This window comes from Paractinoplanes rhizophilus, from assembly GCF_042664765.1.
GTDB classification, from domain to species: domain Bacteria; phylum Actinomycetota; class Actinomycetes; order Mycobacteriales; family Micromonosporaceae; genus Actinoplanes; species Actinoplanes rhizophilus.
On sequence record NZ_JBHTBJ010000011.1, the window covers coordinates 57,672 to 169,619 of the forward strand.

Below are 111,948 nucleotides of genomic sequence, written 5' to 3' on the forward strand. Positions count from 1 at the left end.
GCTCCACCGCAACGCCACCGCATTCGCCGACCTGCCCGCCCTCGGCATGCTCGGGGGCGAGCGCGTCCGCACCTGGCGCGAGTTGCGCGACGAGATCGCGGCCCTTGCCCGCGGCCTCGCCGACCTCGGGCTCCGCGCCGGGGACCGCATGCTGATCATGATGCCCGGCCGCACCCGCTGATCGCCCAGGCGGTGGCGATCGGCGACCGGCGCCCGTACGTGACGGCCTTGATCGTCCTCGATGAGGAGACGGCGCCGTTGTGGGCCAAGGCCCGGGACATCGCGGACACGTCGATCGCTTCGCTTTCGGCTCATCCGCTGGTGCTCGAGGAGATCGGCGCCGCGGTCGCCGCGGCGAACGAGAAACTCGCGCGGCCCGAGCAGGTCAAGTCGTTCCGGGTGCTGCCCACGGTCTGGACGCCGGTGAGCGGCGAGCTGACCCCGACCCTGAAGCTGCGACGACGGGTCGTGGCCGAGAAGTACGCGGACGCCATCGACGGGCTGTACCAGACGGCGGAATAACAAAGTCCGCGCCAGGGCCGTGCCGGATCATCGGCGCGCCGGCTCGGGGGAGCGCTCGCCCTTGCCGAAACGGACCTGGGCGACCGGCCGGAACCGGTCGTCCAGCGTGATGAGCAAACTGATCAGCAGCGAGAAGAACAGCGCCGCCCCGAGGTTGAGGTCGCCGCCGACCTTGTTGATCAGCCAGCTCGCGCCGACCACCAGCCCGGCGTTGACCACGGCTCGCGCGCCGAACGCCGACGCCGCCGACTCCACGCTGCCGGCCCGCCGCGCCACGGCGAGGCTGATCGCGACGTTGACCACCACGAACGCGCCGATGCCGACGAACAGCTCGAGCATGCTCGACCGTACCCCGGGCAGCACCTCGCCGTAGATCGCGCAGATCAGCCCGATGAGCGCGACCTTCTCCAGCGTCGCCGGCGACCAGACGCGCCAGTGCGACGAGACCCACTGGTCCCGCTCGGCCGCCGTGTCGATCTCCTCCGGCAGCGGGTCGGCGGCGACGTGCCGCCGCCAGGCGGGAGCGGGCAGCCGCGGCCACAGCCAGCGCCACACCCACAGCGCCACCGCGATGATGACCACCGCGAGGATCGGGATGAGCCACGGATAGTCGCGCAAGGTGTCGGTCACATCCAGCTGTGCGACGTGGATCCACCATTCCTGCGGCAACTTCACGAAGATCCAGATACACGCGGCGGTGATCACCCACCGTCGCAAACTCACGGTCGCCGGGTTCCAGCGCAGGCGCACGATCTCGTACGCGATGAAGAAGTACTCGAAAGTATTGGGGAAGATCAGCAGCAGCAGTCGCGAGTCGAGCAGCTCGAAGAGCACCACCCCGGCCAGCCGGTAGAAGAACAGGAACCGCGCCACCTGATACGCCGGGTGACTCGTCCAATTCCGCAACACCGACAGGTACGCGACGGACAGGTAGAACATGTCCATCGCCTTGTCGTAACCCTGGTAGCCGGGCGGGTCGTAGCCGAACCACTGGAACACCGTCTGGTCGATGCCGTCGAGGATCAGCGCCGCGACGATCGCCGGGAGCGGCCAGCGGGGGATCAGCAGCGGCACGACGAAACGTGCCCCGACCACGGTCAGGAAGACCAGCGTCGCCTCAGCGCTCATATCTCCGGCCCTCCGACCTGGATTTCCGGATAGTCGCAGGTCAGACCGGCCGGGCACAAGGCTTCGAACGCGCTTTCATCTGCTGCGGATGAGTGCCAGAATGCAGGCCTGAGCATTCCTCAGTGGAGTGAGGAGATCGTCGATGGCCGACGAGGTGGACACCGGGGTGCCGCAGACCGCCCGGATCTGGAATTACTGGCTGGGCGGCACGGACAACTTCCCGGTCGACCGGGAGGTCGGCGACCAGATCCGGCTGGCCTTCCCGCAGATCGTCGACAATGCCCGCGCGTCTCGCGCCTTCCTGGTGCGCGCGGTGTCGTGGGTGACCGAGGCCGGCCTCCGGCAGTTCCTCGATGTGGGCACCGGCCTGCCGACCGCCGACAACACGCACGAGGTCGCCCAGCGCATCGCGCCGTCGTCACGCATCGTCTACGTCGACAACGACCCGCTCGTGCTCGTGCACGCCCGGCAGTTGCTGACCAGCGATCCGGCCGGGGTGACGCAGTACATCGACGCCGACGGCCGCGACTCGGCCGCCGTCCTGGCGCGAGCGGCCGAGACGCTCGACTTCACCCAGCCGGTCGCGCTGATCATGTCGGGCATCCTCGGCCACGTCACCGACGACGACGTGGCCCGGCGCATGGTCCGCGAGTACGTGGCCGCGCTGGCGCCGGGCAGCTACTTCATCGCGCTGGACGGCTCGCACAGCCTCGAGCACGGCGAGGCCGAGAAGATCTGGAACGAGCAGGCGAATCCGCCCTATCTTCTGCGCAGTCACGCCGAGTTCAGCGGCTTCTTCGAGGGCCTCGAGATGGTCGAGCCGGGTGTGACGTCGGCGCCGCTGTGGCGACCCGCCGCGGACGGCGCCGAACCGCTCGACGTGGTGTGCGGGGTGGCCCGGAAACCGTGACCGCCGGCGCTTGTGGACGGTCTCCGAGCGGCTGACCGGCGTCGGCTATCTCTGCAGGCGAGACCCGGCGTCGAGCTTGGCGCGGACCTCGCGCTCGTCGGGGTGGTTCAGCTCCGTCAGGATCCGTACGGCCTCGGCCCACGCCTCCCGCGAGGCCGCCGGATCGCCCGACGCCTCGCCCGTGTCGCCGAGGTGCACCAGGATCTGCGCCTCGGCGAACCGATCGCCCAATTCGCGGACCAGATCGATCGCCTGCCGGTAGCTCTCCGCCGCCTCCTCGTGCCGCCCGAGGTGGTGGTGGGCGTAGCCGATGCTGTCCAGCACGTCCGCCTCGCCGCGCCGGTCGCCGACCTGCCGGTGCAGGGCGATCGCCGCCCGGCAGTACGCGATCGCCTCCTCGTAGTTGCCGAGCATGTCGTGGTGCCAGCCGAACTGGCTCAGCGCGATCGCCTGCCCGCGCGCGCTGCCCGCCTCCCGGTAGAACGCGAGCGCCCGCCCGTCGTACTCGAGCGCCGCCGTCCACTCCTTCTGCGAGCCGAGCAGGTACCCGAGCGTGTTCTGGATGAACCCCTGCCCGGCCGCGTGACCGGTCCGCTCGTACAGCTGGGCCGCTCTTTGCAATTGCGCCCGGGCCTCGTCGTGCCGGCCGAAGGCGATGAGCGTGCGCCCGACGCTGCGGTAGGCGAAGGCCCGGGCGGTGAGGTTGCCGAGCCGCTCGGCCGCCTCCGCCGCGACCGACCAGAGCGGGATCTGCTCGTGCCACAGCCCGCGCCGGAACAGGAACGTGTCCAAGCCCCAGGCCAGCTGCCACGCGTACGCGTCAAAGCCGTTGCCGGCCGCGTAGCGGGCCGCCGCCAGCAGCACCCGGTGCTCGGCGGCGAGCCACTCCATCGCCGCCCGGTGGTCGGCGAGCGGGGCCGGCTTCCCGTCGCCGAGCGAGATCTCCATCGGGTCGCGGGCCGGGTAGAGCAGGCGGTCGGCCGCGTGCGCGGTGTGCGCGTAGTGGTCGAGCAGCCGCCGGATGGCCGGGCCCCGCTGCTCGCTCAGGCCGGCCGCGTAGGCCCGCAGCAGGTCGTGCAGGACGTAACGGCCCGGCAGGTGCTCGGTGAGCAGGTTGGCGTTGACCAGCTCGGCCAGCTCGCGGCGGGCCTGCTGCCCGGCGAGCGCGGCCGCCGCGGCGATCCCGATGTCGGGGCCGGGGTGCGCGCCGAGCAGGCGGAACAACCGGGCAGCGGGCTCGCTCAGCGCCGCATACGAGCAGTCGAACACCGCCCGCACCTGCAGCGCCGGGTCGCCGGTGTCGAGCGCGTCCACTCCGGACTCGCGCAGCTCGGCCGCGAACCGGCGCAGCGGGAAGCCGCTCAGCTGGGCCCGGGCGGCGGTGATCGCGAGGGCGAGCGGCAGCCGCGCGCAGGCCTCGACGATCTCGTCGACCGCCTCCGGCTCGGCCGCCGTCCGATCGGCGCCGAGCCGCCGCGCGAGCAGGTCGCGAGCCTCCTCGTCGCTGAGCACGTCGAGCGCGACCGGGCGGGCGCCCTCGGCCGCGAGCAGCCCGGTGAGCCGGTTGCGTGAGGTCACCACGGCCACGGCGCCGGCGGTCGCGGGCAGCAGCGGGCGTACGTGCTCGGCGTCGCGGGCGTTGTCGAGCAGCACCAGGATCCGCTTGCCGGCCAGCAGGCTGCGGTACAGCGCCGCCTGCGCGTCCAATCCGGACGGCACCTTGTCGCGGGCCACGCCGAGCGCGCCGAGGAAGCCGCGGACCGCGTCGGCGGGGTCCATCACCCGGCCGGCCGGGTCGAAGCCGCGCAGGTTCACGTACAGCTGGCCATCGGGGAAGCGCCCGGCCACGGTGTGTGCCCAGTGGACGGCGAGCGCGCTCTTGCCCACCCCGGCCATCCCGGACACCACCGCGATGCCGACCGCGCCCGCCGGGCCGGGCCCATCGCCCGGAGCGCCGGGCGCCGCGGGCAGCACCGCCTCGAGCTGGGCGAGCTGGTCGGCCCGGCCGGTGAAGCCGAAGACGTCGGCCGGCAGCTGGGCCGGGCCGGCGACCGGATCCGGCCCGCGGAGGATCGACCGGTGCGCCTCCTGCAGCTCGGGGCTCGGGTCGGCGCCGAGATCCTCGACCAGCCGCCGCCGTACGGTCTCGTAGTGGGCGAGCGCCTCGGCCGGCCGCCCGGCCGCGGCCAGCGATCTCATCAGCACCGCCGCGAGCGACTCGGTCAGCGGATGCTCGGCCGCCAGATCGGCCAGCGTCGTGACGGCTGCCGCCGGGTCGCCGGCCCGCAGCTCGGCCTCGCCCCACGCCACCGCGGCGGCCAGGTGCTCCTGACCCCACGCCTGCCGGCACTGCGCCACCCACGGCCCGCGCAGCCCGGCCAAGGGCTCGCCGCGCCACAGCCGGACGGCCTCCCGCAGCAGCCGCAGCCGCGACGCGTCCCCGGCCCGCGGGTCGCGGGCCTGGGCCGTCAGGTGCCGCAGCCGGTGCAGGTCGACGCTGAGCGGGTCGGTGCCGAGCGTGTAGCACCCGGCCGCGAACGTCAGCGGCACCTCGCCGAGCGCCTGCCGGATGCGGGTCACGTGCGCCTGCAGCGAGGCCCGGGCGCCGCGCGGCGGGGCGTCGCCCCAGACCCGGTCGATCATCGCCTCGACCGGCACCGCCCGCCCGGCGTCGGCCGCGAGCACGGCCAGCACGGCCCGCTGCCGCGGCTGCCCGGCGTCGACCGGCCGGCCGCCCGCGCGCACCTCGATCGGACCCAGCAGCCGGAACTCGATCACATCGCCCCCCACAGCGTCGGCCACAAGAATCCCACAAGCGATTCGGCGGGCGGCATCCGCGACGGTGTATGCCCACGGGGGTGGAATGCGGCTGCCGAGCCCCAGATCGGCAGCCGCGCTCCAGCCGCCCGCTCTGTATGATCCCTGACCGCGGCACATCCCCCGGCCGCGCGACTGCCCCCGGCGAAGGGATCACCGAGTGAATCGGCACCTCGGTCTCGGCGTACGCGTCATGGCTGTTGTTCTGCTGGTGGCCGGCGCCGTCGGCGGCGTCCACCTCGGCAAGGGCCGGCACGTCGAGCCGCTGCGCACGAGCGCCTCGGTCGATCTCATGCAGGCCCAGGCCGACGAGACGCTGCTGCTCAAGGCCCGGCAGAACCAGCACGTCGCGGCCCGGGCGTGGCAGCGCGAGGCCGAGACCGAAGCGGCCGGCAAGGCCGCCGCCGAGGCGAAGAGCGCGGCCGGCAAAGCGCACTCGCTCGCCAAGCGGGTGGTGCAGAAGAAGGCCGAGGACAAGGCGAAGAAGGACAACGCCACGGTGCCGTACAACGGGCCGATCCCCACGTCCTGCAAGGAGTTCACCGGCAACCGGGCCACCGGCTGCGCGCTGATGCTCGACGCCGGCTTCGGGATCGACCAGTTCCCCTGCCTGAACAACCTGTTCAACAAGGAGAGCGGCTGGAACCACCGGGCCGCCAACCCCAACGGCGCGTACGGGATCCCGCAGGCCTTCCCGGGCAGCAAGATGGCCTCGGTCGCGTCCGACTGGAAGACCAACCCGGCCACCCAGATCAAGTGGGGCCTGGGCTACGTGAAGGGCAAGTACAAGACCCCTTGTGGCGCCTGGTCACACTGGCAGTCGGCGCATTCCTACTGAGCCTTGGGCCCTACTGAGTCTTCGGCAGGGGCGGGTGCTTGTCGTGACGCGGCTCCTGGCGGGTCTTGGCGTCATTGAGCCGCCGCCGCAGGTCGTCGCGGACGTCCATGATCGCGGCGTGCAGATCCTCCTCGCCGGACGTCGTCACGATCTTGTCGCGACCGCGGATCCAGCATTCGAGGGTGACCTTCTGCCCGCGCGCCTCGCGGTCCTTCACCGAGATCTCCAGTTCGGTCGCGTCGGCGTGAAATGACGCGAGCCGGGCGTCGAGGGTCGCGCACTGCTCGGCGATCCAGTTGCGGTCGCCCTGGCTGAAGCCGGCGCCCACCCGCAGGCACTCCGCCACGGTGGCCGGGTTGCTGACGGCTGTCATCGGGACCTCCTCGTTTTCGGGACAACCCGGACTTCCCCCAAGATCGCGCTTCACAAACCCGTAACGACAATGTTGAATGTATGGGAGCGCTCCCATCCGCCGTCCTCAAGGGGCTCCCATGCGCCGTGTCCTGCTCGCCCTCGTCCTCGTCGCGTCCGGGCTCGTCGTCCTCGCCAGCCGCCCGGCGCAGGCCGCCGGCGCCTACAACTACGGCGAGGCGCTGCAGAAGTCGATGTTCTTCTACCAGGCCCAGATCGCCGGCAAGAAGCCCTCGTGGAGCCAGGTCTCGTGGCGCGGCGACGCGGCCATGAACGACGGCTCCGACGTCGGGCTCGACCTCACCGGCGGCTGGTTCGACGCCGGCGACCACGTGAAGTTCGGCTTCCCGATGGCGTTCACGACCACCATGCTGGCCTGGGGCGCGGTCGAGTACCGCGACGCCTACGCGAGCTCCGGGCAGCTCACCACGTTCCTGAACAACCTGCGGGTCCCCAACGACTACTTCATCAAGGCGCACCCCTCGGCGAACGTGCTCTACGGGCAGATCGGCAAGGGCGACGACGACCACAAGTGGTGGGGACCGGCCGAGGTGCTGCCGATGGCGCGGCCCGCGTACAAGATCGACGCCTCCTGCGGAGGCTCGGACCTGGCGGGGGAGACGGCCGCGGCGATGGCCGCGAGCTCGATGGTCTTCCGGCCCACCGATGCCGCGTACGCCGACAAGCTGCTCACCCACGCGAAGCAGCTCTACACGTTCGCGGACACGGTGCGGAAGGCGTACAGCGACTGCATCACCGATGCCCAGAGCTTCTACAAGTCGTGGAGCGGATACCAGGACGAGCTGGTCTGGGGCGCGATCTGGCTGTACCGGGCGACCGGGGATTCCGCCTACCTGACCAAGGCGGAGAGCGAATACGACAAGCTGGGCACCGAGCCGCAGACCACCACGCACTCCTACAAGTGGACGCTCGCTTGGGACAACAAGCAGTTCGGGGCGTACGTGCTGCTGGCCAACCTGACCGGCAAGCAGAAGTACATCGACGACGCGAACCGCTGGCTGGACTGGTGGACCGTCGGCGTCAACGGGGACAAGGTGCGTTACTCCCCGGGCGGCGAGGCGGTGCTCGACAGCTGGGGTTCATTGCGCTACGCGGCCAACACGGCGTTCGCGGCGCTGGTCTACAGCGACCAGACCGCCGACACCACCCGCAAGGCCCGCTACCACGACTTCGCCGTCCGGCAGATCAACTACGCCCTCGGCGACAACCCGCGCAAGTCGAGCTACCTCATCGGCTTCGGCGCCAATTCCCCCAAGAACCCCCATCACCGTACGGCGCACGGCTCGTGGTGGGACAACATGACCGTTCCCACCGAGACGCGTCATGTGCTGTACGGCGCCCTGGTGGGCGGCCCGTCCTCGCCCGACGACGCCTACCAGGACGTACGCACCGACTATGTGATGAACGAGGTCGCCACCGACTACAACGCTGGATTCACCTCGGCGGTGGCCCGGCTCTACAAAGAGTACGGCGGCGCCCCGCTGGCCGGCTTCCCGCAGGCCGAGACCCCCGACATGGACGAGATCACCGTCGAGACCACGGTCATGCAGAACGAGACCCGCGCCACCGGCCTCAAGGTGATGATCTACAACAAGTCGGCGTACCCGGCGCGGGCCCTGACGACGTCGTCGTACCGGTACTTCTTCCGCCGCGAGGGCACGGCCGCGCCGGTCGTCACGCCCGGCTACACCCAGGGCTGCCCGTCCCCGTCCACCGCCAAGCAGTGGTCCGGCGACATCTGGTACGTCGAGGTGAACTGCGCCGGCTACACGATCTCCCCGTCCGGCCAGTCCCAGCACCGGATGGAGGTCCAGTTCAAGATCGGGGTACCCGAGGGTGGCACCTGGGACCCGTCCAACGACCCGTCCTACCTCCCCGGAACGGCGGTCAACAAGAACGTGCCGCTGTACGAGGCCGGCAAGCTGATCTGGGGCCAGGAGCCCGGCACGACGCCGACCACCCCGCCGACGACTCCGCCCACCACCCCGCCGACGACCCCGCCGACCACGCCCCCCACGACTCCGCCGACCACCCCGCCCACCACGCCCCCGACAACTCCGCCGACCACGCCGCCGACGGGCTTCGGCTGCCGGGTCACCTACAGCGTCAACGACTGGGGGAGCGGTTTCACCGGCACGGTCACGCTCACCAACACCGGCGGCACGGCCTGGAACTCGTGGACGCTCGGCTTCACCTTCCCCGGCAACCAGAAGATCAGCCAGGGCTGGTCGGCGACCTGGTCCCAGTCCGGGGCGGTCGTGACCGCGGCCAGCCTGTCCTACAACGGCCCGGTCCCGCCCGGCGGCAACACCAGCATTGGCTTCAACGGCACCTACACCGGCAGCAACCCGGCCCCGACGGCGTTCACCGTGAACGGCACTACCTGCACCAGGGGGTAAGGAAAGCGGCGGGGCGGGCCCGGGCGGCCCGCCCCGCCCTTGTCACTCGCAGGTCCAGAGGAACGCCCCGGACGGGAAGTCCAGGTCCGGCGCTCGGGCACGGGTGCCTCTGGACCGGATCAAGCAAGGATCTGAAGGACGGATCGCTGCGCCGGCCCGGTGCGCCCGGCACACCCGCGACCCAGGAATTCCTCCGCTCCTCACTGCCACCGATGCGCCTCGGCCACTACCTGTTACGCCGCAACGCCGTGTCAGCCGATCTCACCTGGACCCGCGTGGACCAAGCCGACCCGGTGGCGCCGGGCCGGCGTCGGCGCTTCGAGATCAGCGATTCTCCTCGGCCGCTCGGCGGGCGAGGTCTCGTGGGCTGCGGTTGGGAGCGCCAGGGCCGCCCTCGGCCAGTTCCCGGAGGCTGGTGCCGATGAAGTGATTCCAACTGCGGCTGCACATGTCCTTGCAGTCGAGTTCGTCGTTGAGGCCGCGGTGCTCGAAGGTCAGCTCGCACGAGTCGTGGTCGAGCGGGGTAATCGTGAAGGTCGGCTGCGTTCCCACCCAATCTTGCATGAACGTGCACTCGACGACCGTCCAGCGGATCGTGGTCGGAGGCATCGCCTCATCGACGCGAATCAACAGCGGGGGCTCGCCGGACACCATCGGGAACCGCAGCTCCCCATTGGTCAGCCCGGAACCGGTCGCCGGGCTCCACCAGGCGGTGAGCGCCTCGGGGCTGGTGGTCATGCCGAACACCACATCGGCGGGGGCGTTCACTCGGACGGTGGTGCGGTAGTCGGTACTCGTGTTGGTCATTGCGGACTCCTCGTACGGCAACTATGGCAACCATTTGGTTGCTACACACTATGGCAACCGGTGGGTTGCGTCAAGGGTTGCCGCCGCCCGCATGGGTCATGACGACCGCGCCTCCACCGCAGTGCATCGGCAGACCGGCCGCAGCCACCGCCACCTGAAGTGACCGATGATGAGTGTGGGCCGCTGCCTCTCACTCCGTCCGCTGACTGTCGGTGACCTCGTGCCGACGGCGATGATTGCCGGTATGTATTGACGGCGTGACACCCCGGGTCGTGCGTCGAACCTTGCTGGGAGCCCTCGCTCGCTTGCATGGTCTTGGCGTCGCGGCCCGCTCGTGATTGCCTCCTCGAGGGCGTCGACGCCGTTGACATCAAGGTCCGCGGTCGCGTCTGGCGCGGGTGGCCTCGCTGGTGGGCTACGGTTCGGCGACTGTGCTGAGTTGGTTGATGCGGCTGGTGATGAAGGCCTGCTCGGCAGTGGACATGGGCAGCGCCAGCGCCGTTCGGTAGGCATGGACGGCGTCGGCGGAGCGGTCAAGCCGGCGTAACAGGTCGGCGCGGGCGATGTGTAGTTGCGGCCAGCCGTCCAGTTGGGAGTTGGCCCGCAGCGCGTCAAGGATGACCAGGCCCGCGGCGGCGCCGTCGCTCATCGCGACCGCGATCGCGCGGTTGGCCTCTACGACGGGGCTGGGCTCCTGGCGTAGTAGTTCTCCGTAGAGCAGGGCGATCTGCTGCCAGTCGGTGTCGTCAGGGTGTGCCGCGGTGGCATGACAGGCGGCGATCGCGGCGTGCAGTTGGTAGGCCCCCGGTTGACCGCCGCGCAGTGCTTGTTCGAGGAGTTGTTCTCCCTCGTTGATCATCGGCTGGTTCCACCTGCTGCGGTCCTGGTCCTCCAGCAGGATCAGGTTCCCGGCCGCATCGGTACGCGTGGCCCGGCGGGCATCGATCAGAAGTAGGAGGGCAAGCAGGCCGGCGACCTCCGGTTGCGTGGGGAGCAGGCGGCGCAGGCCACGTGCGAGATCGACGGCCAGATCACACAGGTGCCCGCGGGTCAGCGTCGATCCGCTACTGGCCTTGTGCCCTTCGGTGAAGACGAGGTAGATCACCCGAAGCACGCCAGACAGGCGTTCGACCAGCATGTCGGGCCTGGGCACGTGCAACCGAATGCCCGACTCGCGGATCTTACGGCGGGCGCGCGTCAGCCGCTTGGCCATGGTGGCTTCGGGCACCAGGAACAAGGCCGCGACCTCGGCCGTGGTCAGCCCGCACAGCGCCCGCAGGGTCAGCGCCACCTGAGTCGGCAGGTCGAGCGCGGGGTGGCAGCACATGAAGATGAGGCCGAGTTCGTCGTGCTCGGGCAGCGGGCCGGCGTCCGGTTCCGTGGAATGGTGCCAGGCACGTACCGCCTCCGACTCCTTGTCGCGGCGGCGGCTGTCGCGGCGGTGCCGGTCCAGCGCCTTGTGCCGCGCGACGCGGATCAGCCAGGCACGGGGGTTGGCCGGCACCCCCTGCACTGGCCACTGGGACAACGCGGCCATGGTGGCCTCCTGCACGGCGTCCTCCGCGGTGGCGAGGTCACCCGTGAGGCGGGTGAGGCTCGCCACCGCCGGCCACCAGTGGGCGCGGAGGTGCTGCTCGGTCAGGACGGCGCCGGCGTGGGGATCACCGGTCGTACCTCGACCCAGCCCTTGGCTGCCGCCGGAATCGTCGCTGCCCATTTCAACGCCTCGTCAAGATCCGCACATTCCACGAGCGTGTAGCCGCCGACCTGTTCCTTGATCTCCGCGGCGGGCCCGTCCGTCACGATAGTCCGTCCATCGCGAACGCGGACGGTCGTCGACGACGCGACCGGCTGCAGCGGAGCGCAGTCGAGCAGGACACCAGCGCTGGCCATGGCCGCGTTGGCGGCGGCGTAGGCGGCGAACGTTTCGTCGTACTCGACGCTGTTCTGCTCCAGTGGCGGTCCGGCCGGTGTGTGTAGCAGCATCAGGTATTTCATGATCTATCTCCGTTCGCAGGAGCCCGCGATTATCACTGGCTTCTGCATGTAGTCGACCGAGCCGCCGCCAGAAGGACAGCAGCCAAGAAACACTTTTCGTGTCCGAACACCAGCACGCAGACGATCAGCCAGGTCCACCCGTCGGTCTGCTCAGGGCCACCCTGCGAGGAGCGGGCCCTACAGCACGAAATCCTTGCCGAGCGGACCGGGCAACCCCCGGTACGCGGCCGCCGCGGCGAGCGACTCGCTCAGCAGCAGTCCCGGCCCGGCGACCGCAGGTCCCGGCACCGGATCGCCGGGACGGGACCGATCGTCGTCCGTCATGCCGCGCACGATTCCATGGACCTGCCCGGCGGCTGCGTCGAGCTCGACGAGTCGCCTCGGCAGGCGGCTACTCGAGAGGTCAAGGAGGAACTCGGACGTGATCGGGATCCTGGCCGCTTGTTGCCCATCGATTGATTCCGCCTCGACCCGGGCGCAATGAAGGTTCCGTCCCGCCCGACGGGTCGCGGCTGAGCAGCGTGTAGCCGTGGTCGGTGAGCTAATGCCGGCCGTGGCCGGTGCCGGCGGCATCCGAACCCAGGCCGCCCAGTCCTCGAAGGAGAGAAACGGGTCATCGGGTGTGGCGCTGCGGTGTGCTTCCAGCCGGATCCCGTACGCCCGGACCAGTTGCGCGTCGGACAGCGACGCGATCCCGTCGGCGATGTCGGTCAACCGCCCTCCCACCGGTCGGCGAGCAGTCCGAGGACGACTTCGTCGGCGAACTTCCCGTGCGCCCAGGCCGCGCCACGCAGCGTGCCTTCGAGTGCGAATCCACAACGTTTCGCGGCCTGGATCATCGCGACGTTGTCGGACAACGTCTCGAGTTGCAGCCGGTGTAGCCCGCGCACCGTGAATCCGTAGTGGCAGAGGACCCGGACGACGTCGGTGCCGAGGCCACGGCCGCGGAAGGCCGGCCGCAGCGACATCCCCAGATGCGCCGCCCGGTTGTGCAGATCGATGCCCCAGAGCAGGGCCTCGCCGGCCAGTTCCTCGTCGCCGAGCTCCACCACCGAGAAGCACGCGGCGTCGGCCGTCGGCTGGCCGACCGCGTACGGTGAGGCGGGCGAGCCCGCGGCGATCGGCCACCACGGGCGGGAGTCCGCCCGGCTGCGCGTCACGACGTCGTCGTAGAGCTCGGCGTGCAGCACGGGCACGTCGGCCTGTTGCCGGGCCCGCAGCCCGATCTTTCGACCGCGCAACATGCCCGGGTCAGACCTTCACGTCGTTCAGGAATCCGAGAATGCGCCGCCACGCATCGGCCGACGCGTCGGCCTGTTCGTGCAGTTCCTGCTCGAAGAAGCCGTGCGGAGCGCCCGGGTAGGTGACGATCTCGTGGGACACGCCCGCGTCGGTGAGGGCGGCGTCGAACGCCTCGACCGCGCTGCGCGGGATGCCGGGGTCGGCGCCGCCGAACAGGCCGAGGATCGGCGCCTGCAAATCGTGGGCGCGCTGGGTCGGCCCGGGGGCGCCGTTGATCGCGTCGGGCGCGCCGTACAACCCGATGGCCCCGGCCAGCCCGAAGCGTTGCGCCGACGTGAGGAACGCGAACCGGCCGCCGATGCAGAAGCCGAGCGACACCACGGAGCGTGCGTGCACGCCGTCCTCGGCCCGCAGGTGCGCGATCCCGGCGTCGAAATCGGCGTACAGGGTGTCGGGCCGGAGCTGGGTAAGGTGGGGCATGAGGTTGGGCAGGGCGGCGAAGTCGGCCGCGCGTTCCTGGTAGTCGGGGCCGGCGGTACGCGCGTAGTAGTCGACGGCCAGGGCCGTGTGCCCTTGCCCGGCCAGGTGGACCGTGAGCCGTTCATAGAATCTGGACAGCCCGCCGTTGTCCGGCAGCACCAGCACGCCGACGCCGCTCGGTTCGGCCGGCGCGGCGAGAAACGTCGCGATCCGGGTGTCGTCGGCCGAGGTCAGCAGCAACGGGCTGGTGGTCACCGCGGTGCGGGCGGGGCCGTAGATCGGTGGGCGGGCGTCGGCGTCGTAGCACACGTGTGGTTCCTCTCCACATGCTCGGCCGCGCCGTGGTGCGCGGTCCGCAGGTCGGCACGAATGCTACGCATGAAGGCCAAGCATTGTATCAATGTTGCCAATGCAATGCCAGTACCTAACGGTTGCTGCTGCATCGGTTGTTCCGGCAATAGCTGCGATCGTCCGGCACTCTCGTCCATCGCCGCGGCACGCTCGTTCACCACCCGAGCGGGGCCGGTGAGGGACCCTGGGGTCGCCCGGATCGGCCAGGGGACAGGGAGCGGACGTGCGAGCGGAGCGGTCATGACGGCGGCGGCCGTAGCGCGGACCGGCGATCGCCCCGCGGTCGCCCGGCCTCTTCCGGCGTTCGCCGTGACCCCGGTCGGCGGTGTCGCGACGGCGCTGGTGGCTCTCCTGCTCGCGACGGCCGGCCGCTACGGCTATCACCGCGACGAGTTGTACTTTCGGCTGCTCGCCCGTCATCTCGCCATCGGCTACGTCGACCAGCCACCGTGGGTGGCCCTGGTCGCCCGGGGCAGCATCGCCGTGTTCGGTGACACGGTCTTCGCGTTGCGCGTCGTGCCCGCTCTGACGGCCGCCGCCACGGCGGTCGTACTGGCGCTCATCGCCCGTGAGATGGGCGGCCGGGCGGCCGCGCAGACGCTCGCCGCCCTGGGTGCTCTGGGATTGTTCCCGCTGGTCGCCGGGCACACGCTGCTGACCGTCGGCCCCGACCTGCTGGTGTGGACGCTCGTGACGCTGGCTCTGTTGCGGGCGCTGCTCCGGCGACAACGGTCGGCCTGGCTCGCCGCGGGGTGCGTCGCCGGGCTCGGCACCTACAACAAACACCTCGTGGTGTTGCTGCTCGCCGGCGTTGCCGGAGGCATGCTGCTGGCCGGTCCGCGCGCGGTGCTCCGGTCGCCCTGGCCGTGGGCGGCGGCCGGGCTCGCGACGCTGATCGCCGCGCCGAACCTCGCCTACCAGCTCGTTCACGGCTTCCCGCAAGTGGCCATGGCCCGCGCCCTCGCCGCGCACAAGGGACCACAGGCCCGCGAACTGTTCCTGCCGCTGCAACCGGTGCTGCTCGGGCTGCCGCTGGCCGGCGTGTGGCCGGCCGGGTGGTGGTCGCTGCTGCGTCGGACGGAACTGCGGCGGGCCCGGGCGATCGCGGTGGCCTATCCGCTGATGTGCGTTCTTCTGCTGATTACGGCCGGGCAGTTCTACTACACGCTCGGCCTTGTCCTGAGCTTGCACGCGGTCGGCAGTGTGACCGTGCTCCGATGGGCCGGACAACACGGCCGGCGGCACGCCCTGATCTGGGCCGCGGCCGTGCTGAACACCGCGATCGCAGCCGTGGTGGCCCTGCCCCTGCTACCGGTACGCACACTCGCCGAAACCCCGATCCCCGCGATCAACCAGGTCGTCCGGGACCAACTCGGCTGGCCCACCTACGTCGCGCAGATCGCGGCGGTCTACCGGCAGATGCCCGATCAAGGCGCGGCCGTGCTCATCGTCGGCAACTACGGCGAAGCGGGTGCCGTCGACCGCTACGGCGCCCGATACGAACTGCCGCGCGTCTACAGCGGACAGAACCAGCTCTACTACCTCGGCCGGCCACCGGAATCGGCGACGAGCGCGGTGGTGGTCACCCAGGGCGACTCGGCCGGACCGCTGCTGCGCGACGTCTTCCGGCGATGTACGATCGTAGCTCGGCTCGACAACGGCCTCCACGTAGCCAACGAGGAGCAGGACACACCGATCCGCGTGTGCACCGGCCCACGCGGTTCGTGGGCGACACTATGGCCGAGATTCCGTGCGCTCGACTGACCCGCACGGCTCACGCACTGACGGAATGGATGATCGACGGCTTACTACCGACCGAACAGATGTTTTCTGAATGGCATTGAACTGATAAAGTATCGCACTGACCTGGATACGATTCCCTATGTGGATGTCGTGATTCGCACCGACCTGCTGCCCGCCGACCAGCGACTGTCATACCTTCGCCAACGGTGCCTGTCGCTGCCCGAGCCGGTCGAGATCACCAGCACCGAAGTGGCGGTCCCCGGCTCACTCACCCGGTTTCGCGAGGCCGGTCCGGCCAGCATCGGGTCGCTGCACACCCACGGTCCGGCCGACTGGACGATCCGGCGTGGTCCCGCGCTCATCCGCCGAGGCGATCCCGAGTCGTTCCGGCTGCTGCTCAACGTCGACGGGGTCACCGGCATGGACCAGCACGGGCGCCAGACCCAGCTGGGCCCGGTCCAGATGGCGCTGTACGACACCTCGACACCGCTGACCGGCTGGCGGCGCACCCCCTCGGCGCCGGGCACGCTCCTCATGATGATGTTTCCGTACGCGTCCCTCGGCCACCCTCCACGCCGGGTTCGCGCGCTCATCGGCACCCCGGTGGACGGCCGGCGCGGCTACGGCGCGCTCGTCGCGCAGACGCTCGTCCGGCTCGAACGCGACGCCGACCAGTTCAGCGCCGAGCAACTCGCCGCCGGCTCCCGCGCTGTGCTCGAGCTGCTACGTGCTCTGCTGGGCAGCCTGCAGGACGGTGGAGAGCCGCCGCGCGGAGACCGAGCCGCCCTGATGACGCAGATCGAGGCGTACGTCAACCGGCGGCTGGGCGACCGGCTGACCCCGGCGGGCATAGCCGCCGCGCACCACATCTCGGTGCGGACGCTGCACCGGCTCTTCGCCGAGCGGGGCCGGGCCGTCGGCCAGTGGATCCACGAACTACGACTCGACCGGTGTCGGCGGGAACTCGCCGCTGCCGACGGACCGCCACGCACGATCCAGATGCTGGCCCAGCGCTGGGGCTTCGCCGACGGGCCACACCTCAGCCGCTCCTTCCGCGCCGCGTACGGCCTCAGCCCGCACGAGTACCGCGAGCTGATGCGGCAGACCGGCACTTCCGTTCACGTCGGCGACACGGAGGTTCATCACTGAGCCGACCCTCCGCGGGCACGCTTGAGCCGGTCAATCGAGCAGTGTGGAGGATCTGTGGAACTCACCCCGTTCACCGCGACACTCTGGCTGATCTTCCTGTTCTTCGCGGTGATCGCCATCGCCACCCGCGTTCGCGGTCGTGTGCGGCTCGGGTTCACCTGGCGTCGGCCGGCACCGTGGGGCGATGCGGGCCGCGGCGTCCTGATCGGCCTGGCCGCGATGGCCGCGGTCTTCTGCGTTGAACTCGCCGCCGGGCTCATCGACGTCGACCGGGTCGCGCCCTCCGGTTCACGGTTGCTCGCCGCTCTCGGCATGTTCGTCCCGTGGGCGATCTTCGAGGAGCTGGCGTTCCGGGTCCTCATCCTGGTGGGTGCGCTCGTGCTGTTCAAGCGCCCGTGGGCCGCGCTCGCCGTCTCGGCGTTGCTGTTCGGCCTCGCACACGTGCCCAACGACGACGCCACCGCGCTGTCCGTGCTCAGCACCGTCGTCGGCGGCTGCATGTACGGGCTGGCGTTCCTCCGTACCGGGCGCCTCTGGCTGCCGCTGCTCCTGCACCTGACCTGGAACTTTGCCCAAGGCCCGATCTTCGGCTTCCCGGTCAGCGGCGACACCGACCACAGCACGGCATTCATCCTCCAGCACGCCTCCGCCGGTCCGGCTGCGGTGACCGGGGGAGCGTACGGCCCGGAGGGCGGCCTGCTCGGCATCAGCGCCCGGCTGCTGGTCATCGGCCTGGTCCTGCTCGCCACCCACCAGACGTACCGGAGCCCGCTTCTGCTCGGCCAGCAGCCGCGGGACACACCCCGCGACCACTCGCATCCGCCCGCCACCGCCGGCGGCCCGAGCCGCGCGACGGATCCGGCGCGCCCGTGAACGAGCGGCACAACTTCGCCCACGAATGGAAACTCGCCGGCGGCAACACCGGTGTTCTGCTGCTGCTGCTGGGCTGGTCGTCCGATGCCATGCCGCGCCGTTACGGCCGCAGCGCGGCCGCCGAACGCGCTCGGCAGATCCAGACCCAACTGGGTATCGGCGAGAAGGTCTGAAAAGCCGGCCGCGCTGGGGATCCGGGCGCCCGCCTTGATCCCCGGCGACGCTGCCGGCATCCATTCCTCCGCCTTCGCGAACGGCCGGCTCCCTTCCAGCCCGAATCCGAAGAGGACGCGATGACACAACAATCACGGCCGGACCTTGGACGGTGAGCGGCCGCAAAAGGTTGTACCGGATCAGCGACGGGCGGGACGGCGTGCTCAGGAGTCTTCACGTCGCTGAGGGATCGGGATCCAGCAATCCGTGCGCGATCACAAGCTGGGGAACTCGGTGCCGGTACACGCCAGACGGGCACCGGTCTCTCGCAGCGCGTCGACGACGCTCCCGGCGCCGATGCGAGTCAGTTTGCCGGATCGGCATGCCTCCGCGAGAAGCCACACGGTTCCGTGAACGTCCGCGCCATGCCGGCGGGCTCCCCTTGGTGGCATCGCGATCATCGGTTACCGCAACGCCGTGGATGAGCTCGGCGGCGGCGCAGACGCTGGCTTCGCCCAGCTCGCTCTGCGACATGCCGAGCGATGTGCCGGCGAGCTGAACCCGCTCGCCCGGAGCCGTCCGGTCCTGCTGTGCCATTTTGCGGTAATCGCACAGGTTGCACGAGGCTGCGATGTCGATCTCGATGTTCCGGCGGTTCGGTGTCGCGGGGGTGGTGGAGCGACGCGCCGCAGTCGCCAGAGGAAAGGCGGGCGGGCCGGAGCGGCCCGCTCGCCTTTCCTGCCACCTCAGCTGCCGAAGGCCTGGAACTCGGCCGCGCGCACGTTGAGCGCCTGCGGGCTCGCCGTGCGGCAGTCGGTGTCGGCCCGCGGGTCGTTGTCCCGCTCACCGGCGTAGTCGGGGGCGCCGGTGCACTGGTTGGTCAGCACCTCGAAGCGCAGGTGCGTCGCGACCGTCGGGCGGATGTCGAACGACCGCACGATCAGTTCCGGCGCCCGGGGGCGCGGCGCTCTCGACGGGAACGCGTTCGCCTTGCTGGTGTAGACGGTCTTGAAGTCGGCCGGGGCGGAGCACGTCACCGTGGCCGACGCGGTGCATGCCGAGACCCGGAACTGCCGCAGGGCGGAGAACCTGCTCTGCGCCGCGCCGTCGGGGTCGGTGGCGATCTGCGGCCGCAGCATGGCGCTCACCTGCACCCGCCGGACCTTGTGCGCCCCGCCGGCCAGGTCGACCGTGACCTGCTTGCCGGCCACCGGGCTGGCCAGCGACGCCCAGTTGGTCGCCTCGTCGTCGTCCACCAGCCGGGCCAGGTTGATGCCGTCGCCGGTGGCCACCGCGCCGGCGTTGCCGGACGCCAAGTTGTGCGGCATTCGCACGGTGAGGCGGGCCGGTCCGGGGTGGTGGAACGAGGTCGGCTTGACCCGCGCCTCGCCGTGGCCGGGCGCCTGCGTGATGAACGTGTACGTCCCCGGCACCAGGCTGACCGTGTCGGGCAGTGGCGTTGCCGGGTCGGTGTCGGCGACCGGCACGGCCCGTGCCTGGTAGTCGCCGACGAACAGCTTCGCGTTCGGCACCGGCCGCCCGTGCTCGTCGACCGGCTTGAACGCGACCCTCGCCTCCGCCGCGTACGGCGAGGCGAAGCTGGGCGTCGGGTTGACGTCCGTGGCGCCGGCGCTGGCCGCGCCCTCGCCCAGGCCGCGCTTGGCGAACGCGTTCCACAGCAGCGCCTGGTTGGCCCCGCCGAACCGGACCAGGTCGGCGCCGAGCATCGCGTCGCGCGCGTCCACCATGCTGTTGGCGCTGGTGGCCATCAGCAGGAACGAGTCGAACACCAGCTGCACCCAGCGCCGGTTGCCCGGGCAGTGGGTCACCGGTGTGCGCCCGGCCGCGCACGACTTCTGCAGCCCCGGCGTGCCCGCGCCGTACTTCTTGATCATGGCAGCGCGGATGTCGAAGTTGGTCGCCGTCCACACCTCGCCCGAGGCGTGCACCTGCAGGCCGACGAGGTCGTAGTCGATGCTGCTGTAGTTGAGCGGGCTCCGGCTCATGTTGTAGTTGCGGATCCCGGCGATCGGGTCGGACGTGACGTACTGGCCGGCCGTGTACGCCCGGATGCCGGGCGGCGCGTAGCCGTTCTCGTTCAGGTACTCCATCGCCAGCTGGTCGGACCAGCTCTCGCTCATCCCCTGCGGGGTGCTGACGCCGGCGTCCGGCCCGGCGACCATGCGGTTGCTGATGGCGTGCGAGTACTCGTGGCCGATCACCGACATGTCGTAGTCGCCGTCCACGCAGGGTGCGTAGAACGCGCCGGCGATCGACTGCCACAGGTACATGTTGGTGATCGGGGCCTCGCCGTCCGGCGGGGTGATCTGGTTGGCGTTGTCGCGGGCCTCGAAGTTCGGCGGCCCGCCGCTGACCCCACCGGCCTGGGCGTTGCCCTGCTCGAGATCGTTGCCGAGCCCGCCGCGGCCGAAGTTGTCGTCCTGCATGTTCCAGGTCTTCTCGGTGAAGCCCAGCTGGTAGGCCCAGTCATGCATGCGGTTGTGCTGGGCGAACAGGTTGGCCCGGGCGGCGTCGATGTCGTTGCGCTGCGGGCTGTCGAAGACGGCCGGCGAGCACTGCTGCCGATACCACTGGTTGGTCCACCGGTAGTCGTAGTCACGGCTCGGCTTCGCCGTCGCCGTCTCGGTGCCCACGGTGAACGGATCGTTCGAGGTCCAATTGTGTACGGCGACCGCGTTGTTCCCCAGGGTCGTGTGCGTCGGCGCGCCGTCGAGGACATCCCACGCGTACGGCGAGGAAGCCCGCCCGATCACGTAGTCGCACCCGCGCTGCGGCGCGAAGCACCAGGTCTGCCGGGTGTCCCGGGACGAGTAGTCCACCGGCGGCGACAGGGGGAACGCCTCCCATTCGGCATTGTCGTGATCGGCGTCGACGATGTCCTCGCGCAGCAGCACCCCGCCGTCACGGGCGTCGACATAGGTCGTGTACGCGACCGGCTCGGCGCCGCCGAGGTTCGCGCCCAGCGTCACCTGGTACGCCGCGCGGGCGCCGCGGTCCGCGGTGGGCACGGCGACGATGCGGTTCGCCATGACCGTCGGGCTCGCGATTCCGGCGTCGGCCGCCGCGATGCGCTGCGCGTCGGCCGCGGTGAGCGTGGCCGGCTGGGGTGCGGCCGCGTCCCGGGCCAGCGACGAGCTGACGTACCAGACCTGCCCGTCCCGCACGCCGACGGCGAGCAGGCCGTCGTGCCCGGCGACCAGGTCGCCGAAGCGCTGCCGGAAGATCACGGCGGCGCCGGCGCCGAGCGGCGCCGTCGTCAGCAGGTCGAGCGACTCCGCGCCGAGCTCGGTCAGCCCGAGCATCTCGCGGTTGGCGTCCACGTACGCGCGGGCCGCCACGATCGGGTCGGGCGACAGCCCGGCCGCCAGCGGCTTGGCCGCCGGCGTGAGCGCGGCGGGGGTGCCGAACGTGTTCCAGCGGGCCTTGGCGCCCGCCGAAGCCGCGAGCGCGCGCTGCCGCTCGGTCGGCGCGATCCGCCCGCGGCGGTTGTCCTTGGTCTTGTCCAGGTGGTCGTCACCAGGCGTGCGGGCAGCCTCGGCCCGGGCCGGCCCGCCGGGCGCGGCCTGGCCGCCGGTCGGCAGCCCGGCGACGACAAGGGCGGTGGCGAGAAGCATGGTGGCGGCTGCCGGTAACGCACGGGATGGTGTGCGCACGGTCCCTCCTAGGTCGAACGGTTATTACCGGTCGCCTCGATCCGACCGCACCCCGATGTGCCACGGCATGGGCCGAACATCCAATTTAGAGACTTGTCGATCTATCGATCGTCATCGGCAGGGCGGGTCATACTTCAGGTCGTTCCCGACATACGCCGCCCATTGCGCCGGCGTGATCGCGTCGCCGCCGAGCCGGCACAGCGTGCCGGCGACCAGCTCCGGGTCGATCGCCCACAGCTCGACGCTCTCGCCCTTCTTCACGGCGAGGAACCGGCCGTCCCGACTGAACGCCAGGACGTCGAGCCCGGACCGGCCCGGAACGACCAGCGACATCCGTACCCGCGGGGTCCCCACGCCGATGTCCCACAGATCGATCTCCTCGGCGTCGAGATCGCCCGGCAGCGCCAGCCGGCGGCCGTCGCTGCTGATCGCGAGGACCCGGTTGCCGCTACCGCCCTGGCCGAGGAAGACGCCGGGCTCGCCGGCCAGTCCGTCCCGGTCGACGCCGAAGACCCGGATCTGCTGGGACTTGTCGGCGACGATCAGGCGCTTGCCGTCCGGGGTGAACACGCCGTTGGTCAGCCCGGCGTCGGGCGGGAACCGGAACCCGCGCAGGGCGCGCGGCCGCGCCGGGTCGGTGAGGTCGCGCAGGATGACCTCGTCGCGGGTGAAGACGGCGATCACCGGGTCGCGCGGCGCGAAGGCGAGGTCCCAGGTCAGCGCCGGGAAGGAGGAGACCAGGCGGGGCCGGGCCGGGTCGGCCACGTCGAAGATCCGCACCGCGGGCGGGGCGCCGGGGCGCGGTTCGGCCTCGTGGTCGGCGACCGCGAGCAGCCGGCCGTCGGCCGAGAAGGACAGCGCCGCGGCGCCCTGATCGAGCCCGGTGGTGATCTCGGCGAGCGGTGGCCCGCCCGGCGCGCCGGTCGACAGCAGCACGACGTGCGGGCGCCGCTTCACGATCTTCGTCGCGGCGGCCACCGCGCCGTCCGGGCGGAACGCGAACCCGGCCCCGGCCTCCTGGCCGTACCAGCCGTCGAGGACGCCCGTGGTGGCGACCGTGCCGGCCGGCCGGGGGTGCCGCGGATCGGCGATGTCGAGCAACCGGGTGCCGTCCCGGCCGCTGGTCTCGGCCATCAGCGGCGGCCCGGCCGGGTTGAACGCCACCCGGACCGAGAACCCGTTCGGCCCGCCGAACGTCGTCGCGACCGGCCCGGCGCGGCCCGGATCGGTGACGTCCCAGACGAACACCCCGGCGGTGCTCGCGACGGCGACCGCCTGGAGGCCGTCGACCTGCGGGCGGGCCAGCAGCGCCCCGGTCTGCAGGCTGCCGCCGGTCGTGGTCGGCATCCGGGCCGCGGGCACCAGCATCGACTGGCCGGACGTCGCCTTGTCGTGGCTCGCCCCGCGCACCCAGGTCTGCACCGAGCCGAGGTCGCAGGAGGTCAGCACGGCGTTGCGGAGCAGCAGGATCGCGTGGATGTGGTCGCACCCGGAGGTGGCCGGCTGCTGGTACGCCGGGCGTGGGCGGCGGGGATCGGAGATGTCGTAGAGGGACGGCACCTCGCGAGTCGGCTTCCCGTCGAACGCCTTCTCCGGGAGCACCAGGGCCAGTCGCCGGCCGGTCGGGTCGAACGCCACCCGGCGCTGGATCATCCGCACCGGGGCGTCCAGCGGGTCGGTCGAGCCGGTGAGCCGGGCCCGGGCGGCCGGCCGCGCGGGGTCGGTGAGGTCCCAGAGCCGGACCGTCCCGTCGGCGCCGCTGCTGGCCAGCAGGCGCCCGGCCGGCGCGAAGGTGACCGAGTCGACCCGGCCGCGGTGGCCGGACGCCGGCGGCAGTTCCCGGGGCGACGCCGGATCCGTGGTGTCCCACAGGTGGATCCGCCCGCCCGTGCCGGCCGCGGCGAGCAGCCGCCCGTCGGGCGCGAACGCCAGCGTGGTGATGCTCTTGGCGCCGGTCGGCAGCGAGCGGCCCGGCCGCGGGCGGCGGGGGTCGCTGATGTCCCAGAGCCGCACCTCGGGCCGGTCCTGCTCGATGGCCTGAGCGCCGACCAGGGCCGGTTCGCCGCCGCCGGGCGGGCCGACCGCGGCGGCCAGCGTCCGGCCGTCCGGCGAGACGGCGACCGGGCCGGTCGACAGCGAGCCGATCCGGGACAGCGGCGTGCTGGTGGCCACGTCCCAGAGCACCAGCTCGGGCCCGGTGGCGAGGGCGAGCACCGGCCCGGCCCCGCCGGAGGCCACGTCGAAGACCTTCAGATTGCCGGCGAGCTGGCCGGGGATGCCGGCGCTGTTCAGCACCGCCTGCCCGCCCTCGGCCGGGTCGAGCCGGTAGGCCACGGCGGCCAGTTGTTTGGACAGGCCCGGCTGGTCTCGCCGCAGCCGCGCGGCCTCGCCGGTCAGCGCCCGGGCCACCGCCCGGTTGCGGGCCGCTTCGGCGGTGTTGCGGGCGGCCTCGGCGGTGGCGCGCTCGGCGGCGGTCTGGCGCTGTGACCAGAGCGCGACTCCGGCGCCGGCGCCGGTCAGCACGAGCAGCACCACCAGGACGGCGACCACCGCACGGCGGAGCCGGGTCGCGCGTTGCTCGAGGGCCTCCGACGCGGCCAGGAACTCGGCCGAGGCGGGCGGGACGTCGTGGGTCCGGGCGCCCTCGAGGGCGTCGGCGAGGCGGCGTCCGCGGTAGGCCTGGCCGGGATCGCGGCCGGCGTCCCGCCAGGACCGGGCGTCGGCGGCCAGGCGCTGGCTGGTGCGCAGCCAGTCGCGGTCCTCCGCGAGCCACTCGACCAGGCGTGGCCACACGCGCAGCAGGGCCTCGTGGCTGAGCCGTACGGTGTCGCGGTCCTGGGTGATGAGGCGGGCGCTGGTGAAGGCTTCCAGGGCCCGGCGGTCGTCCTCGCCGGTCACCAGCTCGTCGCGCGCTGCCGGGCGTACGGTGTCGGGGGTGTTGTCGCCGACCTGGACCAGACGCGGAAGCATGCGCCGCAGCGCCGCGCGCGACCCCGCGCCCAGCTCTTCATAGACCCGCTCGGCGCTGGTCGCGACGGCCCGCTCGACCCCGCCGGCCGCGCGGTAGCCGCCGATCGTGAGCCGGTTGCCCTCGCGGTGCTGCCAGGTCGCCAGCAGCGTGTGCGAGAGCAGCGGCAGGCGGTCGCCGGCGCCGAGCTCGTCGAGGATGAAATCGGCCAGGCCGTCGGCCAGCCGCAGGTCCGCGACCTGGGCCGGGCCCTCGATGGCCGCGCGCAACTCGTCCGACGTCATCGCGGTGACCAGGAACTGGTGCTCGAGCGCGTCCTTCAGCTCGGCACGCTCGGCGGCCTGGGCGTAGAAGTCGGCGCGCAGCGCGAGCACGACCAGGTGACGCCGGGCCAGATCCAGGACCTCGGCCAGGAAGCGCGCCCGCTCCACATCGGACGGGCAGAGGGTGAACAGCTGTTCCAGCTGGTCGACCACGAGCACCGAGCGGGTCTCGGCGAGGCGGGCCCGGCGCAGGGCGTCGGCGGGCCGTTCGCCCGGAGTGATCGTCGCGACCGGCCAGCGGCTGGAACCGTCCAGGTCGCCGCGGGCGAGCGCGGTCACCAGGCCGGCCTGCAGCAGCGAGGACTTGCCGGAGCCGGAGGCGCCGACCACCAGCAGCGGCCGGTGCGCGTCGGCCGCCTCGCCGGCCCGGGCCACCAGGCGTTTGGCCAGCTCGTCGCGCCCGAAGTAGAACTTCGCGTCGTCGACGCCGAACGCCGCGAGGCCGGGGTAGGGGCTGGCGCCCTCGGCGGGCGGCTCGGGGGTGTGCGGCGGGGGTGCGGCGCGATTGACGGCGAGCACGAGCGAGCCGGCGGTGTCGCCGAGCTGCCGGCGGGGGAGCGGTGCGCCGGCGGCCCGCAGCCGGCTCCGGAGCCGGTCGTGCACGACGTCGAGGGTCAGCAGGTGCGGCGCCCGGTCGTCGCCCTCGCGCAGCAGCGTGACGAACGCGCCGGTGAACGTGGTGAGCTCGGCGCCGGTCGGGGCATCGGCGAGGTTCTCGGCCGAGGCCAGCACGTAGGCGCCGTGCACCGGCGGCGGGGTGAGAGCGGCGGCGGCCGTGCCGGGCAGCTGGGCCCGGCCGGAGAAGCAGCAGTCGAGGATCAGCACCACGGTGGACGCCGGCGAGTCGGCGACGGCCTGGCGGATCGCGGCGAAGGCGAGCGCCTGATGGCCGCTCAGGCCGGCGGTGAGGGTGTCGGTGCCGGCGGCGGCCAGGTGCAGCTCGCCGGCGGGGTCGAGCAGGCCGTGGCCGACGAAGTAGATCAGCAGCACCGACTCGGCCTCGGCGGCGGCCTGGGCGACGGCTTGCGCCATGTCGATCGCTTGCGGTGGGTCGATGATGACGCGTACGGCGCCGGGCGCGACCCCGCAGACCTCGGTCAGGGCGGCGGCGACCGCGTGCGCGCCGCGCGCCGCGGCGGGCACCGGCGGCAGGGTCGGCCCGGTGTGCGTCGCGGTGCCGATGACCAGGGCGCGGACCCCCGGGCCGGACAGGTCGGTCACGGCGGCTCGATCTCGCGGGCGATCCGCTCCATCTCGGCGCGCAGGGCGGCCATGTCGAAGCCCTTCACCCGGGTCGCGGTGATCTCGAAGGAGCTGCCGTCCGGGCGCTCGACCTTGACCGTGACGTCGGCGCGCTGCTGCCGCAGCCACGTGACCAGGACGGTGACCAGCGCCGCCGCCGCGCCGCCGGGACCGACCGCGACGACCAGCGCCTCCAGCATCGGGCCGAGTGTGCCGTCGGCGGGCGGGCTCTCGCGGGTCGTGACGCGCCCGCGCAGGGCCGGCTCGTCGACGAGCCAGGAACGCAATCCCCGCAACGTGTCCGCGTCGCCCACCGTGATCGAAACGTCCACGCATCGATCCTAGTGGCATCGATCCCGGTGCCATCGATCCCCGTGCCATCGATCCCGGTGGCACCGAAACCGGGCGAGGCAGAACGGCGGCCCGGGACTGGGTTTCCCGGGCCGCCGGCACGCCGCCGACCGCGAGGAGTGAGACGTCGGCGTGTCTGGCCGCCCGGGTCTGGGGCCCGGGCGGCCGGGAGAGCTAGGGAGTCCAGGGGGCCATGGACACCCAGCTCACGTCGTCGGGCCACAGGCTTGCGGCGTTGTAGGTGGAGCCGCCGTGGGCCGCGATGTACAGGATGTTGTTGTAATGACGCAGGTAGCGCAGCGAGTAGTTGTACGACATGTACGAGTTGCCCTGCCCGGTCACGCCGGCCTGCGGGCAGAACGTCGCGTCGTTCGCGAACAGCTCGCTGCCGTCGTTGGCGTTCAGCTGGAGCTGGTAGTTGTAGTGGCGCAGGTAGTTGCCCGGGGTGTTGCGCGACTCGAACGAGACGCAGGCGCTGTTGGCCAGCCCGGAGCGGACGTACCAGGTGGCGTTGGCCTTGTCGGTCGCCGAGCTCGACGACGAGACCACCCCGGTGGTGACGGTCGAGCCGGAGTGGGTGATGTACCGGGTGGTGCAGCACGCCGTGGTGGCGCGCAGCGAGATCGCCGAGCCGACGGCCGGGCCGGGGCGGGCGACGGTCGCGTACCCGGCGGCGGTGATGTTGGCCTGCACCGCGTTCTCGGTGGCGTCGGACGGGTAGCCCGAGGTCATCACGCCCTCGTAGAACGTGCCGGCGGCGCTGACGCTGTTGTCGCCGCCGATGCCCAGGATGATCGCGCCCTCCTTCTTCATCGGGTTGTATCCGGAGACGTTGGGCCGCACGCCGTTGTAGTACGTGGACAGGCCGCCGGACTGCGCGTTGCCGGCCCGGATCGCCCAGTGGTTGGGCTCGCCCTTCACGATCGCGGTGAGGAACCGGTGGCTCACCGACGGGTTGCCGGCGTTGTAGGTGCGGTTGACCCCGGAGAACAGGCCGTTCTCCAGGTCGGCCATCACCCACGGGCCGTTGCCGGAGCCGTACCCCCAGCCCTTGCTGTTGCCGAAGTAGATGGCCTCCATGTGGCCGTTGCCGGTGTCCAGGCTGTTGGTCTCGGCGTTGCCGTAGTCGAAGCAGCACCCCCCGTTGTAGTGCGTGCCGTCGAAGATGGAGTACATGCCCTCGGGCTGGTCGCCGGTGGCGATCCCGTTGGTGGAGTTGTCGCGGTAGCCGGTGCCCGGCGAGACGAAGACGCCGTACGCCCGGTGCCCGCCGACCGTGACCGGCGCCGCGATCGCGTTCGCGAGGTTGTCGTAGCCGCCGGCGGCCGGGCCCTGGAACCCGCCGGGCGGCGCCTGGGTGAGGTGGTTGCCCCGCCCGGACTGGTCGTAGATGACCGTGATGACGCAGGAGGTGCCGGCGCAGAAGGAGTCCTGCGCGGCGGCGTTCGCGACCCCGCCGGCGGTCAGCGGCGCGACGTTCAGGGTGGCGTTGTCGGAGGTCCGGCGCACCTGGTAGAGCGAGCCGGCGTAGGAGCCGTAGAGGGCGCGGGTGGTGCTGTGCGCGGCGACGCACGGGGTGCCGCCGGAGGCGTAGATGTCGCAGGGCTGGGTGCCGGCGGCCTGCGCCGGGCCGGCGCCGGTGAGAAGCGCCGCCGTCAGGACGCCGGCGGCGGCGACCGGGAGCAGGGCTTTTCGGGTACGGATACGTGCCATCGCGGACCTCTTCCGTGGCGTGGGGATGCGGCTCTGCCGGACCGGCGTCGCGGTGGGGAAGTGCGACGGCGACGGTCCGTCGAGGCAGGGGGGAGCCTGACGCGAGCGGTTTGTGAACGTTAACATAGTCGTCACATCCACGATGGGCAATGGCTGACGGTCCTAGTTGAAGGGTGGTCGATTCACCCCGTAGAGGGCGTGGATCTCGGACGAGCGGATCTCGATCCGCCAGATGGTGCCGGCGGCCACGGCGAGGACCGCGGCGGCGCCCGCCAGTCCCCAGAAGAGGCGGTGGGCGGGGTCGATCGTGGCCAGGGCGGCGCACGCACCCACCGTGAAGCCACCGGCGGTTACGCAGAGTCCCAACTCGTGCTGCATCTCGAGGAATCGCTTGTGGGCCTTGCGCACCTTGCCGAAATGCGAGGGCGGCGCCCATTTCGTGGTGATCCACAAACCGATCGCCACGAAGAACCAGAGGGCCGCGAGCCAGGCGTTCCACGCCGCCGGGTTGCCGAGAAAGAAGGCCGGCGGTATCTCCAGGCCGGCGATGGCGAACGGCAGGAAACAATCGACGAACGAGGGCGCCCAGCGGAGCAGGACGCTCATGGTGAGGTAGTAGTAGAAAACGACGACGAAAACGAGCATCAGCGTGATGCTCTGCACCATGACGAGCATCGACGGCTTCGGGAACGTGTTCTGGGCCAGCAGCGCCAGCGCGACGCCCTGGATGATGCTGATGATCGTGATGAATCCGTTCGGCGAGACCTCCAGCGAACGGTGCACCAGAACATTGTGGGTAAGGGATTGAATGGCCTCGCCCCGGCCGACGTCCAAGTCTTCTTCATATCGGACTTCGCGCGGGTGCGTACTTGTCGGCGAGTCGCCCTCATGGTAGGCGCGCGGATTCGCCCGATGCCTCGGCCGGGGAGAGATGAACTCGCGTGATTCGATCGCCACGCACCCATGATGGACCCGCGGTCAATACCATTATGTCGATCTAGCGCGAACCTTTAGTAATCCTTGAGCGATCCGCGTTTGCGCAGCTCGGAGGCCCTTTTTATGGTTCCGGACGGGTGACCTGACTAGTCATCCCGATGGCTGCGAATAACCGCAGCTCACCGGGGAAATGGCGGCGGCGCGTATGCCGGCGGTGACGGATGGTCGCCGAAAACGGACGGTAATCGCGTCGCGGTGGGCGCGCAAAGGGACGAAAGCGTCTAACTATCGCAAGCGATACGGTCGCCGTCGCGGTCCAGCTTGTAGATGTCGCTGCCCACGACCTTGACCGGGCCGCTGACGTAGGCAGGGCCATCCCCGCTGCCGCCGGCGCAGTCGACGTCGGAGGCGATGGGCACACACGGTGTGTAGTTGGGATCGCAGCCGCTCGACGCCGTCTTGGTGCCGACCGCGATCACCTTGGTCACCGGCTTCCGGGTGACCGTGTCGCCGATCAGCTTGCGCCCGGTCTCCTTGCCGCCGGTGAGGGTGACCTCGTAGGTCAGCGTGCGCACCCCGGCGACGCCCTTGGTCCGCACCTTGGTCTTGCCCTTGGCCAGCGTGCTGTCCTCGACCTTCTTCGTCGAGTAGGCGATCGACTTCGTGACCTTGACGGTCTTCTTGGTGACTTCGGGCGCGGTCTCGTCCGGAGAGCTGGCCGCGGGGTCGCTCGGCCCGGTGGCGGCCGGGTCGGCGGCGACGGACTCCGCGGCGGGGCCGCCGGCCAGTTGATCGGCGGCGACGTCGGCGTCGTCCCCGGCCACTGTCTCGGTGGTCGCGGGCGCCTCGACGGTGGACGCCGGCTTCGGATCGCCGGCCAGTGCGGCGAGCGCCGTGGCGCCGCCGCAGCACGGGAGCACCAGGGCGGCCGCGATCAGGCCGACCCGCTGGATCGTCGACAGGCGGGCCCAGAAGCCGGGCCGCTGCGGAGGCGGTGCCCACAATGGAGTTTGGCTCGTCACCGCGCCAGTGTGGGCGCCGCCGGTGCGCGGCAGAACCGCCGTTCGGCCGACCACCCCTCCCACGAAAGATGCGAAACGTGCACGCTTCTTACGCTCGGTCGGCGGGGCAGGGCCTGCCACGCGAGGACGCCGTTCCGGACGCGACGGGCTGATAGCGTCCGGATCATGACGTCCGCCGCGCCGCCCGCCGTCGTGTTTCCGGGCGGCGGCGAAACGTCGCCCGGCGTGCCGCGCCCGCCCGTCGCCGATCTGCCCGGTCAGCGCCGGTGATCGCGCGGCTGCTCACCGAGGTGTTCGCGCCCGCGGTGCTGGCCGCGGCGATGCCGGTGGTGATCGGGGCACACGCCGGCAGCGTCGGGTGGGGGCTGCTGGCGGCCCTGTTCTGCGCGGTCATCCCGTACGCGATGATCCTGCGTGGCGTGCGCCGCGGCCGGCTGAGCGACCGGCACATCGGGGAGCGCTCGCAGCGGACCGGGCCGTTGCTGTCCGGCCTCGGGTCGGTGCTCGCCGGGCTCGCCCTGCTGGTGGCCGGCGGGGCGCCGCGGGAGCTGATCGCGCTGGTCGTGGCGTCGTTCGCCGGCGGCGCCGTCGCGACCGGGATCAACCACTTTTAGCTTGGTTTTTGACCGGTGCGGCGTGGCCGGGGATTGGTTGGCGGCCCGTCTCCGAGGCGGCGCGGGCTGGGCGCGCCGCGTCAGGCGTAGGCGGCGCGAGCCAGCGTGACCAGCTCGCCCAGGCGGCTCGGTGGGTCGTCGCGCCACCAGGCGAGGCGCACCTCGATCGGCGGGGCGTCCCGGACCGCGCGATACGCGACGCCCGGCCGCGGATTCTGGTTGGCCGTCGCCTCCGAGGTGACGCCGACCGCCTGACCGGCCGCGATCAGCGTCAGCCACTCGTCGACCCCGTGCGACTCGCGCGTCGACGCCGGCGTGGCGCCCGGCGGCCACAACTGCGGCGTGGTGGTGCCGGTACGGCTGTCCAGCGCCACCGTGTAGCGGGCGAGGTCGGCCATCCGCACCGAGCGGCGGCGCGCCAGGGCGTTGTCGGTCGCCACGGCCGCAAGCCGGGCCTCGGTGCCGATCAGCGTGGTGGCGAAGCGGGCGTCGTCGATCGGGCGCCGGATCACCGCGACGTCGGCCAGCCCCTCGCCGAGGCCGGCCGTGGCCGTGGCGGACTGCACGAACACGAGCGGCACGTCCGGGTGCGCCGCGGCCCAGGCCCGCTGCAGGCGCCGGGTGTGCTTGCCCAGCGCGGCCCACGCGTACCCGATGCGAAGCTCCGCCGGCCGGGTGACCGTCCGCTCGAGGTGGGCGACCTCCGCCAGCACGCGGCGCGCGGCCGGCAGAACCCGGGCGCCGGTCGCGGTCGGCGAGACGTGCCGGGTGGTGCGTTCGAGCAGCCGTACGCCCAAAGCCGTTTCCAGAGCCGCGACGGCGCGCGAGACGGCCGCCTGCGAAAGCCCGAGCGACGCCGCGGCGTCGGTGAACGTGCCGGCGTCGGCCACCGCGACCAGCGCCTCGAGCTGGCGCAGCTGCACATTCATGCGGGCAGCGTATAGGTGACCCGCGCCGCGCATTTCCCCTCCGGCGCTCGCCGGGCCGACGCTGGGCCGATGAGCGCCCGGACCGCCGCCGGCATCGCCACCATGCTCGGCAGCGCCGCCAGCAACCAGGTCGGCGCGGCCGTGGGCGCCCACGCCTTCCCGCTCATCGGCCCGGCCGGCGTGGTCGCCGTGCGCCAGGTGGTCGCCGCCGCCGTGCTGCTCCCGCTCGCCCGCCCCGGCGTACGCCGTTTCACCTGGCCACAGTGGTGGCCGACGCTGCTGCTGGCGGTCGTCCTCGCGACCATGAACCTCAGCCTCTACACCGCCGTCGACCGCGTCGGGCTGGGCCTGGCCGTCACCCTGGAGTTCCTGGGCCCGCTCGCCGTCGCCCTCGCCGGCTCGCGCACCCGTGCCGATCTGCTCGGCGCCGCCATCGCCTGCGCGGGCGTGTACGTGCTGGTCCGGCCCGGCCCGTCGAGCGACTACCTCGGCGTCGGCCTGGGCCTGCTGGCCGCGAGCTGCTGGGCCGGGTACATCGTGCTCAACCGCGTGGCCGGCGCCCGCCTCCCCGGCCTGCAGGCGCCCGCGGTCGCGACGTCGATCTCCGCGCTGCTCTACCTGCCGGTCCTGCTCACCATGCATCGCGGCGGCCTCGGGTACGCCCTGACCGCCGGCCTGCTGAGCTCCGCCGTCCCGTACGCCGCCGACCTGATCGTCCTGCGTTTCGTCCCGCCCCGCCTCTTCGGCGTCTGCATGAGCCTCCACCCGGTGTTCGCCGCGCTCGCCGGCGTCGCTTTCCTCGGACAAATCCTCCATGCGCGCCATTGGGCCGGAATCGCGCTGGTGGTGACGGCCAATGCGCTGGCGGTCCGCTCCTCGACAACGCAATTGCGCAGTGCGCAAGATAATTGTCCGGGCAGTGACAGGGAAACAGTCGACGGGGTGACTTCGATTCGCCGGAAACGGGGCTAGGCTCGCCGGGTCAAGCGCCCGATATCGAGGTCGTTCCCATGTCGCCCGAAGCGGTGGTCGTCCAGCTGGACCTGGTGGAGCACGCACCCGGCGTGTACTACCTGACGTGCCAATCGCCGTTCGGCGAGACCAATTTCCGGCTCGAGCTGCCCGAGCCGGAGTCGCGGCGGCTGCAGGCGGTCGAGACCAATGTGCTGCGGTCCGGCGCGCAATTGATCACGCGCGGGGCGGCGGGCCGGCTCGAGGCGCCGATCCGGCAACTCGGCACGGATCTTTGCGACGCGGTTCTGCACGACGAATCGCGGGAGCTGTTCGAGATCAGCCTGCGGCACGCGGAAAGCACGCGTACGCCATTTCAGCTGATGTTGCGGATTCGCGGGACCACGCTCGCGCAGCTGCCGTGGGAATTCCTCTACGACCGCCGCCGCGGCGACTACCTGGCGCTGAATCTGCCGGTGGTGCGCTACCTCGACGTGATGCAGCCGGTCGCGCCGGTGACGGTGAAGCTGCCGCTGCGCATCCTCGGCGTGATCAGCCACCCGGACGACCGCGACGAGCTGCAGGTGGCGACCGAGAAGGAGGCGCTGTCCGCGGCGCTGGCCCCGCTGGGCGACGACCAGGTGCAGCTGAGCTGGCTGGAGGGCTCCGGCTGGGAGCACCTGTGGCGGGCGGCCCGCCGGGCGTCCTGGCACATCCTGCATTTCATCGGGCACGGCGGCTTCGACGAGGCGCGCGGCGAGGGGTTTCTGGAGTTCGTCGACGACGACGGCGCGGCCCGCCAGGTGTACGCGACCGACCTCGGCCGGCTGCTGCACGACAACGACTCGCTGCGGCTCGCGGTGCTCAACGCCTGCGAGTCGGGCCGGGCGTCCGGGGTGGACACGTTCGCGAGCCCGGCGGCGAGCTTCATCCGGCGCGGGTTCCCGGCCGCCGTCGCGATGCAGTACGAGATCAGCGACCCGGCGGCCCTCATCTTCGCCCAGGCCCTCTACGGCGCGATCGCGTCGGGGGTGTCGCTGGACCGGGCGGTGACCGACGCGCGCACCACCGTGCACATGACCCAGCCGGGCAGCCTCGAATGGGGCACCCCGGTGCTGTACCTGCGGTCCCGCAACGCCGACGTGTTCGAGGTGAAGGACGCGTCGCGGGCGTCGGCCGCCGACAGCCAGACCGACAACCTGCGCCGCGCGAACGACCTCGTGCGCACGCTGAAGGCCCCGCCGCCGCAGGTCAGGGCCAAAGCTTCGGTGCCGCCCCAGCAGAAGCCGCCGGAAAGGCCGCCCCAGCAGAAGCCGCCGGAAAGGCCGCCCCCGGCGCAGCCGCGCGCCCACAACTTGACCGAGACCCACCGCTTCGCGCACCCGGGCCCGGTGCACGCCGTCGCCGCCGACCCCGCCCACCGCCGCCTCTTCGCCGCCGGCGAGCTCGGCGAGATCCTCTGCTGGGATCTCGACACCGCCCAGGTCTGCCGCTGCTGCCGCCTGCCCGATCGCGCGGCCGCCGTACGCTCGATCGCCGTCACCCGCGACGGCCGCTTCGTCGCCGCCGTCCACGACGACCGCGTGGTCCGGGTCTGGGACGCCGAGACCGAGACCGCCACCCTGAGCTTCCGCACCCCCGGCAACCAGGCCGGCCGCTGTGTCCGCTTCGCCCCCGACGAGTCGCTGCTGGTGGTGGGCTGCGCGGGCGCCCTGGCGCTGATCGCCGACCGCTACGGCCGCGAGCGCCTGCGCCTGCTGCACCGCCCCGAGGTCGACGACGGCGGCCGCCCGCGCCGGCCCGGCGACGTCCGCGCCGCGACCTTCAGCCCGGACGGCCGCTGGATCGCCACCGGCGCCGACGACGGCCTGCTTCGCCTGTTCGGCGCGAACGGCCAGATCGCCTTCCGGTTCCCGCACCCGCACGCGGTCCTGGACGTCGCGTTCCGCCCGGACGGCCGGATCCTGGCGACCGGGGCGGCCGACGGCGTGGCCCGGCTGTGGAACGCCCACGGCGAGGTGCAGGCCCGCCTCAACCACGGTTCCGCGGTCGCCTCGGTCGCGTACACCGCCGACGGCCGCCTCGTCACCGGGGGCGCCGACGGCATCGCGCGCCTGTGGCACGAGGAGCGCGCGCACGCCTGGACCGAGCCGGCCGGCGCGATCGCGGCGGTGGCCGGCCGCGCGGAGAAGTCCCTGATCACGGCGCACGCCGACCACACCGTACGCGTCTGGGAGCTCACATGACCGACGACGTCGAGCTTTTCGTGCACCCGGGGCTGGGCCCGGACCAGGTGGCGGACATCCGCGCCGAGCTGCGGGACTGGGGATGGGAGCCCGCGGTGCGCCGGATGCCGCCCCGCCGCGGCGCCGCCGACTTCACCTGGATGCTCCTGCTGACCGTGCCGGCCGAGATCTTCGTGAAGACGATGCTCGAGCAGGCCGGGCGGCAGGCCTTCGAGTCACTGCGGGGGTTCGTGCGACGGCGGCTCGGCCGCACCGAGGAGAAGCAGGTCGTCGTCATCGAGGAGGCCGGGTCCGGAGCGCAGTTCGCGCTCTCCGCCGACCTGCCGCTCGACGCGTACCGGCAGATGGTCGAGGCGCTCTCCGCGGGCGACCTCGAGGACGGGCTCAGAACCTTCGACCGGGGGCGGGGTCGCTGGGTGGGCGAGACATGAGGAGGCAGAGATGACCGACCGCGACGACGCCGCCTGGAACCGGCCCGACGCGCCACCCCCGAACTGGCAGCAACCGCCGCCGCAACCGCCCGGCCCCGCGCAGGGCTCGTGGAATCCCGGCGGCTATCCGCCGCCGCAGCATTATCAGCAGCCGGGCGCCTGGCAGCCCGGCCCGTCGCCGGTGGTGCCCGCGCGGACCACCAACACGATGGCCATCCTGGCGCTGGTCTTCGCGTTCGTCTTCCCGCCGGCCGGCCTGGTGCTGGGTTTCCTGGCCCGCCAGCAGATCCAGCAGCGCGGCGAGGGCGGCGAGGGCCTGGCCATGGCCGGCCTGATCATCGGCGCGATCGGCACGGTCGGCTACGTCATCCTCTGCGCCGCCTCCGCGTCGACCGGGTACTGAACGGGCGCCTCACAGCCGGCCGGCGATGGCGGCCTTGTTCAGCAGTTCGGCCCACTCCGCGGCCGGCTCCGATCCCCACGTGATCCCGCCGCCCGCGCCGTAGACGGCGGTCGAGGTGCGGCGGTCGATGACCGCGGTGCGGATCGCGACGTTGAATCGCGCCCGCACCGGCTCGGACGGCGGCGCGACGAGCCCGACCGCCCCGCAGTAGACCCCGCGCGGGCCGCCCTCCAGGTCGCGGATGATTTCCATGCTGCGCCGCTTGGGCGCGCCGGTGACGGAGCCGCACGGAAACAGCGCCCGGAAAATGTCGACGAGCCCGCACTCCGGACGCAGCCGCGCCACCACCTCCGACGTCATCTGCCACACCGTCGGATAGCGTTCCAGCGCGAACAACTCGGTCACCTCGACGCTGCCGGTGGCGGCAACTTTCGCCAGGTCGTTGCGCAATAGGTCGACAATCATCAAATTCTCGGCCCGCTCCTTCGGGCTGTCCCGGAGCCGCCGGCCGACCTCGTCGTCGTTGCCCGGCCGGCGCGCCGCGGTGCCCTTCATCGGGCGCGTCCGCACCCGGTCGCCGGCCCATTCGAAGAACAGCTCGGGGCTGGCGCTGGCAACCACAAAAGGACCCATTTCCGCGTACGCGTTGAGCGCGCCACCCTGCGCTGCCGCGAGGTTCGCGTAAAGCTCCAGCGGATCGCCCCCGAAGGCCGCCCGCAGCCGCCCGGTGAGATTGCACTGGTAGGTCTCGCCGGCCTCGATGTGCTTGCGCACCGCCTCGACCGCCCGCCGATGCTCCCCCTCGCTCCAGTCGAGCGCCCACCGCGTCCGCCGCGGCCCGGACGGCGCGATCACCGGCACCGGGCGGGGCGCGTCGCAGAGGCCGAACCATGCGAGTGGCGGTTCACTTGCGCCGCGCGGGAAGGCCGGCAGTCGCGGATCCAGGCCGGGCGCCGCCTCGTAGGAGACATAGCCGTAGGCCCACTCGCCGGCCGCCTCCACCTCGGCCAGCACCCCGGCCACCTCGTCCGGCCGCTCGGCGACCAGGACACGATGCGGCGGCGGGCAGGCCACCGCCGTCCCGGACACCAGATTGTCGAATCGCGCGCTCATGTCCCCCCGGCTTCCCCCGACAGAGGCTACGCCGGGCGCACGCTCGCACCTCAGCGGAAACCGGTGAGGCTGAACACGACGAAACCGAGGGCGGCCAGCGGAACGGTGAGCAGCAGTGCGCGACGCGACACCACCAGGCCCAGCGCGATGAGAATCGCGGCCAACAGCAGCGGCTCGGCGACGCCGTAGGACGGGTCGCCGGCGCGGCGCAGCTCGATCGCGGCCTCGGCGAACAGCACCGCCCCGGGAAGCGCGATCGCGACGCGTTGCCGGCGGCCGGGAACGCGGGCCAGGTGGCCGCCCGCGCCGAAGATCGCGCCGGCGAGCACACCCATGGCCATCCAGATCAGCGCGTAGGACGCGTACGCGTTGGAAAGCTCGTCGTTCTGGATGAGCGCCGCGGCCAGGTAGTAGGCGGGCACGGCGACGACCAGCATCACCACCCCGCCGAGGACGCTCGCCGGCAGGCTCCACCGCGAGCGCCGAGTCAGCAGGAAAGCCGCCACCGCCCACACCGCCGTGGAATTGCCGAGGCCGCCGAGCGGGTACGGCACGTATTTGATCCAGACGAAGTCGAGGAACCCCAGCAGGAGGCCCGCGAGCGGAGCAACGGCGATCATCACGACCGGAGGATAGGCAGGCCGGAACCGGCCCCGCCTCGATCCGGGGACAGATGGCGGGTCGGCCGAAAGTGTCAGACGCCGCGGCGCAGGCGCAGGGGCAGCAGCGCCGGCACGCGGCGCATGTGATCCGCGTACGCCGGGCGGCGCTGGACCGATCGGCGATCCATCAGCGGCACGCTGACGAAGACGAACAGCAGCACCATCACCACCGGGCCGAGGACCGTCCACCACCAGCCGGGCGCCGCGGCCAGGGCGAACAGCCACAGGCCCCACCAGAAGGCGATCTCGCCCAGGTAGTTGGGATGCCGCGAGTACCGCCACAGGCCCCGGTCGAGGACGCGGCCGCGGTTGGCCGGATCGCGGGCGAACGAGCGCACCTGCCGGTCGGCGACCGCCTCGGCCACCACGGCCAGGACGACCACCACCGTGGCGAGGACGTCGAGCCGGCCCAGCGGCCGGTCGAGCACGGTCACCGCGGGCCAGGCGGACAGCAGGCCGGCGAAGACGACCAGCGTGGGCATCAGCTGGATGCCGACGAGGCTCACCACCCAGAACGGCAGCCAGGGCGGCCGCTGCTCGCGCAGCTGCACGTAGCGCCAGTCCTCGTGGGTCAGGCCGCGCCACGACGACGCCCAGTTGGCCGTCAGCCGCACCGCCCAGGCCAGCACGAGTACCAGGACCGTGAGCTGACGCTCGCTGACGGCGGCGAGCTCGCCCCCGTCGCGCCACCACACCCAGGCCAGGACGATCACCGGCGGGGCGACGCTCCAGTACGGGTCGTAGAGGCTCGCGTTGCGCACCAGCACACTGACCGCGAACACCACGACGGTGGCGGCCACGTCGGCGACGAGCGTGCCCACCAGCGGATGCGCGCTGGTCATCGTGGCCGCGACCGCCCACGCCACCGCCCCGGCCACGGCATAGGCGCCCAGCACGACCGCGAACCCGGCCCGCCGATCATTCCCCGACATGCGACGAGGGTAGGCGGTCGAGGGCCGGTGTCGAAGCCGGGGCCGGAGCGAGGCGCGGCCAGACGGCTGCTGGGCCACGCCGCATGCTGGGTTTGCGCGGCGCGTCCGGGCCCAGGCCGCCTACGGCTGGAGCAGGGCGGCGACGCCGGCCTTGTCGAAGGCGGCCCGGACGTCCTCGGGCGTCTCGGTGAAGTGTGACCAGCTGTCGATGTGGGCCGGGACCACCCGGGAGACGCCGAGGATGCGGGCTGCTTCGACCATGTCGGTGGCGGAGAGGGTGAGGTTCGCGTCGCCGACCAGCGGGGTGCGGGCCCGGCCGCCGAAGAGGACTGTCACCTCGATCGACGGGAAGCGGGCGGCGATCTCGGCGACCACGCGCAGCGAGGCGTTGTCGCCGCTCACGTAGAGCGTGGGCTCGCCGTCGGCCTCGAGGACGAAACCGGTGACTGGGCCGACCAGGTGCTCGCTGCCGTCGGGGCCGTGCTGGGCGGGGACGGCAGTGACGCGTACGCCATGGTCGAGCTCGACGGTCTCCCAGGGTGACAGTCCCCGGACCGGCCGGCCCAGCCGCTCAGCGGCGGTCGGAGTGCTCAGCACGAGCGGCGCGGCGGCGGCGAGCTCCCGGCCGCGGCGGTCCAGGTTGTCGGGGTGCTGGTCGTGCGAGAGCAGCACGACGTCGACCGGGCCCGGCTCGCCGGTGGGCGGCGCGGTCTTGGTGAGCTTGCGGTCGCCGATCGGGTAGTCGCCGGGCTCGTCGAACGTCGGGTCGGTGAGGAAGGTCAGGCCGCCGAAGGAGAACTCCACGGTCGGCCCGCCGAACAAGCGGAAGGTCATGCGCCCATCCTGCTACGCCGCCGGGCCGGACCGCCCCTCGTTATGCGGGCACTGCCGGGTTATGCGGGCACCGGCGGCAGACCCGCGAGCGCGGCCTGGACCGCGTCGCCGGAGAGCTCGTGGTCGACCATGTCGCCGGCCAGGAACTTGCCGTAGGCGGGGAGGTCGAGGTGGCCGTGCCCGCAGAGCGCGGTCAGGATGACCTTCTCCTCGCCGGTCTCCTTGCAGCGCAGGGCCTCCTCGACGCAGGCCGCGAGCGCGTGGGTCGGCTCGGGCGCCGGGATGATGCCCTCGCTGCGGGCGAACCGCACGCCCGCCTCGAAGCACTCGCGCTGCGTCTTGGCGACCGCCTCGATCAGGCCGAGCTCGTAGACGTGCGAGATCAGCGGGGACATCCCGTGATACCGCAGGCCGCCGGCGTGGATGGGGTCGGGGATGAACTCGTGACCCAGCGTGTGCATCTTCATCAGCGGCGTCATCCCGGCGGTGTCGCCGAAGTCGTACGCGTAAACGCCTTTGGTCAGCGAGGGGCAGGACGCGGGCTCCACCGCGCGGATCGTGGGCGACATGCGGCCCGCCAGCTTCTCGCGCAGGAACGGGAAGGCCAGCCCGGCGAAGTTGGATCCGCCGCCGGTGCAGCCGACGATCACGTCCGGCGCGTCGCCCGCCTTGGCCAGCTGGAGCAGCGCCTCCTCGCCGATGATGGTCTGGTGCAGCAGCACGTGGTTGAGCACGCTGCCGAGCGCGTAGTTGGTGTCCGGGTGCTGCGCGGCGACCTCGACCGCCTCGCTGATCGCGATGCCGAGCGAGCCGGGGGAGTCCGGGTCGGCGGCGAGGATCTTGCGGCCGGCCTCGGTGAGCTCCGACGGGGACGGATGGATCGTCGCCCCGAAGGTCTCGATCATGATCTTCCGGTACGGCTTCTGGTCGTACGAGGCGCGGACCTGCCAGATCTCGCAGTCCAGGCCGAATTGGCCGGCGGCGAAGGCCAAGGCCGTGCCCCACTGGCCGGCGCCGGTCTCGGTGGTGAGCCGGCGGACGCCCGCGGCCGCGTTGTAGAACGCCTGCGGCACCGCGGTGTTCGGCTTGTGCGACCCGGCCGGTGACACGCCCTCGTACTTGTAGTAGATCTTCGCCGGGGTGCCGAGCGCCTTCTCCAGCCGCCGGGCGCGGTAAAGCGGCGACGGCCGCCAGAGCCGGTAGACGTCGATCACCTCGTCGGGGATGTCGACGAACCGGTGCGGGGAGACCTCCTGCTCGATCAGCGCCATCGGGAACAGCGGCGCGAGGTCGTCCGGGCCGACCGGCTGCAGCGTGCCCGGATGCAGCACGGGCGGTGGCGGCGCCGGCAGGTCCGGCACGATGTTGTACCACCGGCGCGGCATCTCCGACTCGGACAGCAGAATCTTGGTGGCGTCGTCGCTCATCCCCCGATCATCGACCATTTTCCGGCGCTGGGGGAGCATCCGATCGGCGCCGCGCGCCGGGTCAGCCGACCGGCGACCCGGCGGCCAGCCGGTCCAGCCCGTCGAGGAGCAGGTCGAGGGTGAACTCGAACTCGACCTGGCTGTCGCACCAGCCCAGCGCCGGGTCGCCGGCCGCGTGGACCTCGGCGGCCAGCATGGTCGTCAGGTGCGGCACCGCCGCGGCCATCGCGGCCAGATCTTCCTCGGCCGCGCCGACGTCGGTGGTGCCGGGGGTGAACAGCTCCTGCACGAACCCGAGCGCCATGGTGCCGAACGCGTGGATCGCGCGGTGGGCCAGCCGGGGAGTGAAGCCCGCCGCCAGCAGCGTGCCGACGATCTCGTCGTAGTACGCGTAGAGGCCGGGCGGGACGCTCGGGCGCGTGCCGAGCAGCGCCGGCGCCCACGGATGGCGCAGCATCACCTCGCGGGCCCGCAGGAAGCGGCGCCGCAGCCGCTCGCGCCAGTCGCCCCGCTCGTCGCCGACCGCCGCCCGGATCTCCTCGATCACCCACTCGGCCAGGCCGTCGAGCAGGCCGCCCTTGCCGGGCAGGTGGTAGTAGAGCGACATCGCCTCGACGCCCAGGTCGGCGGCGAGGCGGCGCATCGTCAGCGCCGTCAGGCCCTCGGCGTCGGCCAGGCCGACGGCGGCGGCGAGGGCTCGGTCGCGACTCAGCGGCTCCCTTGACACGTCCCGTACCTTACAACGTATGGCTACCTTACATAGTAAGAACACGGCCCGCGTGACCGGACTGGCCTACCTCGCCCTCGCCGTCGCCGGCGGCGCCGGCTTCCTCACCATCCGGCCGATCCTGTTCGAGCCGGGTGACCCGGCCGCGACCCTGGCCCACCTCACCGACCACCTCGCGCTCGCCCGCACCGGCGTCGTGCTCGAGCTGCTCGTCGTGCTCACCCAGGCGCTCGCGGCGGCCGGCTTCTACCGGCTCTACCGCGAGTCGAACCCGGTCAGCGCGGCCGGGATCGCGGCGTTCGGGCTGGTCAACTCGGTGGCCGTGCTCGGCAGCGCGGCCCTGCTCGGCGCCGCCGTCGAGGTGGCCGGTCAGCCGTTCGGCGACGCGCCCGCCACCGTGCAACTGCTCTATCTCGTCAGCGGCCACCTGTGGACAGTCGGGGGCATCTTCTTCGGGTTGTGGCTGATCCCGATGGGCTCCTGCGTCAGCGGCGTCCTGCGCTGGCTGCTCGTCGTGGGCGGCGTCGGCTACGTCCTCAACACGTTCGCGTCCTACGTGCTGCCGGCCGCCGCCGGCGTCCTCGTCGTGCCGGCCACGATCGGCGAGCTGTGGATGATCGGGTACCTGCTGGTGCGCGCGCCTGCCGTTCGTCCCGGGCCGGTCGCCGGCGGGCGCCTGCGCGCGGCGGGCTGACCCTCCCGTGGGCGGGCCAGGGTCTTCCACGGGCGCGACCCCGGCGCGGTGTGGGCCATCGTAGGAGCCATGAGCGAAGACACGAACAAGGTTGTGGCGGACACCGCGCGGCTGCTGAAGGAGACCTCCGAGCGGCACGGCGCGTTCGAGGCGGTCGCCCCGCCGCACGACTGGTGGGACTGGTACGCCGCGTATTTCGTCGCCCGGCAGGGCGGCGCCTCGGCGGAGGACGCCGTCGCTGCCGGGGACAGGTACATGGCCGAGGTGAAGGGCGTGGTGGTCCCGCCCGGGGCGGCCGGTCGCCGGTGATCAGCCGAAGGTGAACGAGTACGTCTCGGCGCCCGGGTCGAGGAAGGTGATCTCGGCGGTGCGGTCGGCGATGTGGCCGGGCTGGCGGACGAGCTGGTAGAGGCGGCGGTCGCCGATCGTGCCGTAGCCGTCGGCGTCGATGTCGTCGCCGTGCGCCCCGGCCGGCGGCTTGCCGTCGAGCAGGAGCTGGAAGCGGACCGGCTGGGCGGCGCCCATGACCAGGTTGAGGTCGCGGGCGTGGAAGCGGTTGACGATCCGGCCGCCCGCCGCGTCCGAGGTGGTGGCCTGCTCGCCGATGGTCCACCGGCCGTCGAGCGCCCAGTCGTTGAGACCCAGATGATCCGGGACGGTGTATTGCTGCGACCGTTCGGCGGCGATGCCTTCCGGTGACCGGAACTGCTCGCTGCGGGCGTACCCGGTGTAGTTCTCCGGCGAACGCAGGGTGCGGTAGTCGCCCGGCTCCTCGATCGGCCGCGGCTTGACGGTGACCACGTCGCTGCGGGCGTCGCCGAGCAGCCGCTGGATCGCCATCTCGGTGCGGGCGTACTCGTCCTCGCCGAAGTGGTGGTAGCGGATCAGGCCCTCGGTGTCGGCCAGGTAGATGGCCGGCCAGTAGTGGTTGTCGAACGCGCGCCAGATCGCGTAGTCGTTGTCGAGCGCCACCGGGTAGTCGACCCGGTCGCCGCGCGCCTCCCGGCGGACGTTCTCGACGTCCTGCTCGAAGCCGAACTCGGGCGTGTGCACGCCGACGACCAGCAGCCCCTGGTCGGTGTACTTGTCCGCCCACGCGCGCACGTACGGAAGCTGGCGCAGCCAGTTGATGCAGGTGTAGGTCCAGAAGTTGACCAGCACCACCTTCCCGCGGGTGATCTCCGCGGTCAGCGGCGGCGAGTTGAGCCAGCCGGTCGCGCCGTCGAAGCCGGGCATCTCGCCCTCGACGGGCAGCCGCCCCTCCGCCGCGTGCAGCCAATGTGGCGTCATGACCCATTCCCCCTGTCGTCGTGTCCTCTCACGATGACCCCCAGACCTCCGCCGCCGTCTCGACGATCAGGCGCAGCTTGGCGACCTCCTCGTCGTAGGTGAGCACGTTGCCCTCCACCGTCGAGGAGAAGCCGCACTGGCCCGACAGGCACAGCTGCTCGAGCGGGATGTATTTCGCCGCCTCGTCGATGCGGCGCTTGAGCGAGTCCTTCGACTCCAGCTCGCCGCGCTTGGTGGTGACCAGGCCGAGCACGACCATCTTGCCGGGCGGCACGAACCGCAGCGGCGCGAACCCGCCCGAGCGGTCGTCGTCGTACTCGAGGAAGAAGCCGTCGACGGCCAGCTCGGAGAACAGGGCCTCGGCGACGAAGTCGTACCCGCCGGCGGCGGCCCACGACGAGCGGAAGTTGCCCCGGCACATGTGGGTGGTCACGGCCAGCGTCGAGGGCCGGTCGGCGATGGCCGCGTTGATCTGCTTGATGTAGCGCAGGTGCTGGTGCTCGGCGTCGTCGCCGCGCTCGCTGAGCATCCGGCGCTGGTCGGGGTCGTTGAGGTAGGCCAGGCTGGTGTCGTCGAGCTGCAGATAGCGGCAGCCCAGCGCCGCGATGCGGCGGACCTGCTCGGCGTACGCCGCGCTGAGGTCGGCCCAGAACTGCTCCTGGTCGGGGTAGACGGCCGGGTCGATCGCGGCCGGGCCGCCGCGGTAGTGGACCATGCTGGGCGACGGGATGGTCAGCTTCGCGGTGATGCCGGGGTCGACGATGCCGGCCAGGAACGTGAAGTCGTCGCCGAAGATGGTCTCCTCGAGGCGGACGGGCGAGTCGATGGCGAGCGCCGCCGACTCGAACTCGAGGTCGCCCTGGGCGTTGCGGAAGTGGACCTGGATCTTCTCGTCGGTGGGGTGGATGCCGCCGAGGCGATAGATGAAGTCCATGTGCCAGGAGGTGCGGCGGAACTCGCCGTCGGTGGCCGAGCGCAGCCCGACGTCGCGCTGCATGCGGACGACGTCGCGGATCGCGTCGTCCTCGACGGCGCGCAGCTCGTCGGCGTCGAGCTTGCCCTCGGCGCGCTGCTGCCGCGCGTCGAGCAGCCGCTGCGGCCGCAGGAGGCTGCCGACGTGGTCGGCGCGGAAGGGCGGCGTGTCGCGAAGAGTCATGGCTGGTACCCCCGGGAGGCTGGACGGAACCAGATCATACTCCGGCCGATGTCCGGAAAATCCATGACTTCCGATTTGCACCATGTTTCAGATGCATTTCCGGTCGTCGTGCGGAATATTTCGTGCAATTCCCGAAACTCGTGGGGCACATTTCGGCCGGCCGGGGCGAAGATCCGCCACATCTGCCTCGGTCGATCGGCCAACGGGGCGTGTGCCGCTTGCCACCGGGAAGTAGTTTTCGAGCAGGACAAAAAGAAAAGGCGATCCCCGCGGCGGTTTCTCTGGCGAGGTGGAGTCATGATCCGGGTTCTGGTGGTGCGAGACGAGGGGTATTTCGGGGTCCCGGTGCGCGCGCTGATCGAGGCCGAGCCCGACATGCACTACGTCGCCACCCTGCCGCTCGACGGCGGCCTGGTCGAGCGGGCGGTGCAGCTGTGGCCCACCGTGGTCGTCTTCGACACCGAGTACATGGTGAGCCAGTTGCTGCCGTTCGCCGCCGATCTGCACGTGGCGATCCCGTCCTGCGCCATGCTGGTGCTCTCCGACCCGGCCAAGCGCGGCATGCTGCCGCCGCGGCGGCGCGCCGCCGGGCTCAATTTCCTGGTCAAGGGGGCGTCGGAGGCGCTCCTGGCCGATTCCGTACGGCGTCTGGCCGGCGGCGAGCGGGTCGTCTCGCCGATGCTGCAGGCCGCCTCGCTGAACGCCGACCGGGCGCTGAGCACGCGCGAGCTCGAGGTGCTCGGGCTGGCCGCCGAGGGGGATTCGGTCAAGGACATCGCGAGCCGTCTCTATTTGTCCGGCGGCACCGTGCGCAACTATTTGTCGGCGATCATTTCCAAGACCGGCGCGCGCAACCGCCTGGACGCGATCCGCATCGCCCGCAAGGATGGCTGGCTGCACTGATAAGAACGTACCGTGGGCAGGGATGCGAAACGACCAGTACGTCATCCCCGGTCCGCCGGTGCTCGTGCCCCTGGGCGTACTCATCATGGTCGTTTCTTGGGTGGTGTTGCGCCGCCGCGGTGCGCTGACCCCCGCGCGGCTGCTCGTGACCTGGCTCGCCGGGTGGTATGCGGTGGCCGTGCTCGGCGCGACGCTGCTGCCGCTGCACGTGTCCTTCGGCGGCGATCCGCAGCTCTACCGCATCAACCCGATCCCGTTCACCCAGATCCGGCCGCGTGACTCGCTGCTGAACGTGGTGATGACCCTGCCGTTCGCCGCCTTCCTGCACGTCGTCCTCGGCGTTCGCGACCGGATGCGGGTGATCCGGTTCGGCTTCCTGACCAGCCTGGCGATCGAGCTGACCCAGTGCGTGCTGATCCTGACCGTGCACGACAACCGCTGGGCCGAGGCGAACGACCTGATCGCCAACACGCTCGGCGTCTACCTGGGGTTCGTCGCGTTCCGATGGCTGCAGCGCCGGCCACCGCTGCGCCGGGTCGTCCCGGAGCGCGATGTGACTCAGCGCCGCCCGGCCCGCTCGTAGACCCGGGCCACCTCGCCGGCCAGATGGTCGGCGTCGTAGCGCGGGCCGGCCGTCCGGTCGGCGATGCCCTCGATGGTGGCGAGCGTCGCGAGGGCGTCGCGGGCCGGACCGTCGCCGACGAGCAGCAAAGTGGCTCCGGGGACCTCGCCGAGCGCCCGGATGAGGCGGTCGAAGCGTTCGGCGGGCTCGAGGCGGCCGATGCCGCCGACCACCGCGGCGTCCGGCGCGATGCCGAGGCGGGCGCGCGCGGCGGCCCGCAGGCGCGGGTCGAAGCGGAACTCGGCGGCGTCGACCGCCTTGGGGTGCCGCCGGCGCGCAGCGTGGCCGCGACGGCGCCCGGCGGGGAGAGCGTGACCACCTCGCTCTCGTGTGGCAGCCGGCTCACCATCAGTCGCAGCTGGTGCTCCGGTCCGCCGGCCGACAGCGCGCCGATCAGGTGCAGCACTCTCATGCCGACTCCATTTTCCGGTCCTCCGGGAGTCGACGCTGTCAAAGGCTTCACCGCGAATAACAGATGCAAATGTCACGGGAAATGTGAACCGTTCCGCACGTCTGGGAAAAGCCGATCAGGCCCGACGGATCGCCCGAAAGTGCTGGTGGCCGCAGGTCGAGGGGGAAGGCGAACACCGCTCACGTTGCTCGTGACAATTGCTACTGTGCCCCGAACCGCGGACGCGGGACCCTCCGGAAAAGACAATTCCGGAGGGATTCCCATGGAGGTACGCAGGGCCGCGCCGGGCGAATGGCGCGCGGGCGCCCCATGGTCGATGCTTCTGTGGGCCGCCCTTCCCGGCCGGGCGGCGCGGGCCGGCGGCGACGCGCTGGCGTTCGCGATCGGGATGCTGATCGCGACCCTGCTGCGCCACGACGGCCGCGTCGAGTACCTCAACTGCGGCGGCCTCCTCGAGCTCGCCGCGGTCGCCACGGTCGTGCAGACCGTGGCCGGCATCCAGTTCGGCCTCTACACCGGACGCTGGTCGTACGGCTGCTTCGAGGAGATCGCCGCCCTGGCCAAGACCGCCGCGGTCACCACGCCCGTGGTGTTCCTGCTCGACACGCTGCTCGGCCGGCTCGTCCCGCGCTCGGCCATCATCGCGTCCGGCCTGATCGCGCTGGTGCTCGCGGCCGGCATCCGGTACGCCGCACGCCTGCTGCAGGACTCGCGCCTGCGGCCGTCGCCCGAGCAGGGCAGCCGGGTGGTGGTGATGGGGGCCGGCGAGGGGGCGGCCCAGGTGGTCCGCGCGATGCTGCGCACACCGTCCAGCCCGTACGTGCCGGTTGCCCTGCTCGACGACGATCCCCGCAAGCGCGCCCTGCGCGTCATGGGGGTGCCGGTCACCGGCAACCGGCACGCGCTGCCGGAGGTGGTACGCCGGTTCCGGGCCGACGCGGTGCTCATCGCCATCCCGAGCGCGGGCGCCGACCTCGTCCGCGAGCTGAGCACGCTCGCCGGCGAGCTGAACGTGGACCTCAAGGTCGTGCCGCCGGTGGTGGAGCTGTTCGGCCGCACCGTACGCATCGAGGACATCCGCCCGGTCTCGCACGCCGACCTGCTCGGCCGCCGCGAGATCGGCATCGATCTCGCGGCCATCGCCGGGTATCTGGCCGGCCGCCGGGTGCTGGTCACCGGCGCCGGCGGATCGATCGGGTCCGAGCTGTGCCGCCAGGTCGCCCCGTTTCACCCGGACCGCCTGGTGATGCTCGACCGCGACGAGTCCGGCCTGCACGCGGTGCAGCTCTCGCTGGACGGCCGGGGCCTGCTCGACGACCGCAACCTGGTGGTGGCCGACATCCGCGACCAGCAGCGCCTCGACGAGGTGTTCCGGGAGCACCGCCCGCAGGTCGTCTTTCACGCCGCGGCGCTGAAACACCTGCCGCTGCTCGAGATGCACCCGTCCGAGGCGCTCAAGACCAACATCATCGGCACGTATCAGATGCTGCAGACCGCGTTGCGGCACCGCGTCGAGCGGTTCGTGAACATCTCCACCGACAAGGCCGCCGACCCGTGCAGCGTGCTCGGCTACTCCAAGCGCATCACCGAGCGGCTCACCGCGGCGGCCGACGGGTCCGCGGCCGGCACCTACTGCAGCGTCCGCTTCGGCAACGTGCTGGGCAGCCGCGGCTCGGTGCTCACCGCCTTCGAGGCGCAGGTCGCCAAGGGCGGCCCGATCACGGTGACCGACCCCGAGGTGTCCCGCTACTTCATGACCGTCCAGGAGGCCGTGCGGCTGGTCATCCAGGCCGGCGCGGTGGACAGCGCCCGCGAGGTGCTGGTGCTCGACATGGGCAAGCCGGTGCGGATCGCCGACGTCGCGCGCCGCCTGGCCGCCACCGCCGACACCCACATCCAGGTCGTCTACACCGGGCTGCGGCCCGGCGAGAAGCTGCGCGAGGTGCTGCTCGGGCCGGGGGAGGAGGACCGGCGGCCGCACCATCCGCTGCTGTCGCAGGTGCCGGTGCCGCCGCTGGACGGCGCGGTGCTGTCGCTGCTCGACCCGGCCGCGCCCCGCAAGGACCTCATCGCGGTGCTCCGGTGGCTCGCCGAGAGCCCGGCGCTGACGGTGGCACACCACAACGGCAACGGGAGGCACTGATGCGAGTCGTCATCGTGGGCCAGGGCTACGTGGGCCTGCCCCTCGCCGTGCGGGCGGCCCAGGCCGGGCACGACGTGGTCGGCTTCGACGTGGACGAGGAGCGGGTCAAGCGCCTCGCGGCCGGCGAATCCTATGTGGACGACGTCGCCGACGCCGAGCTGCGCGAGATCCTCGACGCCGGAACGTTCCACCCCGCGCACGACCCCCGGGCCTGCGCCGGCTTCGACATGGCCGTCATCTCGGTCCCCACGCCACTGCGCGAGGGGATGCCGGATTTGTCGTATATAGAACAAGCCGCCCGTACCCTGGCCCGCTATCTGCGGCCGGGCGCCACCGTCGCCCTCGAGTCCACCACCTATCCCGGCACCACGACCGATCTGGTGGCCCCGCTGCTGGAGGAGGGCTCGGGGCTCGTCGCGGGCCTCGATTTCCACCTGGGTTACAGCCCGGAGCGCATCGATCCGGGAAACCGGGAATGGACGCTGGTGAGCACGCCCAAGGTGGTATCGGGGATAAATCCGGCTTCACTCGAGAAAATCCGGACATTCTATTCCAGCTTCGTCGGCACCACGGTCCCGGTCCGGGACTGCCAAACCGCCGAACTGGCCAAGCTCCTGGAGAACACGTATCGGCACGTCAACATCGCGCTGATCAACGAACTGGCGGTCTACGCACACGACCTCGGTATCGACGTCTGGGAAGCGATCGACGCCGCCGCCACCAAGCCCTTCGGCTATCAGCGCTTCACCCCCGGGCCGGGCGTGGGCGGCCACTGCCTGCCGATCGACCCGTCCTACCTGTCCTGGCGGGTGCAGCGGGCGCTGGGCCAGAGCTTCCGCTTCGTCGAGCTGGCCAACGACATCAACAACCACATGCCCGACTACGTGGTCCGCCGCCTGGTCGCCGCCCTCAACCGGCGGCGCAAGGCGGTCAACGGGTCGACCGTGCTGCTGCTCGGCCTGGCCTACAAGCGCAACAGCGGCGACGCCCGCGAGTCCCCGGCCCGGCGGATCGCCGCGCTGCTGCTCGACATGGGCGCCGACGTGCGCGCCGCCGACCCGCACGTGATCGAGGACGCGCACATCGACCGCCGCGTCGTCCGGGTGCGGCCGACCGCCGAGCAGCTCGCCGCCGCCGACGCCGTGCTGCTGCTCGCCGACCACGACGCCTTCGACCTCGACCTGGTCGTCCGGCACGCCGGATACGTCCTGGACACCCGCCACCGCCTCACCGGCCCGACCGTGGAGTCGCTATGACCCGGACAACGTGGGATCTCGCCAACCGCCTCGCCGCCGCCGTCGCCCTCGTCCTGCTGGCGCCGGTGCTGCTCGTCATCGCCGCCTGGATCCGCCTCGCCGACGGCCGGGGCGTGCTCTTCGTCCAGGACCGGGCCGGCCGCGACGGCGTGCCGTTCCGCATGCTGAAGTTCCGCACGATGGTGCACGACTCGGTGCGGATGGCCGAGGAGATCGGGCTGGCCGACCCGTTCGGCCTGCTGCGCGACGATCCGCGGATCACCCGGTGCGGCCGGTTCCTGCGCCGCACCAGCCTCGACGAGCTGCCCCAGCTGGTCAACGTGCTGATCGGGCGGATGGCGCTGGTCGGCCCGCGTCCCGACGTGCTGCCGCAGGTGGCGAACTACACGAGCGAGGACCGCCGCCGGCTCGAGGTCAAGCCCGGCATCACCGGCTGGGCCCAGGTCAACGGCCGCGAGGACATCGACTGGGCCGAGCGGTTCGTGCTCGACCGGTGGTATGTCGACCACTGGTCGCCGGCGCTCGATCTGCGCATCCTGTGGCGGACCGCGGTCTCGCTGCGCCGCGCCGAGCCGCCGGTGCACGTCGACGAGCTCAACATCCAACGAGCACAGGCCCATGAGGTACGCCGTGCCGCGTGAGATCGGCTCGGAGTTCCACTGGGATCCGGCCTGCCTGGGCGCGGGCGGCGGCGACTGGCTCCCGCCCCGCCACCAGCTGTTCGCCACCGGCTGCGGCGCGCTCCGCACCCTGCTGCGGCGCCTGCGGCCCGGCCGCCTGCACGTCCCGTCGTACTTCTGCATGGGAGTGGCCGAGGCGCTCGCCCCGGACGCGCCGCTCGCCTTCTACCGCCACCTGCCCGACGACGGCGGCCCGCGGTGGGCGACGCTGCACGCGCGCGACGGCGATGTCGTGCTGGCCCAGAACCTGTTCGGCCGCGACGAGGGGCGGCCCTGGAACGACTGGATGGCCGCGCATCCCCGGGTCACCGTGGTCGAGGACCATTCGCACGATCCGCTCGGCCCGTGGGCGCGAGCCAGCCGCGCCCCGTACGCGATCGCCTCGTTGCGCAAGACGCTGCCGGTGCCGGACGGGGGTCTGTTGTGGTCGCCCGCCGGCCGCCGGCTCCCGCGGCCGGACGGCCGCCCCGGCGACGGCGCCCACCTCAAGCTCGCCGCCATGCTGCTGAAATCGGCCTGGCTGGACGGGCGCCCGGTGCCCAAGGACGACTTCCGCGCGTTGCACCAGCGTGGCGAGCGCACCCTGCTGGGCAGCGCCGCCCCGGCGACCGCCTTCACCGCCGCCGTGCTCCCGCTGCTCGACGCGGATGCCCTGCGGCGCAAGGGAATCGACAACGCCCGCGCGCTGGCGGCCGAAGCGCCGGTCCGGGCCGGGCCGTTCCGCGCGCAGCTCGTCTGCTCGACGCCGGCCGAGCGCGACGCCGTCCGGGCCAGCCTGGCCGCGCACGGCATCTACGCGCCCGTGCATTGGCGCCAGGACCGGGACCGGCTGTGGAGCGGGGACGACGAGGCCGCCGATCTGGCCGGCCGCATGCTCACCGTCCCCGTCGACCACCGCTGCTCAGCCGCCGACGTGCGCCGGATCGCGGCGGTGCTGCGCGCCGCCGGCGGGTCCGGCGAGGCCGGCCCGGCGGCGGGCCCGGCTCCAGCGGCGTAGCGTCAGCGCCCACCGCAGCATCGCCCGCGGCGGCCCGCTCTGCGTCGTCAGGTGCAGCAAATAGCGCCACAGTGGATAGTCGCCGCGCCGGTTCGACAAGGCGTAGGAGAATCGTTTGGCCGGCAGGTCGCCGTATTGCGGCATCCGCTCGAACCACTCGCTGCTCGCCTTCGCCGCCTCCTGCAGCGGCGCCAGCCGCGAGCGACGGGCGTTCTCGTAGCGCTCGAGCGCCACCGGCAGATCGTCGGCCGTCGCCAGCGAAGCGGCGAGCGCCATCGCGTCCTGCATCGCCAGTTTCGTGCCCGAGCCGATCGCGAAGTGGGTGGTGTGCGCGGCGTCGCCCATCAGCACCACGTTCCCGTGGTCCCAGCGCCGGTTGGTGACCCGGCGGAAGGTCAGCCAGCCGGTGCCGCCGGTCTCGGCGCGCTGGTCGATCAGCGGCTCGCCGTCGAGGTGCCGGGCGAAGATCGTGCCGAGCAGGTCGCAACCGTCCCGGCCGGTGAGCTCGCCGAAACCCAGCGCCGCCCACGTCTGCGGCGTGCACTCGGCGATGAACGTGCTCGCCTCGTCGGTGAACGGGTAGGCGTGGAACCAGATCCAGCCGGCCTCGGTCTTCTCGAAGCCGAAGGTGAACGTGCGGAACACGTGCGGCGTGCCCAGCCAGATGTAACGGTTGCGGCCCAGCTCGACCTCGGCGCCGAAGTGCGCGGCCTCGCGCTCCCGGATCCGGCTGCCGGCCCCGTCGCACACCACCACCAGGTCGGCGTCCGGCAGGTGCTCGACGTCGGCGCGGTAGCGCAGGTCGGCGCCGAGCTCGGTGGCGCGCTCGGCCAGGATGTCGAGCAGCCGGTGCCGGCCCAGGCTGAAGCCGTATCCGGCGAGGTGGCTGACCGGCTTGCCGGTGACGCGCACCTCGTACTCGTCCCATTTGCAGGCGGCGTCCCAGATGCGTCGCGCGCTGACCGGGTCGTGCCGGAACAGGTCGTCGAGCAGGTCGTCCCAGAACACCACGCCCCAGCCGTAGGTGACGCCGGCCGGGTTGCGTTCCAGCACGGTGACGTCGTGCCCGGCCCGGGTGGCCAGGATCGCGAAGTAGAGTCCGGCGGGGCCGCCGCCGACGCAGGTGATCCGCATGGTGGCTCCTATCGGTAGGACGGGAAGGTGGCGGCCAGATCCGCCGGGTCCGCTTGCGGTCTCCGGTCGGAGACCAATTTCGCGTACGCCGGCGCGTCGGCGACCACGCGCCAGGTGTGGAACGGGTGCCGGCTCGGCGAGAAGCCGGACTTGTAGGAGAACAGCGAGTCGTTGCTGCCGCCCTTGCCGCCGCCGAGATGGAACACGGTGTCGCCGCGCGCCTTACAGAACCGGCGCACCTCGTCGTAGAGCATCTCGTCGGCGTAGCGGCCCCGGGCCCGGCGGGTGGACGAGACGTAGCCGGTGGCGATGCCGTCGTGCGCGAAGAACGTGTTGCCGCCGACCACCTCGTCGCCCTCGAGCGCCACGGCCAGGTGCATCCGGTCGCCGGCCGCGTCGTGCAGGGCGCTCAGATGCTCGTACGTGAAGAAGTAGTAACCGGAAGCACCCACCCGGCGCATGTTGTCGTGATAGACCGCCACCCACTCGGCCAATCGGTCCCAGTCGTCGAAGACGACCTTCGTGCCGGCCCGGCGCGCCCGGTTGATGTGGTTGCGGTGGTCGGAGCGGGTCTGGCGCCACATCTCGTCGTGGCTCACGGTCAGGTCCATCGAGACCGTCTCGCCGTGCCGCACCAGGCATCCGTGCTCCTCCAGGACGTCGAGCCGAGCTGGGAGGAGGGGGTGCATCCGGACGAAGGCGGTGACGATGCCGTTCGCCCGCAGCGTTGCGGTCATCCGCTCGCAGGCCCGGGCCCAGAAGGCCGGGTCGCCGGTCGAGCTGACCGGCGCCGGATAGCCGTAGGGGGAGAGGGCATCGCGCCGGTCGCTCCCCGGGATGTCCCGCACGATCAGCGGCATCAGGAAGACGTCGTCGCCCTCGGCGTGGTGGAAGGCGGCCGGCGACCCGCCGTAGAGACCGGCGTCGAGAACGACGTACGCCGGCTCGTGATACATGTCGTGGCGGAGCCGGGGCAGAGCGGCGGCCCACTCGGGCGCCTCGGGCGTGAGCAGAGACATCATCCCCCCTTGCGGATCCGGGCGTTGAGCGCCATGTTGGCGGCGAACTGGTCGTTGACCACCCGATGGCCGTCGAGCCGCAGCTGCGCGCCCGCGTCGAAGCGGCCCAGCTTCACGAATCCGTCCGCGAGCCACCCGTTGTCGGTGCCGCTGCCGTCCACGTATCCCTTGTAGACGGTGCCTCCGGGCCAGACCACCTTGGTGAGCAGCGCGGCGAACGCGGCCATCTCCGCCCGCGTCCAGCCGGCCTCCACGACGTACGCGATGACGCCGTTGCCGTGGCTGACGTCCTGCCCGGGCCGTCGCGCCGAGCCCCAGCGATCCGACCAGAAATAGGCGGTCGGCTCGACCGGGTTGCGGCGCAGCTGACCCCGCAACCGCCGGTCGATGGCGCCCGCCACCGACCGGTAACGGGCCGCGCGCGCGGCGTCGGTGGTGACCTGGGCGAGGTTGTGCGCGATCAGCGCCCAGTGCGCCGCGAGGTGGGTCCGGTCGCGGTAGATGGCCTCGTCGGCGCCCCGCGAGTACCACTTCTCGAAGACGTGCGTCTCGGCGAAGTCGAGCAGCCGCTGGTAGCGGTCGCCCTGCGCCCCGCCGTCCCGCATGGCGACCAGCAGCGCGGTGCCGTAGCGCCAGAAGTAGCTCTCGTAGAGCGGCACCTCGTCGCCGCCCTCGCCCGACTTCGCGGAGGCCCAGCCGAGGTAGCCGTCGCGGAAGCTGCTGTGCGCCAACGACTTCGACGGCGTTGCGGCGGTGGCCACGTTCTCCACGAACAGCAGGGCCCGGTCGAGGTAGCGGTGCTCGCCGGTGGCGCGATACATCGCGACGCACGAGTCGACCGAGTAGGACAGGTCATAGTGGTCCCAGCTGTCCGGCGACTTCGACATCGGCAGGCCGGTCGCGTACTGGTAATCCCAGCTCTGCCGGAAGACGTCGGTCCATTGGGCGACCGTCCTCAGGCCGGCCGGTGGCGGGCCGGACGACGGCTCGACGGGCAGCGGCGTCATCATCGCCGGGACGTCGCGGTCGCGCCTGCACGCGGCCATTGCCGCGGCCGCGGCGCCGAGGGCGAGGAAGGCTCGCCGGGTGGTCATCTTGTCACCAACTCCCGATCGGAGACGGGGACCGCCGCCGCGGCGGCGAGCGCGGCGAACAGCCAGGCCAGCCGCGCGTCGTAGTAGTCGCCGGAGAAGAGGCTGCTGAGCGCCACGAAGACGGCGGCCGAAGCGGCCAGGCCGGTGCCCTTGACCCCGCGCACGGCGCCGGCCCACAGCAGGATCGCGGTGGCCAGCAGGCCGATCCCGATCAGTCCGCCCTCGGCGGCGACGCCGAGCAGGTAGTTGTGCGGGTACTCGACGCCCTGGTTGACGCCGATCGTGCCGTAGAAGCCGTCCAGCCCGGCGCCGGCGACGGGATGCTCGGCCGCCAGCTTCCCGGCGGCCCGCCAGATGCTGGTGCGGTCCGACAGATAGTGGTCCTGCACGGTCTGCTCGACGAACCGCTCCTGGAACAGGCTGGTGAAGGCCGGCGGCGCGAACTGCCAGGCGACGCCGGCCGCCATCACCAGGCCGGCGCCGGCCGCCAGCACCGGCGCGGCGCGCAGCCGGTGCCGCAGGCGCAGCAGGGCCGCCGCGCCGACCGCCGCCCCGGCGAGCAGGCCCGCCCGCGACCCGGAGAGGACCGCGGCCAGCAGGAAGAGCGGGACCGCCCCGAGAATCCACCAGCGACGGTGCGCCAGGAACAGCGCGACCGCGGCGATGATGCCGAGGATCTGGATGCGGACGAAGACGTTGGGGCCGCCGCCGAAGGCGGAGTAGCGACCCTGCTCGCCGGGGCCGTTGATGAAGATGGCGGCCAGCGCGAAGACGATCCCGGCCGCGTAGAACAGCCAGAACGTGGTGCGCACGACCCATTCCGGATCGCCGGTCGCGTATAGGTAGAAGGCGACGGTCAGCGCGGCCATCAGCACCAGATCGAGGGTCTGCGGGCCGACCCGGGCGGCCGGGGGCGCCCAGAGGCCCGAGGCGATCTGGTAGAGGAAGAACAGCACGGCGGCGATCAGCCAGCCCTCCCGGCGCGGGATCGCCGGGTCGAGGGCCGGCCGGCGGGCGATGTCGGCCACCAGCACGGCCAGGGCCGCGGCCAGCCCGATCACTCGCAGGTCGACCCAGGCCAGGTCGGGGAAGCCGGCCCGGTCGAGGGTGAACCGGCCGCCGATCGCGACGAGCATCAGCACGAGGGCGGGCGCGAGGAAGACGCGGCGACTCACAGCCGGTCACCCGCGAACCTGGTGATGAGCAGCGCGAGGGCGAGGCCGGCGCCGTACCCGGCCAGCGAGCCCCAGGCGGCCCCGGCGATGCCGTGCGCCGGGATCAGCAGCAGATAGCAGGCGAAGCTCACCGCGAACCCGGCGATCTCGGCCGCCGAGACCAGCGTGCCGTGCCCCTTGGCGACCAGCAGTCCCAGGCTGATCCGGGAGACCGCGTAGAGCCCGGCCGCGAGGACCAGCGGCAGCACGACGGTCCGGGCCGGCGCGTAGTCCGCCCCGAACACCGGCACGATCAACAGGTAGAGCCCGCCGGCCAGCAACGGCGCGACCACGAGCACGTACAGCGCGGCGGCGGCCACGATCGGCCGGGTGCGCAGCGTGCCGTCGCGGTGCGCGGCCCGCCAGCGGCCCAGCCGGGAGTCGGCGTAGGCGCGCAGTGGCCAGGCCAGCAGCTCGGTCATGGTGGCGACGCTGGCGTAGAGGCCGAGCGCGGCGGTGGAGGCGAGCGCGGGCAGCGCCAGCCGGTCCGAGCGCAGCATCGCCATGTTGGCGATGGCGGCCGGGAACAGCGCCGCGCCCTGCCGCCGCACGAGCCCGTTCTGGCCGGGCCCGTTCTGGTTGGGTCTGGCGCCGCCGGGCATCCGCAGCCAATGGAGGGCGTAACCGGCCGTGGGCACCAGGCAGGCGACGATGTAGCAGCCGAGCCACGGCGCGGGGGTGTCCACGCGGGCCCGGAAGAGGACGGCCATCGCGGCGAGCAGCAGGATCGACTCGATGACCCGGGAGGCCAGGAAATCGTGCACCCGCCCGGCCGCGATCGCGACCGAGCGGCCGGCGAGGCCGGCCGCCTCGACCAGCGCGAAGGTGGTCACCAGGGCGATGACGACCGGGCCGGGGGTGAGCCGGCGCGGTGCGAGCATCGCGTACGCCGTCGCGGCGGCCACGCCGAGCAACGTGGGCGCCACGAGCAGCCGGCCGTAGAGCCGCACCGCCGCGGCCGGCGCGACCTCGTGGTAGGCCGCCACGAAGCTGCGCTCGGTGCCCAGCAGCAGCGCCTGCGCACCCAGGTAGACGATCTGCAGCAGCAGCGCGACCTGGCCGCGGTGGGCCGGGGCGAGCGCCCGGACCATCATGATGTTCGCGGCCAGCGCCACCACGCCGACGAGCAGCTGCGACGCGACCAGCTGGACGTAGGGCTCGCGCAGCCGCTCACCCAGCCGCTCACCCAGCCGCTCACCCGGCCGCTCGCCCGGCCGGCGGACCGGGTCGCGCTGCTCAACCGTCCGCGTCATCGTGGCTCACTTGCGGTCCACCGGGCTCGACGTTCAGCACCCGGGCCTGACCGCGCGGCGGGGGTCCGACGCGGGCCCGCCCGCTGACCGGCCCGGGGTCCGCGGTGATCACCATGGTCTCGGCGCCCTCGCCGGCCCCGGTGATCAGTCCGAGCCCGCCGGCGCCGGGAACCGGGGTGCGCTGTTGGTGCCAGCCGGTCCCGGCCGGCAGCTTGCGCGGCAGCGCGTTGAGCACCGCCCCGGCGAGCTCCGCCCCGACCCGCTCGAGCAGTTCCCGCGAGCGCTGGACGTCCGCGACCGGCGTCCGGTTGGCCCGCACCACCAGCAGCGAGGTGTCGGTCACCTTGCTCAGCACCGTGCCGTCGGCCACGCCGAGCAGCGGCGGCGCGTCCACCAGCACCACGTCGAAGGTCTCGGTGAGCGTCCGCACCGCCGCGCCCAGCCGGGGCGAGGCCAGCAGCTCACCCGGGTCGGTCGCCGGCATGCCGCAGGGCACCACGGTGAGCCGTCCGTCGAGCGAGTCGCGCAGCACCTCGCCCACCGACGCCCGCCCGGCCAGCACCTCGGCCAGCCCGGGGCCGGGCCGCAGCGCCAGGTATCGGCCCACGCCCGGGGTGCGCAGGTTGGCGTCGACCAGCACCACCCGGGCCCCGGTCTCGGCCATCGCGATGGCGAGCCCGCAGGCGACCGCGGTGGTGCCCTCCTTGGCCTGGCTGCCGGCCAGCATCAGCGACGAGCCGCGCGGGCCGCTCCCGGCCTCCGGCAGAACGCTGCGCAACCGCCGGAAGCCCTCGGCGAGCGCCTCGCCGGGCAGTCCGGCCGCACCGCCGATGGAGATGACGCCGACCGCGCCGAGCCCGAGCCGGCGCAGGTCGTCCTCGTCGTGCACGGTTTTGGGGGTGGCCTCCCGCACGGCGACCGCGATCGCGCCGATCAGCAGGCCCAGCACCGCCGCGAAGCCGAGGTCGCGCACCAGGTTGCCGGGCTCGCGGGTGGTGACCGGGTCCTGGGCGACGGTGACCGACGGCCTCGGCCCGCCGGACCCGCCGGCCCCGGGCGGGTCCAGTTGCTTGGCCAGGCCGACCAGCGCGGCGGTGGCGGCGGTGACGATCCGCCTGCTGCGGTCGGCATCCGGGTCGGTGGCGATGACCACCAGCAGGTCGGTGCCGTCCTGCACCTGGGCCGAGAGGCTCTCCCGCACCCGGTCGGCGGTCAGCGGCGGGCCGACCTTGCCGACCACGGCCGCGGCCACCCGCGGCCCGGTGAGCAGCGCGATGTACGAATTGAGCCGGCTCGCCTCGGCATCGGGGTCGCCGGCGCCGGTGGTGATGAACAGGACCGTCGACGAGCGGTAGGCCGGCGGCGAGGACAGCGACAGCCCGGCCGCCACGCCCGCCGCGATCAGCACCGGGACCAGCAGCCAGGGCCATCGGCGGCGGCAGGCTTTGACGTACTCACGCAGTTCCACCGCGCACCCCCGACGCGCGGATCAAGACCTCTTCGAACTGGTCGAACAGCAGGTCGCGGGAGAACCGCTCGACGGCCAGCCGGTGCGCGGCCGTGCGGGCCCGGCGCAGCCAGTCGGCGTCGCGCAGGCGGTCGGCGAGCAGCTTGCCGGCCTCGTCGGCGTCGGTCGGGTCGAGCACCAGCCCGGCGCCGCTCTCGCGGAGCAGGTCGGCCTGCCAGCCGCCGTAGTTGACGGCGATCGGCCGGGCGGCGGCGAGCGCGTCGAAGAACTTGTTGGCCGAGTTGTCCCACAGCGCGCGGATCGGCCGCACGAAGCTCGACGACATCGTGGCGGCGCCGAGGATCACCGGCAGGTCGGCCTTGGGCACCTTCGCCCACATGTGCACGGTGGTGCCGAGCAGCCCGTGCGCGGCCGCGAGGGCCTTGGTGGACTCCCATTCCTTGCCGTGCCCCACGATGAGCACCTGGATCCCCGGGTCGAGCTCGCGCATCCGGCGCGCGGCCCGCACCAGATACTCGACCCCGTTCACGGCGCCCAGCGCCCCGGTGTAGACGATCAGCGGCCGGTCGCCCAGCCACGGGTGCTCCGCGCGGAAGCAGCGCACGGCGTCCGGGCGTACCCCTTGAAACAGCTCGATGTCCGCGGCGTTCGGAATCATCGTGATCCTGGTTTGTGGCCGGCGGGCGGTCACGCCCGCCGCCATGCCCGGGGAAAGCGCGATGACCTCGGCGGCGTTGCGGTAGGCGAAGTTCGCCAGTTCGCAGGCCAGCCGGAGCGCCGCCGGGTTGCGCAACGCGCCCATCTCGATCGGGACCTCCGGCCACAGGTCGCGCACCTCGAAGACGAACGGCACGCGCCGCAGCCGCGCGGCGATGACGCCGGGAACCGCGACCGTCAGGGGCGTGCTGGTGGCGAAGACCAGATCGGCGTCGAGCCGCGTGGCTTTCGCCGCGGCGAGCACCATGAACGCACCGAAGGCGCGCAGGCGGCGGGCATAGGACATGGAGTTCGAGTACGGGACGGGGTACCAGTGCACGGTGACGCCGTCGTCGCGGGTGACCCGCCGCGGGCCGCCCGCGATGTCGGTGGTGATGACGTCGACGGTGTGCCCGCGCGCGACCAGCCGCCGCGCCTGCTCGTAGGAGCGGATCCCGCCGGTCATCCCGGGATTGCAGTAGAACTGGTGGATGTAGACGATGCGCATGCTCAGCCCTCTCGCACGGCGGTGACGACGCGTTCCCGGTCGCGCTCGGTGAGCGCCGAGCCGCTCGGCAGGCACAGCCCCCGGCGGAAGAGGTCGGCGCTGACCTCGCCGCCGCGCATCACGCAGTCCTGGAAGACCGGCTGCAGGTGCATCGGCTTCCAAGCGGGCCGGGCCTCGATGTTGTGCCGCGCCAGGCGCGCGAGCAGTTGGTCGCGGTCGGCGCCGAACTTCCGCGCGTCGACCAGCAGGCTGGTCAGCCACCAGTTCGGCGAGCCGTACGGCGCGACCGGCATGAACGTCAGGCCCGGCAGGTCGCCGAGCGCCTCGTGGTAATAGCGGGCGGTCTGGCGCCGGGCGGCGATCATCTCGGCGAGCCGCTGCACCTGGCCGCGGCCCACCGCGGCGAGCAGGTTGGACAGGCGGTAGTTGTAGCCGACCACCCGGTGCTCGTAGTGCGCGACCGGCTCGCGGGCCTGGGTGGCGAGGTGCCGGGCCGTGGTGGCCACCCGGCGGTCGTCGGTGAGCAGCATGCCGCCCCCGCCGGTCGTGATGATCTTGTTGCCGTTGAAGGAGAGCACGCCCGCGAGCCCGAAGGAGCCGGCCGGCTTGCCGCGGTAGGACGCCCCGAGCGCCTCGGCCGCGTCCTCGATGAGCGGCACGCCGTAGCGGTCGCAGGCGTCCAGCAGCGGCTGGTAGTCGGCGCATTGGCCGTACATGTCGACCGCGATCACCGCGCGGGGGAGCCGGCCGGTGCCGGCCCGCGCCCGCAGCTCCTGGGCCACCAGATCCGGGTCGACGTTCCAGCTCTGCGGGGTCGAGTCCAGGAAGACCGGGCGGGCGCCCAGATACATCACCGCGTTCGCGGTGGCGGCGAAGGTGAACGACGGGACCAGCACGGTGTCGCCCCGCCGCACCCCGGCCGCCACGAGCGCGAGGTGCAGGGCCGCGGTGCCGCTGGCCAGGGCCACCGCGTGCCGCACGCCGACCAGCTCGGCCACCTGCGTCTCGAACGCATCGAGGTCGGGGCCGACCGGCGCGACCCAGTTCGAGTCGAACGCCGCCAGCAGCAGCTTGCGCTCGACGTCGCTGACGTCGGGCGGCGACAGGAAGATGCGCGTGTCAGTCATGAACCCGCGTCCTGACGGCCGGCAGCGGCCAGGCCGCGTGCAGGCCCTGCCGGTGGATCCACATCGGCGAGTCGCCGACGCGCATGGCCGGCCGCGACGTCGTGGCGAAGCTGCGATAGCCGGACTCGCGCGCCGCGATCACCTCACGCCGTCCGACATCGACCGCGGGGTTTCCGTACGGAGCGGCGAAGTCCGTTATCTCCACGCCGAGCTCGTCCTCGAGGTGTTTCTTGGACCCGGCGATCTCCCGCCGGACGGTCTCGTCGTCGCAGTCGGCCAGCCGCGGGTGGGTGATCGTGTGCGAGCCGATGGTGTGCCCGGCGGCCAGCAGGTCGCGGCAGTCGGCCCAGGAGAGGTTGCCCGGCCGCCCGACCAGGCCGGTGGCGACGAAGAAGGTGGCCGGGACCCGTTGCTCGGCCAGGATCGGGGCGACCACGTCCCGCCAGCTCGCGTGGCCGTCGTCGAAGGAGAGGCAGAACGTCGGCCCGTCCAGCCGGCGCCGGCCGGTGAGCACCTCGAGCGCCGTGTCCCAGGCGACCAGCGGCCCGCGCTCGCGGAACGCGGCGAGGTGGCGGCGCAGTCCGGCCGCGTATTCCGGGAGCACGTCGTGGTAGAAGGGGAAGTACAGGCCCGCGGTGCTCGGCAGCCGTTTGCGCGCGCCGGCCGGGGCCAGGATCCGGCCCTGCAGCCGCGGCCGTTGCCGCAGCCGGCTGCGCAGCCCGAGCTCGTTCAGGCGTCGTTGGATCGGGGTCGGCGACCGCATGTTTCCAGGCTGACAAATGCGTGGCCGGTGGCGTCAGTAGCAATTGTCATATGGAATGCGAGGGAAACTCATCTTCAATTAATCGCGCCCGAACGGTCCTTGCGGAATGGCTCGCGGGCGGCGCATCCTCCAGCGGAGGCGCCATTCATTTCCCCGGGAGATCCGATGCTGGAGTTGCGACCGGCCGAGCCGTCCGCCGACCTGTGGCGCGACCGCGAGGCATACCCGGATCGCCTGCTCTTCCACACGCCGCAGTGGCTGCGCTTCGTCGCCGAGGCCCAGCATGCCGAGCCGGTCCTCGCCACCGTCCACGACGGCGCGACCCCGGTGGGTCACTTCACCGGCCTGGTCACCAGGCGCTTCGGCCTGCGCATCCTGGGCAGCCCGATGGCCGGCTGGACCACGTCGTACCTGGGCTTCAACCTGCGGCCCGCGGTCTCGCGCCGGGATGCCCTCGCCGCGCTCGCGCCCTTCGCCTTCGGCGAGATGGGGTGCGCCCACCTCGAGGTCCGCGACCGCTTCGCCCGCGAGCCGGATCTCCACGGCCTCGGCATGCGCTGGGCGTCCGCCCCGACCGCCGTGATCGATCTTTCCCCGCGCGAAGATCAATTGTTCGGCGCGATGGCGCCGGCCTGCCGCCGCAACATCCGCAAGGCGGCCCGCAGCGGCGTGACCATCGAGGAGGCCCACGACGATCCGTCATTCGCCGACGATTTCTACGCCCAGTTGCGCGACGTTTTCGCCAAACAAAATCTCGTGCCCACCTATTCGATCGACCGGGTCCGCCAGTTGATCCGCCATCTCGCCCCGTCCGGCGACATCCTGCTGCTGCGGGCCCGCGACCCGGACGGCCGCTGCATCGCCACGGCCGTCCTGCCGTGGTATCACCGCACGATGTACTTCTGGGGCGGGGCGTCCTACCGCCCCGATCAGCACCTGCGCCCCAACGAGGCGCTGATCTGGCACGCCCTGCGGTGGGCGCGGGATCGCGGCGTGACCGAGTTCGACTTCGTGGGCGGGAACGCCTACAAGCAGAAGTACGGCACGACCGAGGTGCCGGTGCCGTGGGCGCGCCGCTCCCGCTCGCCGCTGGTGGCCGGCCTGCGGGACGCGGCCAAGGAGGCGTTCGCGTTGCGGCAGCGCGCGGTGGCGCGCTTCGCCCGCTCGCCGGCGTAGCGCGCCTCGCGCGAGTCGCGGGTCAGCCCGTGCTGAGGTGCGGTGCGCCGACGGTGTAGAGCAACAGGGCCAGGCCGGCGATCGTGACGGCCGCCCACACCAGGCGCTGCCAGGACAACGTACGGGTCATCGCGGTTCTCCTTGTCGATCGAAGAGTCAGCCGGCGCTGAGGTGCGGGGCGCCGACGGTGTAGAGCAGCAGGGCCAGGCCGGCCACCGCGCTGGTGGCCGTGACCAGGCGCTGCCAGGTGAGCTTGACGTTCATGGGCTTTCTCCTTCTTCTTCTCTTTGTCAGACGGGCTTTAGACGGGCTTTGTCAGACGGGCTTTGTCAGACGGTGACGGGTGCCGCGGCCGGCGCGGGTGTCGCGTGGTCGCGGCGGCCTCGGCGCATCGCCAGCACGACCAGTGCGACCGTGCCGCCGCCGATCAGGACGTCGCCGGGACTCGCAATCTTGTCGACCAGCGGCACCGGAATGACGTCGCCGAGCGGCGCCAACCGGGTGCCGGCCGCGGCCGGCGCGTTCTTCGGGCCCTCGAGACCGGGTGCGCTGCCGACCGCATCGGCCGCCGCCGGGTCGTACGGCATCCGGCCGTTCAGCCCGATGACCAGGGCGTTCATGGCCGCGCCGAGGACGATCGCGGCGCCGGCCACGCGGATCGCGGCCGGCCAGTGGCGCAGGTTGACGGCCAGCCAGCCGAAAACGATCGCGAAGACCAGCGCGAGCATCGGAATGCCGGCCACGTCCTGGACGACGTGCCGCACACCGGGCGCGAAATACTGCGCGAACTGCACGGCCGCCGCGACCCAGACCAGCCAGAGCGCACGAATCCGCACGCTCCGGAACCCGGACAGGCGCCCGCCGCACAGATAGCCCACCAGCACCCCGGCAATCGGCGGCGTCACGATGAGCACGAAGAAACTGAACGACATGGCGCTTCTCCCCGGACGACTCGAAGATCAGACCCTAGCCTCGCCACTTTCCGTGCCACGATCGCCAACACGACATCCCCGCCCTCCGGACACAATGGACGCCCGGCGGTCCACGGCCAGTATCCTGCCTGGTCTCCTGTCAAGCGATGAGCAGGCGAAGGCCCAGTTCTGCCGCGTCGAGGGCGACGAGGTCACGGTTGCGCTCGGCCCATCGGCCGGCGGACAGGTCGTCGCGGAGCCGGTCGACTGCCCGCTGCTCGGCTTGCGGTCCGACCCTGGTCCACACCGATACCGCCCGGCGGACATGTTCATCCAGATACGCCTCGGGCCGGCGCCAATACGCCTCGAAGAAGCCGTCCGCGCAGTCCCACGGAATGAGCACCGGCTCCGCGCGGCCCGCGATCGCCCGGGTGAGGTCGGCCAGGGACGGCCACCCGACCAGAAGCTCGGCGAACTCCGGCAGGTAGTCGCGGGTGAGCCAGAACCGGTCGTGCCGGCCGGTGTTGCCGGCGTCGTAGGTCAGCACGACCACGCGGCGGGCCACCCGCTTCATCTCCCGCAGCCCGGCGACCGGGTCCGGCCAGTGATGGACGGTGCTGACCGCCATGGCGGCGTCGAACGACCGGTCGCCGAACGGCAGATTCGCGGCCGCGGCCGCGACGCACGGTGCGGCCTCCGCGGGACGTAGGGCCCGCATCACCGCCGACGGCTCCACCGCCGTGACGTCACGGTCCGGTGGTTCGTAGGAGCCGGTTCCCGCGCCGACGTTCAATACTGTCCGGGCGTCCCCGAGCGCGTCCCAGATGCGCGCGGCGATCCGGGGCTCGGTCCGCCGGGTGGCCGGGTAGGCCGATCCGATGGCGTCGTACAGCTGTGCGCCGAACATCTTCAGTTGCTCCTCCGGGCTGGTTCGCATTCCCTTTGCTCGGGCCTGTAGCTCCCCGTCGATGGCCGTCACCATGGCGGCGGCACGGTCGCGCTGTTCCAGCAGCAGACCCCGGAGCCGGCGCAGATGCGCGACCGTGTTGGTGGCCGGGTCGTCCACCAGATCCGCGATCTCCCGCAGCCCGAAGCCGAGCCGCCGGTAGGCAAGCACTTCCCGCAGCCGCTCCACGTCGCCGGCGGAGTAGGCCCGATATCCCGCGACGGTCCGGGCCGACGGCCGCAACAGGCCGATCTCGTCGTAGTGATGCAGCGTGCGGACGGTCACGCCGGCCAGCTCGGCCACACGTCCCACGGTCAGGTGCTCCTCCACGCCACCGACTATGTGGCATGACGCCACGTGAGGGACAAGCCCGGCGGCCGGCCGCATCAGAGGTGCCGAGCCGCTGGATGCCGCCGCCCGTTTGTGCGCCGATCAGCGGGATACCCGGCGCTTTCGGATGCCGTGAAACCAAATGCGGGCCGGCATGATCGAACAGTGGCCGGGCCGGGTCGGTCGGCGGGAAAATGGTTCATGCGGCAGCTGCAATTGTTCACCACGGCGCAATTGGCGACGATGCGCGACACGACGAAGCGTCGCAACTATTCCGATGAGGCCGAGAAATTCCGCCGGGAGCATCAGCGGCATCGCGTTTGGGGCATGACACAACGCCACGCGCGGAAACTGCGCTCCATTTATGGCCACATTCCGAGCGACGAGGAGTTGGCAGCCGGGTGGACCGACCGTGGCACGGCGGCCTCCGCGACCGGAACATCTGAGCAGGCGGACAGCCGTCCGACGGTGCCGCCGGAGCGGACGCCGAGCATGCCGGAGCAGATCGAGCCGGAGACCGTCGTCGCGGAACACATAGCGCCGGTGGGCGCGGCACAAGACCAGCCCGGGCACGATAGGGGGACCGGTGGTCCGGCCACCGAATCCGAGCCGACACTCGAAAAGGCGATTGTCGCGGTGACGCCGATCCGGAGCTTTCCGCCGAAAAACGCTTCAGGAGAGGGCCGGCCATTTATGGGGCGTCCCGCCGCGGCTCTCGCGACGTTCGTCAGAGACGTACGATCAGGCGGTCTCCGATGTGCTCGGCGGCCTCGCAGCTCAACCCTTCCAGTACCCCGGCGTCGTCGGCCATCTCGACGGCGAGCGCCTCGGTGCGGCGCAGGGCCGCCACGAGCTCCCGGACGAGCCGGCCGATGGGGGCCGACCGCCGGCTCGGCGAACATCAGGTGGCGGGCGACCGCGACGACCTCCTGCGGGGTGAGGTCATTGCGGGTACGCGGGGCGTTCTCCTGATAGACCGGCATCGTCTGGGCCGCCGGAGCGGTGATCTTCTACTTGCTCGGCGCCGCGCTCGGGATGGCCACCACCGGCGCCAGCCCGGTCACCCAGCCGATCGGCGCCGGCCTGATGGCCGTGGCCGGCGGTGCCATGACGTGGCAGGCGGCCCGCGATTGATCGAAGGTCGTCACTTGCTGTGGGAGCGCTCCCATGTAACGATGAGCTATTCGCTTGGTTCCCCACCGCCGAGGCGCCGCCCCCCGGGCAGAGCAGGACTGTCGCATGCATATTCGACCACTCGCCGCGTACGGCGTCGCGGCTGCCCTCATCGCCGGCATCGGGGCCGCAGGCGCCGCCCTGACCACGACGACGCCCGCGGCGGCCGCGGGACTGCCCTATCAGGACCCGGCACGGCCGGTTGCCGACCGGGTGACCGACCTGCTCGCCCGGATGAGCCTGGACGAGAAGGTCGGTCAGATGACCCAGGCGGAACGGGCTTCGGCGACGGCCGCCGACGTGACCACCTACCGCCTCGGGTCGCTGCTGTCCGGTGGCGGCTCGGCGCCCGCGCAGAACAACGCGGCGGGCTGGGCGGACATGTACGACGCCTTCCAGCGCGGCGCGATGGCCACGCCGCTGCAGATACCGATGATCTACGGGATCGACGCCGTGCACGGCGACAACAACGTGTACGGGTCGACGATCTTTCCGCACAACATCGGCCTGGGCGCCGCCCGCGATCCGGAGCTGGCGCAACAGATCGGCCGGGCCACCGCCGAGGAGGTCACCGGCGCGGGGCTGGACTGGACCTTCGCGCCCTGCCTGTGCGTCGCCCGCAACGACCGGTGGGGCCGCACCTACGAGTCGTTCGGTGAGAAACCCGAGATCGCCAGCGCGATGACCACGATCGTCACCGGGTTCCAGGGCAGCACGCTCGGCGGCCCGGCCTCGGTGCTGGCCACCGCGAAGCATTACCTCGGCGACGGCGGCACCACCAACGGCACCGACCAGGGCAATACGCAGATCAGCGAGAGCGAGCTGCGGGCCATCCACCTGCCGCCGTTCCAGGCGGCCGTGGACCGCGGCGTCGGCTCCGTCATGATCTCGTACAGCAGCTGGAACGGCGTCAAGTCGCACGGCAACAAGTACCTGATCACCGACCTGCTCAAGGGCGAGCTCGGGTTCACCGGCCTGGTCGTCTCCGACTGGGCGGGGATCGACCAGCTCGACGGGCGGAGCGGCTTCACCCAGGCCGAGGTGGTCCAGGCGATCAACGCCGGACTTGACATGATCATGGTGCCGAACGACTGGAAGACCTTCATCGGCTACCTGCGCGCGGCGGTGCAGGCCGGCCAGATACCGATGAGCCGCATCGACGACGCCAACCGCCGCATCCTGACCAAGAAGTTCGAGCTGGGGCTCTTCGAGCACCCGTACGCGGATCGCAGTTACGCCGCAACCGTCGGCAGTGCCGCCCACCGCACGCTGGCGCGCCAGGCCGTCCGCGAGTCGCAGGTTCTGCTGAAGAACAACGACGTGCTGCCGCTGGCCAAAACGGGCGGGAAAATTTTCGTGGCGGGCAAGAGCGCCGACGACATCGGCAACCAGAGCGGCGGCTGGACGCTCAGCTGGCAGGGCGCCAGCGGCAACACCGTGCCGGGCACGACCATCCTGCAAGGCATCCGCAACGCCGTGGGCGGTGGCACGACCGTCACCTACCAGCGCGATGGGAACGGCATCGACGGCAGCTATCGCGCCGCGATCGCGGTGGTCGGCGAGACGCCGTACGCCGAAGGCCAGGGCGACCGGCCCGGTTCGATGAGCCTGGACAGCACCGACCTGGCCACCATCAACCGGCTCCGCGCGGCCGGCGTCCCGGTGATCGTCGTCCTGGTCTCCGGGCGCCCCCTCGACATCGCCGCCGAGGTGCCCAACTGGAGCGCCCTGCTGGCGGCCTGGCTGCCCGGCACCGAGGGAGCCGGCGTCGCGGACGTCCTCTTCGGCGACTACGCGCCCACCGGCAAGCTGCCGGTGACGTGGATGCAATCGGCCGGCCAGCAGCCGATCAACGACGGTGACGGCAAGGCGGCGCTTTACCCGTACGGCTTCGGCCTGACCTATGCCGACGGACCCGGACCCGATCCCACGCCCAGCCCCTCCATCACCCCGACCCCCACGACGCCGCCGCCCAGCGGGTCGGCCGGCTGCCAGGTCGCCTGGACGACGAACGACTGGGGAACCGGCTTCTCCGCCAACGTCACCGTCACCAACACCGGCACCACCACCCTGAACCCCTGGTCGCTGCAGTGGACCTTCACCGCCGGACAATCCGTCATCCAAGGCTGGTCGGCCCGGATCACCCAGTCCGGCGCCGCGGTGACCGCCACCGGCGAAAGCTGGAACGCCAGTCTCCCGCCCGGGGCCTCGGCCACCTTCGGCTTCAACGCGACCCGTGGCTCGGCCAACCCCGCCCCGAGCTCCTTCACCCTCAACGGGACACCTTGCACGGTGCGCTGAGGTTGGTGGGCTTCCGGTATGGTGTCGGTCGATGACCGACTCCGGGGATGGTGGTCACGTACGGTGAGCGGCTTCGAGGTTCAGATCGGTCAGCTGCGGGGCGCGGCCGAGGCAGCGGGGTCGGCCGCGGATCAGGCTCGGACCGTGCACCCGGGCGCCGGCTTGGAGGCGATCGCGACCGCATTGCCGGGCGGGTCCGCGGCGGCCGGCGCGCCCGCGCTGGCGTCGGCGTTCGATGAGCGGGCGACGACGTGGGCCGGCGAGATCGACCGCTGGAGCCGATCGGTGAGCACGGCCGCGAAGGCGTACGCGGAAAGTGACGACGCCGCGAAGGCGGCGTTCGGGAAATGACTGTCGGCTACGACGACGTCCGCAAATGGGACGGTAAGGCGGTCGACACCGCGGCGACCGGGTTGCGCCGGCGGCAGGACCAGCTCATCGGGCTGCAGGACGAGCTGGACGATGCCCGGAGGTTGCCCGACTGGCACGGCCCGGCCGGGGAGAGCGCCCGCAGCTCGCTGGGAACGACGCGCAACAACGCCGAGGTGCTGGTCGCGGAGCTGGCCGCGGTCGAGCGCGCCTTGCAGAACGCGGCGGACGACGTCGACGCCTTGCGGAGCCGGGTCGCCAACAACGATTCCCTGGCCGGCACGTACCAGTTCCGGATCGCCGCCGACGGCTCCATCGTGGACGACAAGCCGGCCGATCCGCCGCCGAGGTCGCGGTTCGAGGCCGAGGACCGGGCCGAGGCCCAGCGGTACCGGGAAGGCATCAGGCAACAACTCGTACGGGAAACCACCGCGATCCTCACCACGGCGCGCAACATCGACGCCACGCTCGCCCGGGTGATGCAGCTCGCGCTGGACCGCAAGATCAGCGACCACGACGCGACCACGCTGGCGGATGCCGGCAAGGGCGGGGACCTCGACGCCCAGGTGGTCGACATGGAGCAGGCGCTGCGCGACGCCGGGTTGCTGACCGGACCACCCGTCGCCGGCCACTACCGGCAATGGCTGGAGAACGCCGTGCGCCGGGGCGTGCCGATCGACACGATCAAGAAGATGGTCGCCGACCATCACATCACGCCCGAGGACTTCGCGGTCCTCGACGGCATGGAGGAGATCCGCGAGGACGAGGACGGCGACGGGATCTTCAAGTCGTACTTCCTGATGCCGACCGGCATCAGCGGGGACGACGCCGCCAAGGCGGTGCGGATGACCTACATCTTGAACGCGGGCACCGACTACGGCACCGAAGGGGAGACGACCGACTTCGCACCGACGCCGTACGGATCCGAGGAACTGCAGCGGATCATCGACCGGCAGCGGGACAACTCCTGGAGCTACGACGAAGATGTCGGGTTCGTGCACGGCAACGGCGGGCGCTTGGTGACCACCCCGAACGGCATGATGATGGGCCTGGGCGGCAATCTCGTCCAGGACCAGTTCAGTCAGCAGGGCGGCACGACGTGGGGCGACACGTTCATGCTGAACATCGACGACCCGCAGGATCCGGCGCAACAACTGCGGGACGTGGTCACCTCGGGACACGCGTGGTACGAGGGCGATGACGGCCCGTACCAGGGATCTCTCGACACCGACCGGCTCCTGCACCACGAGGAGCGCCACTCCCAGCAGTGGGCACGCGAGGGCTATACAAAATTCCTTGCCTCGTACGCGTGGGAGAAGATCACCGGCGGCAACCAGACCGAGGAAGACGCGGGCCTGTCCGATGGCGGATATCACTAGGCGGCTGCGTATCGCCTGCGCCGCCGTGCTGGTGGCGACGGCGATCGCAGCCTGCGACACCAAGTCGCAGTTCGAGCCGTCGCTGCCGGTGGCGGCGGGGTTCCGCGTGGACGACGGCGTGCTGAAGCTGTGGACGGGCACCCCGTGCTCCGGCGTCATCCGCCTGACCTTGATCTTCGACACCGGCACCGCGCAGAGTACGAAGCAGGTGTGGACCGCCCCGCAGCCCGGGGTGACGCTGGAGCGCATGGACCTGCTCAGCACCACCCCGGGATCCACCCCGGACACCGGCGGGCCACTGCAGGTCCAGCAGCCGCTGCCCGCGGACTACGACTGGACCAAGGCCGCCGCGGTCAACCTCGCCGTCGACGGCCCCCAGGCCAACGGCGCCCGGGCCGACATTCCCCAGATCCTGCGCGAGTCGGCCGACCACCCGTCCGGAAGCTATCTGTTCGGCCGGCGCGGCTGGATGGATCCTTCGGACGTCCAACGGGAAAACGGGAAGTCGTTCCTGACTATCTGCACCCCCGACCCGAACTGATGGCGGCGCTCCGCCGCCTCGTGCTCGCCGCGTTCGCCGGCACCGCCGCCGTGATCGTCCTGCTCGTCGGCGTGGCGGCGCTCAGCGCCATCGGATGGACCTCCGACCCGCACGGCTACGCCGTATTCGCCGGGGTCCTGTTCGCGGCCGTTCTGACACCGATCGCGGTCGGGCTGTGGCTGCTGTACCAATCAATGCGACGACGCGGCATCTGACACACCACGCCACACCCGCGTCAGAAACGGACGTCACGGAGCTCGGTGCCGGGTCGTCAACATCGGCACACGGCACACGTCTGGCATGGCATCCCCGCATCGGCGCGAGCGGGCGTAGGCCGAGGCGGCTGTCGTCGATCCGTAGCTTCGGGGTGGCAGCCCGACCAGCCAGGGCCGACTTTCCCACTGAACCACGACGAAGCGATGTACTGACAGCGTTCCGGAGCCGAGCTTTGTCTGCGGCATGACAGGGCATGCTTCTGTCTGTTTGTTCATCAATTAGTTGGATGCCCCGGTGTCTTCGGATTCCGTGAAAATAATCGCCCGCTGGGATGATCGAAAAGTGGCCGGGCCGGGTCGGTCCGCGGGAAAATGGTTTATGCGGCAGCTGCAGTTGTTCACCACGGCGCAATTGGCGACGATGCGCGACACGACGAAGCGTCGCAACTATTCCGCGGAGGCCGAGGAATTTCGCCGGGAACATCAGCGGCATCGCGTTTGGGGAATGACGCAACGCCACGCGCGGAAGCTGCGCTCGATTTACGGCCACATGCCGAGCGACGAGGAATTGATGGCCGGGTGGCACGACGGAGGCTCAGCGGCGTCCGCGTGCGGAACGTCCGAGCAGGCACACAGCCGGCCGGAAGTACGGTCAGAGTCGACGCCCAGCATGCCGGAGCAGACCGTGCCGGAGCAGGTTGAGCCGGAGCGGGTCGAGCCGGAGCGGGTCGAGCCAGAGCAGGTCGAGCCGGCGACCGCCGTCGCGGAACGGGGCGCGATGGTGGGCGCGGCGGGATGCCGGCCTGAGCACAGCACCGCGGCCAGTGGCCGAGCCGATGAATCCGGGTCGGCGCTCGAAGAGGCGGTTGCCGCGGCGGCGCCGGTCCGGCGTGCCCCCGGCGAGAACGCGCCGCAACTGGTTTCGGGAAAGGGTCGGCCATGGCGGAGACGACGCCGTGCGCCCTGGTGGAAAGCCGCTCAAGAGTGGCGAGCGCCCCCGACAATGATTTTCCGCAGGCGATCAAGAGAGCCGCTGTCGCCTGTTGTGACGGGAAACGGCGGCGGATCCCTGTGCGACGGCTCACGAGGCCGAACGCGATCAGTGCGAGCGCCGACCGGCCGGCGCGATTGCCCGCATGGCTCGCACGCTGGGTCAGGATGCGCTCAGGATGCGGCCGGCGGTTGTTCTGGCCTGTTGGCCAGGCAGCAGCGGACGAAATCCTGAACCACCGGGTCGTTGTCGGCGGCCGGTGGCCAGGCGACGCCTACCCGGCTGGGGCTGACGCCGGTGACGGGCCGGTAAACGATGTCGGGGCGGGCGTAATAGCGGGTCGCTGACTCCGGGGCGAAGGCTACGCCGTAGCCGCTGGCGATCGCCGTCAGCCAGTCGTCCGGCCGGCCGCTCTCGGTGACCGCGCCGATGTGGACCGGGTGTCCTTCCCGTTCGTCGGTGGCCAGCCACCAGTCGCGCCACCAGCCGGTCTCGGCGGGGGCCGCGACGAACGGCTCGTCCCACAGGTCTCGCAGGCGGATGTGGTCGCGGCCGGCCAGCGGGTGGGCGACCGGCAGGGCCACCCAGCGGGGCTCGGCGAACAGCACCCGGACGCGCAGGCGCTCCTGGTCGGGGAAGGGCAGCCGCAACAGGGCGACATCCGCGTCGCCGTCATTCAGCCCGGCGGTCGGGTCGGTCCAGGCCGCGGCACGCATCTCCACCCGCCAGCCGGGGCGGCGGCCGGTGAAGCCGGAGATGATCTGCTGGGTCGCCTCGTTGGCGGCTCCGGCCAGGTAGCCCACCCGCAGCACCTGAGCCGCGCGGCTGGCGGCGCTCTTGGCGTCCCGCAGCGCGAGGTCGAGCCCCGCCAGGATCGCCGGCACCCGGGCGGCGAGGGCCTGGCCGGCCGGGGTGAGTGTCATCCCGGACCGGGAGCGGGTGAAAAGCCGCAAGGCCAGCCGGCTCTCCAGTTGCTTGATCTGCTTGGTCAGCGCGGGCTGCGACACGAACAGCCGTTCCGCCGCGCGGGTGAGGTTGCCTTCCTCGGCAACGGCGGCGAAGTAGCGCAACAACCGCGTGTCGACATCCATGCCATCAGGTTATGGATCCATGTATTGGACGGGGAACCGGCGTCCCGACCAGGCTCGAAAGAGCAACGGGGAAGGGAGAGGACAGTGTTCGTCGCCTACGTGATCGTCACTACCGTCACGATCGTGGCCAACGCCGGGGCCGCGGCCGCCGACCTCCGGCACGCCAAGTTCGTCCTCGCGAACATGGACGAGGTGGGCGTGCCGCGCTCCTGGCTGACGCCGCTCGGGCTGCTCAAGGCGGCCGGCGCGGCCGGGCTGCTCCTCGGGATCCTGGGAGTGCGGCCCCTCGGGGTCGCGGCCGCCGCCGGGCTGGTCCTGTTCTTCGCCGGCGCTCTCGTCACCCACGTCCGGGCCCGCGTCTTCTACAACATCGCGTTCCCCGGAGCCTTCTTCGCGCTGGCGATCGCCTCCCTGGCCCTCGCCGCCGCGTGACCGCCACGGGCGAGCTCAGCCCTTCGGCACGAACTGCTGGCCGCCGTCGATGTCGTAGGTGGCGCCGGTCAGCGCGGTATTGGTCATCAGATGCACGGCCAGCGCCGCGACGTCGGCCGGACCGACCACCCGCCCGATCGGCAACTTGTCGCGAAGTTGCTGCCGCCGTTGCTCCAGGTCGTCGCCGAGCAGCCGGGCCGACAGCGGCGTGTCCACGAACCCCGCCGCGATCAGGTTGACCCGGATCGGCGCGATCTCCAGCGCCAGCCCGGCGATCAGCGACGGCTGCGCGTTCGTCATCGCCGACGTGACGATCAGCCCGGGCGCCACCTGCCGGGCGCCGGTGCCGCCGATGAAGGTCAGCGACCCGCGCACCTTTCCGATCGCCGCCCGCGCGATGTAGAGCGGAAAGGTCAGCTCCATGCCGATGTGCTCGCGCGCCTCCTCGAGGTCGAGATCCTTGAGCAGGCCGTAGTAGGGCCCGCCCGCCGTCACGAAGACGTGATCGATCGGCCCGGGAAAACTTTCGAAAAAGCTTTGCATCGGTACGGGGTCGGTAGCGTCGAACGCCGCGGTGCGCAGCGCGTCCACGTCCGCCGCGGCCTCCTTGAGCCGATCGGCGTCGCGTCCGGTGATCACCACCTCGGCGCCCTCGGCGCGGGCCAGCCGGGCGGTCTCCAGGCCCATCCCGGCGCTGCCGCCGAGCACGACCACGGTCTGTCCGTCGAGTTTGCTCATTGCCTCACTCCCAGGGAGGTGGTGGTGGGAAGCGCGCAGCCGTGGTGCGGCGCGGGCGCGGGAATCGGGGGCGCCGCGGCGACGGCCCGGCGGTCGCTCACGAACACCGCGGTGACCAGGGCGGAGAGCGCGCAGACCACCGCGAGCACCAGCATGGCCGGGCGGAAACCGTCGACGAGGGCGTTCCCGAGGTCCCCGCTCCCGGCGCCGACCAGCAGCGGGACGGCCGCGACGGCGAGGACCGCGCCGACCCGGGAGGCGGCGTCGTTGACGGCCGAGGCCTCGCCCAGGTCGGCGTCGTCCACCGCGGCCAGCACGGCGGCGGTCAGCGGGGTCACCGCCAGGCCGAGGCCGAGGCCCTGCAACAGGATCCCGGGAAGGAGGGCGGCGGCGTACGAGTCTCCGGCCCGGGCGGCGGAGAGCCACGCGAAACCGGCGCCGACCAGCAGGATCCCGGCGACCATCAGCCAGCGCGGCCCGATCCGCGGCACCAGGGCGCCGGCCAGCGGCGACAGCGCCAGGAAGAGCACCGAGTTGGGGATCGCCACCGCGCCGGCCTGGGCGGCCGAGTAGCCGAGCACCAGTTGGCATTGCAGGACCAGCAGATATCCGCCGGCCGCGAGCGCGCCGTAGAACAGCACGGTGGTCGCGTTGATCGCGTCGAACTGGCGGGACTTGAACAGCGACAGCCGCAGCATCGGCGCTCGCACCCGCCGCTCGACCGGGGTGAGCGCGACCAGCGCGGCCACCCCCACGATCCCGGCGGCCAGCACCAGCGTGTCGGCCCAGCCCGAGGACGCGCCGCGGGTGAGCGCGAAGATCACGCCGCCGATGCCGAGGACCGCCAGGATCGCGCCGGCCGCGTCGAGCGAGAGCGGCCGGGGCTCGTCGGACGTCTCCGGCACCCAGCGCAGCGCCAGCAGGGCCAGCAGGATCAGCGGCACGTTCAGCAGGAAGATCCAGCGCCAGCCGGCGTGGTCGACCAGCCAGCCGCCGGCGTACGGGCCGACCGTGGTGCCGATCGTGGCCAGCCCGGCCCACAGCCCGATGCCGCGGGCCCGGTCGTCGACCCGCAGCGTGCCGTTGAGCAGGGCCAGGCTGGTCGGCACCACCATGGCGGCGCCCGCGCCCTGCAGCACCCGGGCCGCGATGAGCACCCCGATCGTCGGCGCCACCGCGCAGAGCACCGACGAGCCGAGCATCGCCAGCAGGCCGATGATCAGGATCCGCCGGCGGCCGAAGTGGTCGGCCAGCGCCCCGGACAGCAGCAGCAGCGCCGCCACGGTCAGCAGATATCCGGTCAGCACCCACTGCAGGCCGGCCACCCCAGCGCCGAGGTCGCGGCCGATCGCCGGCACCGCGACGTTGACCACGTTCGCGTCGAGAAAGCCGACCATCGACGCCAGGACGGTCGCGGCGATCAGCGCCTCGCCGACCCGGCTGCGCAACGGCGTCGTGGTCATTTGATGTCCGCTCGCAGCGCCTTGAGGGCTCCGACAAAGATCTCGGCGAACGTGGGGAACGGCTGGATGGTGTCGCGGAGCACGTCGACCGGCACGTGCGCCCGGATCGCGACGGTGGCCTGCTGCAGCCATTCACCGGCCTCCGGCCCGAACGCGTACGCCCCGACGAGCCGCTCGCCGTCGCTGAGCAGCGTGAGGAAGCCGTTCGACCGGGCGTACTCCCGGGTGTAGGTCTCGGTCTTGGCGATCTCGTTGAGCCGGGCCGTGCCGCGGAACCGCGCCTCGGTCGCGCCCACCGCCGCGGCCTGCGGGTCGGTGTAGACCACCCGGGGCACGGCCTCGTAGTTCGCCTCGCGCACCTCGCCGAGGATGTTCGACGCGACCACCTCGCCCTGGTATTTGCCCACGTGGGTGAGCAGGAACTTCCCGGTGGCGTCGCCGACCACCCAGAGGTTCTCGGCGGCGCGCAGCCGCGCGTCGTGCGGGATGCCGTGGGGCCCGCCCTGGATCCCGACCGTCTCCAGGCCCAGGTCGTCGATGCGGATCTTGCGGCCGGTCGCGGCCAGGAGGCGGTCGCCCCGCAGCTCGCGGCCGTCGTCGAGGACGAGCACGTAGTCGTCGCCGGCCCGGCGCGCGGCGGTCGCCCGTACGCCGAGAACGATCTCGATGCCGTCTCGCCGCAGCACCTCGGCCAGCGCCTCGCCCAGCGCCGCCGGCTCGCGATCGAGCAGCCGCGGGCCGTGCTGCACGACCACGACCTCGCCGCCCAGGCGCCGTACCGCCTGGGCCAGCTCGACCCCGACCGGACCGCCGCCGAGCACCAGCAGCCGCCGCGGCACCTCGGTCATCGAGGTGGCCTCCCGGTTGGTCCAGACGCCCTCGAGCTCGGCCAGGCCCGGCACCGGCGGGATCGCCGGGTCGGAGCCGGTCGACAGCACCACGTGCTCGGCCGTGTAGCGGACGCCGTCCACCTCGACCGCACCCGGACCGGCGAGCCGGCCGTGCCCGCGGATCAGGTCGACGTTGTTGGCGGTCAGCCAGCGCACGGCGCCCGCGTCGGTGTGGTCGGACACCATGAAGTCACGCCAGGCCAGCGTGGCCGCGACGTCGACCTCGGCGGTGGCCGCCGCCTCGCGGGCCTCGTGCACCGCCTCGCCCGGCCGCAGCAGGGTCTTGGACGGGATGCAGGCGTAGTACGAGCACTCGCCGCCGACCAGACGCTGCTCGACGACGGCGACCCGCAGGCCGCCGTCGACGAGCTCACCGACGCAGTGCTCGCCGGGCGCTCCGGCGCCCAGCACGATCACGTCGTAGTCGGGCATGCTCAGCGTCCCGGGAGTCGCGTGGTGATCTCCTGCAGGATCCAGCCGTTGCCGTCCGGGTCGCTGAACGAGGCGAACGACGAATAGCTTCGGCGCTCCGGGTCGGGGCCGGCGACCCGGCCGTCGGCGCCGGCGTGGTGGAAGACGCCGCCCGCGTCGTGGAACACCTCGCTGACGTCGACCCCCTGGCCGGCCAGCTCCGCGCGGGCCGCCACCACGTCCTCCACCACCAGGTGCAGGCCCTGCGAACTGCCCGGCGAGGCGTTGCTGAGGCCGCTGCCGAAGATCACCGAGGCCGGTGAGCCGGGCGGGGTCAGCTGAATGACGCGAAACTTCTCGTCGGTCGCGAAGTCGGCGTCCAGCCGCCAGCCGAGGCCCGTGTAGAACTCCTTGGCCCGGTCGACGTCGGCGACGGGGATGACGATGACTTCGAGTTTGTAGTCCATCTCTCAGAGCACCTTCTTCTGCGCTGTGGTTGCCTGCGAGACGACGCTCCCATGCACGGGCCCGGCTTCGCCCCAGGGTTGAACCCTGGTTCGATGCCCGGGCCCGGGGCGCGACAGTGGATCTCATGCGATCCGACATCGTTCCCGGCGGGATCTTTCCCGACTACGAGCTGCCCGACCACACCGGCGAGCCGCGCCGGCTCAGCGACCTGCAGGGCCGCGACCCGATGATCCTCACCCTGGCCCGCGGCCACTTCTGCCCGAAGGAGCACCAGCAGCACCTGGCGCTGGCCGCCTTCCATCCCAAGATCGCCGTGGCGTACACCCAGATCGTCACCATCGCCACCGACGACCACCACACCATCCAGGAGTTCCGCGCCTCGGTCGGGGCGCAGTGGCCGTTCCTGTCCGACCCGGGCCGGATCGTGCAGCGGGACCTGGACATCCAGGAGTACACCGACCCGGACAACGATCCGATGATCCCGCACACCCTGGTGCTCAAGCCCGGGCTGGTCGTGCACACGATCTACAACGGGTACTGGTTCTGGGGCCGGCCTTCGGTCGACGATCTGTGGCTGGATCTGCGGGCGGCGACCCGGGAGATCCGGCCCGACTGGGACCTGGCGAAACCGGGGCTGCGCGAGGCGTGGGAGGCCGGCGACCGGTCGCTCTTCCACGGGTACGACCGGAAGGTGGGCCCGATGTCGTGATCGGGCCGCCGACACCGGGCTCACTTGAGGAAGGCGCCGCGTAGCTGGCGCCGCGAGCTGATGCCGAGCTTGCCGAAGATCTTGCGCAGGTGCCATTCGACGGTACGCGGGCTGATGAACAGCTGGGCGCCGATCTCCTGGTTGGAGAGCCCCTCGCGGGCGAGCCGGGCGATCTGCGCCTCCTGCGCGGTGAGGTCGTTGGTGGCCTCAGCATTGCGCTTGCGCACGTTCGCCCCGGTGGCGGCCAGCTCCCGGCGGGCCCGCTCGGCGAAGCCGTCCGCGCCCATCGCCTGCAGCATCTCGAGCGCCCGGGCCAGCTCGGCGCGCGCGTCCACCCGCCGGCCCGCGCGGCGCAGCCACTCGCCGTACAGCAGATGGGCGCGGGCGTCCTCGGCCCGCAACCGGGTCCGCCGGAGCCGCTCGATCGCCTCCCGGAACAGGTCCTCGGCGTCCTGGCCCTCGCTCAGCAGCGCCCGCGAGCGCGCCTCGATGCCGAGCGCCCAGTCGCTGCCGCTGGCCTTGGCGCGGGCGGTGAGCCGGTCGAGCGCGTCGGCGGCCACGTCCGGGCGGCCCTGCCGCACGGCCGCCTCCACCAGCTCGGGCAGGCCCCAGTTCTGGGCGGCCAGGTCGCGGAGGTTCTCGGTCGCGCGGAGGGCCGCCTCCATCCCTTCGTCGTACTGGCCGAGACCGTTGCGCAGGACGGCGTGCGCGTAGTGGGCGACCCCGACGGCGATGCCCTCGCCACGGGCGTGCGCGTCCCGCAGGCCGTTCTCGATCAGCTCGACCGCGTCGCCGGTCGCGCGCCAGGCCGCTACCAGTAGGGAGCCGTTCGGCTCGACCGAATTGCCGGTCGCCTCCAGCGCCGAGCGGGCCTCGGCGATGAGGGCGGTGGCGGCCCGCAGGTCGCCGCGGAACGCGCACACGTGGATCTGCGAGCCGAGCGCCATCGGCAGGTCGCTGAGCGCGCCGGTGTCCCGGGCGATCCGCAGGTTGCGATCGGCGAGCTCGCACCAGTCCTCGTCGTCCCACAGCTCCAGGGCCAGCACCACGCCCTGCCACAGCCAGCGCAGCCGGACGTCGCCGCCGCGCAGCGCGGCCAGCGCCTCCCGGCCCAGTGGCACCGCAGTGGCGTAGTCGTCGGCGAGCGCGGCGAACGCCTCCAGCAGGAGGTCGTCGGCGGTGGGCGCGGCGTGCGACGGGCGGGGCGCGGCGCGGGCCGCCCGGGACACCTCGGCGGTCAGCGCGCCGTCGTTGAGGCGGCCGCCGAACATCGCCGCGAGCAGCGCGTCGAGATAGGTCTGGCGAGCCGCCCCGAGGTCCACCGGCTGCAGGCGGCGGGCCGCGGCCAGCAGCAGCGGCGTCGCCTCCCGGCCCTTGCTGGAGGCGAACGCCAGCTGCGCCCGGACCAGGTCGATCATGGCGCGTTGCCGCTCGTCGAGCGGGCCACCCGGGGCGACGGCGAGCATGGCCCGCGCGGCGTCGTAGGCGCCGGCCCGCACGTTGGCGAACGCGGCGTCCAGCGCCCGGCGCAGCCGCTCCGCCCGGGCCGGGGTCAGCTCGGTGGCCCGGGTGAGGAACGCGGCGGCCGCGGCCAGCCCGCCCCGCGACTGCGCCCGGCCGGCCGACCGCTCCAGCTCGGCGGCCACCTCCTCGTCGAGGCCGGCGGTGGCGTGCGCGCGGTGCCAGGCGCGCCGGTCGGGGTCGGCGTCGGCGTCGGTCGCCGCGGCCAGGGCGTGGTGCACCCGGTGGCGGTCGGCGGCCGGGGCGGTGCGATAGGCGGCCGAGCGGACCAGCGGATGGGCGAACTCGACGCGGCCGTGCATTTGGAGCAGCCCGTCGTCGACGGCCGGGGCGACGGCGGCGATCTCGACACCGAGGGTTCCGGCGGCGCGGTGCAGCAGGAGCGGATCGCCGAGCGGCTCGGCCGCGGCGGCGAGCACGAGCAGTCTGGTGTCGGCCGGGAGCCGGGCGAGACGGCGTACGAAACTTTGTTCTATCCTTCCGGCGACCTGATGGCCGGCCGGCAAGCCGAACCCACCCGCCAGATCCGCCGCCGACCACGTGCGCGGGAGCTCGAGCAGCGCCAGCGGGTTGCCGTGGCTCTCGGTCACGATCTGGTCGGCCACCGCCGCGTCCAGCGGCCCGTGCACCCCCGCGAGCAGCAGCCGCCGCGCCTCGCCCTCGTCGAGCCCGCCGATCGCCAGCTCCGGCAGGCCGGGCAGGAAGTCGTCGCCCAGGCCGACGCGCGCCGCGCAGACCAGCGCCACCCGGTCGGCCAGCAGCCGGCGCGCGACGAACGCGAGCACCTGCGCGGACTGCCGGTCGAGCCACTGGGCGTCGTCGACCACGCAGGCCAGCGGCGCCTCCTCGGCCGCCTCGGCGAGCAGCGTGAGCGTGGCCAGGCCGACCATCAGCCGGTCCGGCGGCGGGCCCGCGGCCAGCCCGAACACGGTGGCGAGCGCGTCGCGCTGCGGCCCCGGCAGCTTGCCGAGGAGGCCGAGCAGCGGCGCGCAGAGCTGCTGAAGCCCGCTGTAGGCCAGCTCCATCTCGGACTCGACGCCGATCGCCGCGGCGATCCGCCAGCCCGTCAGGTGGTCGGTCAGGTGCCGGAGCAGCGCGGTCTTGCCGGCGCCCGCGTCGCCGCGCAGCACCAGGACGCGGCTGTCCCCGCCGGCCACCTGTTCGGCCAGCCGGTCCAGCACGGCGCACTCCCGCGCACGACCGAGCAAACCCATACCGCCCCCAGGTGCGATTCTTGCGTCTCGCGGGGGCGCGCGGGGATTCCACTTGTGTGTGCTGGCGCACGCCTGCTTTCGCATTGCAGTCGCATTGCGAAGAGCGTAGGCTCCTTTGCAATGCAACTGCATTGCAAAGGAGCGCGTCATGGTGGTGCTTCCCTTGGCCGAGGCCTTGCCGCCCGCCCTCGCGGGCGGCAAGGCGGCCGGTCTCGCCGAGCTGATCCGGCTGGGTGAGCGGGTTCCGCCGGGTTTCTGCGTCACCACCGACGCGTACGCGGGTGGTGAGCTGCCGCGGGTCGAGATCCTTGCGGCGTACGAGGAGATGGGCGGCGGCCCGGTGGCGGTGCGGTCCAGCGCGACCGCCGAGGATATGCCGGCCGCGAGTTTCGCGGGGCAGCACGACACTTTCCTGGGTGTGACCGGCGGCGAGGCGGTGGTCGCGGCGATCGGGAAATGCTGGGAGTCGCTGCACTCCGAGCGCGCCGTGGCGTACCGGAAGGCCCGCGACATCGACCCGGCGACCGTGCGGATGGCGGTCGTGGTGCAGCGGATGGTCGATGCAGCCGTGGCCGGGGTGTTGTTCACGGCGAACCCGGTGACCGGCCGGCGCACCGAGATGGTCGTCGACGCGGCGGCCGGGCCGGGGACCATCGTGGTGGATGGCGCTTTCCCGGTGGATCACTATCGGCTCGACGGCTCCTCGCCGCCGGAGCGCGGCTGCCTGAGCCGCGACCGGCTGGCCGAGCTGCGCGCCGTGGGGGAGCGGCTGCAACGGCGGCTCGGCGTGCCGCAGGACGTCGAGTGGGCGATCGACCGCGACGGCGTGCTGTGGCTGTTGCAGTCGCGGCCGATCACCACGCTGTTCCCGCTGCCGCCGCCGGTCGACGGGCCGCAGCCCCGCATCTACGTCGAGTTCGGGCACGTGCAGGGCATGCTGCGGCCGGTCACGCCGATGGGGATGTCGAGTCTCAAGCAGACGGTGCAGGCGATGGCCGCCTCGGTCGGCCTGCGGGTGCAGATCACCGACATCGGTGGCCGGCTCTACGGCGACCTGAGCGACCTGGCCCGGCATCCGATCGCCCGCAAGCGACTGGTCAAGTTGATGGCGGTGGACTTCGGGCCGCGGGCGCAGGCGGTGATGGAGCACGTGCTGGCCGATCCGCGCTTCGCCCCGCGCGGCGGACGCTCGCGCCCGGAGGCGGCGCACGAGAGCGACCCGGGCCGCCCGGAAGCGGCGCACGAGAGCGACCCGGGCCGCCCGGAAACGGCGGACGAGAACGAGCCCGGCCGCCCGAAGGTCGCGCGGGCGAACGATCCAGGCCGCCGGAAAAGCCGGAAAGCCACGCCGGTGCGGACGGCCGCGCGAGCGGTCAGCGGGGTTGTCCGTGCGCTGGCCCGTCCGGAGGCGGCCCGCGCGCGGGTGACCGAGGCGGTGGAACGGATCCGGCTGGCGTCGGCCCCTCGCGACGACCTGCGCACGGCCGCCGACCGTCTGCGATACGTGCGGGAGGACGGCCCGGCCGGCCGCGCCGACGACCTGACCTGGCCCATCGTCGCCGGGATGCTCGCCGCCGCGCTGCCCGCCCAGCTCCTCGGCGACGTCGCCCGGCCCGGCGAGATCCACACCGTGCTGGGCGGGATGCCGCACAACGTCACCATCGAGATGGACCTCGCGCTCTGGGACCTCGCCGATCGGGCCGGCGAGCATCGCGACCTGCTGCTCGGCACGCCGCCGGCCGAGCTGGCGGCCCGATATCTGCGCGGCGACCTGCCGGACCTCGGGCTGGCGGCGTTCCTCGAGGCGTACGGGCATCGCGGCGTCGCCGAGGCCGACCTCGGCGTGCCCCGCTGGGCGGAGGATCCGGCGCCGGTCCTCGCCGCGATCGCCAACTACCTGCGCCTGACCGACCCCGAGCAGGCGCCCGGGCGGCGATTCGACCGGGCCGCCGCGACGGCCGAGGCCACGCTCGTGGAGCTCACCGCGCGTGCCCGTCGGCGCCGGCCGGTGCGTGGCCGGATAGCCGGCTTCCTGTTGCGCCGGGCCCGATCGCTGGCCGGCCTGCGGGAGGCCGGCAAGTTCGCCGGTCTCTACCGGCTGCAGGCCCAGCGCCGCGAGCTGATGCTTCTCGGCGCCGACCTGGCCGAGGCGGGGGTGCTGGCCGAGGCGGGCGACATCATGTTCCTCACCCTCGACGAGGTGGCGGCCGCGGTGCGGGAGGGCGCCGACCGGCGGGACACCGTGGCCGCGCGCCGGGCGGAGTACCGGCGGGAGTCGCGCCGCCGGACCGTGCCGGTCGGGCTGCTGTCCGACGGCACGGACGTCGAGGCGGTCCTGTCCGCCGCCGGGCCCGCGGATGCCGGTGTCCGGGGTGTGCTGCGGGGGATCGGCGCCTCCGGCGGGCGGGTGACCGGCCCCGCCCGGGTGGTCCGCGACCCGGCCACCGCCGTCGTCGAGCCGGGCGACATCCTGGTCGTGGCGACCACCGACCCGGGCTGGACCCCGCTGTTCCTCACCGCCGCGGGCCTGGTCACCGAGACCGGCGCGGTGATGGCGCACGGGCCGACGGTGGCCCGCGAGTACGGCATCCCCGCCGTGATCAGCGTCCCCGGCGCGACCGAGCGGATCGCCACCGGGCAGCCGATCACCGTGGACGGCGCGGCGGGGACGGTCACGGTCGCGTCGTGACACCATCCGTGCCATGCCGAAAAAGGTGGATCACCAGGCGCGGCGGACCCTGATCGCGGACGCGCTGATGCGGGTCGCGGCCGAGCAGGGCCTCGAGGCCGTGAGCCTGCGTCACGTGGCCGCCGCGGCCGGGGTCTCGGCGGGCATGGTGCAGCACTACTTCCGCACCAAGGACGAGATGATGGCGTTCGCCCTGGCCGTCGTGCGCGACCGCAATCAGGTACGGGTCACCGAGGCGATCGGCCGCCTCGGCGACGATCCGCCGGCCCGGCTGCTGCTGCGTACGATGATCGCCGCTCTTCTTCCCCTCGACGAACAGAGCCGCGCCGACGGCCGGGTCGCGCTGGCGTTCCTCGCCTACACCGCGGTGCGCCCGGCTGCGGCCGGCGAGCTGCGCGACGACACCGCCCAGATGGTCGGCTTCCTCGCCGGGCTCCTCCCCGGCCCGGACCGCGCGGCGGACGCGGCCGGCCTGCTCGCCCTGATGGAGGGCTTGGGCGTGTACCTGCTCGGGGGCCAGTACACGGCGGAGCAGGCCCTGGCCGCCCTGGACGCCCAGCTGGACCTGCTCTTCGCCGGTTAGCTCCCGCACGGCCGGCAGTCGTTGATCCGACTCGTCGTGGGTCATCGGCGATCCACCGCCGTCTTTACGCTCATCATCATGAATAAAAGCAGGAGCGCGGGGGCGCTTTTCTTGGCGGCACTGCTGTCCATCTTTCTGGTCCCGGCCCAGCCGGCCCGGGCGGCATCGGCGGGCGACCTGGAACTGGTCGCCGGGTGCTACTACACCAATCCCGAGCACACGATGCGATACGAGAGCAACGGGCGGTGGACGCCCTTCACGGACGTCACCGTCAACTGGCCGGGCCCGTCGCTGACCACGAAGGGAGCCGCGGTCGCCCGGGTCGGGTTCAGCTCGCACACCGTGGCGCTCGACGCCAACGGCAACATGTGGCACGCCGTGCGGCCGTCGGGCGGTCTCTGGACGCCGTTCAACGCGGTCGAGCCGTTCGCCGGGTCGCACGCGCCGTTCCAGCAGATCGCCGCCACGTCCGTCGGCGCCGACCTATGGGTGGTGGCCTCGACGACCCACGGCGCCTATCTCACCATCCGCACCGGCGCGACCGGCCTGTGGTCGCCGTTCGACTGGTTCTATTCGGTCGTGCCGGAACAGCAGATCATCGATCTCGGCGTGACATGGGTCTACAACAGCGACGTGTACCCGTTCATCACCCGCAGCGACGGCGGCTTGCGTACGGGCGCGTTGCGCGGCGGCACGCTGATCAACCAGTGGGACATCTCCGGCAACATCCGGTCGGCCAGCGCCGACAGCACCCGCGGCGGGATGATCCACCTGACCGCGGTGACGAGGTCCGACCAGGTGGTCCACCAGGCGCTGCCGCGCCTCGGGCAGTGGACCGGCTGGCGCGACGTGGAGGCGACGATGGGCTTCCACCGTCCCGCCAACACCACCATCTGGGAGGTCGCCACGGGCGTCGACAGCCTGGACCGCGCGTTCGTGACGGCCCGCGCGTACGGCCCCGGCGGCGACGTCATCTGGAACGGCATGCGGCGCGCCGACGGTTACTGGACCCAGTTCGCCGAGCCCAAGAACTTCGGCGCCGGCCAGGTCTGCCGGGGCAACGACGTGATCAGCGTTTCCAGCACCGCCCACTGACCCGTCCTCCCCGCCCGCCGGTTCGGCGATCCGGCTTCACGGGCATCGCCGACCGGCCGGGCGGGCGCGGCAGCTCAGGACGGGGCACCCTCGTCCGAGCGGGCGCGCTGGTAGTGGCGGCGGGCCTTCAGCTTGTTCCCGCACGTGGCCATGGAGCACCAACGGGCGCTGTTCGACTTGCTGCGATCGATCAGGAACAGGGCGCACTCCTCGTTGGCGCAGGGTCGCAGGCGGCCCGGGCGGTGGCGCCGCAGGTCGTCCCACGCGATCACGGCGTCGACGAGCACGGCGCGGGCGCCGTGCCGGTCGACGGTCCACTCCAGACCGTCGCGGGTGATCGACGGGCGGGACACGACGCCCTCCAGCAAGGGGGACAGCGCCCGTGGCGGGAGGTCGCCGCGGACCACGGCCTGGAGCAGGTCGCGCCCCTCGCGCAGCACCGCGGCGTCCTCGGCCCGCGCCGGGATCCGGTGCGCGCGGAGCCAGCGCCGGGCGGACTCCTCGTCGGCCAGCTCGTCGGTCGGCGTGCCGGCGATCACCGGAGTGCTGTTCAGCAACGCCAGCAGGGTGTTCTCGTCGGCCGTCATGTCTAACCTCCAAAGCTCGCTTGACAGGTTACATCAGCGCGTGGCAGGGTCCTAACCATCAAAATCGAGCAAGGAGGTTAGGTCATGACGCAGGTGCATTTCCGGTACGCGACGGTCGAAGGCCGGCGGCTCTTCTACCGGGAGGCGGGGGACCCCGGGCGGCCGGCGATCGTCCTGCTGCACGGGTTTCCGACCAGCTCGTTCATGTTTCGTGAGCTGATTCCGCGGCTCGCCGGCGACTATCACGTGATCGCGCCCGACCTCCTCGGGTTCGGGCTGTCGGATGCGCCGGCCGCAGACGAGTTCGCCTACACGTTCGACGCGCTCGCCGGCCTCACGGCCGGGCTGCTGGAGCAGCTAGGGGTCCGGCGATACGCGATGTATGTGCAGGATTACGGCGCTCCGGTGGGGTGGCGGCTCGCGCTGCGCGACCCGGGAGCGGTCGCGGCGATCGTCACGCAGAACGGCAACGGGTACGAGGCGGGATTCGTGCCGGCCTTCTGGGCGGGCGTGTGGGCGTACCACAAGGACCGCAACCCGGAGACCGAGAACGCGATGCGGCAGGCGCTGACCCGCGAGGCCATCCGCTGGCAGTACCTGACGGGCGTGCCCGACGAGACGCTGGTCGACCCGACCGCTTGGGAGCACGACTTCGCGCTGGTCTCGCGGCCCGGCAACGACGCCGTGCAACTCGACCTGTTCAGCGACTACGCGACCAACCCGCCGCTCTACCCGCGGCTGCACGAATATTTCCGCGAAACGCGGGTGCCGCTGCTCGCGGTCTGGGGCAAGGGCGACGAGATCTTCGGGCCGGACGGCGCCCGGGCGTTCGCCACCGACCTGCCCGACGCCGAGATCCACCTGCTCGACGGCGGTCACTTCCTGCTCGAGTCGGCCGTCGACGAGGTTGCCACGCTGATGCGAAAGTTTCTCGCAAAACACTCTTGGTGAACGGGTCCGCGCGGGTTTGGATATCCGCGCGGAGGTCGATGACTGATGGTCGCGCGCGCGTTGGTCGTACCCCTGCTTGCCGCCCTTGTCGCGCCGCCGAGCGCGACCGCCACCAGCGCGGCCATGTCGAGTCTGCTGTGTGCGGCCGCCGCGGCCCCGCGGAACGCCGGCCGGACGGTGTGGTTCGACCGCGGCGACAACCGGCCGGCCGGCAACCCGGGCGGCGACTTCCCCACCGGGAGATAGAAGGGCCAGTGCGCGGCCGGGAGCACGTGGCGGGCGTCGCCTGCACGGGCCGCATCGGCAGATCCCGTACGCCGGACGCGCTTTATTGCCGTTGAGCCCCGTCCCCGCAAGCTGTGCGGATGGAAGTGTCCGTCGCGGCCGCCGGCGTAGACCGCGACCGTCGGCATGGCGGCGATGGACGAGGATACGTCGATGAGCGACATCGTGATCGAGAGCATCGCCAGGCCGGAGCGAAAGGTCACCGGATCGTGGCTCGAGGTGATCGCCTCGAACCTGGACTACCACCGGGCGACCTTCTTGTGGAAATGCGCCGGCCTGACTGCGGAGCAGTTGCGGCAACGGTCCGCGCCACCGTCGGAGTTGAGCCTGCTGTGGCTCATGCGCCATCTCCGCGGGGTCGAGCGGTACTGGTTCCAGCGGCGGCTGGCCGGAACGACGCCGCCCGCGACGGATCCCGCGTCGGCCGCGGAGATCTACGCGGATTACCTGGCGGCCTGCGCGGAGTCGCGCGAGGTGTTCGCGAAGGTCACCGGCGACCTTTCCCGCACGGTGCCGAGCCCGGAGTTCGGCGACGCGGAGGTGCGGTTCGTCCTGACGCACCTGATCGAGGAGTACGCGCGCCACGTGGGCCACGCCGACCTCCTCCGCGAGGCCATCGACGGCGCGACCGGCGAATGACCCGCCGGCCGGCCGCTCGTCCCCCGGGCCAGTGCCTCCTGGCCGGGGACGACCAGGGTGTTTCACGGGCGCGAGCGGCAACCGGCGCGACGAGGCTGGGGGTGTCCCGGAAGCCCGAGAAAGGCAGGGTGTGACATGAGCGAGATCCGACCGTTCACCGTGGAGATCCCCAAGGACGCGCTCGACGACCTGCGGCGCCGGCTGGCGGCGACGCGCTGGCCGAGCCGGGAGATTGTCGGCGACCGCTCGCAGGGTGTGCAGCTGGCCGCGTTGCAGGCGCTCCGCGAGTATTGGGCGACGGAGTACGACGGGCAGCGGGTCGCGGCGCGGCTGAACGCGCTGCCCCAGTTCACCACCGAGATCGACGGCGTGGACGTCCACTTCGTGCATGTCCGGTCCCGGCACGAGGACGCGCTGCCGCTGATCATGACGCACGGCTGGCCGGGCTCGGTCATCGAGATGCTCGACTCGGTCGGCCCGCTCACCGATCCCACCGCCCACGGCGGCGCCGCCACCGACGCGTTCCACCTCGTGCTGCCGTCGCTGCCCGGCTACGGCTTCTCGGGGGAGCCGGCCGAGACCGGGTGGGACCTGCTGCGGACCGCGCGGGCCTGGGCCGAGCTGATGAGCCGGCTGGGCTACGACCGCTACGTGGCCCAGGGCGGCGACGTCGGCGCCGGCGTCACCGACGCGATCGGGCGGCTGGGCCCCGACGGCCTGGCCGGCATCCACACCAACCTGCTCGTGCCGGCGCTCAACGACCCGGCGGCGCTGCCCAGCGACGGCGACGCGGAACGCGCCGCGCTCGCCGCGATCAAGACCTTCCAGACGAGCGGGAACGGATACTTCGTGGAGATGGCCACGCGGCCGCAGACGATCGGGTACGCGTTGCAGGACTCGCCGGTCGCGCTGGCCGCCTGGATGATCGACCACGACACCGACGCGTACTACAAGATCGCCCGCGCGTTCGCCGACGGCCGGCCGTCGGGCAACCTCACCCGCGACCACGTCCTCGACAACATCACCGCCTACTGGCTGACCGGCACCGCCACGTCCGCCGCCCGGTCGTACTGGGAGGCGTACGGTCCCGACTCGCCCACCGCCGGCGCCGCGCCGCTCCCGGATCCCCGGGTGCCGGTGGGCTTCAGCTCGTTCCCCGGTGAGATCTGGCGGACGCCGCGCAGCTGGGCCGAGCAGGCGTATCCGACGCTGACCTACTTCGGCGAGGCCGAGCGGGGTGGCCATTTCGCCGCCTGGGAGGAGCCGGAGCTGTTCGCGGCGGAGGTCCGGGCCGCCTTCCGCCCGCTGCGCGCGGCGTAGACCCATTGGCGGCCGGCGGAAAACCAGTGCCGGTCCGCCCGGGCGATTTGGCAGGATCGCCGGAGTGATGACACGGGGACCCGTTCGATTTCTGTGGTGGCTGGCGACGGAGTACCGGGGACGCGTCGCGCTCGGCGCGATGTTCGGGTCGCTCTGGTTCCTGAGCCTGGCGTTCACCCCCTGGCTGATGGCGCAGGCCATCGACCACGGCCTGCACCCGCACAACGTCGGGGCGCTGGTCCTCTGGTGCGTCGCGGTGCTGGTCACGGGCGTGGCGAGCGCGGGTCTCGGGATCATGCGGCACCGCAGCATGACGAAGCTGCGGCTGGCCGCGGCGCTGCGCACGGCCGACCTGGTGATGACGCAGGCGACCCGGCTCGGCGCGGCGCTGCCCCGGCGGGTCACGGCCGGCGAGGTGGTCACGATCGGCATCTCCGACGTGTGGACGATCGGCCGGGCCATGAACGTCGGGGGTGTCGGGGTGGCCTCGCTCGTCGCCTGCACCACCATCGCGATCCTGCTCGACCGCACGTCGCCCAAGCTCGCCCTGGTGGTCCTGGTCGGCGTGCCGGTGCTCGCGCTCACCGTCGCGCCGCTGCTGCGCCGCACCCAGCGGGCCGGGTCGCGCTACCGCGAGCATCAGGGCCTGCTCAACGCCCGTCTGGTGGACGTCCTCGGCGGACTTCGCATCCTCAACGGGCTCGGCGGGAAAGAGATTCACCAGCACCGGTACGAGCGGCAGTCGGCGGCCCTGCGCGACCTGGGCTACCGGGTCGGCGGCCCGTCCAGCTGGATCGGCGCCCTGGGCGAGGGGCTGCCGGTGGTGTTCCTCGCCGTCGTGGTCTGGATGGCGGCCCGCCTCGCCGCGACGGGCGAGATCACCGTGGGTCAGCTGATCGCCGTGTACGGGTACACCGCGATGCTGGTCATCCCGGTGAACGTGCTGATCTTCTGCGGCTTCGACACCGTGCACGGCCTGGTCGCCGCGCGGCGGGTGACCACCTTCCTGCGGCTGCCCGGCGACGACCTGGCCGGCGCGCCGCCCGGAGCGCCGGCCGCTCTCGCCGACCCGGAGTCGGGCGTCGTCGCGGAACCGGGACAGTTCACCGCGCTGGCCGGCCACAGCCCGCAGGACGCCGCCGCGATCGTCGACCGGCTGGGCCGCTACGGGCCGACCCGGGCGACCTGGGGCGGCCGGCCGCTGGCGGAGTTCGCCCTCCCCGGCGTGCGGGAGCGGATCCTGGTCGCCGACCAGGACGCCGACCTGTTCGCCGGCACGCTGCGCGAGGTGGTCGCCGGCCGCGACGAGCCCGGCGACGACCGGGTACGCGCGGCGATCGACACCGCCGTGGCCCAGGACGTCGCCACCGACCTCGGCCGTGAGATCGAGTGGCGCGGCCGCAACCTCTCCGGCGGCCAGCGCCAGCGCGTCCGCCTCGCCCGGGCCGTGCACGCCGACCCCGAGATGCTGCTGACCGTCGAGCCGACCTCGGCGGTCGACGCGCACACCGAGTCGGCCATCGCCGAGCGGCTCGTCGCGGCCCGCGCCGGACGCGGCACGGTGGTGGCGACCACCTCCCCGGTGCTGCTCGACCGCGCCGACGTCGTGCACTACCTGGTGGACGGCCGGGTCGCCGCCACCGGCACGCACCGCTCGCTGCTGGCCGGCGAGCCGGGCTATCGCGACCTGGTCACCCGGGTGTTCGGCGAGGAGGAGGCAGCGTGAGCGCCGCGCTGCCCATCGCCGGCCAGCGGGCGGTCGGGCGGGCCGCGCTGCGCCTGCTCGCCGCGGACCGCCCGGCCGTCGCCGCCATGGTGGCGCTGAACGCCCTGGCCGCCGTCGCCGCGCTCGGCGGGCCGTTCCTGCTCGGCCGGGTCATCGACGCGGTCACCTCCGGCGGCGGCGTGCACGACGTCGACCGGCTCGCGCTCGGCGTGCTCGGCTGTGCGATCGCCCAGATGCTGCTGTCGCGGTACGCGCTGGCGATCGCCTACCGCTACGGCGAGCGCACCGCGGCCCGCATCCGCGAGGGCTACCTGCGCCGCGCGCTCGGGCTGCCGGCGAGCGTGATCGAGCGGGTGCCGGCCGGCGACCTGGCCGCCCGCGGGACCACCGACATCGACGCCGTCGCCACCACGCTGCGCGACATCCTGCCGAACATCCTCGTCGGCCTGGTGCAGATGATCTTCATCATCGCCGCGGTGCTGCTGGTCAACCCGCTGCTCGGCGGGGTCGGCGTGCTGGGCCTGTCCGGCATCTGGTTCGTCACGCGCTGGTACCTGAAGCGGGCCCGCGACGCGTACCTGGCCGAGGGCGCGGCGAACTCCCGCCTCGCCGACGAGCTGGCCGCCACCACCGAGGGCGCCCGCACCGTCGAGGCGTTCGGGCTGCGGCAGCGGCGGCTCGACGCCGGTCACGCCGCGATCGCCGAGACCAAGCGCACCCGGCTGGCTACTCTGGCGTTGCGCAGCGTCTTCTTCCCGCTGGTGGAGACCTCGTACGCGGTGCCGGCCGTCCTCGTGCTGCTGCTGGGCGGGCTGCTCTACCTCGACGGACAGGTCACCCTCGGCACGGTCGGGGCGGCGGTGCTCTACCTTCGTCAGCTCGTCGGGCCGCTGGACACCCTGCTCATCTGGATCGAGAACCTGCAGAGCAGCAGTGCCTCCTTCGCCCGGGTCGAGGGCCTGGGCGCCATTCCCCTTCCGCCGCCCGCCGCGACGGAGGCGCCCCGCGACGACCGGATCGAGATCAAGGGCGTGCGTTACGCGTACGAGAAAGGCCGTGACGTCCTGCACGACGTGACCTTGACCGTTCGTCCCGGCGAGCGCCTCGCGATCGTCGGTCTCTCCGGCGCGGGCAAGTCCACCCTGGGCCGCCTGATCGCGGGCGTCGACCGGCCGGCGGCGGGAAGCGTGACCGTGGGCGGCGTGCCGATCGCCGACCTGCCGCCGGACGAGCTGCGCCGCCAGGTCGTGCTGGTCACCCAGGAGCACCACGTCTTCCGCGAGACGCTGCGGGACAACCTGATGGTGCACGCGCCGGACGACGAGCTGCGCCGGGCGCTCGCCACAGTCGGCGCGGACTGGGCCGACGACCTCGACCGCGACCTGGGCGAGCACCCGCTCGACGGCGCGCAGGCCCAGCAGCTCGCGCTGGCCCGGGTGGTGCTGGCCGACCCGCACACGGTGATCCTCGACGAGGCGACGGCGCTGCTCGACCCGACCGCGGCCCGCACGGCCGAGCGGGCCCTGGCGGCGGTGCTGCACGAGCGGACGGTCATCGCGATCGCGCACCGCCTGATGACGGCGCACGACGCGGACGAGGTCGCGGTGATGCGCGACGGGCGGATCACCGAGCTGGGCAGTCATGACGAGCTGGTCGCGGCGGACGGGGAGTACGCGGCGCTCTGGCGGTCGTGGCACGGCTCCGACCTCAACGTCGCGTAGCCGGTCTCGCCGCCGCCGTGCCGCCCGGCCGGGCGGGCCTCTCTAAGGTTGTGGTCATGGAAGATGATCCGTTGGCGTCCGAGGCGGGCTTCGCCGGGCTGGGACTGCGGGACGAGCTGCTCCGCTCGCTGACCAACCTCGGTTACGAGGAACCGACGCCGATCCAGCGGGAGGCGATTCCGCCGCTGGTGGCCGGGCACGACCTGGTCGGCCAGGCGGCGACCGGCACCGGCAAGACGGCCGCGTTCGCGCTGCCGGTGCTGCAGCGGCTGACCGCCGGCCGGGCGGACGCGGGCCCGGCGGCGCTGGTTCTCGTGCCGACCCGCGAACTGGCCGAGCAGGTGTCGCAGGCGGTCCACCGCTACGGCCGCGAGCTGGACGTCCGCGTGTTGCCGGTCTACGGCGGGCAGCCGATCGGCCGGCAGCTGCAGGCGTTGCGGCGCGGCGTGGACGTCGTGGTCGGTACGCCGGGCCGGGTGCTCGACCACATCGAGCGGGAGACGCTGCGGCTCGGCGACGTGCGCACCGTCGTGCTCGACGAAGCCGACGAGATGCTGGACATGGGCTTCGCCGAGGACATTGAGGCGATCCTGGCCGAGACGCCCGCCGACCGGCAGACCGTGCTGTTCTCCGCGACGATGCCGCCCCGGATCGACAGCATCGCCCGCCGCCACCTGCGCGACCCGGTCCGGATCACCATGGGCCGCAAGGCCGTCGCGCCGGACGAGCTGCCGCTGGTGCGGCAGAGCGCGTACATGGTCGCCCGGGCGCACCGGACGGCCGCGCTCGGCCGGATCCTCGACGTCGAGGCGCCGTCGGCGGCGATCGTCTTCTGCCGCACCCGGGAGGAGGTCGACCAGGTCACCGAGGCCCTCAACGGGCGCGGATACCGGGCCGAGGCCCTGCACGGCGGGATGAGCCAGGACCAGCGCGACCGGGTCATGGGCCGGCTGCGCGGCGGCACCACCGAGTTGCTGGTGGCCACCGACGTGGCGGCCCGCGGCCTCGACGTGGAGCAGCTGACCCACGTGATCAACTTCAACGTGCCCGCGGCGCCCGAGGCGTACGTGCACCGCATCGGCCGGGTCGGGCGGGCCGGGCGGGAGGGCTGCGCCATCACCCTCGCCGAGCCGCGGGAACAGCGGATGCTCAAGGCCATCGAGCGGCTCACCGGCCAGCGGATCACGCTGGAGAAGCTGCCGACCGTGACCGACCTGAGGGCGCGCCGGCTCGAGCTGACCCGGGCCGCGCTGCAGAACAGCCTGGAGACCGACGACCTCGAGCGGTACCGGGTCGTGCTCGACTCGCTGACCGGCGAGTTCGACGCCGAGAACGTCGCCCTGGCGGCGATCCGGCTGCTGCACGAGGCGGCCGGCGGCGACGCCGACGAGGAGGAGATCCCGTCGCCGGCGGCGGCGCCCCGGGAGCGTGCGCCCCGGCCGGCCGGCGGCGGCCGCGACCGCCCCGGTGTGACGCGGCTGTTCTTCAACATCGGCCGGCGGGCCGGCCTGCGCCCGCAGGACCTGGTGGGCGCGATCGCCGGCGAATCCGGCCTGAGCGCCCGCGAGATCGGCGCCATCCAGATCACCGACCGGTTCGCGCTGGTCGAGGTCCCGGAGTCGGCCGCGGACATGGTGATCATGGCGATGCGGCGCAGCACCATCCGGGGCCGCCGGCCGACCGTGCGCCGGGAACGCCTCGTGCGGTAGCGCGAACTGTCGTACCGGGGACGTAGGTTGTCGGCATGACCGAACCCGCCCTCACCGAAGCCGGCTTCGCCGCCGCGGTCGACCAGGCACAGGCCGCGGCGAAGTCGTATTACGACACCGGCGACGTGCTGATGACCGACGCCGATTACGACGCGTTGCTCGACCGCATCGCCGAGGCGCGCCAGGCCCATCCCGAGTGGGACGACCGCGGCCTCACCACGCGGGTCGCGGCGGGGGTGTCGGGCGGCGGCGACGTGCGCCACCCGGTGCCGATGATGTCGCTCGGCAAGGTCACCGGCGAGGACGAGGTGCGCGCCTTCGTCGGCACGCTGGGCGGCGACCCGTGCCTGGTCGAGGTCAAGCTCGACGGGCTCGCGATCCGGGTGGAGTACACCTCGGGCCGGCTCGTGCTCGCCGCGCTGCGCGGCGACGGCAGCACCGGGGAGAACGTGACGGCCCAGGTGCTGCGGGGCGTCGCCGGCCTGCCGGCCCGGCTCGCCACCGCATGGACGGGCGAGGTCCGCGGCGAGGTCTACATGACCGCCGGCGACTTCGAGACCGCCCGCGCCAACCGGGTCGCCGCCGGCGGCAAGCCGTTCATCAACTCGCGCGGCGCGGTCGCCGGCTCCATCCGCAGCGCCGACCGCACGTACGAGACGCCGATGACCTTCGCGGCGTACGACATCTCCGGCGAGTTCGGCTCGCACCGCGAGCGCATGACCCGGGCCGCGGAGCTCGGCTTCCCGGTGGCCGGGCGGCTCGCCACCGGTGAGTTCGAGGTCGCCGCCGACGCGGAGGCCGCGCTGGCCGCCATCGGGCGCATCGGCGAGCTGCGCCGCGGCCTCGAGTTCCCGCTCGACGGCGCGGTGCTGACCGCCGACCTCGAGTCGACCCGCCGGCGGCTCGGCTCCGGCAGCCGCACGCCGTACTGGGCGGCCGCCTTCAAATACCCCGCCGACACCGGCTCCACGGTGCTGCGCGACATCGAGGTGCGGGTCGGGCGCACCGGGCGCATCTCGCTGCGCGCCGTGCTCGACCCGGTCTTCGTCGACGGCACCACGATCACCTATGCGACGCTGCATAACCCCAAGTTCGTCGAGGAGCAGGGCCTCGCCATCGGCCAGACCGTCGCCGTCTGGCGAGCCGGCGACGTGATCCCGCGGGTCACCGCGCCGATCGGCGAGCAACCGCACGGCCTCACCCCGTGGACGCCGCCCGAGACCTGCCCCCAGTGCGGCGAGCCGTGGGACAAGTCCAGCCTGCTCTGGCGCTGCCACACCGCCTCGTGCAGCGCCACCAACGCGCTGGAGTACTGGTGCAGCCGCGAGGCCATGGACGTCGAGGGCGCGGGCGAGGCGCTGTGCGTCGCCCTGGTCAACGCCGGCCTCGCCAACGACGTGGCCGATCTCTACACGCTCACCGAGGAGCAGCTCGCCGAACTGCCGGTCGGCAACACCAAGGCCGGCGGCGTCGTCCTGCTCGGCAAGCTCAACGCGGCCAAGGTCGTCGCGTCGCTCGAGCACAGCAAGTCCCAGCCGTTCAACCGCGTGATCACCGGCCTCGGCATCCGCATGACCGGCCGCAGCGTCGGCCGCTGGCTGGCCGCCCGCTTCAAGACCATGGCGGCGCTGCGCGCCGCCACCGTCGAGGAGATCGCCGAGATCGACAAGATGGGCCTGATCAAGGCCCAGCACGTGGTCGACGGCCTGGCCGCCATGTCCGGCGTCATCGACCGCCTGGCCGCCGCCGGCGTCACCATGAGCGTCCCCGAGACCGCCGGCGACAAGCCCCTGGACGGCAAGACCTACGTGGTCAGCGGCACCGTCCCGGGCTACACGCGCACCACGGTCAGCGAGCGCATCGAGCAGCTGGGCGGCCGGGCCAGCGGCAACGTCTCGGCCACCACCACGGCCCTCGTCACGTCCGAGACCACCACCGCCAAGGCGACGAAGGCCGCCAAGCTCGGCATCCCGATCATCGACCCGGCCGAGTTCGCCCGGATGCTCGCCGGCGACGGGGCATAGCCGATCATGCGACTCATCTTCCCGGGCGGGGGCTCGCGCGCGACAATCGACGGTGCCCGTCACTCGACCGGGAGGTGCACGTGTCCATCTCCGTCACCGCGTCACGCTCCGCCGGGCTGATCGCCCGTTTCGCTTCCGCGCTGAAGGCCGTGCCGAGAGCCGTGTGGGCGGCAGCCGTGCCGGGCGGCGCGTCGAGGGTCTCGCTGGAGGACGCGCCGGGTGGCGTGTCCCGTGCCGAGCCCTCGCCGGGCCGCGCGTCGCGGGCTGAGCCCTCGCCGGGCGGGCAGTTCCGGCGTCGGCATGAGGACGCGCTGGCCGTGCTGAGCGCAACCCGCGGCGTGATCGCGCGGGGCTGGGTGCAGAACACCTGGTATGTCGTCGAGACACCGGCCGGCCCCCGCTCGATCCGGCAGCGGTTCCTGCCGGGCCGCTTCGACCGCCGCCGGGTGGTCGGGGCGTGCCTGATCGGCGCGGTGGTGCACGGCGCGTGGCAGCTGAGCCCGCGGCCCGAGTACGCGTATCCGGCCATCGACGCCCTCTGGCACACGCTCTTCGACGCCGACGCCACCTGGGACGCCGACCCGGTCGGGCCGATGACGCCGCCGCTGGTGCGCGCGGCCCGGGTCCGCGACCTCACCACCTGGAACGACCGGGGCCACCGGGCCAAGGACGAGGTCCTGCGGCTGCTGGATCTCACGACGGCCCGGGTGTCGGCCCGGCGGGACGCGGCCGTCGGCGCGTGAGCCCGCCGCCGGGGCCGTTTCACGGTTGCCCGGCGGCAGGTCATCTTCGCGCTTCACACCCTGCGGTCGAAATGCGGTGCGGTCGGACAGCGGCTCACTCGGTGCCGTTGTGGAACTTCGCGGTCGCCCAGAAGTAGCCGACCGCGGTGAGCCCGATGCACCAGGCGACCGCGAGCCACCCGTTGTGGCCGATCGGGGTGCCGAGCAGCAGGCCCCGTAGGGTCTCGATGGCCGGGGTGAACGGCTGGTACTCGGCGATCGGCTGGAACCAGCCGGGCATCGAGCCGACCGGGACGAACGCGCTGGACAGCAGCGGCAGCACGATCAGCGGCATCGCGTTGTTGCTGGCCGCCTCCGCGTTCGGGCTGACCAGGCCCATGCCCACCGCGATCCAGGTCAGCGCCAGGGCGAACAGGGCCAGCAGCCCGAACGCCGCCAGCCAGTCCAGGGCGGTGGCGCCGGTCGAGCGGAAGCCGATGGCCACGCCGACGGCGCCGACGAGCACGACGCTCAGCACCGACTGGAGAACGCTGCCCGCCACGTGCCCGACCAGCACCGAGCCGCGGTGGATGGCCATCGTGCGGAAGCGGGCGACGATGCCCTCGGTCATGTCGTTGGAGACCGACACCGCGGTCCCGATCACGGTGCTGCCGATGGTCATCAGCAGCAGGCCCGGCACCAGATAGGCGATGTACCTCGCGCGGTCCGGCGGGCCGCCGCCGATGCCGGCGCTCAGCGTGTCGCCGAAGATGAACACGAAGAGCAACAGCAGCATGATCGGGGTGAGCAGCAGGTTCAGGGTGAGCGAGGGGTACCGGCGCGCGTGCAGGAGATTGCGGCGCAGCATCGTGGACGAGTCGCGGGCGGCGAGGGCGAGGGTGCTCATCGGAGGGCCTCCAAGGGCTGGGTGAGTGCGAAGAAGACGTCGTCGAGGTCGGGGGTGTGCACGGTCAGCTCGTCGGCCAGGACGCCGGCCGCGTCGAGCCGGTCGAGGACGGCGCGCAGCTCGTGCTGGCTGCCGCCGCTGGGCACCTGCAGCGTCAGCGACTCGTCGTCGCCGGTGGCGTCCGGGAGCGCGAGCAGCGCCGACTGATAGGTGGCCGGGTCGTTGAAGCGAAGCCGGACGTGCCCGCCCGGCACGAGCCGCTTCAGCTCCGCCGCGGTGCCCTCGGCGGCGATCTTCCCGTCGTGGAGCACGGCGATCCGGTCGGCGAGCTCGTCGGCCTCGTCCAGGTACTGCGTGGTGAGGAAGACGGTGACGCCGCCGGCGACCAGCTCGCGGATGATCTGCCACATGGTGTGGCGGCTGCGCGGGTCGAGGCCGGTGGTGGGCTCGTCCAGGAAGATGATCCGGGGGTTGCCGACCAGGGTCATCGCGATGTCGAGGCGGCGCTTCATGCCGCCGGAGTAGGTGGCCGCGGGCTTGGCCGCGGCGTCGGCGAGATCGAAGCGCTCGAGCAGCGCGGCGGCGACCCGCCGGCCCTCCGCCCGGGCCAGGTGGTGCAGGTCGGCCATGAGCAGCATGTTCTCGGCGCCGGTGATCAGGCCGTCGACGGCGGAGAACTGGCCGGTGACGCCGATGGCGGCGCGGACCGCCTGCGGGTCGGCCGCGAGGTCGTGGCCGCCGACGCGCACGTCGCCGGCGTCCTTGGCGATGAGCGTGGACAGGATCTTGACGGCGGTGGTCTTGCCGGCGCCGTTCGGGCCGAGCAGGGCGAAGATCGTGCCTTCCGGCACGGCCAGGTCGACGCCGTCCAGCACGACCTTGTCGCCGTAGGACTTGCGCAGGCCGTTCGCCGAGATCGCCAGGGTGGTCATTGCGGGCTCCTTGCCCTCGTTGTTTCCGACGAGGGAAAAGCTACGTTGCGTTCAGGAACCCGGCAACACGAATGTTGCATGGAAGGCGAGTCATCCCAGCTCAGCGGCGATATTTCGTTGCAACGGTGCTGAATTCAAAGCAACGTAGGTGAGGCGTCCGTTGCAATGAGTGGCGAGTGAACGCTCAGGACATGACCGGGAAGAGGTCGGCCGACGCCCGGCCGGTCGCGGCCTCGATGAAATCCACCGGCGGCGCGATGTGCGCGATCACCTCGGCGGTGTGCGTGAGCCCGTCGGCCGGCACGTCCGGCTCGTGCCGGAGCGCCCGCTGCACGTCGAGCAGGTGCACGGTCGCCTCGAGGATGCCGATGCTGACCGCTTCGCTCAGCGGCAGCACCGCCCGGCCGAAGTAGTCGATCGACACGTCACCGAGCTCGCGCGCCGTGGCGATCGCCCGCGGGCCCGTCGTGGCGAACTGGTCGACCAGCTGCTCGACGGTGTACTTCTCGGCGTCCTCGCGCGCCGAATCGGCGACCCGGTCACGCGTCGTGTTGGCGATTCCCTCCGGGACGTTGAACTCGGCGAGCAGCGCCGCCGCGGTGTCGTGGGTGGCCGGCGCGTCGGTGACCCGGCCGACGAGGACCGAGAATCCGAACGGCCATCCGGCCGAGTGCGCCCAGAGGGCCCGCAGGTCCCAGCCGTCGAGCCGGGTGGGCCGCCGCCAGTCGGCTTCGGTCAGCCCCTTGCCGGTCCCGGCCCAGACCGACCAGAGCGCGTCGAGTGTGGTGAGACGGTCGTCGATGGACATTGCTCGACCATAGTCACAACCCGGGGTCACCGTGAGTAGGCGCGACCATTCTGATACCCGCTTGGGCGACGCCGACGGCCGGGACGGCGGTATCAGTCGGAGCTGAGGTCGCGGTTCAGGAACGGCACGGCGGCGGCGAGCGTGGCCACGGCCCAGAAAATGAACACCTCCAGGCCGAACATGTCGCCGCGGGCGGCGTCGAGGTACGCCGAGATCGGCAGCTCCCCGTCGAGCTTGCCGATCAGGCCCTCGACCACGACGATCCAGACCGCGAAGCCGATCAGCAGCCAGGACGCGCGGCGCACGATCGCCGCGGCGGCCGCTCCGAAGACCGCCATGACCGGCACCACGATCAGCGTGTGCCGGTAGGTGCCCCCACCCCACCGCAGCAGCGCGGTGATGCCGCTGAGCGCGGCCAGCACCCACCCCACGGCCACGGTCGTGAGAACCTGGGCGAACAGCACCGGCAACCGCTGGGGACGAGCGAGGTACAGCAGGGCGATCGTGCGGTGCTGGTAGTGCTGGGCGACGGTGAGCACCGAGATGCCGAACGCGCCGACGCCCGCGAACAATGCCCACCAGTTGGCGTCCAGCACCCCGAAGGCGGCCGCGACGAAGCCGAACAGGGCGATCGACACCCAGCTCGACCGGATCGTCGCCATCCGGTACAACTCGGCGCGCATCAGGATCAACATCAGGTGCCTGCCAGCTCGAGGAAGATCTGTTCGAGATTCGGTGTGTCGGTCAGCAGTTCGTGCACCGGCACCCCGGCGGCGAAGGCGACCTCGCCGGCCTCCGCCGCGGACAGCCCGTCGATCTCCAACGTCTCGTCGCCGGCGACCTCCGCGCCGGCGCGCCGCAGAGCGTCGCGGAGGCGCCCCGGATCGCGGCCTCTCATGAGCACCCGGCCGGTCGTCATCCCGTAGAGGCCCGCCAGCGGTCCCTCGTGCCGCAACCGGCCGTTCGCGATGATCACCACGTCGTCGATGAGCTGTGCGAGCTCGGCCAGCAGGTGGCTGGAGATGAGCACGGTGCCACCCGCGTGGGCGTACGAGCGCAACAGTTCCCGCAGCCACGCCACCCCCGAAGGGTCGAGGCCGTTGGCCGGCTCGTCGAGGATCAGCACCGGGGGCTCGCCGAGCAGCGCGGTCGCGACCGCGAGGCGCTGCCGCATGCCGAGCGAGTAGTCGCCCGTGCGCTGATCGGCCGCATCGGTCAGCCCGACCTGATCGAGCAGCAGATCCACCCGCGCCCGGCTGGCCCCCGCCGACATCGCCTGGGTCACCAGATGCGCCCGCCCGCTCTGCCCCGGGTGGCTGATGCCCTGTTCGAGCACCGCGCCGACCGCTCGCAGCGGCCGCTTGAGGCCGGTGAACGGCCGGCCGTCGATCAGCGCCGCGCCGCCGGTCGGCCGGGTCAGCCCGAGCAGCATGCGCAGCGTGGTCGTCTTGCCCGAGCCGTTGAGCCCGAGGAACCCGGTCACCCGGCCCGGCAGCGCCGTGAACGAGAGCTCGTCGACCGCGCGCACCTTCCCGTACGCCTTGGTCAGCTCGATGGTCTCGATCATGGCCCGCCATGATAGGGCGCTGGGCGCAACCCCGGAAGGCGCGCCCCGCGCGGGACGCCGGGAACATCGACCGACTCAACTTCCGGGTAGGCCTTGCGAGTGACCGGAAGATCGCCGAGAGTGCTGCTATGACGGAGATCGACGTCCCCACCACGCCCGCGGGCTACTGGCCCGATGTGGAGAAGGTCCCGCGCGCGCCACTGCGCGCGACGGCCGCCAAGGCTCTGCTGCGGTTCGTCGCCGGCCGGATCCCGGTGCGCGTCGTCACCGGCGACGAGCCGCAACCCCCGGGGCCGCCGCCCGTTCTCCGCCTGCGCCGGCCCGACGCGTTCCACCGCCGGATCGGCGCCACCGGGCTGATCGGGCTCGGCGAGTCGTACCAGGCCGGCGACTGGGAGACCGATGACCTCGCCGGGCTGCTCACCGCGGCCGCGGCGGCGATGAGCGGGTCGCTGGGCCGGTACCGCAAGCTCGCCCGGGTGCGGCACGTGCCGTGGCTGCAATGGGCGCACGGCGCCCGCCCGAAACCGGACGAGGAGAACACTGTCGAGGGCGCCCGCCGCAACATCCAGCGGCACTACGACCTGTCCAACGAGATGTTCGCGCTGTTCCTCGACGAGACCATGACGTACTCGTCGGGGTTGTTCGCCGGGCCGGAGGACGACGACCTCGCCGGCGCCCAGCGCCGCAAGATTGACCGGTTGCTCGACCTGACCGGGGTCGGCGACGGCACCCGGGTCCTCGAGATCGGCACCGGCTGGGGCGAGCTGTCCATCCGGGCCGCGCGACGCGGCGCGACGGTGCACACCATCACCATCTCCACCGAGCAGCAGGCGCTCGCCCGGCAGCGGGTGGCCGAGGCCGGCGTGGCCGACCGGGTCACCATCGAGCTGCGCGACTACCGCCACGTCGAGGACGCCCAGGGGTACGACGCGATCGTCAGCGTCGAGATGATCGAGGCGGTCGGCCGCAGGTACTGGCCGTCCTACTTCGGTGCCATCGACCGGCTGCTCGCACCCGGCGGGCGGGCCGGCATCCAGGCGATCACGCTGCCCGACGAGCGGCTGAAGTTCGCCGACACGTACACGTGGGTGCAGAAATACATCTTCCCGGGCGGCGTGATGCTCTCGGTCGAGGAGGTCGAGCGCCAGCTCGCCGGCACCGGGCTGCGGCTGGCCGACCAGCGCGCCTTCGGGTGGAGCTACGCCAAGACGCTGCGCCGGTGGCGCGAGACCTTCCTGGCGAACGCCGATCGGGTCCGGGCGCTCGGCTTCGACGAGACCTTCATCCGTACGTGGGAGTACTACCTGGCCTACTGCGAAGCGGGATTCGTCTCCGGCGAGATCGACGTCCACCAGCTCATCCTCGACCGGCGCGGCTGAGCGCGGCCCGATAGGCGCCGAGGGTCCGCTCGGCGAAAAGCGCGGGCGTCAGGCCGTACGCGATCTGTCTTGCCTTCTCCGTCGTCCGCTCGCCGGTGTCCGCCAGCGCGGCCCGCAGGGCCGAGGCCAGAGACGCCGGCGCCGGATCGGCCAGCCGCACCGCCTCGCCCAGCGGATGGCCGGCCGCCAGCCCGCGGTCGACCATGACGATCGGCAGGCCGGCGAGGGCCGCCTCGTGCAGCACGATGCCCTGGGTGTCCGTTGTGGACGGGAAGGCGAACACGCTCGCCGACCGGTAGGCGGCCGGCACCTCCGCGCCGTGCAGTGTGCCGGTGACGTCGACGTGCCCGGTCAGCCCTCGTTCGCTCAATCGCCGGCGCAGGCCGAGGCGCGGCGAGACCGGCCCGGCCAGGACGAGCCGCGCGTCCGGCCGGAAGCCGAGCAGCACCTTGAAGGCGTCCAGCAGCAGGGGGATGCCCTTCTCGGCGCAGATCCGGCCCACGAAGAGCACGACCGGATCGGCCCGCGGCGACGGAGCGCCGCGATGACCCGGGGGAGTGGCGATGACCCGCACCTTGTGGGCGTAGGCGCCGGCCGTCCGGCAGTGCCGCAACGCCGTCGCGGTCGGCAGGACGATGACGTCGGCGGCCTCGAAGACCCGCGCGTTGGCCGCCTCGACCGCGGCGTACTTCCGCCACCCGGCAACCTTTTCGCCCCGCGGCAGCCGGCGGCCGTAGAGCGCGGTGCCGGCCCGGATCACCGGGGTGGGGAAGTGGTAGAACGCCGAGTAACCGTGCATGTCGGTGTGGTATGTGTACACCGCCGGAATGCCCATCAACTTCGCGACCGACAGGCCCGCGGCGCCCAGCGGCCCCGGCGTGTGCACGTGCGCGACGTCCGGCCGCCACCGCTCGATGCGACTCCGCAACCCGCGCATCGGGAACAGCGCGAACCGGAAGTCACCCATCCCGGTGTCCAGCGACGGCACCCGGTCGCCCGGCCGCCACAGCGGGCCGGTGCTGGTCACCAGGCTCTCGTGGCCCAGTTCGTCGAGCTGGTCGACGAGCAGCCGGACCGACGTCGCGATGCCGTTCACACCGTCGACGGCCGCGTCCGAGAAGTGTGCGATCCTGACCACGTGGCCGCTTCCTCCACACCTCGGGAAACTGACGTCAAGGTACCGGCCGCCGCCGCTTTCGTCGTCCTCGCCGCGGGTTTCGGGGCGCTCTGTCTCTTCTGGACGCTCGGCGCGCACCCGTCGTCGCTGCCGGGTCTCTTCGACTTCGCCAGCGCCACGTGGGGCGACGCGCTCGCCCTTCCGGCGATGACAGCCCTTCTTGTGTACGCGGTCCGCACGCTGCCCGCCGCCCGAGGTGACCGGCCGTTCGCCGCGGTCGCCGCCCTCCTCGCCGGCGCCCTCGGCATCGCCTCCCAGGCCCTGTGGCTGGCCGCCGCCGACCCGCGGCCCAACTGGACGCTGCCCCGCCCGCACCGCTTCACGGCGGCCGGCTGGTATCACGCCGCCTTCGTCACCGCGATGTGCGCGCTCACCGCCGCCCTGCTGGCTCTGGCCCTCAACCGGGTCACGCTGGCCGCCAGCCGTCCCCGCCCGGTGGTCGCCGCGATCGCCGCCGGCATCGCCTGCGGCCTGGCGTTCATCGCCCTGCTCGCCGCCGACGCCGGCGCCACGCCCGGCGGCGCGGGCCTGGCCGGCGTGCTGGTCGCCCTGATGGCCCTGCTCGCGGTCGGCGGCACGCTCGTCGCCCGCCGGGTCGCACTTCGGTGAGCGCGCCGGCTCGCACTTCGGTGAGCGCGCCGGCTCGCACTTCGGTGAGCGCACCGGCTCGCACTTCGGTGAGCGCACCGGGTCGCACTTCGGTGTGCGTGCCGGTGCGGACCGGTTGCGCCGCTCAGCGCCCCGGCCGGCCGGGCCGAACGGGCAGGCATGCGTCTGACGATCCGGTCCCGTGCCTTGGCCACCGCGCTCACCGTCGTCGCGGCGCTGGCACCGGCGTCGCCGGCCCTCGCCTCCTCGCTCGCGGCTTCCCCGGCCGCTGCCTCCCCGGCCGCTGCCTCCGCCGGTTTCTCGGCCGGTGACGCGGGCCTCCGGGTCATGCCGCTCGGTGACAGCATCACGTTCGGCAAGGGCGACCCCAGCGAGAACGGCTACCGCGCCGCCCTCCGCGCCTGGCTGGACCCGCCCGTCGAGTTCGTCGGCTCGCAGGTCAACGGCGCCACGGCGCATGAGGGCCACCCCGGCTGGCGGATCGCCCAGCTCACCGAGCGCATCGACGGATGGATGGCCGGCTCGCGCCCCGACGTCGTGCTGCTCGACATCGGCACCAACGACCTGCTCCACCACGACCACATCGACCAGGCCCCGGACCGCCTGGCCGAGCTGATCGACCACATCGTCGCGGCGAACCCCGAGGTCCGCATCCTGCTGGCCGAGCTGCTGGTGGTCGACCGCGGCCACGAGGCCGACTTCGCCTGGTACAACAGCACGCTGCCGGTGGTGGCCGCGCTCTACCCGGACAACGTCACGCTGGTCGACATGGCCCGCGTGCCGGTCGCCAACACGGTCGACCACGTGCACCCGAACGAGCTGGGCTACCGGCAGATGGCGTACCAGTGGTACGAGGCCCTGCGCGGCGTCCTGCCCCAGGGCCGCGACCTGAGCCCGGTCACCAGCCCGTTCTAGCCGCGCCGGCCGCCGTCACGCGCTCTGCGGCCGGTCGCCGTCACGTGCTCTGCGGCCGGTCGCGGCCGGCGAGGTAGCCGTCGCGCACGATGCGGTGCACGCCGTGCAGGTACGCCTCCGGCGACTCCGGGGTCAGCGTGGCCAGCCCGTCCACATAACGGTTGAACATGCTGAACGCGGCCGCGATCAAAACCGTGTCGTGGATCTCGACGTCGGACGCTCCCTCGGCACGCGCGTCGGCCACCAGCCAGGCGGTCACGTTGCGCCCGTCTTCCCGTACGGCGGAAGCAATGCGCAACAACGCACGCAGCTTGGGCGTTATCGGCGCGGTCTCCAGATCGGCCCGGACCTCGTCGACCAGCCGCACCCCCTCGGGCAGCTGAGCCGCGGCGAAGGCCGCGTGCGAAGCGGCGCAATAGGCGCACTCGTTGAGCTCGGACACGTAGGCGGCGATCAGCTCCCGCTCACCCGGCGACAGCGTGCTGGGCCCGCGCAGGAGCACCTCGGCCAGCATCATCAGCGGCCGCGCGGTCTCCGGCCGGTACTGCAGGAGTCCCTGGATACCGGGGAAGAGCTGCTCGTCCACGCCGAGGTCGATGTGCGCCATCGGTGCAGGATAGGGCGCGGATCACGCCCCGGGAAGCACTTCGCTGCCGCGACGGTCCGGGAGATGATGCGGTGGCCGGCCCGCGCCCCGACGCCGCGGAGAGCGTGGAGTCGCTGCGCGCGGGCGCCGGCGAGGCCATGGTGGCCGAGGCTTTGAGGAGGAAACATGGCCGTTGCGGTAGCCGCACCCCACACGGCGGCGGTGCGGGCCGCCCGCTCGGCGGTCGCGGGCGGGGGCAACGCGTTCGACGCCGCGCTCGCCGCCGCCGGCGCGCTCACCGTGGTCTATCCGCATCAGTGCTCGGTGGGCGGCGACCTCGTGGCCATCGTGCGGCCGGCCGGCGGGGCGCCGCGGGCGGTGCTGTCCATCGGCGCCGCCGCCGCGAACGCGGACATCGATCGGTTGCGCGCGGCGGGCGGCGAGATGCCGTTCGGCGGCCCGGACCCGATCACCGTGCCCGGCGTCGTGGCGGGCTGGGCGGCGGTCGCCGGGTTCGGGGCGCGGTTGCCGCTGACGGAGCTGCTCGCGCCCGCGATCGGGCTCGCCGAGGAGGGCGTGCCGTTCAGCCCGGGATTGCGCCGGGCGATCGCGGAGCGCGCGGACGCGATCCGGGCCGATCCGGGGCTGTCCGGGCTGCTGCTGCGCGGGGACGACCGGCTGGTGCAGCCCGTACTCGCCGGGACGCTGGCCGAGATCGCGGCCGACTGGCGGGTCTTCTACGAGGGCGACCTCGGGCGGCGGCTTGCCGACGGCCTGCGGCGGCTGGGCAGCCCGCTGGTGGCGGCCGACCTGGCGGCGCACCGGGCCGAGGTGGTCGCGCCGCTGACCCGGGTGGTCGACGGGGTGACCTGGCACGCCGCGCCGCCGCCGGTGCAGGGGCCGACGTTCCTGGCCGTGCTGGGGGCCGGCGACCTGCTCGGCGCGTCCCGGCGGGCCCGGCGGACGCGGGACGCCCTGCTCGGTGACCCGCGCACCGGGCCGGTGGACCTGGAAGAGCTGCTGGGCGGGGACGCGCCGCCGGCGAGCGAGGGGCTGCTGGGCGGGGAAGTGCCGCCGGCGAAGGAGGGGCCGCGGCCGGGCGGGGACACGGTCGCGGTGACGGCGGTGGACGGCGACGGGAACGCGGTGACGCTCATCCAGAGCCTGTTCGAGAGCTTCGGCTCGGGGTTGCTCGACCCGGGCACCGGCATCGTGCTGCACAACCGCGGCGCCTCGTTCAGTCTCGACCCGCGCCACCCGGGCCGGATCGCGCCGGGCAGCCGGCCGCCGCACACGCTGTGCCCGACCATGGCGGTCGCCGGGGACACCGTGGTGGCGCTCGGGTGCATGGGCGGGCGCAACCAGCCGTGGATCCTCGCGCAGGTCGCCGGCGCGGCCCTCGAGTGGGACGACCTGGCCGGGCTGCTGGCCCGGCCGCGCTGGGTCTTCGACGGGGAGGACGTCCTGGCGGAGCCCGCGGAGCTGCACGACCGGGCGGGACACGTCCAGGTCTGCCGCCTGCGCGACGGGGTGCTGGCCGCGGCGAGCGACCCGCGCGCCGACGGCGCGGCCGCGGTCTGCGGGGACGCCAGCGGGGTCTCAGGGGAGTAGCTGGTCCAGGGCCGGCGGCTTCTTGAAGATGCCGTCCTCCCGGCCCAGCTGGGCCACCTTGTCGAGGGACGCGCGGTTGATGTCCTGCGGCCAGTTCGGGAGGATCATGCCGATCCGGACGGTGTCGTTGATCGGGGTGTAGGTGCCGACCACGTCGCGCACCTCCTCCGGGTGGGTCTCGGCGTACCGCAGCGACTCCTTGATCGCCTCGGTGAAGCCGGCGACCAGGGCCGGGCTCTTGGCGATGGTGTCGTCGCTGGTGAAGTAGAGCGCCACGGTCAGGCCGGGCGCGGTGTCGACGAAGTTGGACGCCAGCACCTGGGCGCCGGCGACGACCGCCTCGGAGAGCTGCGGCTCGACCACCCAGATGGCGTCGACCTTGCCGTTGCGCAGCGCGCCGTTCATCGTCGGGAACGGCATGGCCTCGAACTTCAGGTTTCTCGGGTCGCCGCCGGCCTTGCGCACCGATTGGCGGACCGTGGTGTCGCCGATGTTCTTGAGCGTGTTGACCGCGATGGTCTTGCCGACCAGGTCCTTCGGCGTGCGGATGCCGCTGTCGTCCTTCACCACGATCGCGGAGAAGTCGCGGCCGGCCCGCCCGGTCGAGGCGACGCCGCTGGCCACGCCCTTGAGCGGCGCGCCGTCGGCCTGCGCGGCCATCAGCGAGGTCACGTTGGCGAACCCGAACGGATACTTTCCGGCGAGCACGCCCTTCACGATCGGCCCGCCGCCCTGTTCCTGGACGAGGTTGAGGTCGATGCCCCGCTTGCGGAAGAAGCCCTTCTCCTTGCCCAGGTAGATGGGCGCGACGTCGACGATCGCGATGACGCCCACGTCCACCTTGGTGCCGGCCGGCTCGTCCTTGGCCTTGCCGGAGGTGCAGGCCGACGAGGCGGCAAACGTCGCCAGCACGGCGACGGCGGCGAGGATCCGACGCATGGTGCGCTCCCTGAGATGTACGGCGCACACGCGCCCGGCGCACGGTACCGCGATCTCGGTGCCAACGACACAGAGCGAACGGTCAAAGTTGCTCCTTGTAAGGGAACGACGATGACGGATTGTGGTCGGCCCTGCGTGACCCACCGATATGGCCGGATCTCACCAGTCGTGCAGGGTGCCGTCCTCTAGGCGGTTGACGGGCAGCGACGCCGGGCGATACGGATACCGCGCGGCGAGCGACTCGTCGATGTCGACCCCCAGGCCCGGCTCCTCGGCGGGGTGCAGATAGCCGTCGGCGTAGCGGTAGCCGTGCGGGAAGACGGCATCGGTCTCCGGCGTGTGTGGCATGTACTCCTGCAGGCCGAAGTTGGGGACCACCAGGTCGAGGTGCAGGGCCGCGGACAGGCAGACGGGGGAGAGATCGGTCGCGCCGTGCGAGCCGGTGCGCACGTGGTGCAGCGCGGCCAGGTCGAAGATGCGGCGCAGGTGGGTGATGCCGCCGGCGTGTACGACAGTGGCGCGGATGTAGTCGATGAGTTGCTCGCGGATGAGCCGTTCGCAGTCCCAGATCGAGTTGAAGACCTCGCCGACGGCCAGGGGCGTGGTGGTGTGCTGCCGGATCAGCCGGTAGCCGTCCTGCAGCTCGGCCGGCACCGGATCCTCCAGCCAGGTCAGCGCGTACGGCTCGAGGGACTTGCCGAGCCGGGCGGCCTCGATCGGGGTGAGCCGGTGGTGCACGTCGTGCAGCAGCCGCAACGTAGGCCCGAACTCCTCCCGCACCTTCGCGAACACCGAAGGGATGTGCGCCAGGTAATCCGCGGTGGACCACACGGCCTCGGTCGGGAGGGCGGCGGAGGCGGGCTCGTAGAGGGGCTTGTCGGTCACGCCGTAGATGTCGGAAATATTCGGCACGGGCGCCTGCACCCGGGCGGCCCGATATCCGCGCTCGACGAAAGAAGCGATCGACGAGAGCAAAGCCTCGGTGGAGGAACCGCTGGCATGGCCGTACACGGAAACGCCGGAGCGCGACCGCCCGCCCAGAAGTTGGTAGACGGGCAGCCCGGCCACCTTGCCTTTGATGTCCCACAATGCGGTGTCGACCGCGGCGATCGCGCTCATCGTGACCGGCCCGCGCCGCCAATAGGCGCCCTTGTAGAGGTATTGCCAGGTGTCCTCGATGCGCGCCGGATCGCGCCCGATCAGAAGCGGAATCACGTGCTCGTTCAGGTACGCGGCGACCGCCAGCTCCCGCCCGTTCAGGGTCGCGTCGCCCACTCCGGTCAGCCCGTCGGAGGTCTCGATCTTGAGCGTCACGAAATTGCGGCCCGGGGAGCAGACGATCACCCGGGCCGCCGTTATCGTCACGACGGATCCTCCTTGACCCGCGCCACCAATTGGGTCGGATTGACGAAGCGCAGCGCGATGACGAGCAGCACCAGCATCATCGAGGTGTAGATGACCGCCATCGCGTCGACCGACTGCTGCGCCCGGATCCCCGCCGCCGACATCGAGTAGTAGAGCGCCACCACGAGCGTCTGCGAATCCGGCCCGGCGGTGAGGAACGTCAGCTCGAACATGCCGACCGTGCGCACCAGCACCAGGATCGACGCGGCCAGGATTCCCGGCACCAGAAGCGGCGCGAGAATGCGCAGGAAGACCTGCCAGGTGCGCGCCCCGCACATCCGGGCGGCCCGCTCGATGGCCGGGTCGACCTGCTCGATGAACGGCGTCATGGTCAGGATCACGAACGGGATCGACGGCACCAGATTGGCGAGCACCACGCCGGTCATGTGCCCGGCCAGGCCGTACTTGTAGAGGACCGTGGCGAGCGGAATGCCGTAGGTGATCGGCGGCATCAGAATCGGCAGCAGGAAAAGCAGATAGAGGATCCGGCGGCCGGGGAAGGTGCGGCGGGCCAGCACGTACGAGGCCGGCACGCCGACCAGCACCGAGATGCCCACCACCAGCAGCGACACCTCGACCGTCACGATGAGCACGTCGAGCAGCGTGAATTCGGTCCACGCCTGGCCGTACCACTGCGTGGTCCAGCCGTCGGGCAGCCAGGTGTCGAACCAGCGGCGGCCGAACGAGCTGATCAGCACCGAGAAAATGACGCCGGCCAGCATGACGAAGAAGAACGTGACCGAGCCCCAGACCAGCCAGGCGCCGGGCGAGGCGACAATGCGGCGCCGGGCTTTCACGTCCTTGGCGGGGACGGCGATCGCGGTCATCCTTTGCCTCCCGTCGATCCGGTGTAGAACAGCGTCCGCAACCCGAGAACGGCCGCCACCACGGCCAGCTCGACCACGCCCATCACCACGGCGATGGCGCTGGCGAGCGGATAGTCGAACGATTCGTAGGCGGCGTGATAGGCGGCGATCGAGATGACCCGCGTCGACCCGGCCGGATCGCCGACGAGCACGGCCGAGGGAAACACGCTGAAAGCGAGCACGAACGTGAGGCAGAACGTGGTGGCGAGACCCGGCGCGAGCAGTGGCAGCGTGATCCGGTGGAAACGCGGCCACCAGCCGGCCCCGAGCGTCGCCGCGGCCCGTTCCAGGGTCGGATCGATGCCGGACAGATACGACAGGATCAGCAGGAAAGCGAACGGGAAACCGGTGATCACCAGCGAGAAGAACACGCCCCAGTAGTTGTTGGTCAGTCGCAGCGGCTCGTCGGTGATCCCGGCCGACATCAGCGTCCGGTTGAACCACCCGGCCGGACCGAGGAAATTGAGCAGACCCTCGGCGGTGAGCACGGTGCCGAGCGTGATCGGCACGACCAGAAGTGTCGTGAGGAGACGCTTGCCGCGGAAACGACCCCGCATCCGGTACGCGATCGGCACCGACGCCGCCACATTCAGCAGCGCCGCCGGAAGGGACAACTTCAGCGTGGTCCAGATGGTGTCCCGCTGATACGCGTCCTCGAAGAACGCCCGGTAGGCGCCGAGAACCCCGCCCTGCTCCGGCTGGAAGGACAAGCCCAGGCCGTACGCGAACGGATAAACGAACAAGATCAGCACACACAGCAGCGCGGGCACCAGAAGGAGAAGTTGACGGTCGACACCGCGCTCGGCCAGCCGGTGCCGCAGCGCGGTCACTTCCCGCCCCCGAAGACCAGGACCCGCGCCGGATCGGCCACCACCGAGATCTTGTCACCCGGCGACGGCCGTTCGGCGGCCCGCAGGTGCAGCACGACGCCCTGCTCGGTGCGCGCCTCGACGGCCAGCTCGCGCCCCTGGTACTCGACCACCTCGACGGTGGCCGGGATCCCGTCCGCGCCGGCCCGGAGATCCTCGGGGCGGATCCCCGCGACGACCTCGTCGCCCGGAAACATTTCGCCGACCGCCGTGCCGCGCAACGCCATGCCGGCCCCCTCGACCGTCACGACCTCCCGCGACACGGAGGCGACCCGCATCGGCAGCAG

The 111,948-nt window shown here is 72.2% G+C and carries 105 protein-coding genes (2 of these 105 running past the window's edge); 48 read left to right on the forward strand and 57 right to left on the reverse strand.

Annotation, left to right across the window (positions count from 1 at the left end):
* Window positions 1-181: the 3' portion of an AMP-binding protein gene (locus ACFQS1_RS17285; RefSeq protein WP_378969227.1), read on the forward strand. The gene continues 62 nt to the left of window position 1, outside the view; 181 of the gene's 243 nt are visible here — the last part of the coding sequence; its start codon lies beyond the left edge, outside the window; the stop codon is at window positions 179-181.
* 11 nt (window positions 182-192) lie between these two features.
* A complete protein-coding gene (locus tag ACFQS1_RS17290; protein ID WP_378969229.1) occupies window positions 193-522 on the forward strand; it encodes a hypothetical protein in 330 nt (109 codons plus the stop codon).
* A 27-nt stretch (window positions 523-549) separates the two neighbouring features.
* Here the strand turns inward: ACFQS1_RS17290 and ACFQS1_RS17295 are convergent, their stop codons facing one another.
* Window positions 550-1,650: a hypothetical protein gene (locus tag ACFQS1_RS17295; protein ID WP_378969231.1), complete on the reverse strand. Its 1,101-nt coding sequence runs from the start codon at window positions 1,648-1,650 to the stop codon at window positions 550-552.
* Window positions 1,651-1,792: 142 nt separating this feature from the next.
* On the opposite strand from ACFQS1_RS17295, the gene ACFQS1_RS17300 reads away from it, so the two are divergent.
* Window positions 1,793-2,560, forward strand: coding sequence for an SAM-dependent methyltransferase (locus ACFQS1_RS17300; RefSeq protein WP_378969233.1), 768 nt, complete (start codon window positions 1,793-1,795; stop codon window positions 2,558-2,560).
* A gap of 45 nt (window positions 2,561-2,605) precedes the next feature.
* Here ACFQS1_RS17300 and ACFQS1_RS17305 read toward each other — a convergent pair whose 3' ends face one another.
* Entirely contained in the window at window positions 2,606-5,362 is a 2,757-nt protein-coding gene (locus tag ACFQS1_RS17305; RefSeq protein ID WP_378969235.1) for an AfsR/SARP family transcriptional regulator, read from the reverse strand.
* 175 nt (window positions 5,363-5,537) lie between these two features.
* On the opposite strand from ACFQS1_RS17305, the gene ACFQS1_RS17310 reads away from it, so the two are divergent.
* Window positions 5,538-6,215 carry an aggregation-promoting factor C-terminal-like domain-containing protein gene (locus ACFQS1_RS17310; protein WP_378969237.1) on the forward strand — a complete coding sequence of 226 codons (678 nt, stop codon included), beginning with the start codon at window positions 5,538-5,540 and terminating at the stop codon, window positions 6,213-6,215.
* A gap of 10 nt (window positions 6,216-6,225) precedes the next feature.
* On the opposite strand, the gene ACFQS1_RS17315 is transcribed toward ACFQS1_RS17310, so the two are convergent.
* Window positions 6,226-6,588 carry an HPF/RaiA family ribosome-associated protein gene (locus tag ACFQS1_RS17315; RefSeq protein ID WP_378969239.1) on the reverse strand — a complete coding sequence of 121 codons (363 nt, stop codon included), beginning with the start codon at window positions 6,586-6,588 and terminating at the stop codon, window positions 6,226-6,228.
* A gap of 118 nt (window positions 6,589-6,706) precedes the next feature.
* On the opposite strand from ACFQS1_RS17315, the gene ACFQS1_RS17320 reads away from it, so the two are divergent.
* A complete protein-coding gene (locus tag ACFQS1_RS17320; RefSeq protein WP_378969241.1) occupies window positions 6,707-9,046 on the forward strand; it encodes a glycoside hydrolase family 9 protein in 2,340 nt (779 codons plus the stop codon).
* A 324-nt stretch (window positions 9,047-9,370) separates the two neighbouring features.
* Here the strand turns inward: ACFQS1_RS17320 and ACFQS1_RS17325 are convergent, their stop codons facing one another.
* The 4 genes from ACFQS1_RS17325 to ACFQS1_RS17340 form a co-directional block, all read right to left on the reverse strand.
* Complete coding sequence (locus ACFQS1_RS17325) at window positions 9,371-9,853, reverse strand: SRPBCC family protein (protein WP_378969243.1); 483 nt, start codon at window positions 9,851-9,853, stop codon at window positions 9,371-9,373.
* 415 nt (window positions 9,854-10,268) lie between these two features.
* Entirely contained in the window at window positions 10,269-11,570 is a 1,302-nt protein-coding gene (locus tag ACFQS1_RS17330; protein ID WP_378969245.1) for an RNA polymerase sigma factor, read from the reverse strand.
* Window positions 11,492-11,851, reverse strand: a complete 360-nt coding sequence (locus ACFQS1_RS17335; protein ID WP_378969247.1) for a YciI family protein — start codon at window positions 11,849-11,851, stop codon at window positions 11,492-11,494. Before ACFQS1_RS17335 ends, ACFQS1_RS17330 begins: the two co-directional genes overlap by 79 nt.
* 177 nt (window positions 11,852-12,028) lie before the next feature.
* On the reverse strand, window positions 12,029-12,175 hold the full coding sequence (locus ACFQS1_RS17340; protein WP_378969249.1) for a hypothetical protein: 147 nt from the start codon (window positions 12,173-12,175) through the stop codon (window positions 12,029-12,031).
* 15 nt (window positions 12,176-12,190) lie between these two features.
* On the opposite strand from ACFQS1_RS17340, the gene ACFQS1_RS17345 reads away from it, so the two are divergent.
* Window positions 12,191-12,310 carry an NUDIX domain-containing protein gene (locus tag ACFQS1_RS17345; protein WP_378969251.1) on the forward strand — a complete coding sequence of 40 codons (120 nt, stop codon included), beginning with the start codon at window positions 12,191-12,193 and terminating at the stop codon, window positions 12,308-12,310.
* 251 nt (window positions 12,311-12,561) lie between these two features.
* Here the strand turns inward: ACFQS1_RS17345 and ACFQS1_RS17350 are convergent, their stop codons facing one another.
* The gene (locus ACFQS1_RS17350; protein ID WP_378969253.1) at window positions 12,562-13,095 is read right to left on the reverse strand and encodes a GNAT family N-acetyltransferase; all 534 of its coding nucleotides are present in this window, start codon (window positions 13,093-13,095) and stop codon (window positions 12,562-12,564) included.
* Between the two features lie 7 nt (window positions 13,096-13,102).
* Window positions 13,103-13,882: a dienelactone hydrolase family protein gene (locus ACFQS1_RS17355; protein WP_378969255.1), complete on the reverse strand. Its 780-nt coding sequence runs from the start codon at window positions 13,880-13,882 to the stop codon at window positions 13,103-13,105.
* A 282-nt stretch (window positions 13,883-14,164) separates the two neighbouring features.
* On the opposite strand from ACFQS1_RS17355, the gene ACFQS1_RS17360 reads away from it, so the two are divergent.
* The 4 genes from ACFQS1_RS17360 (at window position 14,165) to ACFQS1_RS17375 (ending at window position 17,862) form a co-directional block, all read left to right on the forward strand.
* The gene (locus ACFQS1_RS17360; RefSeq protein ID WP_378969257.1) at window positions 14,165-15,688 is read left to right on the forward strand and encodes a glycosyltransferase family 39 protein; all 1,524 of its coding nucleotides are present in this window, start codon (window positions 14,165-14,167) and stop codon (window positions 15,686-15,688) included.
* A gap of 120 nt (window positions 15,689-15,808) precedes the next feature.
* The gene (locus tag ACFQS1_RS17365; RefSeq protein WP_378969259.1) at window positions 15,809-16,816 is read left to right on the forward strand and encodes a helix-turn-helix domain-containing protein; all 1,008 of its coding nucleotides are present in this window, start codon (window positions 15,809-15,811) and stop codon (window positions 16,814-16,816) included.
* Between the two features lie 54 nt (window positions 16,817-16,870).
* Entirely contained in the window at window positions 16,871-17,689 is an 819-nt protein-coding gene (locus ACFQS1_RS17370; RefSeq protein WP_378969261.1) for a CPBP family intramembrane glutamic endopeptidase, read from the forward strand.
* Window positions 17,686-17,862, forward strand: a complete 177-nt coding sequence (locus ACFQS1_RS17375; protein ID WP_378969263.1) for a hypothetical protein — start codon at window positions 17,686-17,688, stop codon at window positions 17,860-17,862. Before ACFQS1_RS17370 ends, ACFQS1_RS17375 begins: the two co-directional genes overlap by 4 nt.
* A gap of 726 nt (window positions 17,863-18,588) precedes the next feature.
* On the opposite strand, the gene ACFQS1_RS17380 is transcribed toward ACFQS1_RS17375, so the two are convergent.
* The 6 genes from ACFQS1_RS17380 to ACFQS1_RS17405 form a co-directional block, all read right to left on the reverse strand.
* A complete protein-coding gene (locus ACFQS1_RS17380) occupies window positions 18,589-21,516 on the reverse strand; it encodes a M36 family metallopeptidase (protein WP_378969265.1) in 2,928 nt (975 codons plus the stop codon).
* A 111-nt stretch (window positions 21,517-21,627) separates the two neighbouring features.
* Window positions 21,628-26,028, reverse strand: coding sequence for a caspase, EACC1-associated type (locus ACFQS1_RS17385; protein ID WP_378969267.1), 4,401 nt, complete (start codon window positions 26,026-26,028; stop codon window positions 21,628-21,630).
* Window positions 26,025-26,381 (reverse strand): effector-associated constant component EACC1, encoded by a 357-nt coding sequence (locus ACFQS1_RS17390; RefSeq protein ID WP_378969269.1) that lies wholly within the window; start codon window positions 26,379-26,381, stop codon window positions 26,025-26,027. The genes ACFQS1_RS17385 and ACFQS1_RS17390 overlap by 4 nt, the downstream gene beginning before the upstream one ends.
* A gap of 193 nt (window positions 26,382-26,574) precedes the next feature.
* Entirely contained in the window at window positions 26,575-28,113 is a 1,539-nt protein-coding gene (locus ACFQS1_RS17395) for an alpha-L-arabinofuranosidase B (RefSeq protein ID WP_378969271.1), read from the reverse strand.
* Window positions 28,114-28,275: 162 nt separating this feature from the next.
* Window positions 28,276-28,896 (reverse strand): hypothetical protein, encoded by a 621-nt coding sequence (locus ACFQS1_RS17400; protein WP_378969273.1) that lies wholly within the window; start codon window positions 28,894-28,896, stop codon window positions 28,276-28,278.
* A gap of 434 nt (window positions 28,897-29,330) precedes the next feature.
* On the reverse strand, window positions 29,331-30,071 hold the full coding sequence (locus tag ACFQS1_RS17405; protein ID WP_378969275.1) for a G5 domain-containing protein: 741 nt from the start codon (window positions 30,069-30,071) through the stop codon (window positions 29,331-29,333).
* Window positions 30,072-30,337: 266 nt separating this feature from the next.
* On the opposite strand from ACFQS1_RS17405, the gene ACFQS1_RS17410 reads away from it, so the two are divergent.
* On the forward strand, window positions 30,338-30,685 hold the full coding sequence (locus ACFQS1_RS17410) for a hypothetical protein (RefSeq protein ID WP_378969277.1): 348 nt from the start codon (window positions 30,338-30,340) through the stop codon (window positions 30,683-30,685).
* A gap of 80 nt (window positions 30,686-30,765) precedes the next feature.
* On the opposite strand, the gene ACFQS1_RS17415 is transcribed toward ACFQS1_RS17410, so the two are convergent.
* Complete coding sequence (locus ACFQS1_RS17415) at window positions 30,766-31,614, reverse strand: LysR family transcriptional regulator (RefSeq protein ID WP_378969279.1); 849 nt, start codon at window positions 31,612-31,614, stop codon at window positions 30,766-30,768.
* A 69-nt stretch (window positions 31,615-31,683) separates the two neighbouring features.
* Here ACFQS1_RS17415 and ACFQS1_RS17420 point away from each other — a divergent pair, with 69 nt between their 5' ends.
* From ACFQS1_RS17420 to ACFQS1_RS17435, 4 genes are read left to right on the forward strand one after another with little or no spacing between them, the layout of a single operon-like run.
* On the forward strand, window positions 31,684-32,586 hold the full coding sequence (locus ACFQS1_RS17420; protein ID WP_378969280.1) for an EamA family transporter: 903 nt from the start codon (window positions 31,684-31,686) through the stop codon (window positions 32,584-32,586).
* A gap of 38 nt (window positions 32,587-32,624) precedes the next feature.
* Entirely contained in the window at window positions 32,625-34,811 is a 2,187-nt protein-coding gene (locus ACFQS1_RS17425; protein WP_378969281.1) for a CHAT domain-containing protein, read from the forward strand.
* Window positions 34,808-35,242: a hypothetical protein gene (locus ACFQS1_RS17430; RefSeq protein ID WP_378969283.1), complete on the forward strand. Its 435-nt coding sequence runs from the start codon at window positions 34,808-34,810 to the stop codon at window positions 35,240-35,242. Before ACFQS1_RS17425 ends, ACFQS1_RS17430 begins: the two co-directional genes overlap by 4 nt.
* Window positions 35,243-35,252: 10 nt before the next feature.
* Window positions 35,253-35,645, forward strand: coding sequence for a DUF4190 domain-containing protein (locus ACFQS1_RS17435; protein WP_378969284.1), 393 nt, complete (start codon window positions 35,253-35,255; stop codon window positions 35,643-35,645).
* 9 nt (window positions 35,646-35,654) lie between these two features.
* Here ACFQS1_RS17435 and pabB read toward each other — a convergent pair whose 3' ends face one another.
* From pabB to ACFQS1_RS17465, 6 genes are all read right to left on the reverse strand, one after another.
* On the reverse strand, window positions 35,655-36,758 hold the full coding sequence (pabB, locus tag ACFQS1_RS17440) for an aminodeoxychorismate synthase component I (RefSeq protein ID WP_378969286.1): 1,104 nt from the start codon (window positions 36,756-36,758) through the stop codon (window positions 35,655-35,657).
* Between the two features lie 50 nt (window positions 36,759-36,808).
* Window positions 36,809-37,378 (reverse strand): DUF6518 family protein, encoded by a 570-nt coding sequence (locus ACFQS1_RS17445; RefSeq protein WP_378969540.1) that lies wholly within the window; start codon window positions 37,376-37,378, stop codon window positions 36,809-36,811.
* Window positions 37,379-37,452: 74 nt separating this feature from the next.
* Complete coding sequence (locus ACFQS1_RS17450) at window positions 37,453-38,352, reverse strand: DUF1295 domain-containing protein (RefSeq protein WP_378969288.1); 900 nt, start codon at window positions 38,350-38,352, stop codon at window positions 37,453-37,455.
* Between the two features lie 120 nt (window positions 38,353-38,472).
* A complete protein-coding gene (locus ACFQS1_RS17455) occupies window positions 38,473-39,186 on the reverse strand; it encodes an MBL fold metallo-hydrolase (RefSeq protein WP_378969290.1) in 714 nt (237 codons plus the stop codon).
* 59 nt (window positions 39,187-39,245) lie between these two features.
* Entirely contained in the window at window positions 39,246-40,613 is a 1,368-nt protein-coding gene (locus ACFQS1_RS17460; protein WP_378969292.1) for a TrpB-like pyridoxal phosphate-dependent enzyme, read from the reverse strand.
* 61 nt (window positions 40,614-40,674) lie between these two features.
* Window positions 40,675-41,340, reverse strand: coding sequence for a TetR/AcrR family transcriptional regulator (locus ACFQS1_RS17465; protein ID WP_378969293.1), 666 nt, complete (start codon window positions 41,338-41,340; stop codon window positions 40,675-40,677).
* Window positions 41,341-41,359: 19 nt separating this feature from the next.
* On the opposite strand from ACFQS1_RS17465, the gene ACFQS1_RS17470 reads away from it, so the two are divergent.
* On the forward strand, window positions 41,360-42,034 hold the full coding sequence (locus ACFQS1_RS17470) for a DUF4386 domain-containing protein (protein ID WP_378969294.1): 675 nt from the start codon (window positions 41,360-41,362) through the stop codon (window positions 42,032-42,034).
* Between the two features lie 69 nt (window positions 42,035-42,103).
* Window positions 42,104-42,343 carry a bleomycin resistance protein gene (locus tag ACFQS1_RS17475; protein WP_378969295.1) on the forward strand — a complete coding sequence of 80 codons (240 nt, stop codon included), beginning with the start codon at window positions 42,104-42,106 and terminating at the stop codon, window positions 42,341-42,343.
* On the opposite strand, the gene ACFQS1_RS17480 is transcribed toward ACFQS1_RS17475, so the two are convergent.
* Window positions 42,344-43,324 carry a redoxin domain-containing protein gene (locus ACFQS1_RS17480; protein WP_378969297.1) on the reverse strand — a complete coding sequence of 327 codons (981 nt, stop codon included), beginning with the start codon at window positions 43,322-43,324 and terminating at the stop codon, window positions 42,344-42,346.
* Between the two features lie 28 nt (window positions 43,325-43,352).
* Window positions 43,353-44,480 (reverse strand): 5-methyltetrahydropteroyltriglutamate--homocysteine S-methyltransferase, encoded by a 1,128-nt coding sequence (locus tag ACFQS1_RS17485; protein WP_378969299.1) that lies wholly within the window; start codon window positions 44,478-44,480, stop codon window positions 43,353-43,355.
* Between the two features lie 297 nt (window positions 44,481-44,777).
* Here ACFQS1_RS17485 and ACFQS1_RS17490 point away from each other — a divergent pair, with 297 nt between their 5' ends.
* Window positions 44,778-45,383: a helix-turn-helix transcriptional regulator gene (locus ACFQS1_RS17490; RefSeq protein WP_378969300.1), complete on the forward strand. Its 606-nt coding sequence runs from the start codon at window positions 44,778-44,780 to the stop codon at window positions 45,381-45,383.
* A gap of 22 nt (window positions 45,384-45,405) precedes the next feature.
* Window positions 45,406-45,966, forward strand: a complete 561-nt coding sequence (locus ACFQS1_RS17495) for a VanZ family protein (RefSeq protein ID WP_378969301.1) — start codon at window positions 45,406-45,408, stop codon at window positions 45,964-45,966.
* On the opposite strand, the gene ACFQS1_RS17500 is transcribed toward ACFQS1_RS17495, so the two are convergent.
* Window positions 45,942-46,178: a hypothetical protein gene (locus ACFQS1_RS17500; protein ID WP_378969302.1), complete on the reverse strand. Its 237-nt coding sequence runs from the start codon at window positions 46,176-46,178 to the stop codon at window positions 45,942-45,944. The genes ACFQS1_RS17495 and ACFQS1_RS17500 overlap by 25 nt on opposite strands.
* A 501-nt stretch (window positions 46,179-46,679) precedes the next feature.
* Here ACFQS1_RS17500 and ACFQS1_RS17505 point away from each other — a divergent pair.
* The 4 genes from ACFQS1_RS17505 to ACFQS1_RS17520 are packed head-to-tail and all read left to right on the forward strand — an operon-like array spanning window position 46,680 to window position 51,493.
* Window positions 46,680-48,560 carry a polysaccharide biosynthesis protein gene (locus ACFQS1_RS17505; RefSeq protein WP_378969304.1) on the forward strand — a complete coding sequence of 627 codons (1,881 nt, stop codon included), beginning with the start codon at window positions 46,680-46,682 and terminating at the stop codon, window positions 48,558-48,560.
* Window positions 48,560-49,816, forward strand: a complete 1,257-nt coding sequence (locus ACFQS1_RS17510) for a nucleotide sugar dehydrogenase (RefSeq protein WP_378969305.1) — start codon at window positions 48,560-48,562, stop codon at window positions 49,814-49,816. The genes ACFQS1_RS17505 and ACFQS1_RS17510 overlap by 1 nt, the downstream gene beginning before the upstream one ends.
* Window positions 49,813-50,457 carry a sugar transferase gene (locus ACFQS1_RS17515; RefSeq protein ID WP_378969307.1) on the forward strand — a complete coding sequence of 215 codons (645 nt, stop codon included), beginning with the start codon at window positions 49,813-49,815 and terminating at the stop codon, window positions 50,455-50,457. Before ACFQS1_RS17510 ends, ACFQS1_RS17515 begins: the two co-directional genes overlap by 4 nt.
* A complete protein-coding gene (locus ACFQS1_RS17520; RefSeq protein ID WP_378969309.1) occupies window positions 50,435-51,493 on the forward strand; it encodes a hypothetical protein in 1,059 nt (352 codons plus the stop codon). The genes ACFQS1_RS17515 and ACFQS1_RS17520 overlap by 23 nt, the downstream gene beginning before the upstream one ends.
* On the opposite strand, the gene ACFQS1_RS17525 is transcribed toward ACFQS1_RS17520, so the two are convergent.
* Genes ACFQS1_RS17525 through ACFQS1_RS17565 form a run of 9 tightly spaced genes read right to left on the reverse strand, consistent with a single transcriptional unit; the run spans window position 51,398 to window position 61,769 of the window.
* A complete protein-coding gene (locus ACFQS1_RS17525) occupies window positions 51,398-52,627 on the reverse strand; it encodes an FAD-dependent monooxygenase (RefSeq protein WP_378969310.1) in 1,230 nt (409 codons plus the stop codon). The two genes, ACFQS1_RS17520 and ACFQS1_RS17525, sit on opposite strands and share 96 nt — an antisense overlap.
* Window positions 52,628-52,635: 8 nt before the next feature.
* Window positions 52,636-53,646 carry a GNAT family N-acetyltransferase gene (locus ACFQS1_RS17530; RefSeq protein ID WP_378969312.1) on the reverse strand — a complete coding sequence of 337 codons (1,011 nt, stop codon included), beginning with the start codon at window positions 53,644-53,646 and terminating at the stop codon, window positions 52,636-52,638.
* Complete coding sequence (locus ACFQS1_RS17535) at window positions 53,646-54,740, reverse strand: hypothetical protein (protein ID WP_378969313.1); 1,095 nt, start codon at window positions 54,738-54,740, stop codon at window positions 53,646-53,648. The genes ACFQS1_RS17530 and ACFQS1_RS17535 overlap by 1 nt, the downstream gene beginning before the upstream one ends.
* Window positions 54,737-55,915, reverse strand: a complete 1,179-nt coding sequence (locus ACFQS1_RS17540) for an O-antigen ligase family protein (RefSeq protein ID WP_378969314.1) — start codon at window positions 55,913-55,915, stop codon at window positions 54,737-54,739. The genes ACFQS1_RS17535 and ACFQS1_RS17540 overlap by 4 nt, the downstream gene beginning before the upstream one ends.
* Window positions 55,912-57,207, reverse strand: a complete 1,296-nt coding sequence (locus ACFQS1_RS17545; RefSeq protein WP_378969316.1) for a lipopolysaccharide biosynthesis protein — start codon at window positions 57,205-57,207, stop codon at window positions 55,912-55,914. The genes ACFQS1_RS17540 and ACFQS1_RS17545 overlap by 4 nt, the downstream gene beginning before the upstream one ends.
* On the reverse strand, window positions 57,191-58,675 hold the full coding sequence (locus ACFQS1_RS17550; protein ID WP_378969318.1) for a tyrosine-protein kinase domain-containing protein: 1,485 nt from the start codon (window positions 58,673-58,675) through the stop codon (window positions 57,191-57,193). The genes ACFQS1_RS17545 and ACFQS1_RS17550 overlap by 17 nt, the downstream gene beginning before the upstream one ends.
* The gene (locus tag ACFQS1_RS17555) at window positions 58,662-59,879 is read right to left on the reverse strand and encodes a glycosyltransferase family 4 protein (RefSeq protein WP_378969320.1); all 1,218 of its coding nucleotides are present in this window, start codon (window positions 59,877-59,879) and stop codon (window positions 58,662-58,664) included. Before ACFQS1_RS17555 ends, ACFQS1_RS17550 begins: the two co-directional genes overlap by 14 nt.
* A gap of 2 nt (window positions 59,880-59,881) precedes the next feature.
* Window positions 59,882-61,006: a DegT/DnrJ/EryC1/StrS family aminotransferase gene (locus ACFQS1_RS17560; protein WP_378969321.1), complete on the reverse strand. Its 1,125-nt coding sequence runs from the start codon at window positions 61,004-61,006 to the stop codon at window positions 59,882-59,884.
* Window positions 60,999-61,769 (reverse strand): polysaccharide deacetylase family protein, encoded by a 771-nt coding sequence (locus tag ACFQS1_RS17565; protein WP_378969323.1) that lies wholly within the window; start codon window positions 61,767-61,769, stop codon window positions 60,999-61,001. Before ACFQS1_RS17565 ends, ACFQS1_RS17560 begins: the two co-directional genes overlap by 8 nt.
* A gap of 165 nt (window positions 61,770-61,934) precedes the next feature.
* On the opposite strand from ACFQS1_RS17565, the gene ACFQS1_RS17570 reads away from it, so the two are divergent.
* Entirely contained in the window at window positions 61,935-62,945 is a 1,011-nt protein-coding gene (locus ACFQS1_RS17570; protein ID WP_378969325.1) for a GNAT family N-acetyltransferase, read from the forward strand.
* 329 nt (window positions 62,946-63,274) lie between these two features.
* Here ACFQS1_RS17570 and ACFQS1_RS17575 read toward each other — a convergent pair whose 3' ends face one another.
* The 3 genes from ACFQS1_RS17575 to ACFQS1_RS17585 form a co-directional block, all read right to left on the reverse strand.
* Entirely contained in the window at window positions 63,275-63,877 is a 603-nt protein-coding gene (locus tag ACFQS1_RS17575; protein WP_378969327.1) for a DUF5317 family protein, read from the reverse strand.
* 139 nt (window positions 63,878-64,016) lie between these two features.
* Window positions 64,017-65,132 (reverse strand): MerR family transcriptional regulator, encoded by a 1,116-nt coding sequence (locus ACFQS1_RS17580; RefSeq protein ID WP_378969329.1) that lies wholly within the window; start codon window positions 65,130-65,132, stop codon window positions 64,017-64,019.
* A 727-nt stretch (window positions 65,133-65,859) separates the two neighbouring features.
* Entirely contained in the window at window positions 65,860-65,982 is a 123-nt protein-coding gene (locus ACFQS1_RS17585; protein ID WP_378969330.1) for a hypothetical protein, read from the reverse strand.
* Window positions 65,983-66,134: 152 nt separating this feature from the next.
* Between ACFQS1_RS17585 and ACFQS1_RS17590 the strand changes: the two genes are divergently transcribed.
* The 6 genes from ACFQS1_RS17590 to ACFQS1_RS17615 all read left to right on the forward strand — a co-directional run bounded on the left by ACFQS1_RS17590 (window position 66,135) and on the right by ACFQS1_RS17615 (window position 71,110).
* Window positions 66,135-66,266: a hypothetical protein gene (locus tag ACFQS1_RS17590; RefSeq protein ID WP_378969331.1), complete on the forward strand. Its 132-nt coding sequence runs from the start codon at window positions 66,135-66,137 to the stop codon at window positions 66,264-66,266.
* Between the two features lie 105 nt (window positions 66,267-66,371).
* Complete coding sequence (locus ACFQS1_RS17595) at window positions 66,372-68,606, forward strand: glycoside hydrolase family 3 N-terminal domain-containing protein (RefSeq protein WP_378969333.1); 2,235 nt, start codon at window positions 66,372-66,374, stop codon at window positions 68,604-68,606.
* Between the two features lie 63 nt (window positions 68,607-68,669).
* Window positions 68,670-68,957, forward strand: a complete 288-nt coding sequence (locus ACFQS1_RS17600; RefSeq protein WP_378969334.1) for a hypothetical protein — start codon at window positions 68,670-68,672, stop codon at window positions 68,955-68,957.
* Entirely contained in the window at window positions 68,954-70,354 is a 1,401-nt protein-coding gene (locus ACFQS1_RS17605) for a hypothetical protein (protein ID WP_378969336.1), read from the forward strand. Before ACFQS1_RS17600 ends, ACFQS1_RS17605 begins: the two co-directional genes overlap by 4 nt.
* Window positions 70,338-70,895 carry a hypothetical protein gene (locus ACFQS1_RS17610; RefSeq protein ID WP_378969338.1) on the forward strand — a complete coding sequence of 186 codons (558 nt, stop codon included), beginning with the start codon at window positions 70,338-70,340 and terminating at the stop codon, window positions 70,893-70,895. The genes ACFQS1_RS17605 and ACFQS1_RS17610 overlap by 17 nt, the downstream gene beginning before the upstream one ends.
* Window positions 70,895-71,110 (forward strand): hypothetical protein, encoded by a 216-nt coding sequence (locus ACFQS1_RS17615; protein WP_378969340.1) that lies wholly within the window; start codon window positions 70,895-70,897, stop codon window positions 71,108-71,110. The genes ACFQS1_RS17610 and ACFQS1_RS17615 overlap by 1 nt, the downstream gene beginning before the upstream one ends.
* A 652-nt stretch (window positions 71,111-71,762) precedes the next feature.
* On the opposite strand, the gene ACFQS1_RS17620 is transcribed toward ACFQS1_RS17615, so the two are convergent.
* Window positions 71,763-71,921, reverse strand: a complete 159-nt coding sequence (locus ACFQS1_RS17620; protein ID WP_378969342.1) for a hypothetical protein — start codon at window positions 71,919-71,921, stop codon at window positions 71,763-71,765.
* A 353-nt stretch (window positions 71,922-72,274) separates the two neighbouring features.
* A complete protein-coding gene (locus tag ACFQS1_RS17625; protein ID WP_378969344.1) occupies window positions 72,275-73,192 on the reverse strand; it encodes a LysR family transcriptional regulator in 918 nt (305 codons plus the stop codon).
* An 84-nt stretch (window positions 73,193-73,276) separates the two neighbouring features.
* On the opposite strand from ACFQS1_RS17625, the gene ACFQS1_RS17630 reads away from it, so the two are divergent.
* Complete coding sequence (locus tag ACFQS1_RS17630) at window positions 73,277-73,624, forward strand: DoxX family protein (RefSeq protein WP_378969347.1); 348 nt, start codon at window positions 73,277-73,279, stop codon at window positions 73,622-73,624.
* Window positions 73,625-73,639: 15 nt separating this feature from the next.
* On the opposite strand, the gene ACFQS1_RS17635 is transcribed toward ACFQS1_RS17630, so the two are convergent.
* From ACFQS1_RS17635 to ACFQS1_RS17650, 4 genes are read right to left on the reverse strand one after another with little or no spacing between them, the layout of a single operon-like run.
* Window positions 73,640-74,362, reverse strand: a complete 723-nt coding sequence (locus tag ACFQS1_RS17635; protein ID WP_378969348.1) for an SDR family oxidoreductase — start codon at window positions 74,360-74,362, stop codon at window positions 73,640-73,642.
* Window positions 74,359-75,825 carry a DHA2 family efflux MFS transporter permease subunit gene (locus ACFQS1_RS17640; RefSeq protein WP_378969349.1) on the reverse strand — a complete coding sequence of 489 codons (1,467 nt, stop codon included), beginning with the start codon at window positions 75,823-75,825 and terminating at the stop codon, window positions 74,359-74,361. Before ACFQS1_RS17640 ends, ACFQS1_RS17635 begins: the two co-directional genes overlap by 4 nt.
* Window positions 75,822-77,147 carry a dihydrolipoyl dehydrogenase family protein gene (locus ACFQS1_RS17645; protein ID WP_378969351.1) on the reverse strand — a complete coding sequence of 442 codons (1,326 nt, stop codon included), beginning with the start codon at window positions 77,145-77,147 and terminating at the stop codon, window positions 75,822-75,824. The genes ACFQS1_RS17640 and ACFQS1_RS17645 overlap by 4 nt, the downstream gene beginning before the upstream one ends.
* A 2-nt stretch (window positions 77,148-77,149) precedes the next feature.
* The gene (locus tag ACFQS1_RS17650; protein WP_378969353.1) at window positions 77,150-77,593 is read right to left on the reverse strand and encodes a VOC family protein; all 444 of its coding nucleotides are present in this window, start codon (window positions 77,591-77,593) and stop codon (window positions 77,150-77,152) included.
* A 125-nt stretch (window positions 77,594-77,718) separates the two neighbouring features.
* Here ACFQS1_RS17650 and ACFQS1_RS17655 point away from each other — a divergent pair, with 125 nt between their 5' ends.
* The gene (locus ACFQS1_RS17655) at window positions 77,719-78,303 is read left to right on the forward strand and encodes a redoxin domain-containing protein (RefSeq protein WP_378969354.1); all 585 of its coding nucleotides are present in this window, start codon (window positions 77,719-77,721) and stop codon (window positions 78,301-78,303) included.
* Between the two features lie 20 nt (window positions 78,304-78,323).
* Here the strand turns inward: ACFQS1_RS17655 and ACFQS1_RS17660 are convergent, their stop codons facing one another.
* Complete coding sequence (locus ACFQS1_RS17660) at window positions 78,324-81,122, reverse strand: helix-turn-helix transcriptional regulator (protein ID WP_417629328.1); 2,799 nt, start codon at window positions 81,120-81,122, stop codon at window positions 78,324-78,326.
* A gap of 64 nt (window positions 81,123-81,186) precedes the next feature.
* Here ACFQS1_RS17660 and ACFQS1_RS17665 point away from each other — a divergent pair, with 64 nt between their 5' ends.
* The 3 genes from ACFQS1_RS17665 (at window position 81,187) to ACFQS1_RS17675 (ending at window position 85,405) form a co-directional block, all read left to right on the forward strand.
* The gene (locus ACFQS1_RS17665) at window positions 81,187-83,727 is read left to right on the forward strand and encodes a PEP/pyruvate-binding domain-containing protein (protein ID WP_378969359.1); all 2,541 of its coding nucleotides are present in this window, start codon (window positions 81,187-81,189) and stop codon (window positions 83,725-83,727) included.
* Window positions 83,728-83,740: 13 nt separating this feature from the next.
* Window positions 83,741-84,310: a TetR/AcrR family transcriptional regulator gene (locus tag ACFQS1_RS17670; RefSeq protein ID WP_378969360.1), complete on the forward strand. Its 570-nt coding sequence runs from the start codon at window positions 83,741-83,743 to the stop codon at window positions 84,308-84,310.
* A 78-nt stretch (window positions 84,311-84,388) separates the two neighbouring features.
* Complete coding sequence (locus ACFQS1_RS17675) at window positions 84,389-85,405, forward strand: hypothetical protein (protein ID WP_378969362.1); 1,017 nt, start codon at window positions 84,389-84,391, stop codon at window positions 85,403-85,405.
* A gap of 74 nt (window positions 85,406-85,479) precedes the next feature.
* Here the strand turns inward: ACFQS1_RS17675 and ACFQS1_RS17680 are convergent, their stop codons facing one another.
* Window positions 85,480-85,992: a CGNR zinc finger domain-containing protein gene (locus ACFQS1_RS17680; RefSeq protein ID WP_378969363.1), complete on the reverse strand. Its 513-nt coding sequence runs from the start codon at window positions 85,990-85,992 to the stop codon at window positions 85,480-85,482.
* Between the two features lie 84 nt (window positions 85,993-86,076).
* On the opposite strand from ACFQS1_RS17680, the gene ACFQS1_RS17685 reads away from it, so the two are divergent.
* The 9 genes from ACFQS1_RS17685 (at window position 86,077) to ACFQS1_RS17725 (ending at window position 97,110) form a co-directional block, all read left to right on the forward strand.
* A complete protein-coding gene (locus ACFQS1_RS17685; RefSeq protein WP_378969366.1) occupies window positions 86,077-86,943 on the forward strand; it encodes an alpha/beta fold hydrolase in 867 nt (288 codons plus the stop codon).
* A 45-nt stretch (window positions 86,944-86,988) separates the two neighbouring features.
* Entirely contained in the window at window positions 86,989-87,189 is a 201-nt protein-coding gene (locus ACFQS1_RS17690) for a hypothetical protein (protein ID WP_378969369.1), read from the forward strand.
* A 192-nt stretch (window positions 87,190-87,381) separates the two neighbouring features.
* Window positions 87,382-87,867 carry a DinB family protein gene (locus ACFQS1_RS17695; RefSeq protein ID WP_378969371.1) on the forward strand — a complete coding sequence of 162 codons (486 nt, stop codon included), beginning with the start codon at window positions 87,382-87,384 and terminating at the stop codon, window positions 87,865-87,867.
* A gap of 135 nt (window positions 87,868-88,002) precedes the next feature.
* A complete protein-coding gene (locus ACFQS1_RS17700) occupies window positions 88,003-89,187 on the forward strand; it encodes an epoxide hydrolase family protein (protein WP_378969373.1) in 1,185 nt (394 codons plus the stop codon).
* Window positions 89,188-89,254: 67 nt separating this feature from the next.
* Window positions 89,255-90,913 carry an ABC transporter transmembrane domain-containing protein gene (locus ACFQS1_RS17705; protein ID WP_378969375.1) on the forward strand — a complete coding sequence of 553 codons (1,659 nt, stop codon included), beginning with the start codon at window positions 89,255-89,257 and terminating at the stop codon, window positions 90,911-90,913.
* Window positions 90,910-92,634 (forward strand): ABC transporter ATP-binding protein, encoded by a 1,725-nt coding sequence (locus ACFQS1_RS17710; RefSeq protein ID WP_378969377.1) that lies wholly within the window; start codon window positions 90,910-90,912, stop codon window positions 92,632-92,634. The genes ACFQS1_RS17705 and ACFQS1_RS17710 overlap by 4 nt, the downstream gene beginning before the upstream one ends.
* Window positions 92,635-92,690: 56 nt before the next feature.
* Window positions 92,691-94,343 (forward strand): DEAD/DEAH box helicase, encoded by a 1,653-nt coding sequence (locus tag ACFQS1_RS17715; protein ID WP_378969379.1) that lies wholly within the window; start codon window positions 92,691-92,693, stop codon window positions 94,341-94,343.
* Between the two features lie 35 nt (window positions 94,344-94,378).
* Window positions 94,379-96,367: an NAD-dependent DNA ligase LigA gene (ligA, locus tag ACFQS1_RS17720; RefSeq protein ID WP_378969382.1), complete on the forward strand. Its 1,989-nt coding sequence runs from the start codon at window positions 94,379-94,381 to the stop codon at window positions 96,365-96,367.
* Between the two features lie 80 nt (window positions 96,368-96,447).
* A complete protein-coding gene (locus ACFQS1_RS17725) occupies window positions 96,448-97,110 on the forward strand; it encodes a DUF6197 family protein (protein WP_378969383.1) in 663 nt (220 codons plus the stop codon).
* A 94-nt stretch (window positions 97,111-97,204) separates the two neighbouring features.
* Here ACFQS1_RS17725 and ACFQS1_RS17730 read toward each other — a convergent pair whose 3' ends face one another.
* The 5 genes from ACFQS1_RS17730 to ACFQS1_RS17750 all read right to left on the reverse strand — a co-directional run bounded on the left by ACFQS1_RS17730 (window position 97,205) and on the right by ACFQS1_RS17750 (window position 101,303).
* Window positions 97,205-97,996: an ABC transporter permease gene (locus tag ACFQS1_RS17730; RefSeq protein WP_378969385.1), complete on the reverse strand. Its 792-nt coding sequence runs from the start codon at window positions 97,994-97,996 to the stop codon at window positions 97,205-97,207.
* Window positions 97,993-98,928, reverse strand: coding sequence for an ATP-binding cassette domain-containing protein (locus ACFQS1_RS17735; protein WP_378969387.1), 936 nt, complete (start codon window positions 98,926-98,928; stop codon window positions 97,993-97,995). The genes ACFQS1_RS17730 and ACFQS1_RS17735 overlap by 4 nt, the downstream gene beginning before the upstream one ends.
* A 184-nt stretch (window positions 98,929-99,112) precedes the next feature.
* Window positions 99,113-99,736, reverse strand: coding sequence for a maleylpyruvate isomerase N-terminal domain-containing protein (locus ACFQS1_RS17740; protein WP_378969389.1), 624 nt, complete (start codon window positions 99,734-99,736; stop codon window positions 99,113-99,115).
* Window positions 99,737-99,828: 92 nt separating this feature from the next.
* The gene (locus ACFQS1_RS17745) at window positions 99,829-100,419 is read right to left on the reverse strand and encodes a hypothetical protein (protein WP_378969392.1); all 591 of its coding nucleotides are present in this window, start codon (window positions 100,417-100,419) and stop codon (window positions 99,829-99,831) included.
* An 11-nt stretch (window positions 100,420-100,430) separates the two neighbouring features.
* Window positions 100,431-101,303: an ATP-binding cassette domain-containing protein gene (locus ACFQS1_RS17750; RefSeq protein ID WP_378969394.1), complete on the reverse strand. Its 873-nt coding sequence runs from the start codon at window positions 101,301-101,303 to the stop codon at window positions 100,431-100,433.
* Between the two features lie 128 nt (window positions 101,304-101,431).
* Here ACFQS1_RS17750 and ACFQS1_RS17755 point away from each other — a divergent pair, with 128 nt between their 5' ends.
* Complete coding sequence (locus ACFQS1_RS17755) at window positions 101,432-102,685, forward strand: class I SAM-dependent methyltransferase (RefSeq protein WP_378969396.1); 1,254 nt, start codon at window positions 101,432-101,434, stop codon at window positions 102,683-102,685.
* Here the strand turns inward: ACFQS1_RS17755 and ACFQS1_RS17760 are convergent.
* Complete coding sequence (locus ACFQS1_RS17760) at window positions 102,663-103,823, reverse strand: glycosyltransferase (protein WP_378969399.1); 1,161 nt, start codon at window positions 103,821-103,823, stop codon at window positions 102,663-102,665. The two genes, ACFQS1_RS17755 and ACFQS1_RS17760, sit on opposite strands and share 23 nt — an antisense overlap.
* On the opposite strand from ACFQS1_RS17760, the gene ACFQS1_RS17765 reads away from it, so the two are divergent.
* Window positions 103,824-104,471: a hypothetical protein gene (locus ACFQS1_RS17765; protein ID WP_378969401.1), complete on the forward strand. Its 648-nt coding sequence runs from the start codon at window positions 103,824-103,826 to the stop codon at window positions 104,469-104,471.
* Between the two features lie 159 nt (window positions 104,472-104,630).
* Window positions 104,631-105,386: an SGNH/GDSL hydrolase family protein gene (locus tag ACFQS1_RS17770; protein WP_378969404.1), complete on the forward strand. Its 756-nt coding sequence runs from the start codon at window positions 104,631-104,633 to the stop codon at window positions 105,384-105,386.
* A gap of 40 nt (window positions 105,387-105,426) precedes the next feature.
* Here ACFQS1_RS17770 and ACFQS1_RS17775 read toward each other — a convergent pair whose 3' ends face one another.
* Entirely contained in the window at window positions 105,427-105,993 is a 567-nt protein-coding gene (locus tag ACFQS1_RS17775; RefSeq protein ID WP_378969406.1) for a carboxymuconolactone decarboxylase family protein, read from the reverse strand.
* A gap of 165 nt (window positions 105,994-106,158) precedes the next feature.
* Between ACFQS1_RS17775 and ACFQS1_RS17780 the strand changes: the two genes are divergently transcribed.
* A complete protein-coding gene (locus ACFQS1_RS17780) occupies window positions 106,159-107,583 on the forward strand; it encodes a gamma-glutamyltransferase (protein WP_378969408.1) in 1,425 nt (474 codons plus the stop codon).
* On the opposite strand, the gene ACFQS1_RS17785 is transcribed toward ACFQS1_RS17780, so the two are convergent.
* The 5 genes from ACFQS1_RS17785 to ACFQS1_RS17805 all read right to left on the reverse strand — a co-directional run.
* Entirely contained in the window at window positions 107,572-108,522 is a 951-nt protein-coding gene (locus tag ACFQS1_RS17785) for an ABC transporter substrate-binding protein (protein WP_378969411.1), read from the reverse strand. The genes ACFQS1_RS17780 and ACFQS1_RS17785 overlap by 12 nt on opposite strands.
* A 159-nt stretch (window positions 108,523-108,681) precedes the next feature.
* Window positions 108,682-109,887 (reverse strand): D-mannonate dehydratase ManD, encoded by a 1,206-nt coding sequence (manD, locus tag ACFQS1_RS17790; RefSeq protein ID WP_378969413.1) that lies wholly within the window; start codon window positions 109,885-109,887, stop codon window positions 108,682-108,684.
* Complete coding sequence (locus ACFQS1_RS17795) at window positions 109,884-110,753, reverse strand: ABC transporter permease (RefSeq protein WP_378969415.1); 870 nt, start codon at window positions 110,751-110,753, stop codon at window positions 109,884-109,886. Before ACFQS1_RS17795 ends, manD begins: the two co-directional genes overlap by 4 nt.
* Window positions 110,750-111,622 (reverse strand): ABC transporter permease, encoded by an 873-nt coding sequence (locus tag ACFQS1_RS17800; protein WP_378969418.1) that lies wholly within the window; start codon window positions 111,620-111,622, stop codon window positions 110,750-110,752. Before ACFQS1_RS17800 ends, ACFQS1_RS17795 begins: the two co-directional genes overlap by 4 nt.
* Window positions 111,619-111,948 carry the final stretch of an ABC transporter ATP-binding protein gene (locus ACFQS1_RS17805; RefSeq protein WP_378969420.1) on the reverse strand. Its footprint extends 714 nt past the window's final position, so only the last 330 of its 1,044 coding nucleotides appear in the window; the start codon falls outside the window, past its right edge; the stop codon is at window positions 111,619-111,621. Before ACFQS1_RS17805 ends, ACFQS1_RS17800 begins: the two co-directional genes overlap by 4 nt.

Excerpts from the sequence above, each read along its gene's own strand:
- ACFQS1_RS17655 (WP_378969354.1), top strand. The coding sequence starts at position 77,719 with ATGCGATCCGACATCGTTCCCGGCGGGATCTTTCCCGACTACGAGCTG.
- ACFQS1_RS17515 (WP_378969307.1), top strand. The coding sequence starts at position 49,813 with ATGACCCGGACAACGTGGGATCTCGCCAACCGCCTCGCCGCCGCCGTC.
- ACFQS1_RS17780 (WP_378969408.1), top strand. The coding sequence starts at position 106,159 with ATGGCCGTTGCGGTAGCCGCACCCCACACGGCGGCGGTGCGGGCCGCC.
- pabB (WP_378969286.1), bottom strand. The coding sequence starts at position 36,758 with ATGAGCGCGCGATTCGACAATCTGGTGTCCGGGACGGCGGTGGCCTGC.
- ACFQS1_RS17360 (WP_378969257.1), top strand. The coding sequence starts at position 14,165 with ATGACGGCGGCGGCCGTAGCGCGGACCGGCGATCGCCCCGCGGTCGCC.
- ACFQS1_RS17475 (WP_378969295.1), top strand. The coding sequence starts at position 42,104 with ATGAGCGAAGACACGAACAAGGTTGTGGCGGACACCGCGCGGCTGCTG.
- ACFQS1_RS17415 (WP_378969279.1), bottom strand. The coding sequence starts at position 31,614 with ATGAATGTGCAGCTGCGCCAGCTCGAGGCGCTGGTCGCGGTGGCCGAC.
- ACFQS1_RS17680 (WP_378969363.1), bottom strand. The coding sequence starts at position 85,992 with ATGACGGCCGACGAGAACACCCTGCTGGCGTTGCTGAACAGCACTCCG.
- ACFQS1_RS17645 (WP_378969351.1), bottom strand. The coding sequence starts at position 77,147 with ATGCCCGACTACGACGTGATCGTGCTGGGCGCCGGAGCGCCCGGCGAG.
- ACFQS1_RS17625 (WP_378969344.1), bottom strand. The coding sequence starts at position 73,192 with ATGGATGTCGACACGCGGTTGTTGCGCTACTTCGCCGCCGTTGCCGAG.
- ACFQS1_RS17695 (WP_378969371.1), top strand. The coding sequence starts at position 87,382 with ATGAGCGACATCGTGATCGAGAGCATCGCCAGGCCGGAGCGAAAGGTC.
- ACFQS1_RS17420 (WP_378969280.1), top strand. The coding sequence starts at position 31,684 with ATGAGCGCCCGGACCGCCGCCGGCATCGCCACCATGCTCGGCAGCGCC.
- ACFQS1_RS17430 (WP_378969283.1), top strand. The coding sequence starts at position 34,808 with ATGACCGACGACGTCGAGCTTTTCGTGCACCCGGGGCTGGGCCCGGAC.
- ACFQS1_RS17505 (WP_378969304.1), top strand. The coding sequence starts at position 46,680 with ATGGAGGTACGCAGGGCCGCGCCGGGCGAATGGCGCGCGGGCGCCCCA.
- ACFQS1_RS17425 (WP_378969281.1), top strand. The coding sequence starts at position 32,625 with ATGTCGCCCGAAGCGGTGGTCGTCCAGCTGGACCTGGTGGAGCACGCA.
- ACFQS1_RS17770 (WP_378969404.1), top strand. The coding sequence starts at position 104,631 with ATGCGTCTGACGATCCGGTCCCGTGCCTTGGCCACCGCGCTCACCGTC.
- ACFQS1_RS17660 (WP_417629328.1), bottom strand. The coding sequence starts at position 81,122 with ATGCGAAAGCAGGCGTGCGCCAGCACACACAAGTGGAATCCCCGCGCG.
- ACFQS1_RS17665 (WP_378969359.1), top strand. The coding sequence starts at position 81,187 with ATGGTGGTGCTTCCCTTGGCCGAGGCCTTGCCGCCCGCCCTCGCGGGC.
- ACFQS1_RS17325 (WP_378969243.1), bottom strand. The coding sequence starts at position 9,853 with ATGACCAACACGAGTACCGACTACCGCACCACCGTCCGAGTGAACGCC.
- ACFQS1_RS17525 (WP_378969310.1), bottom strand. The coding sequence starts at position 52,627 with ATGCGGATCACCTGCGTCGGCGGCGGCCCCGCCGGACTCTACTTCGCG.
- ACFQS1_RS17745 (WP_378969392.1), bottom strand. The coding sequence starts at position 100,419 with ATGCGCGCCGAGTTGTACCGGATGGCGACGATCCGGTCGAGCTGGGTG.
- ACFQS1_RS17455 (WP_378969290.1), bottom strand. The coding sequence starts at position 39,186 with ATGACCTTCCGCTTGTTCGGCGGGCCGACCGTGGAGTTCTCCTTCGGC.
- ACFQS1_RS17650 (WP_378969353.1), bottom strand. The coding sequence starts at position 77,593 with ATGGACTACAAACTCGAAGTCATCGTCATCCCCGTCGCCGACGTCGAC.
- ACFQS1_RS17530 (WP_378969312.1), bottom strand. The coding sequence starts at position 53,646 with ATGTCTCTGCTCACGCCCGAGGCGCCCGAGTGGGCCGCCGCTCTGCCC.
- ACFQS1_RS17700 (WP_378969373.1), top strand. The coding sequence starts at position 88,003 with ATGAGCGAGATCCGACCGTTCACCGTGGAGATCCCCAAGGACGCGCTC.
- ACFQS1_RS17340 (WP_378969249.1), bottom strand. The coding sequence starts at position 12,175 with ATGACGGACGACGATCGGTCCCGTCCCGGCGATCCGGTGCCGGGACCT.
- ACFQS1_RS17615 (WP_378969340.1), top strand. The coding sequence starts at position 70,895 with ATGGCGGCGCTCCGCCGCCTCGTGCTCGCCGCGTTCGCCGGCACCGCC.
- ACFQS1_RS17605 (WP_378969336.1), top strand. The coding sequence starts at position 68,954 with ATGACTGTCGGCTACGACGACGTCCGCAAATGGGACGGTAAGGCGGTC.
- ACFQS1_RS17545 (WP_378969316.1), bottom strand. The coding sequence starts at position 57,207 with ATGACGCGGACGGTTGAGCAGCGCGACCCGGTCCGCCGGCCGGGCGAG.
- ACFQS1_RS17610 (WP_378969338.1), top strand. The coding sequence starts at position 70,338 with ATGGCGGATATCACTAGGCGGCTGCGTATCGCCTGCGCCGCCGTGCTG.
- ACFQS1_RS17785 (WP_378969411.1), bottom strand. The coding sequence starts at position 108,522 with ATGCGTCGGATCCTCGCCGCCGTCGCCGTGCTGGCGACGTTTGCCGCC.
- ACFQS1_RS17445 (WP_378969540.1), bottom strand. The coding sequence starts at position 37,378 with ATGATCGCCGTTGCTCCGCTCGCGGGCCTCCTGCTGGGGTTCCTCGAC.
- ACFQS1_RS17510 (WP_378969305.1), top strand. The coding sequence starts at position 48,560 with ATGCGAGTCGTCATCGTGGGCCAGGGCTACGTGGGCCTGCCCCTCGCC.
- ACFQS1_RS17295 (WP_378969231.1), bottom strand. The coding sequence starts at position 1,650 with ATGAGCGCTGAGGCGACGCTGGTCTTCCTGACCGTGGTCGGGGCACGT.
- ACFQS1_RS17535 (WP_378969313.1), bottom strand. The coding sequence starts at position 54,740 with ATGACCACCCGGCGAGCCTTCCTCGCCCTCGGCGCCGCGGCCGCGGCA.
- ACFQS1_RS17635 (WP_378969348.1), bottom strand. The coding sequence starts at position 74,362 with ATGAGCAAACTCGACGGACAGACCGTGGTCGTGCTCGGCGGCAGCGCC.
- ACFQS1_RS17495 (WP_378969301.1), top strand. The coding sequence starts at position 45,406 with ATGCGAAACGACCAGTACGTCATCCCCGGTCCGCCGGTGCTCGTGCCC.
- ACFQS1_RS17670 (WP_378969360.1), top strand. The coding sequence starts at position 83,741 with ATGCCGAAAAAGGTGGATCACCAGGCGCGGCGGACCCTGATCGCGGAC.
- ACFQS1_RS17690 (WP_378969369.1), top strand. The coding sequence starts at position 86,989 with ATGGTCGCGCGCGCGTTGGTCGTACCCCTGCTTGCCGCCCTTGTCGCG.
- ACFQS1_RS17775 (WP_378969406.1), bottom strand. The coding sequence starts at position 105,993 with ATGGCGCACATCGACCTCGGCGTGGACGAGCAGCTCTTCCCCGGTATC.
- ACFQS1_RS17485 (WP_378969299.1), bottom strand. The coding sequence starts at position 44,480 with ATGACTCTTCGCGACACGCCGCCCTTCCGCGCCGACCACGTCGGCAGC.
- ACFQS1_RS17345 (WP_378969251.1), top strand. The coding sequence starts at position 12,191 with ATGGACCTGCCCGGCGGCTGCGTCGAGCTCGACGAGTCGCCTCGGCAG.
- ACFQS1_RS17480 (WP_378969297.1), bottom strand. The coding sequence starts at position 43,324 with ATGACGCCACATTGGCTGCACGCGGCGGAGGGGCGGCTGCCCGTCGAG.
- ACFQS1_RS17750 (WP_378969394.1), bottom strand. The coding sequence starts at position 101,303 with ATGATCGAGACCATCGAGCTGACCAAGGCGTACGGGAAGGTGCGCGCG.
- ligA (WP_378969382.1), top strand. The coding sequence starts at position 94,379 with ATGACCGAACCCGCCCTCACCGAAGCCGGCTTCGCCGCCGCGGTCGAC.
- ACFQS1_RS17555 (WP_378969320.1), bottom strand. The coding sequence starts at position 59,879 with ATGCGCATCGTCTACATCCACCAGTTCTACTGCAATCCCGGGATGACC.
- ACFQS1_RS17520 (WP_378969309.1), top strand. The coding sequence starts at position 50,435 with ATGAGGTACGCCGTGCCGCGTGAGATCGGCTCGGAGTTCCACTGGGAT.
- ACFQS1_RS17740 (WP_378969389.1), bottom strand. The coding sequence starts at position 99,736 with ATGTCCATCGACGACCGTCTCACCACACTCGACGCGCTCTGGTCGGTC.
- ACFQS1_RS17460 (WP_378969292.1), bottom strand. The coding sequence starts at position 40,613 with ATGAGCGACGACGCCACCAAGATTCTGCTGTCCGAGTCGGAGATGCCG.
- ACFQS1_RS17755 (WP_378969396.1), top strand. The coding sequence starts at position 101,432 with ATGACGGAGATCGACGTCCCCACCACGCCCGCGGGCTACTGGCCCGAT.
- ACFQS1_RS17595 (WP_378969333.1), top strand. The coding sequence starts at position 66,372 with ATGCATATTCGACCACTCGCCGCGTACGGCGTCGCGGCTGCCCTCATC.
- ACFQS1_RS17330 (WP_378969245.1), bottom strand. The coding sequence starts at position 11,570 with ATGGGCAGCGACGATTCCGGCGGCAGCCAAGGGCTGGGTCGAGGTACG.
- ACFQS1_RS17315 (WP_378969239.1), bottom strand. The coding sequence starts at position 6,588 with ATGACAGCCGTCAGCAACCCGGCCACCGTGGCGGAGTGCCTGCGGGTG.
- ACFQS1_RS17320 (WP_378969241.1), top strand. The coding sequence starts at position 6,707 with ATGCGCCGTGTCCTGCTCGCCCTCGTCCTCGTCGCGTCCGGGCTCGTC.
- ACFQS1_RS17675 (WP_378969362.1), top strand. The coding sequence starts at position 84,389 with ATGAATAAAAGCAGGAGCGCGGGGGCGCTTTTCTTGGCGGCACTGCTG.
- ACFQS1_RS17575 (WP_378969327.1), bottom strand. The coding sequence starts at position 63,877 with ATGTCGTTCAGTTTCTTCGTGCTCATCGTGACGCCGCCGATTGCCGGG.
- ACFQS1_RS17685 (WP_378969366.1), top strand. The coding sequence starts at position 86,077 with ATGACGCAGGTGCATTTCCGGTACGCGACGGTCGAAGGCCGGCGGCTC.
- ACFQS1_RS17570 (WP_378969325.1), top strand. The coding sequence starts at position 61,935 with ATGCTGGAGTTGCGACCGGCCGAGCCGTCCGCCGACCTGTGGCGCGAC.
- ACFQS1_RS17350 (WP_378969253.1), bottom strand. The coding sequence starts at position 13,095 with ATGTTGCGCGGTCGAAAGATCGGGCTGCGGGCCCGGCAACAGGCCGAC.
- ACFQS1_RS17705 (WP_378969375.1), top strand. The coding sequence starts at position 89,255 with ATGACACGGGGACCCGTTCGATTTCTGTGGTGGCTGGCGACGGAGTAC.
- ACFQS1_RS17490 (WP_378969300.1), top strand. The coding sequence starts at position 44,778 with ATGATCCGGGTTCTGGTGGTGCGAGACGAGGGGTATTTCGGGGTCCCG.
- ACFQS1_RS17730 (WP_378969385.1), bottom strand. The coding sequence starts at position 97,996 with ATGAGCACCCTCGCCCTCGCCGCCCGCGACTCGTCCACGATGCTGCGC.
- ACFQS1_RS17300 (WP_378969233.1), top strand. The coding sequence starts at position 1,793 with ATGGCCGACGAGGTGGACACCGGGGTGCCGCAGACCGCCCGGATCTGG.
- ACFQS1_RS17450 (WP_378969288.1), bottom strand. The coding sequence starts at position 38,352 with ATGTCGGGGAATGATCGGCGGGCCGGGTTCGCGGTCGTGCTGGGCGCC.
- ACFQS1_RS17735 (WP_378969387.1), bottom strand. The coding sequence starts at position 98,928 with ATGACCACCCTGGCGATCTCGGCGAACGGCCTGCGCAAGTCCTACGGC.
- ACFQS1_RS17395 (WP_378969271.1), bottom strand. The coding sequence starts at position 28,113 with ATGGCACGTATCCGTACCCGAAAAGCCCTGCTCCCGGTCGCCGCCGCC.
- ACFQS1_RS17560 (WP_378969321.1), bottom strand. The coding sequence starts at position 61,006 with ATGACTGACACGCGCATCTTCCTGTCGCCGCCCGACGTCAGCGACGTC.
- ACFQS1_RS17640 (WP_378969349.1), bottom strand. The coding sequence starts at position 75,825 with ATGACCACGACGCCGTTGCGCAGCCGGGTCGGCGAGGCGCTGATCGCC.
- ACFQS1_RS17565 (WP_378969323.1), bottom strand. The coding sequence starts at position 61,769 with ATGCGGTCGCCGACCCCGATCCAACGACGCCTGAACGAGCTCGGGCTG.
- ACFQS1_RS17435 (WP_378969284.1), top strand. The coding sequence starts at position 35,253 with ATGACCGACCGCGACGACGCCGCCTGGAACCGGCCCGACGCGCCACCC.
- ACFQS1_RS17715 (WP_378969379.1), top strand. The coding sequence starts at position 92,691 with ATGGAAGATGATCCGTTGGCGTCCGAGGCGGGCTTCGCCGGGCTGGGA.
- ACFQS1_RS17335 (WP_378969247.1), bottom strand. The coding sequence starts at position 11,851 with ATGAAATACCTGATGCTGCTACACACACCGGCCGGACCGCCACTGGAG.
- ACFQS1_RS17470 (WP_378969294.1), top strand. The coding sequence starts at position 41,360 with ATGGCTACCTTACATAGTAAGAACACGGCCCGCGTGACCGGACTGGCC.
- ACFQS1_RS17795 (WP_378969415.1), bottom strand. The coding sequence starts at position 110,753 with ATGACCGCGATCGCCGTCCCCGCCAAGGACGTGAAAGCCCGGCGCCGC.